Below are 91781 nucleotides of genomic sequence, written 5' to 3'. Positions count from 1 at the left end.
GCGTGGTGGATCATCGACGTCGAAAGCCACAACACCCGCTGCCGGATCGATTCGAGCGTCTCCAGGTCCACCGAACCGCCGGGCCGGGTGGCCGGGGTTGCGGTCCCGTGATCGACGGACAGGGTGTTGTGCATCGGACTCTCTTTCCTCACAAGTGCGGAGCGCTGCGAACGGCAGCAGGAACGGCTTTCCGCCGTCGTAGCGGCGGAGCATTCCGCTCGACCGGCGATGGGTGAGTGCGGTCTGTGCGGCATCGGAATGGCGACGATGATCGGATCTGGTCTGACGACCATCGACTGTCATAACAGTGGACCAGGGTTTTACTGTCTGCGCAATAGGCGGTGTCGAAAATGAGCAGAATGCGCACTGCGGGCCAATCGGGGCACGGTGGGATTGGCACAATGCCACGCACGCGCAGAGCGATCGGATCGACGTCGAGTGGGAGACTGTCGACTACCAGTCCGCTCGACGGCTTGTGACATGCCGCCGAATGGTATGTCCAGCATGCGCTCTCACGATGGTGTCGAGGAGCGGGCGCGATTGTGCTGGAGACGTTCCGCGTAGTCGATATACCAGTCGAGGGTGCCGGTGTCGGCGACGGTGGCGAGGTTGATCGCGGTCTCGGGGGCGACGCCTTGAATCAGCTTCTTGATGGGAATCTCGAGTCGCTTGCCGGTGCGGGTGGTGGGAATTGCCGGTACATCGATGATGTCGTCGGGGACGTGCCGGGGAGAGGTCTCCCTCCGGATGGTGGTGCGAATCTTCTCCGTGAGGGCTTCGTCGAGGTCGTACCCGTCGCGCAGTACCACGAACAGCGGCATGTGGTATCCACCGTTCGGTAGTTCGGCGCCGATCACGAGGGCCTCGGCGATCTCGGGGAGCGCTTCGACGGCTTGGTAGATGTCGGCCGACCCCATCCGGACACCGCCGCGGTTGATCGTCGAGTCCGATCGCCCGTGGACCACGCAGCCGCCGTCCGCTTCCATGGTGATCCAGTCGCCGTGCCGCCACACTCCGGGATAGACCTCGAAATAGGCCTCCCGGTAGCGGCGTCCGTCCGGATCGTTCCAGAAGTAGATCGGCATCGACGGCATCGGTTCGGTGATCACCATCTCCCCGACTTCGCCGACGACCGCCGCACCGGCTTCGTTCCAGGCCTGGACGTCGACACCGAGGTAGGGGCCTTGGAGTTCCCCCACCCGAACGGGGGAGAGCGGGTTCGCGCCGATGAAGCCGGTGGCGACGTCGGTGCCGCCGCTGTCCGATCCCAGATGCACGTCCGCGCTGACCGCGTCGTAGACCCATCGCCAGGTGGTGTCCGGCAGAGGGGAACCGGTCGACATGATCGACCGCAGCGTCGACAGGTCGAAGTCGGTGCCGGGCCGGGTGCCGGCCTTCTCGCACAGCGTCAGGTACGCCGCGCCGGTGCCGAATCTGGTGGCCCCGTAGCGGGCGCAGATGTCGAACTGGTGGTCGGGCCGTCCGAAGGTGGGACTGCCGTCGTAGGTGATCACGGTGGCGCCGACCGCGAGGACGTCGACCAGCATGTTCCACACCACCCAGGCGGTGCTCGCGGCGATGAACACCCGATCTGCGCGACCGAGGTCGTAGTGCAGCGCGTTGGCCTTGAGCGCTTCGAGCAGAATCCCTCCGTGCGAGTGCACGATGCCCTTGGGTAGGCCGGTGGTGCCGGAGCTGTAGAGGATCCACAGCGGATGATCGAACGGTACTTGCTCGTATTCGGGTTGGGCATCCCCGACGACGAGGTCGGCGTAGTCGGCGACATCTTGCCGGTGCGCCCCTTCGAGGGGGAGGCCCAGGTTTGCGACGACGATGGCGTGCCGCACCGTCGGGAGCTGGTCCAACAGGGCCGTGAAGACGTCCCGTCGGTCGATGCGCTTACCGTTGAACTGGTAGCCGTCCACTCCGATCAGCACGGTCGGCTCGATTTGCGCGAACCGGTCGACAAGTCCTTTGACGCCGAAATCCGGTGCGCAGCATGACCATACCGCGCCGACGCTGGCCGCGGCCAACACCGCGACGACGGTAGGGGCGATGTTCGGCAACATTGCGGCGATGCGGTCGCCGGGCCGCACTCCGATCTCACGGAAGTAGGCGGCGAGGTTGGCTACCTGAGCGACCAGATCGGTGCGGGAGAGTTCGCCGGTAGCGCCGGTTTCGTCGACCGAGATGATCGCCGGACCGGTCTGATCCGTATGACGGAGCAGATTTTCGGCCCAGTTCAGCTCAGCGCCGGGGAACCATCGGGCACCGGGCATCCGCCGGTCGGGGAGCACCGTCTGCGCCGGCGTCGAGGCGATGACGTCGAAGTACTCCCAGATCGAGCGCCAGAACGTCTCGACATCACCGATCGACCAACGCCAGAGGGAGTCGAAGTCGGTGGTCTCGACATTCTTTTCAGCTGCGAGCCATCGTTGGTACCGGCTGATGTTCGAGGCCGAGACTCGCCCGGGCGGCGGCGTCCACAACACTTCATGTCCTGCCGCGGTCATTGTGTGCTTCCTTTCCGGTGCTCCCGGCACCACGGGCCGACTCCAATCGTGGACGGCCCGTGGTGCGGGTGTTCGTGCGGTGTGTCAGCGCGAGAGTACGGCGCCGAGTGCGCGGGTGAGTTCGTCCGCGGGGTCGCCTGCCGCTCCGGCGCTGCGCCAGGCCACGTGGTTGTCCGGACGGACCAGGATCGCCCCGGTGTCGTCGATCTCGCGGAGCTCGTTCCAGCGACCGGTGGGATCGGTGTAGTCGGAGTTCTCGCCGATCTGCGCGACCTTGATCTGGACCCCGAACTTGTCCTTGGCCAGCCGGGCGGCGTCGGACCACGCGTCACCGTCCGCCGCGGTGATCAACACGAAGTGAGTGTTGTTCCCGGCGAGATCGTGAGTGGAGAGCTGCCGCCCGTCGTGTTCGAGCCAGGCATGGGGCAGGCGGTGCCCGGGACGGGTGGTGGGGTAGTAGATGTTTCCCATCGGGTCGCGTGGCGGTGCCTCGGTGCCGTCCGGAACGAGTGCTCCGTCCCGGTAGGAGAAGCCGATTTCGAGGTCGTGGGCCTGGAATTCGGTGCGCTGAGTGCTGATCACCTCGGATGCACGGGCGCGGCGGGTTTCGCCCATCGGGGTGTCGGAGAAGTAGTCCCGGAACACCTGGATCTGCGCTTCGAGGGGCTGGCCGGGGATCAGGCCGAGTCCGGCGTCGATGACCATGTGGTTGAGGAAGGTGAACATGGCCCAGTCGACGTTGCGCATGCCGACGAGACGGCGTTCGGGCTCGTAGGTGTCGAGCAGAGCGGGGGCGGCATCGCCGTTGATCACCGCGGCCAGCTTCCAGACCAGGTTGTGGGCGTCCTGGAGGGCGGTGTTCAGACCGAGTCCGGTGGTCGGTGGGTGCCGGTGGGCGGCATCGCCGGCGAGGAAGACGCGGCCGACCTGGTACTTGTCGGCGAGCACGCCCTCGAGGATCCAGTGGCTGACCTTGTGCACCTGAAGTTCGAGATCCGGCAGTTTGAGCAGCTCCCGCAGCCGCGGAACGATCGCCTCTTCGTCGAAGCGAGCGGGGTCGTCCGGCCGGAAGGTGAAATGCAGGACGAATTCTTCCGAGTGCTTGCCCCACGTGGGCCCCATGGCCGCCATGGCGCCGCTGCTCCACGATCCGGCGCCCTCAGGGTTGAGCAGCCAGGTGATCAGGACGTCGTCCTCCCAGTACTGCGACAGGTCGGCGGTGAAGTGGGTGCTGACCATGTCGAGGATCCCGGTCGGGCCCTCCATCGTCACCCCGAGTTCGGGTCCGACGGTCTTGCCGCCGTCGGCGGCGACCATGTACTGGGCGTGGACGGTGTAGGTCTCCTGCGTGTCGCGGTCGAGGATGATGGCGCGGATCCCGCTCTCGTCCTGCTCGAAGGAGACGAGTTCGCGACCGAAGTGGATCGAGTCCGGTGCCCTCTTCTCCGCATGTTCGCGCAGCAGCGGCTCGAGCCGGATCTGCGGGTAGTTGCTGGACGGACACGGGCTGTCGACCGCGTATTCGCTCTCGAGTCGTCCGCCGCCGAACGATTCGAGGGTATACAGGGTGCGCCCGTCCAGTTCGCCGTCACCGCCGAGGGAGGTCACCCACCGGGTCTTGCCCATGTTCTTCGGCGGCGTGCCCACCGCGTAGATCGAGTCCGCGACCCCGACCTGACGCAGCACTTCCATGCTGCGCTGATTGAGGTAGTGAGCCTTGGGCAGGTGCGAGGTGGTGCTGTGCCGTTCGACGAGGTGATGGTCGATGCCGTGCTCGGACAGCAGGATCGAGGTGGTCAATCCACACCCGCCTCCACCGACGACGAGTACGGGGACGGTGATGTCAGACATGGTCGGTGCTCCTGGAAATAGCGGTGAGAGGGTGTGGACGGTTCGTGGCGGCGAAGCGGTGCCGCATCTCGCCGATGGTGTCGGCGCGGCTGACGAGTTCGTCGTCGACGCCGATGAGTCGTTTCGGGTCGCGGGTGAAACCGATGCCCGAGGGGGTTCCGGTGAAGATGAGGTCGCCGGGGCGCAGCGGCACGATCGACGACAGGTAGGACACCAGGACCGGGATCGGGAAGATCAGATGCCGGGTCCGGGATTTCTGCATCAGCTCGCCCGAGAGGATCGTGCTGATCTCGATGTCGTCGGGGTCGTCGAACTCGTCAGGGGTGACCAGCACCGGCCCGATCGGTGCGAATCCGGCGAAGGACTTGCCGAGGTTGAACTGCTGGGGCGGGGGGCCGGACAGTTGCAGGTCCCGTTCGGACAGATCCTGGCCGAGGGTCAGGCCGGCAACATGGTCCCAGCCCGCGGAGGTGGGGACATTTCTTGCTTCCTTGCCGATGACCGCCACGAGTTCGACTTCGAAATCCACCGACCCCCCGGGGTGTTCGATGGTGTCGTAAGGTCCGGTGACGGAGGCGGGGAACTTGGTGAACACGAACGGGGCGTCGGGCAGTGTCAGCCCGGATTCCTCGACGTGGTCGGCGTAGTTCACGCCGACGGCGAAGATCTGTCCGGGACGAGGTACCGGAGCGCCGAGCTCCGACTCGTCCACCGCAGCCCCGTCGGTGAAGTCCACCGTCCGTGCCCAGGTGGTGAACTCGTCCCAGCGGGCGTAGATCTGCTGAGGGTCTGCCGAGAACTGTCGCCCACTGGCTGTCTCGACGTCGACGGCGACTCCGTCGGCTACCACGTGGAGTCGTCCGGATTGGTTTGCCACACGCATGAAAGATGTCCTTCGGGGAGGGAGGGAGGGAGGAGTGCCGCTGCAATAGGCCCGCGCGTGGGCAGGATCAGCTGGTCAGCGCTGCCATCGGGTCGGGAAGATCGGGGCTGGTCTGCAGGGCCCAGGAGTGGGTGGTGATCTCCGAGACCGGGGTGCCCTCCGTCAGAGCCTCCCGCATTTTCTCCGGGACGAACGAGACACCGACCGGGTTGTTGCCGTACTCCGGTCCGTTCATGTAAGCCGTCGCCTCGTCGGGGGTGGTGAAGTTGTCGATCTGTAGCTCGACGAAGTTTCCGTCCGGGTCCTGGTAGTACAGCGACGTCGTCACCCCATGCTGGATCGGCACCTTCGGTTCGATCCCCTTCTCCTTCAGCGAGTCGTACCGATCGAGAAGGTCCCCGAGGGTGTCGAAGGTGTAGGCGGTGTGATGCATGCCCGCCGCGCCGGGGTTGCGCGGTTCGAGCTGTACGGGGGCACCCAGCAGCGCGACGCGGTGGTGTTCCTCGTCGAACGTGATGAAGCACAGGCCGTGTCCCTCATACACCACGTGCGCTTCCAGCACGGTGCAGTACCAGTCGCGCATCTCCTCGAACCGGCTCGTCTGCAATACGACGTGCGCGAACTTGGGAGTGGCGGTCATCGTTGACTCCTTCGATTCTCGCGGTCGGCGACCGCGCGGGATATGTGAAATCCGGTTACCGGATGTCCGTTCGACGGCTGCGTGTGTCACCTGACACGCCTGCTATACCTGATAACCAGTTGCCGTCCCCGGTCGCGGACCCGTGTGGTCCTCGTCACGTAGTTGTCTCACAATTTCACGAGATTTCGTCGGGGATAGCCACTGGCTGCGAAACAGGAACCTCGACAAAAATTGGTCTACAGCCCAAAGCGGGAGGTGGCTGGTTGTACCGTAAGACCGGATCGGAAGGAGGTCAGGTGCCGCACTGGACTCGTGAACTCTCGGGAATGCGCCCCCGGCAATCGGAGCGCGAGTGGCTCAGTCCGGACGCCGAGCGCATTCGTGCCGTCCTCGGTGACGGCGCTGTGACCTGGGCCGTCGAAGTCGGTCAGGACATCGCCGCCAAGATCTTGTTGAAAGTTCCCGCAGCAGGGGACGGTGCGCCACTCATGGACGAGATCAGGCGGGCGACCACGGCGACCGTGTTTCGGGCCCTGACACTGGTCACCGGTCTCGGCGAGCCGGATACTCCATTGGCCAGTGCGGAGGTCGAGGAGATCGCCGCCGACTTCGCCCGGCGAGGCATGAAACTCGACGATCTGCTCCGGACCATCCGCGTCGGCTACGCCGTTCTGGCTGCCGCGCTGCTCGACGCGGCGACCCGCTTGATCCCACCGAACGAAAGCAGCGCTGAACTGCGCCGCATCTCACTGCTGCTCTTCGAAGTGCTCGACGATTTCACCGGCGTAGCCGCCTCGGCCTTCCTCGAGGAGCAGAGCGCCTGGGCGGCGGGGGTATCCGCGGCGCGGCTCGATCTCGTCACCAAGATCATCGCAGCGGATCCCGTCGACCCGGTCCACGCCGAACGAGTACTCGGCTACCCACTTGCCGGCCAGCATGTAGCCCTGATCGCCTGGAGCGGCCCACATTCGAGCCACGACCTGCGGGCCGTCGTAGACCCGGTACTTCGTCAGTGGGGAACGCCGACGGCCTCACTGGTGGTACCCGTCGGGCTGCAAGCGATCTGGGCGTGGGGTGCCGTCACTCCGGATCCGACGCACGCCCTGACGACCGCCCTGCCCACCTTCGGTGACACCTTCGTCGTCGCCGGCCAGCTCGGGTCCGGGATCGACGGATTCCGCAGAAGCCACCTCGAGGCCCTGGCAGTCGAGCGGCTGGTGCGGCTGCGGGTGGGCGGTCCGCCGACCACCACCGCGCATGAGCACATCGCCCTCGAAGTGCTGCTGCTCGCCGATCCGGAGGCTGCGGTGCGGTTCGCGTCCCGCCTGCTCGGACCGCTTGCCGACGACGACCCACGCATGGCGGATCTGCGGTCGACCTTGAGTCTCTATCTCGACATGGACCACAGCCTCGCCAAAGTAGCTTCCGTGGAGCATATTTCGAGAAATACGGTGACCTATCGGGTGCAGAAAGCCATGAGTCTGTGCAAACCCTCCGGTGAATCGACCACCGAGCTGCGTGCGGCGCTCCGCATTTACGAGTGGCTCCGAGACGCCCCCATCGCTCAGTGGTAGCGCTCGCAGGTTGACGGGGCGAACCCGCCACCCAACTGGTGTAGAAACCAAAAGTCGGCGACAACGCTGGGCTCTGCAGTAGTGCGGATTGGGTACCTGATGCGGTCTACTTGTGGTGTAGGACACAGCGGGCCGTGAAAGCCCGAAGGTCAGCGTCCCCCGTCCCGTCGGTTCTCCATGGGTCGTTGCGCGTAGAGCCGCAGTCGACAGAAGGAAGATTTACCATGCCTACCTCCTCGAGTTCTGTCCAGGAAACGTTCAAAGACGTGATGGCACACGTGGCCACTCCGGTCGCCGTCGTGACCTCCATGGACGGCGGCCTGCCCTTCGGCACTACCGTCAGCGCCTTCACCTCGCTGTCGATGACACCCCCGATGGTCCTGGTCTCCCTGGACCGCGGATCGGAGACACTCGAACTGATCACGGCATCGAAGAAGTTCGGATTGAACGTGTTGGGTCGCGACCAGCAAGTCATTGCACTCAAGTTCGCGAAGAAGGGCGGAATCGGCAAATTCCAGGGCGTGCGGTGGGACGTCGAGCACGACCTTCCCCGAATCGCCGGCGCCGCCGGCTGGATCGCCTGCCACGTCGAGCAGCTCGTCGAGGGCGGAGACCATGTGGTCGTGCTCGGCAATGTCGTTGCCGCAGAGAACAATTACAGCGAACCTCTCACCTATCACCGCCGCGTCTTCGGCACGCACTCGGCACTCGAACCCGCATAGCACTGCCAGCGCTCGATTACGCCGCGACCAACATCATTCGGCAGCAGCATCGAAATAATCTGCAAAGGAAGGCACGCCATGACGACCTCGTTCGCGCCCCGCGCCGCACACCATCGGGCATGGTCGACAATCACAGCCGGTAGCCGCGCCCTCGCCGCCGGCGAGCTGATCATTCTCAGCCATCACCGCCGCGTCGTGCTCGTCGGGTGCGCCGGCGCCGCGACCACCGAGCAGATGGCCTTCCTGATCCGCCACACCACCGGGTTTTTGCAGGTGGCGCTGCACGAAGAGATTTGTGACCGTCTGGTACTGCCTGAGGCGACCCCGACGGTTCGGGTCACCTCCACGCCCGGGCATGGCCAGTGTGTCACCGTTGACGCCGCCGTCGGCGTCACCACAGGGATCTCCGGCGCCGACCGGGCGCGCACGGCCCGCATCCTCGCCGACCCGACCACCGACCCCGGCGACCTCACCCGGCCCGGGCACCTGGTCCCGGTGCGTGTGACACCCACAGAGTTTCGTACGCGTCTGACCACCGCGTCAGTCGTGCTCGCGCTCACCGACGCTGCAGCGACCCAATACTCGGGAGCGGTATTCGCCGAACTCGACGGCATCGCCGACCCGATCAGTGTCGGCGATGGACATGATGCGGAGATCCTCGCCGACCGGTACGGACTGACACTCGTCGCCGGTCCGGATCCGAAGGACAACGTTCGCTGACACTCCGGCCGGGCCGCGCGCCTCGGGCACAGCCGAATTCACCAGCATCCACACACATCCGGCGCGGTCCCCGCGTGCCCTGAGCTGTCCTTCCATAGCGCGCACCACAAGAAACGAACACCCACACCGGAGGAAACAATGGATACCACCCGCACCGAACTCATGGACCGGGTCCACGACCTGGTACCGGCCTTCGCCGAACGCGCACAGAAGACCGAGGAAAACCGTGCTCCCCTCGACGAGACGATCACCGACCTCATCGACTCGGGAATCCTGGCCACGCTGACGCCCAAGGCGTACGGCGGGCTCGAACTCGGACTCGACGTCGCCGCCGAGATCGTCCGCACCATCAGCGCGGCCTGCCCGTCGACCGGATGGGTCACCTCCTTCTACATCGGAGCGGCATGGCGAGTGAACATCTTCACCGAACGGGCGCAACGAGAGGTGTTCGCCGACAAGCCCTACACTCTGACCGCCGGTACCGCGGCCCCGCTCGGGCAGGTGCAGAAGGTCGACGGCGGCTACCGCATTTCCGGGCAGACGGCATGGAACTCCGGCTCGGTGCACGCTGAATGGTTCACCTTCGCCGGCGTCGTGTTCGAGGAGGGCAGCGCCCCTACTCCGTTGTGGTTCCTCGTGCCCCGCGAGGACGTCAAGATCCTCGACACCTGGTACATCGCCGGCATGTCCGGGACCGGCAGCAATGACGTCAGTGTCGACGACGTCTTCGTTCCGGACTACCGCACCGGTCCGTTCGCCCTCGCCCTCGCCGGCGCCGCTCCCGGGCAGCTGGTTCACTCCAATCCCATGTACCACCTGCCCTTCCTGCCGTTCGCGATGGCCGAGGTCACCCCGGTCGTCGTCGGTGCTCTGCGGGGTGCGACGGATGCGTTCGTCCAGCGCACCCGGGACCGGCAGGGAACCATCAGCCAGGAGAAGGCCTCCGGCAAACAGGCCGCCCAGATGCGGCTCGGCCGGGCGCTGGCCGCCGCGGACGCCGCCGAAACCCTCCTCGACGCCTTCTTCGAACGCCTCACCGCACAGCGACCCGAGCAGTCCGACCCTCGCGATCGTGCCGAAATGAAGCTCAAGGCAGCCTATCTGGCGGATCTGGCCCGTAACGCCCTCAACGACATGGTGCGCGGAATCGGCGGCGACGGCTACCGGAACTCGGCACCGATTCAGCGATTCTTCCGTGACCTGTCCGTGCTGTCGGTGCACGCCTTCCTCGACATCGACACGGCCTCGGAAACGATCGGCCGGTTCACCCTCGACCTCCCCGTGTCCGATCCGCTCCTCTGACGAGCTGTTTACCCCAAGCGTTTCCGGGGAATTTCCGTCACATCAGTAGAGAAAGAGAGTCCGCGATGACCACAGTCACGACCGAGATCGAGACGACTCGCAAACTTCTTCAGGCCGCCGACACCGACATCGCAGCGTTCTTCGACTTCTTCACCGAGGACTGCGTCTTCCGCATGGGCAACAACGACCCCGTCATCGGCAAGAGCGCGATCCAATCCTGGGTAGCGAAGTACCTGACCTCGGTGGCATCGATACGCCACGAGATCATCGAAGAATGGTCGGAGGGCAATGTGGCCGCGCTCCGGGTCGAGGTCACCTACACCTTGCAGAACGGCGAATCCTTCACACTCCCGGCCGTGACGCGCACCCGCGTCGAGCACAACAAGGTGACCGAGTACCTGATCTTCATGGACCCCAGTCCCGTTACCTCTGACACCATGCAGTAGACCGTTTACTGTCGGCCGCCTTTCTTTCGGGGACTGCTCCCTCGTCGAGAACTACACTGCGACAAGAATTTCCTGGGACAGCCCAGCTCTGCGATCTCTCGTGCCGGTGGCGGACGGCTTCCACACCGACCTCGACCAGCGCGCTGGGCAGCGTTCGCTCAGAATCGCGCTCGGCGAAGCGATCACGGCCGTCGTCATCGTCGCCTCTGAGCAGATCCGCGGCGGCGGTGACCCGGGCACTGCCGCCGCGGTGAAGCCAAGTCGGCGCCCTTGTCGCCGCGGTCTTCCTCCCGTCGCGGCCGGAGTGACGACGTCGATGTGGCGTGACTCGTGGTCGCAGAGTGGGACAGGACCGAGGAGAGGTGGCTGGCCCGTGGTCCTGGAACCAAGCCAGCCACCTGAGGTCCTCGTGGCTGTGCGCTCAGATGAAGGACGTGATCTGAGGTTGTCCCAGCATCTCGCGGCCATACACCTCGTACTGGACGGTCGCCATCTGCAGTGGATGACTGTTGCTGGCCTGAACGTCGCGGAAAAGGCGCTGCACCGGATTCGACCGTGCGATACCCGAGCCGCCACCGAGGCTGAAGATGAGGTTTGCCGCAGAACGGCACAGGTCGAGAGCTCGTCCGATGTCCATGCGAGCGCGCACTCGCAGCGACTCGGGCATGTAATCCGGGCCTTGCGCCCACTCGTCGATATCGTCTCCGAGGCGGTCCTGGTGGAACTGGGCCTCGTCGATCAGCATCGCGGCCTCGGCCAACCGGGTTTGGGTCACCACCGATTCCGCCGCCTTCTCGTAGATCGTGTATGCAATCCGGCGGTTGGGAACCTGTTTCAGATACTCCTCGAGCATTCGCTTCGTCGCGCCCAGTGCAGGGCACACCAGCACAGCCGACAGGACAGGAAGGAACGCCGAACGGTACAGAGCCACCTCGCTGGCGTACTCCGACGGGTATTCGCCGGCAGACGCGGCCACCGGGTCGATGATCCGGTACTCCGGCACGAAGACATCTTTCACTTCGACGCTGTGGCTACCCGTTCCGGCCAGCCCCATCGTGTCCCAGTCTTTGTGGATCTGAATGGACGACATAGGCACGAGCGCGAAGACGGGGCCGGCCTCGTCGCCGGACGCGTCCGGGCGGGGCGCGCCGAGCAGCATCCAGGTGGCATCGAGAACCCCGGAGGCGAACCCCCACTTGCCACTCACGCGGTAGCCGCCCGGAACGGGCGTCAACGTGCCCAGCGGGGCCAGGGTGCCCGAGACGACCGTAGGCTCCGAATCCCCGAAAAGCTCTTCCTGAGCGGCCAGGGGATACAGCGAACCCAACCAGATGGCGGCGTTGTGGATACCGGCAACCCACGCTGCCGACGGGCAACCTTCGGCGATTGTCGTCAGGATTTCCAGAGTTTCGCGCAGTGTCAATTCGGCACCGCCGAACCGCTCGGGGGCCAACATCCGGTAGAAGCCACCGTCATTGAGGCGGCGAGAAAGTTCATCGCCGATCCACCGGTCGGCTTCCGTCTGCTCGTTGTGAGCGCGCAGGTCAGGCTTGAGAGCCTGCGCCAGCTCGAGTAACTCAGCGGCGCGGGTACTGCGCGGAGGGGCAGTCAATTGGGTCATCGGATCTTCTCCTGTCGAGGGGCCGAACAACAAAACTGACCGTATGTCAGTTCTGATGTGGCGTCAATCACTAGTTTGGCCGCGTCGTGTCACTCGTCACGCGCACCCGTGCGCACCGTCGATCACGGCGGCGCATCACATCGAGGGGGGCAGGTGTAATCTGTGAAGCTTCCGCGGGCCGTGAGGCCCATCAACGCCGAGGCCCGATGACACCATGAACGACAGAGACGACGCGCGAGACGAGTTGCCGCAGGGTCGACAGGGGCGACGGCGGGCCCGCACCCGCGACGCACTCCTGGCGAGTGCCGCCGAGCTGTTTGCCGCACAAGGGGTTGAGGCGACGGCCATCGCGCAGATTGCCGAAGGCGCCGACGTCGGCTACGGATCGTTCTACAACCACTTCCGCGGACTCGAGGATATCGCCGAAGTCTTGCTGGTTCAGAGCGTGCAGGACATCTTGAGCGCCACCGCCGCCATCATGGCCCAGGTCGACGATCCCCGGCTATTGCCGTGTGTCGGCGCTCGGGTAATCCTTCGCTCGTTTCTCATCGACGCGGTCGTTCGTTGGATGCTCGAACGCCCGTACTTGCTGATAGACACGTTCCAAAAACAGGCCGAGCCCTTCATGGAACGGTTCGAAACACCCGGCATCGAGTCCGGCGCACTGAAACCGGCGGCCGGCCACGAGACCTGGATCCGGACGTTGCCGTGGCTGCTGCTCTCCGAACTGCACTGCGCAGCAAGTGATCCCGACGGTGATCCACTGGCACACGAAGAGTCGTTCGCGACAATCTGCCTGCGACTGCTGGGCGTTGAAGACGCGGACGTAGAAGGGCTGTTGGCCGAGTCGCTCAATCTCGTCGATGCGCAAATGGATGTCCGCGCACCAACCGCTCCGCCACGGGACAGTACTCGAGCCGACAAGAAGCCGCGTCCGCAGCGCCCCCGAAACGGCTCGATCAGAACAGTCGCCGGCCGGAACACACCGACCTCATCCGGATAACCATCCGCCAGGCATGACCTCGGGGCATGGGCCTGGCGAGTCCGTGCGGTCTGTCGGCGGTAGAGACTCCCGCCTCGGGTCTGTCCGCTGTCCGACACGTTTGATCCCGATCGCCCACCGGACCAGGGCCCCCTCGGGTTCGCTTGACGGTGCTACCACGCCAAAACGCGAGTCCTCGAGGAGCGGCCGTCACAAGTCGGCCAAGAAAGCCACGGTTATGCGGGTGATCGCCAAGAAGCCGCATTAGTGTCGACGCGGTCGAGTAGTCCGCCGACCTGACCCTGGACGCGTTGGCGTTGCAGCGTGGGCCGGAATCCGCTCGCGCGCCCTCGAAGTGCTTCTGCTCGCTGATTCGGAGGCTGCGGTGCGGTTCGCGTCCCGCCTGCTCGGACCGCTTGCCGACGACGACCCACGCATGGCGGATCTGCGGTCGACCTCGAGTCTCAGTCTCGACATGGACCACAGTCTGGCCAAAGTGGTCTCTGTGGAGCATGTTTCGAGGAATGCGGTGACCTATCGGGTGCAGAAAGCCATGAGTCTGTGCACGCCCTCCGGGGAATCGACCACGGAGCTGCGTGCGGCGCTGCGCATCTACGAGTGGCTTCGGGATGCCCCCATCGCTGAGTGGAAGCGATCGTAGGTCGGTAAGCCGACGTACGCTGCAGAAACGCACCGCCAGGAGCAGTCGGGCAAGAGAGCTGCTCGGGTGCGCCTCCACTGGAGGAGCTGGTCGGTCGGGCGACCGGGGCGAGGGAGAGCCCGCGGACGGATGCCGGCGCCATGCTGTCGAACGCGTTGGTTCCTGAACCAAAAGTGGGTGACAACTATGGGCTCTGTCCCAGTGCGGGGGCCGCAACCGGCGGGTGTAATTGTGTCATGCACCACAGGCTGGAGATGGCGCGAAGTGTCCAAGAACGTAGCGCGGCCATCCGATGGTTGCCGAGCCCGAGAAGGACCTGGCGCATGATCACCACCTGACGTGAGGTTGCCGGCCGAGGAGTGAGCCGACGGCGCCGATGGCGGAAGTGAGTGGTGGGACCGAATAGTCGCCGGGGGCCCAGGCGGTTGCCGGATCGCCTTTGCGTGCGCATCGGAATCTGTTCGCACCTCGAAAAGCGTTTCGAGGCAATAATTCTTACCTGGAGGATCGTTCAATGACCGAAGCGTCATGGGATCGGACCGTCGATGTGCTCATCGCGGGAAGCGGCATCGGCGGACTCGGGTCCGCGGTAATCGCCGCCGATGCAGGAGCGAGCGTCGAAGTCGTGGAGAAAGCCGACAAGATCGGCGGCACTACGGCGAAATCCGCAGCATACATGTGGGTTCCGAACAACAAGTATCTCCGCGCCAGCGGGCGGACGGACCCCCGTGACGACGCATTGCGGTACATGGCCAAACTGGGCAGACCGCGACTGTACGACGCGGACCACGAGACGCTGGGGTTGCCCGAATGGGAGTATCGCGGCATCGCCGCGTTCTACGACCATGCCTCGGAGGCGGCAGAAACATACGAAAATCTCGGCATCCTCGACTTCGGGCATGCCGCGGACTTCCCCGACTACTACGCGCATCTCCCTGAAGACGCAGCGCCGTCGGGCCGAATCATCTTTCCCGCGGAGAGCGAGGGTGGTCCTCGTGGCGGAACGATCCTGATCGAGCGTCTCGCGGCGCAGTGTGAGCGCGTCGGCGTTCCCGTTACCACAGGGGCCCGGATCACGAGCCTGATTCAGGACGGCGCGGGGGCGGTGATCGGCGCGACAGTCGAGGTCGGCAACGAGACAGTTCGTATCCGCGCGCGGCGTGGCGTCATTCTCGCGACGGGCGGCTTCACCCAGGATCCGGACCGCCGGCTGCGCTACCTCGACCACTCCTACGTCGGTGGGTGTGCCGCTCGCACCAACACCGGCGACATCCTCGACATCGCCCGTGAGGTCGGCGCCGACTTCGCGAACATGAATATCGGCATGCGGGCACCGATGGTGCTCGAGCGTCTGCTCACCGATCCCGTCACCGTACGTGGCTCGTTCATGATTCCTGGTGATTCGATGCTGATCGTGAACCGGTTCGGCAAACGGGTGATCAGCGAAAAGACCCCGTATCACGACCTCGCGCGAGCGTTCTTCGATTGGGACAGCCAACTCGGAACCTACCCGAACAATCCATTGATCATGCTGTGGGACGAGTCGTCTCAACGGTTCGGTGGCGACGGTTTCGGTAATCCGATTCCTGCCGAAGGCGAAGACCCGTACTGGGTGGTGACGGCCGATTCGCTGGCCGACCTCGAAAAGGGAATCGGTGAACGCCTCGAAATGTTGCGGGGGATCACCGGACAGGCTGAACTCGACACACAGTTCGGACGTACGCTCGCCGCCACCATCGAGCGCTACAACACCATGGCGCGCGTTGGCGTCGACGACGACTTCGGTCGCGGTTCGACGCCGATCGAGCAGGCGCTCAGCGCTTTCTTCGGGGTCGGTGACGGTCCCAACCCGATGATGGCGCCGTTGGCGGCCGACGGTCCTTACCATGCCACCATCCTGGGGCAGGCTCTGATCGACACCGCCGGCGGACCGCGGGTCGACCACAACAACCAGGTCGTCAGGCCCGACGAACGGTCGATTCCCGGCCTGTACGCGGTCGGAAACTGCGCTGCGACGCCATCCGGCGAGGCGTACTGGGCAGGCGGCCACACGATCGGCTTCATCCAGTGCGCCGCCTACGTCGCCGCCAAGCACATCACACGTTGACTTCATCATTTCGCGAACACAACCGAGAGGGATCGGCTATGACACAAACGACTTTCGACTACTCCACTGCGGCAACCGACTTCTACCGCGAACTCGACGCCAACCAGGCGGACGTCTTCGAGCGCAGGCTGACTGTCGATGCCGTATTCGCGTTCAACGACTACGACCCCGTGCCCGGTCGTGATGCGATCGCCGCGTTCGTCGGTGACTGGAAGGCGAACTTCCAGTCGGTAACCCATGAAATCGGCCGTATGACGATCGATCCCGAGAAGCGCTCGGTCGGAGTCGAGTTGACGGTTGCCTACGCGTTCACCGACGGCAGAGTCGTCAAGATCAAGGGATGCTCGTTCCTCGACTTCGACGGCGAACGGATCAGCGGGTACCGCGTATATGTCGACACCAGTCGACTTGCCTGAACCCCGTCACCCCCACACCCACCACATCGTTCGAACACAGGAGTACTCCATGGGAAAGCTCGAAGGCAAAGTCGCCCTTATCACCGGTGCAGCCCGAGGCCAGGGCCGCAGCCACGCGGCCCGGCTGGCAGAAGAAGGCGCCGACATCATCGCGATCGACATCTGCGACCAAATCGCCACTGCCGATCACACGATGGGCACAGAGGAAGATCTCCAGGAAACGGTCAAACTCGTCGAGAAGTTCGACCGCCGGATTGTTGCGCTCAAAGCTGATGTCCGCGATCGTGCCGCGCTGGAAAAGGCCGTCGCCGCCGGAGTGGGCGAGCTGGGTCGTCTCGATATCGTCTCGGTGAACGCAGGCATCGCCTCGACGTCGCAGGTTCTCGATCTCGGTGAGCAAACCTGGCAGGACGTCATCGACGTGAATCTCACCGGCGCGTGGCACACGGCGACCGCGACGATTCCGCACATCATCGCTGGTGGCAGGGGTGGGTCGATTACCTTCACCAGCTCGGCGATGGGTCTGACCGCGGTGCAGAATCTGGGACACTACACCTCCGCCAAGCATGGTGTCCTCGGGCTGATGAAAACCCTCGCCCTCGAGCTCGGTCCGCAGTTCATCCGGGCCAACGCCATCTTGCCGACCAATGTCGACACGGAGATGATCCAGAACGAGACGATCATGAAGCTGTTCATGCCGCATCTCGAACATCCGACCCGGAAGGACGCAGAGCAGCCCGACTCGAATTACACACGAGCGAACATCCTTCCGATTCCCTGGGTGGAACCGATCGACCTCAGCAATGCGCTGGTGTTCCTCGCCTCCGACGATGCTCGCTACATCACCGGCGTCGCACTCCCGGTGGACGCGGGGTTCCTGTTGAAGAAGTAGTAGGGGGGCGGCTATCGCCGCTCGGCGGAGCGGGGTGTGGCGTCTCTGCTGCCGAGCAACGACTGGATCCGCCGCCCGATGTCGGGAAGGGACTCCCGCAGTTCTTCCCGCCCGACCGCGCAGACGGCGCCGACGAGCGTGCCATCGGGGCTACGGAGTGCCGTCGCCACGGAATAGACGTTCGGTATGGTCGATCCGAGGTTGTAGGCCAATCCCGTAGCCCTGATCTCGGGCAATTCAGCGAGGAAACGGTCTACCTCAGCGCGGTCGGCGGACGACGCCGAGTGCAGCAAGGCATCCATCTCACGTCCGGGAAGGTCGGCCAGGATGACCTTGCCGGAGGCGGTCCCGTAGAGCGATCGCCGGCTGTGATTGCGGGCGGCGAACTCGAGCGCGGGTTCCTCGCCGATCTGATCGATGTACACCAGCGACATCCCGACCTGGATTCCGATCAGCACGCTGCATTCGACCGCCTCGTGGATACGTGGGAGGAGATCTCGGTCGACCTCCTGGGCCGCGAGGCGGTTCCCGCTCAGCGTGAGCACGAAAGGCGCCGGTCCCAGGCTGATTCGGTGCTCATGCTCGATCAGGTACCCGGTGGCGAGGAGTCCGTTCACCAGTTCGTGTATCGAACTCTTCGGTGCGTCCAAGCGGTCGGCCAATGTCGCAAGGGTCAGCCCCTGAGGAACCGGCGCGACCGCGTCGAGGATAGCGGTGACTCGGTCGACGGTGCGGTGATGGCGCGGGGGCACGAGCACGAGTGTAGCGACCCCCATTGACGAGAATGCCGAGACTGCCTATGTTTATCCGTACCTACGGATTCAAATCCGGATATACGGACGGAGCGAGAAGATGACGAATACGCCCAACCAAGATCGCAACACGCAGGGCACCGCGCTCGGTGGTCTCGTCGTGCTCGATCTCGGTCAGGTGTATGCCGGTCCGTACTGCACCCACCTGTTGCGGTCGCTCGGTGCCACGGTGATCAAAATCGAGCCCTTCGGCGGTGAACCTATTCGCTGGCGCTCGACGGGGGCGACGTCCGGCCAGGCGTTCCTGATGCTCAACGCGGGGAAGCAGGGTGTGCGCTTGGACCTGAAGAAGCCGCAGGGCAAAGAGGTGTTTCTCGATCTGGTTCGGCGAGCGGACGTCGTGGTGGAGAACTTCGCTCCGGGTGTCATGGACAGACTCGGCATCGGGTGGGACGTGCTGCATGCGGTGCGGCCGTCGCTGGTTCTCGCGTCGGGGCGCGCATACGGCGACCATCCCGCGGCCGACGGGATGCGGGGGATGGACGTAACCGTTCAGGCCATGTCCGGCGTCGTATCCACGACGGGGTTCCCGGATGACGCGCCGGTCAAGGCCGGGCCGGCGGTGGTCGACTTCGCGGCGGGCAGCCATCTCGCATCGGCCGTCCTCGCGGCGCTGTTCCAACGGGAGCGGACCGGGCTGGGGCAGCATGTCGAGGTGGCAATGCAGGACGCCATCGTGCCGACCTTGACCTCGAACATCGCGGGGATGCTCGAGGCGGACGGCGAATTCCCGGAGCGCACGGGTAACCGGCACGGCGGATTGGCGGTCTGCCCTTACAACATCTATCCGGCCACGGACGGGTGGCTGGCGATTCTCTGTCTGCGGCCGAAGCACTGGACGGACCTGTGCCGTGTCATGGGACGCGATGACCTTGCCTCGGATCCTGCTCTCGCGACCCCGGCCGGGCGGGTCCTGAAGATGGACGACGTCGACGCCGCGGTCACCGCATGGACCACAGGACTGGACAAGGCCCACGCCTTCCGGCTGTTGCAGGAAGCCGACGTCCCGGCCGCGCCGGTCCGATCCTTACACGAGGTGATCCACGACCCCGTGCTGCGCGACCGGGGAATGATCATGGAGATCGGGGACGGCGACAGGGCGTGCACCGTGCTCGGAAGTCCGTTGCAGATGGGGAGTTCGCCAGTGCCTGCGACTGCGCCTGCCCCTCTTCTCGGGGAGGACACCGAGGAGGTACTGCGTACCTGGCTCGACCTGTCGAACGACGACGTCGAGCGTCTTCGGGAGGACAGCATCATCTGAGTTCGACGGGAAGGTGGGAAATACAGTGGTGAAGGCATGCATCGTCGACGATCACGAGGTCGTCCGCGAAGGACTGCGCGCACTGGTCGGTGCGCTGGGCGACACCCCGGTGGAGGTTGTCGACGAAGTAGGTTCAGCAGCAGACGCTTTGAGTGTGCAACGCAAACATCGACCCGAACTCTTCCTGATCGACTACCGCCTACCCGACACGACCGGAGACCGGCTGTGCCAGGCGCTGGTGGATGCACGGCCCGGCACCACGGTGGTCGTCGTGAGCACCTCCAGCGCGGAGGACGTCATCCAGCGGTGCCTGCGTGCCGGAGCCGCAGGATATGTCACCAAAGGTGCTGGACTCAAAGAACTTCGGTCGGTTCTCGGTGCCGTGATCGACGGTCGGACAGGAGTGGTGTGCCGTGACCCACTGGCCGCCGGCGCCGAACGGTCGGCATCCGGCGCGGCGAGCAAAGCTCTGACTCAGCACCAGGTCCGAGTACTGGAATTGGTCGCCGAAGGTATGACATACGGCCAGATTGCACGTCGGCTCCACATCTCCGAGTCCACTGTTCGATTCCACGTCAACGGCATCAAGGACAGGGTCGGTGTGCGTACGACGCCCGAACTCATCGTCACAGCCCTGCGCGAGGGCTTCATCGATCCCGAGGTGACCACCGAACGAGAGACGCCATGTCTGCGGTGACTCCACAGGATGCCGGAACGGTCGACGGCACCCGTGCCCTCCGTTTCGTGCAAACCGCGCGGGGAATCCTGAACGCGAATGCGGTCACGCTTTCGGACCGGGGCGGCATCGTGGCGTCCTGCGGGCTACCCACCGGGATGAGCCCCGCAGCGGTGACCGACCGCTCACCATTACGCGCGGTGGTGCCGTTGCACCAGAGCCGATCGACCGACGTCACGATCGCCACCGTCTCGGATGACCACGACAATCCGTACAGTCTGACCGTCGAGTGGCCTCACACGCCCGTGCTCGAACGCCGGGTCGGGGTTGCCTTGCGGGCTCTTGCACGTACTGCGTCCGCCGCGGTTGCCGCCGAGGGTGTGGTGCCGGTCGAGGAGCGTCTGATCGTCGCCGGTGGACGAATACTCGCCGAACTTGCCCTGACCGCCGAGTCGGTCGAAGAGTTACTCGGGGGAGTGACGGCGGCGTTGGGGGTGCTGGTCGACGGAACGTCCGCAGGAGTCTCGGTGCTCAACGACCGCAACTTTCTGCAGGTACTTCCCGGATCGTTCGGGGTCCCCGATGAATTGGCCGCCGCCGCGCTGGTCGAGCGCACCGAGGTGGCGACCTCGACCGCGGAGGTATTCCGATCCGGACAGACCATGCTCGCGAACAATCCCGCGGTGGACCTGCCTCGCTTTCCCGAGTGGTACGAGTGTTTCCGGGTGGAGCGGTTGATCACGTTGCCGATGATCGTCGGCGGTGAGCGGCTCGGAGTCGTCCACGTGGCGAACCGGTCCACTCCGTTCACCTGGCGTGAAGCACGCCTCGCCGAACGTCTCACACCGTTCATCGCGGCGGCGGTGGCCCAGGTGCGGCAGCGACTCGAGATGCGTCAACGCGAGGAACTGGTGGTGGCGATCGGCCGTGCTGCCGCAGCCATCGCGTCCGGGACCGGAACCGATGATTTCGCAACCTATCTTGACGATTTCCGTCGAGTGTTGTCCTGCGTGGCGGTCGTTCTCACATTCCGCGAGGACGGACACCGGGTTGCGGTGGGTGACGCGGAGCCGGTCGAACCGAAAACAGGGTTCCTCGGCGGGATCGACGCAGACTCGGCCGGTCTCCGCAGCGCGATGCACCGCCCTGAGATGCCGGGGGAATTCGGCTGGGTATCGATGCAGGTGCCGATCGTGGTCGACGGAGAGGTCCGTGCGACGCTGGCGCTTCTGCGCACACCCTGGCTCCCGTTCCGGCGGCACGAGCGCAACGCCGTCCGACGGATGGCGGAGACGATAGCACTGGGGTGGACGACCGACCAATACTTGCGTGAACAGGCGGAGACGGCGCGGATGAAGGAACGACTGCGCATTGCCGACGACATCCACGACCGAGTGGCCCAGTTGCTGTTCGCCGGCAAACTCTCCTTGCAGAGCCTCGAGGAAGGTATCGGCGGCGAGCTACCGGCAGATCATCCAGCGCATCGCGATGTTCGGCGGGCCCTCGAGTTGGTGGAGCGGGGGGATCGCGAGGTTCGGGAAGTGATTCATCATCTTGCGTCGACAGCAAGCCCGGTTCGCTCGCTCGGTGAGGAACTGTGCACGATCGTGGCCGAGGTCGAGCAGCAATTCGGGATCGAGATCAGGGTCGAACTGCCCGAGGGAGACAGCGTCTCCGAACTGGACTCGCGACGATCAGCGGTCCTTCTTTCGGCGGGTCGGGAAGCGATGGTCAACGCCGCCAAGCATGCCGGGCCGTGCCTGATCACGGTCGTCCTGGTGGCCCGACAAACGAATGGAGTTGTGCTGCGCGTAGCCGATGACGGAGTCGGGTTGCGCGGAGCGCCGCCCGGGTACGGGCTGACCGCGACCCGGCGCAAGCTGACCGAGCAGTCCGCGCTCATGGTCGTCAAGTCGTGTCCCGGCGGCGGTACGGAGGTTCTCATCGAGATGCCGGGGCGGCGGCCGAAACTGGCATAAACGCCAGTTGCCGGATCGGGGTATCGCTCCCCACGATTGACAGTATGCAGCACTTCACAATTGGCAGTCGAAATCGCGAGTACTTCGCCGGCGTGCACGGAGGTCGGCGATGACCGACGTCGAGCGGGCCGACATCACCCGTCCTGGCGAGCTCCTCGCCCGCCCACTGGATCCGCAGATGCGGACTGTCGTCGACCTCTTCCAACAGCACCTGGGCGAACCGATGCGCGAACTCGGTGCCACCGAGGTCCGTGCCCGTCGCGCGGCCCTGCGGTCGGCGACCGCGCCGACTATCGAACTCGCCGAGGTCGTCGACCTCCGGATTCCCGAACGTGCCGACGGAATTGCCGCACGTCATTACCGGCCGCAGAGCGGGCCGCCAGAAGGGGTTGTCGTCTACTTCCACGGCGGGGGTTGGGTACTCGGCGGACTCGAGGAATCCGACGGATTCTGCCGGGTGCTCGCCGGGCTCACCGGCTGCGACGTCGTCAGCATCGACTACAGGCTGGCGCCCGAGCACATCTACCCGGCAGCAGTCGACGACGCCGACTCTTCCGTGCGGTGGATCGCCGACAAACTCGCAGCAGACGCGCCTCTGGTCGTGATGGGTGACAGCGCCGGCGGAAACCTCGTCGCCGCTGTCGCCCAGAACGCCAGGGATCGAGGACTACCGCGGATCGCGCTGCAGGTGCTCGTCTACCCGGTGCTCGACCATCGGATGCAGACCGACTCCTACCGTGAGCGCGGCGGGAAACTGCTGATCAGCGCCGACGACATGGAATGGTTCTGGTCACAGTATGTTCCGGATGTCGGCAGGCGCAGTGAACCCGCCGCATCGCCCGGTTTGACCGCGGATCTACGGGGAGTGGCCCCGGCCGTCGTGGTCGTGGCCGAATACGACCCGATGCGCGACGAGGTACTCGACTACGCACGTCGACTCGAAGAGGACTCCGTGCCGACCAGCGTGTATCGGTACGACTCCATGGCGCACGGCTTCTTCTCGATGTTCGGCACCCTCGCCGCGGCCGACGACGCAATACGCTCCGTCGCCGTCCAGATCTCTGACACCTGCCGCTCGTCGAAACCCTAACGGATGCAACAGGTCCTTTGACGCTCACCGACTCGTAGCGTGAAAGCATGACCTCCATCACTCAAAACGAAGTGCAGGCAGACCGGTGTGGCAACCCCCCGAGCTCGATGTTCATCGGCGGGACGTGGACCGCCGCGGCCGGCGGGGAGACCATGGAGTCCATCGACCCCTCGAACGGTCTCGCGTGGACGCGAGTTCCCGCCGCCGATGGCACCGACGTCGATCGTGCGGTTGCTTCCGCGACCGAAGCGATGGCCGGCGAATGGGGAGCAACTCCTGGGCCGCGGCGGGCACACCTGCTCAATCGGCTCGCCGATCTGGTTGATCGGGATGCCGACCGATTGGCGGCCATCGAGACCCGCGACAACGGAAAGCTGATCCGGGAGACCCGCCCGGTGATGGGGCAGGTGTCGGCCTGGTTGCGCTACTACGCGGGTGCCGCAGACAAGCTTGCGGGCCAGACTCTTCCGACCGGAGATCCCAACTACCTCGTCTATACCACCCGCGAGCCGGTCGGCGTGGTCGCCGCGATCGTCCCCTTCAACAGTCCGGTCATGATTACCACGATGAAGGTGGCACCTGCTCTCGCGGCGGGCTGTGCCGTCGTGGTGAAGACCGCGGATCAGACACCCACCTCCACACTGCTGCTTGCAGAACTCGTCGAGGAGGCGGGGTTCCCGCCAGGGGCTTTCAATGTCCTCACCGGACCAGGAGCGACAGTCGGTGACGCACTCGCCCGGCATCCCGGGGTGGCAAAGGTCAGTTTCACCGGGTCGACGGCCGTGGGAACCCACGTCATGAAAGCAGCTGCCGAACATGTGGCCCCGGTGACCCTCGAACTCGGTGGCAAATCCCCGAACATCGTCTTCGCTGACGCAGACCTCGATGCGGCCATCAACGGAGTGGTGGGTGGAATCTTCGCTTCCACCGGACAGATGTGCATCGCCGGCGGCCGCCTGCTCGTGCAGGAAGAGATCCACGACGAGCTGGTGGAACGACTTCGGGTGAGGGCGGCGAGCATTCGACTGGGAGACCCGCAGGACCCGGCAAGCGAAATGGGTCCACTCGTAAGCGAGGCACAGTTGGAAAAGGTCCTCGCCCTCGTTGCGAGCGGCGTTGCCGAAGGCGCCACTCTGGTGACCGGTGGTAAGCGGGCCGCACCCGCTGCCGTTCCCGATGGCTACTTCGTGGAGCCGACGATCTTTGCCGGGGTACAACCGGACATGCAGCTCGCACGTGAGGAGGTCTTCGGACCGGTTCTCGCGGTCGTCCCGTTCCGCGACGAGGAGCATGCGATCGAGCTCGGTAACGACACGGTCTTCGGGCTCGCCGGGGGAGTGTGGACCAAGGACGTGCAGCGCGCCCACCGAATGGCACGACGGCTCCGCTGCGGCGTCGTGTGGATCAACTGCTACCGCAACACCTCTCCGCACGTTCCCTTCGGGGGCATGCAACAGAGCGGGTTCGGCCGTGAGAACGGCCCCGACGCCATCCTCGACTGCACCCAGGTCAAATCCGTGTGGTTGGAGCTGTCGGGTGCGACCCGTGACCCGTTCACCGTCCCACGCGGATGACCTGAAGAAAGGATCGGCAAAGTGCAGGACGAAATTTACGAGCCCGAATTCGACGTCGTAGTAGTCGGCGCGGGATTCTCCGGGCTCTACCTAGCTCACCGTGCGACCCGGATGGGCCTGCGTGTACGGGTGCTCGAGGCCGGCGCCGACGTGGGCGGTACCTGGTATTGGAACACCTATCCCGGTGCCCGCTGCGATGTCGAAAGCATCGACTATTCCTATTCCTTTTCCGAGGATCTCCAGCAGGAGTGGGTCTGGTCCGAACGGTTCGCACCGCAGCAAGAGATCCTGGCCTACATCAACCACGTAGCCGACCGGTTCGACCTGCGTCGGCACATCGCATTCAACACCCGAGTCACCGCTGCCCGGTTCACCGGCAACGGCTGGGTGCTCGAGACCGACACAGGTGACAGCGTTCGTGCCACCTTCTGCGTGATGGCATCCGGAGGGTTGTCGGCACCGAAGAAGCCGGACTTCCCAGGGCTCGACGACTTCCGTGGGCAGTGGTTCCACACTGCCCGCTGGCCCGCAGAGGGAGTCGACTTCCGGGGCAAGCGGGTCGCTGTCGTCGGTACGGGGTCTACGGGAATTCAGGTCATCCCGAAGGTGGCCGAGGATGCAGAGAACCTCATCGTGCTCCAGCGCACCCCGAACTACACCGTGCCGGCACGCAACCGCCGCCTCACCGGCAGCGAACTCGATGACGTCAAGGCGGACTATGCCGGTCGCCGCGCACGTGCCCGACGCGCGCCTTCCGGCGTACCAGCGATCTCCATGCCCGGACCAGGGAAAGATCTGACGGAAGAGGAGCGCACACGCGTCTTGGAAGCGGGATGGCAGCTCGGGGGTGCAATCGCTCTTCTGCGTGCCTTCTCCGATACCATGACCGACCTCGATGTGAACGAAACGGTGGGACGGTTCGTGCGGTCCAAGATCGCCGACATCGTCGACGATCCGGAGACCGCGGCGGCCCTGAGCCCCACCGATTATCCCTTCGGGGCGAAGCGGTTGTGCGCCGACACCGACTACTTCGCAACCTATAACCGGTCGAATGTGCAACTGGTCGATCTTCGCAAGGCTCCGCTCGAGAGAATCACCGAGAACGGGATCCGTTGCGGGGGCGTCGAGCACGATGTCGACGTGATCATCTTCGCAATCGGGTTCGATGCGATCAGCGGTGCCGTGTCCGAGATCGACATCCGTGGGCGCGACGACCGAGCGCTCCGGGAACATTGGCGGGAGGGCCCCAAGGCCGCACTCGGTCTTCAGGTTGCCGGGTTCCCCAACCTCTTCCTCGTCAACGGCCCCGGAAGCCCAGCGGTCCTGGGCAACGTGGTGGCCTTCGCAGAACAAAACGTGGAGTGGATCACCACCTGCATCGATTACCTACGTCGGCACGAGATCACCACGATCGAGACGACGAGCGACTTCGAGGCGGAGTGGGCGCACCACGTGGACGAGGTGGGCGCCGCGACCCTCTACGTGAAGGCCAAATCGTGGTACACGGGCGAGAACGTTCCTGGTAAGCCTCGCCGGTTCCTTCCGTACGCAGGCGGACTGGACCGCTATCGCGACCGGTGCGACGAGATCGCAGCGAACGGATACGAACACTTCGTACTCGGCAGAGTCGACGACTCGGCGGCCGCTGCGGCACGCTGAGACCTTCCCGATGACGACAACGTCGGCGGCATACCCGACCCCGGGGCCGCCGACGTTGTCGTGCTTTGTCGTACCGGTCGATGATTGCCGAAAGATCCTGTCGAAAACGACAGTGACGTGTCTCTCATTCTCCTCGTAGCGTCGATATCGAACACAGGCGACCCTGCTCGGCATCGCCGAGCGTGGCGATCTGGAGGCGAGGATAACCAGGGTGGCCTATCGGTGCGACAACCTTTGCAAAGCAACGGTATACGCCGGCACACATGACCAGACCACGTAATCGCATCCCGATTCAGCAGCAAACAAGGAGAATTTCATGACCGACCGGCTTCGTTTCGGCGTGTTCCATGCCCCGTACCACCTGCCCATGGGGCAGAACCCGCATCTTGCATTGCACCGGGACATCAAGTTTGTCCAGCACCTCGACGAACTGGGATTCGACGAAGCGTGGATCGGGGAACACCATTCCTGCGGTTCCGAGATCATCGCGGATCCCATCACGTTCATCGCCAACGCAGCGCCCCAGACCAAGTCGATCAAACTCGGCACCGGTGTCCTCTCGCTTCCCTACCACAACCCGCTCTGGGTTGCCGACCGCTTCATCCTGCTCGACCACTTGACGCGCGGCCGCGCAATGCTCGGGCTGGGCCCCGGCGCGCTCACCACGGACGCATACATGATCGGTCTCGATCCACTCGAACAGCGCAACGCGCTCGAAGAGGATGTCGACATCCTCAAGCGACTGTTGGCGGGTGAGACCGTCACGGAGACGACCTCGCGATACACGTTGGTGGAAGCACGGACCCAGCTACGCCCGTACTCGGACTTCGAAGTCGCTGTCGCGGCGGTGGCATCTCCGACCGGGCCGCGTATCGCCGGAAAGTACGGCGATGGCGTCCTCTCGATCGGCGCAACGATGTCGGCGATGGCACCCGATGGCGTCGACACTCTGGCCCTGCACTGGGACGTCATGGAACAGCGCGCCGCCCAATTCGGGCAGATCGCGGATCGTTCGAAGTGGCGGCTGGTCGGCCCCATGCATATCGCTGAAACCCGCGAGCTCGCCCGCGAGCAGGTACGGCACGGCATCGACGCCTGGTTCGAGTACTTCCAGGACGTTCAGGCAGCGGTCCACTTCGATGTCGCAGGCAGAACCACCGAGGAGCGCATCGATTTCGTCATCAACTCGGGCCTCGGCGTGATCGGCACCCCGGACGATGCGATCGAGCAGATTTCCACGCTGAAAGCTCAATCCAACGGCGGTTTCGGTGCGTACCTGGTCATGACCCACGAATGGGCGAACTGGGCAAATACTCTGCACTCGTACGAACTCATGGCCGAGCGCGTCCTCCCTGCCTTCCAGGGGAGCATCGAGTCGCTGCAGGCGAGTGCCGACTGGGCGGCGACCACTCGCGGCGATCTCGGGGGTGCGCAGATGAAGAGCGTCGAGAACGCCATGGCCAAGCACGCTGCGGAAACCGCCGCGCGTTCCTGACCCACCCATCGGCAAACCGCCCAACCGCGAATTGCCGGTGCAACGCACACAACCGCCCCCCCGAGTGGGGCGTATCCGGCTGGACGGTGGGCCACGGACAACGTGGCTCACCGTTCCCCAAACGATTCAGGGGTTGTCTCATGAACAGTCTGTCCGGGAAGGTCGCCTTCGTTACCGGCGCAGCACGCGGTCAGGGCCGAAGTCACGCGATCGAACTCGCTCGCGCCGGCGCCGACATCATCGCCGTCGACATCGCGCACGACGAGCCCGAGCTGGGCCTCGGGTATCCACTCGGATCACAGGACGAACTCGCCGAAACCGCGAAAGAGGTCGAGAATCTCGGGCGCAGGATCGTCACCGCGCAGGTCGACGTTCGCGACGGGGACGGCCTCGCTGCAGCGTTACGCACCGCTGTCGAGGAACTCGGCCGACTCGACATCGTGGTGGCCAATGCAGGGATTGCCGCATCCGCAATACCCGCGCACCAGATCACAGATTCACAGTGGGAGCAGATGCTCGCGATCAATTTGACGGGCGTATGGAAGACCTGCCGAGCCGCGGTCCCCTACTTGGTCGAGGGCAACCGTGGTGGATCCATGATCCTGACCAGTTCGATGGCAGCACTCCGCGTCTATCAGGGCATCGCCGCCTACAGTGCAGCGAAACACGGAGTTGTCGGACTGATGAAGACCATGGCGGCCGAACTCGCTCAATACTCCATCCGGGTCAACAGTGTGCATCCGACCCAAGTCGACACACCCATGATCATGAACGACGAGACATTCAAGATCTTCCGGCCCGACCTCGAGCACCCCACCAGGGAGGACTTCGAGGCTGCTTCGGCATCGCTGCATGCCCTCCCGGTCGCAGTGGCCGATCCGCTGGACATCAGCAAGGCCGTGGTCTTTCTGGCGTCGGACGACGCACGTCTCATCACCGGCGTCACGTTGCCGATCGACGCCGGCCTGCTGCTCAAGTGACGAAACTACCGTGCGGGACTCGAAAGGGGTGTGGGCGACGATGAAATTTCATGTCGACGCACGATTCGTCGAAGGTAAGGACCCAGCGCCGGAGATGGCCGCGGAGATTGCCCGCGTCAACGAGCTTCGTGACGCCGGGGTGATCGAACAGGTCATCCGGCGCACCGACGACACCGGCGCCTACCTGGTCATGGAGGCACTCGATGCCGGCGCCATCAAGGAGGCTCTCGACTCTCTCCCCTTCGCTCAGTCAGGCACCATGACGTTCGTCGTCGATGCCGTCGAAATTCTCTGACACTCCACATACCACCGTCGGCTCACCGCGAGTTCGTCGGCAGCCGCTGCAAAGGAAGAACTGATGGGACGACTCAAGGGAAAAGTTGCCGTGGTGACCGGCGCTGCTCGCGGTCAAGGCCGCGCACACGCTGTCGCACTGGCTCAGGAGGGCGCCACAATCGTTGCCCTCGACATCCTCGAAAGCCTCCGGACACCCCTTCATGAGGGCGCCACCGAGGACGACATGGCGGAAACAGTGCGCCTCGTGGAGAAGGAAGATCAGCGCGTCCTTGCGCGCAAGGTCGACGCCCGGGATTTGACCGCTCTGAAACAGTGCGCTGACGAGGTGATGACCGAGTTCGGCCGCATCGACATCCTTGCCGTCAATCACGGGATCTGGGCAATCTCTGAAAATTCATGGGAAACCAAGGAAGACGACTGGCAGGAGAGCATTGACGTCCTCCTGACCGGGGCGTGGAAGGCGACCACGGCGTTCATTCCGAAGATCATCGAAGGCGGACTGGGCGGTTCGGTCATCCTCACCTCCTCGGCGATGGGCATCAAAGCCCAGCCGTCCTCGGTTGCGTACACCGTCGCCAAGCACGGTGTGCTCGGATTGATGCGGACCCTGGCATGGGAGGCCGGCTCTCACAACATTCGCGTCAACGCGATTCTTCCCGGCATGATCGACACCAAGATGCTGCAGGGCGGGACCATCGAGCAGTCGAGCCAGTGGCAGCCCCGGTTCTTCACACTCGATCGCTCGCTGCTTCCCGACGGACTGATTCCGCCGGACAGCGTCTCCCGCGCGGTCGTGTTCCTCGCGTCCGACGACTCCGCGTTCATCACCGGAGCAGCACTTCCGGTCGATGCCGGCTGGACCACATTCTGAAAGGATCCGATGTGAGCACGGCAGAGGTGAAACTCGGCAATGTCACCCATCCGGTCGCAGACGTCACGGCTGCGGCGACCTTCTACAGCGACAGTCTCGGCATCACGACCAAGTTCATCGACGGTGATCGGTATGCAGCCCTCGACGCGGGCGGGACGACTCTGGCGCTCGCCGCTCCGGTCGAAGACCTGACGGAATGCGTGTGCGCATCGTTCAAGGTTGCCGATGTCGGGACTGCGCTCGAATCGATCCGACGAGCGGGTGGACGCATCGTCCACCCCCGGCAACAGGGACCGCACGAGGTCCGGGCGGTCGCAGCAGACCCATGGAACAACCTGTTCATCGTGTACGGCCCTCGCTGACAGCAACGGTCACAAAGCGGGAACCCGGTCTTTACGCGGCCAAGCTGATGCCGCGCCGTCAGGCTCAGGAAAGGACGGGCATGAGAAATCTCGGCACCGCATCGCCGATGCGCGAAAATGTGGAACGGGCCGTCGCCGCAATCGCAACCGGGCATCCGGTCGTGGTCGTCGACGAACACGAAGATGGAGGCGATCTCGTCTTCGCGGCCGAGCACGCCACGACGGAATTGCTGGCGTTCGTCGTCCGGCACACTTCCGGGTTGGTTTGCGTCGCACTGACTGACGAGGACTGCGACCGGCTCGAGCTGCCACCGATGTATCACCGCAACGAGAACCAATTCGGTGCTGCGTATCGCGTGGCGGTCGATCTGCGGGGCAACGGAACCGGCATCTCGGCGGCGGATCGGGCCCGTACGATCGCCGCCCTGGCCTCGTCGGTGGCCGCACCGGGCGACTTCACCCGGCCGGGACACGTCATGCCGCTCGCAGCCCGCGAGGGAGGTGTGCTGCAACGTCCCGGACGCGCCGAGGCGGCGGTCGACCTCGCCCGACTGGCTGGATCACGGCCGGCCGGGGGTCTCTGCGAGGTCGTGTCGACGGAGCGCCCCTGCGAGATGGCAGGGGGTGCCGAACTCACCCGCTTCGCGGCCGAGCACGGGCTCGAAATCGTGACCATAGCGGACTTGGCTACGTATCGCCGACGGGCGGAGGCTCAGGTGCGACGGCTGGCTGCGGCCGCGCTGCCCACTGTGCACGGTCATTTCCGAGCTCTCGGCTATCGCGGTGTCCACGACGGTGCGGAGCACATGGTCCTGATTTCTGGAGACGTTCAGAACGGTGTCGGCGTCCCGCTCTACGTGCACACTGAATGCCTGACCGGTGACGTTCTGGGGTCGACTGCCTGTGACTGCGGCAACGCCCTCGAACGAGGACTCGCCGCGGTCTCGGCAGAAGAATGTGGAGTCGTCGTCTATGTACGACCCGCCAGCGGGCCACACGCGTGCGGCCTGTCGGAAGTACCCCCTAGCGGGGATTCCGAATGGCAGGCCACGATAGTCGAGTCGATTCTGGCAGACCTGCACATTGCGTCGGCGCGACCGGTAAATCCAGCCGCGGTGCCGGTGCAGTCCCTCGAGAAGGTGCCGGTGCAGTCCCTCGAGAAACGGAGGGCCGCCGGCGGGTGCGATGCGATGCAGCCTGTAGCTCCCATTGCGGAGAAGTTCAGTGCATGACGTAGACAGTATGGGCACGAAATCCTCGAAGAAGGTGTGACACACAATGATCGACATTGATCCTTTCGACCACGACGCCATCCTGCTCCGGAAGGCATTCGGATGCTTCCCGTCGGGCGTGACCGCCGTATGCGCGACCGTTGACGGCGAACCAGTGGGTATGGCTGCGAGCTCCTTCACGTCGGTATCGGTCACACCCCCCCTCGTCTCCGTCTGTGTACAGGACACCTCCGAGACATGGCCGCGACTGCGCACCCGCACGCGACTCGGGCTCAGCGTGCTGGCCGAAGGCCACGACGAGACCTGCCTCAGCTTGTCGAACAAGACCGGCGACCGATTCGCCAAGGTGGAGTGGGACCAATCCGCACAGGGCAGCATCTTCGTCCACGGCGCCAGCCTGTGGCTCGACTGCTCATTGCACGCGGAACTCCCCGCAGGAGATCACGCGATTGTCGTACTCGAGGTGCACGGCCTCCGCGCCGACCCGGACACACCTCCGTTGGTGTTCCATGGCAGTCGATTCCGCCGTCTAGCCGCACTTTGATTGATCGGCGAGACTCAGAGCTCGCCCTCGACACCCGTCGCTGGTTCGGCTGTGGCCTTGACGTTGTCGCGGTCGGGGTTCGTTCCGATGCCGAAGATGACACCGCCGATGACGATCGCGAGGCCGAGCAGACTGAATGCCAGGTTGTAGCCTTCGACCTTTGTGTCCGCAGCGGCGACCAGCATGCCTGTACACCAGGGCGCGACGACACCCGCGAGGCTCTGTAGCCCGACAAACAGTCCCAGAACACTCGGTCGCTGGGATGGTGCTGCGAGCGAGCCTGCGACCGCGTAGGAGATCGGCATGGCAGCGATGCCCAATCCATATCCCAGAATGATCAATCCAACTGCCCAGAAGGCGTGCATACCCGCCGCCCAGGGAATGAGGATGACGCAGGTGCCGGCCAGCAGTAGCGCGACGGCTGGAATGATTCCGCGTGCGATTCGCATCGAGACGCCCCGCACAACCAGCCTGTCGGTGACAGTTCCCGTAATCACCATCAGTACAAGCGCTGCGAGGCTGGGCAGGGCAAACAGGAGCCCGGAGTTCTGACGGGAAAAGCCTAGCCCGCTTTCGAGATACGCCGGCATCCAGCTGAGGATGACGGTGATCAGTGCGTACATCGGAATGGTGCCGATGAGCATCATGACGAAAGTGCGGTTCAGGACCGCCTTCCGGAATAGTTCCCGCCGCACTGCCTTCTCGGTGGAGCGAATCGCGGAACCATCTGTCCCATTCGGGCCACGCCGGGACGGGAGCGGCTGATGGTTGATCCTGTAGGGCCCATCTCCGCCGAGAATCAACCAGAATGCGGACCAGATCGTGCCGGCGATCGCCAGGGCCAGGAATCCCCAACGCCACCCCGCTGCCACGATGAGCAGGGTGAGCAGCGGCGCCGCGATGACCTTCGACATCGACGATCCGACGGACAACAGCGAGGCCGGAAGTCCTCGCTTTTCGGGCGGGAACCAGGTGAACGCACTTGCATTTGCCATGGAGACGCCTGGGCCCTCGGCCGCGCCGAGGAGGATTCGGTTGAACAGGAGGACTCCAGCACCTCCGAAGAAGAAGACGGGTGCTTGCGTGATGATCCACGCAACCGCCATGATCAGCAGAATCCACTTGAGTTGGAATCGATTTGCCGTGAACCCCACCCCAATCGCGGTGATTGCGAAGAGGAAGTAGAAGGACGAGCTGATCAGTCCGTACGTAGCTTCCGAAATGTTGAGTTCGTCCATGATATATTCCGCGCTGAGTGCCATGACCGAACGGTCGGCATAGTTGATCAGCTCGAATACCATGAGTAGAGCGACGATCATCCACGGCTTGGTGCGTGAAGCGCTCAACGCCTCGAGGGCGCCGCGGCCTGATCTATCCCGGGCCCGCTCTCTGTCGACAACCATACCGATCTCCTTCCGGTGAGACATTGAGAAACCTGAGCGCATCGCTCGAAGGTAGTACCATTGATCCATGCGATCGAGGCTGTGTCAACCGCCACTTTTTCTCGACAGGGTCTTGCAGGTCACTACCAGTCATCGAGCGCGGAGCACAGGGCGCCCGCCGTTCGCCACTGTCGCGTGTTCGGTTCGGCCCGTGTCTGTTTCACCTCGTCCAGCGCATCACAGCCTGAGGTTCGCGCGACCGTGGTCACTTTCCTTTTGTCGGAGTCTCCTTCGAGAGGAAGAGACGAACCCTCTCGTGGAAGTCCGGGCTCGCGTAGACGCGAGCGATCCGTTCCTCATCGTCGTGAGGGGCAGACTCGAAACGGTCTGCTCTGTGTAGCAATTGTTCCTTGGTGGCACGAATCGTTTCTCGGGCATTAGCCAGTACTCGCGCCGCGACAGCTTCTGCCTCGTCCTCGAGTTTGCCTTCGGCGCCAATCGTAAACACTGCTCCGACGGCGTGTGCTTGTTCTGCACTCACAAGAATGGAGAGTAGGAGCATCGCGCTCGTCAGCGACTCCCCGAAAATGGCCGCACACCGATACAGGCAACTGGCCGACAGCGCGTTCCCCACGGTCCGTGCAATCGGGTACCCGAAGAGCGAGCCGGCTGTGCATATTCGAACGTCGCAATGAGTGGCGATCGCGAGCCCGCCACCGACACAGACGCCGTCCACTGCGGCGACCGTTACCTGCGGAAGTTCCCGAACCGCGTGAAGTAACTCCACCAACTCAGCCTCGTACTCGATTCCATCCTCGCCATCGCGGATGGCAAGGAATTCCGAAATCTCCGTGCCGGATGCGAAGGCGCGTCCGCCTACCCCTCGGAAGATGACGACGCGGATCTGCGAATCGGTCCGCAACTCGGTAGTCAAACTTCGGAGGGCGCGGTACATAGACCGGGTGATGCTGTTGTGACGCTCGGGACGGTTGAAGACAACGTGCATGATGCCGGCCCGTCGCGTCACGAGTATGTCGCCCTCGCGCTTATCGGATTCAGGCTGGATGTCAGTCGGCCCGCCGATGCCCGAAGCGCCCGTTTGGACCGGTTCGTTCTCCGCCGCGAGGGGTCTGGTGTGTCGCCGTGTCATGCGGACGCTCCTTCGGGTGAGTGATCAAACCTGCAGTCATAGGTAATGGAGCCGAGGGTATTCGGACGACAACATTGCGGTCAATGGTAGGGCCAGTGTGCATGCGAAGCGCTGGGTGAGGGTCGCCTTATCGCTGTTGCTCCGCTCGCATATGCCATTTCACCTGGGTGTATGGACCCTATGGTGTGTTTTTCATCAACTATTGACTGCTGAGCGCGATCGCGCCACAATGGACCAACCAATGATCCTTGGTGGTGATGAGGAGAATCATGTCAGGATTTGCACCCATATCGAGTCAGACCGCGGAGGTCGACAGAGTTCCGGGCCGAGAGACCGAGTTCGTCCGGGATCTGCGCGCGCCGAACAAGTTTCTGGTCAATCGGGCGGTCTTCACCGAAGGCTCCCTCTTGGCCCAGGAGCGGGACGCGATCTTCAGCAAATGCTGGATCTATGTCGGCCACGAATCCGAAGTTCCGAACCCGGGAGACTTCGTCGCCCGTGAAGTCGCCGGAAGACCGGTGATCTTCACCCGAAACCGGGACGGGCAGACCCGAGTGCTGTTGAACTCGTGTTCGCACCGCGGGGCCGAAGTCTGCCGTGAACGGCGTGGCAATCAGCGTCGCTTCCGCTGCTTCTACCATTCGTGGTCGTTCTCGAATGATGGAGAACTCGTTTCGATGCCGGACGAAGGCGGATTCCCTGCCGGATTCCGCAAGGAGGATCACAACCTTGCTCAGCCTGCGGCAGTCGATTCATACCGCGGCTTCGTCTTTGCGACTTTCAACCCGGAGCAGGAGCCGCTAGTCGACTACCTAGCCGACGCAAAGTACTACCTCGACCTCACGGCGGACCAGGCGGCCGGTGAGGTGGGCATGGTGGTGACGCAGGGGACGCACGAATACTCGATGAAGTCGAACTGGAAGCTGCTGGCAGAGAACAGTTCCGACGGCTATCACGCGATTCCGGTGCACAAGACGTACCTGGACGTCCAGAAGACCCGAGGTGACAACGTCGCCGGCAACACGGAGAAGGACTGGAAGGAGTCGCATGCGTTCGACCTCGGTAACGGTCACACCGTCACTGTGAAGCAGGCGCCCTGGGGGCGCCCGGTCGCTCGCTGGCAACCCTCGATGGGAGAAGACACGAAAGCGACCGTCGAGGCTTCTTATCGGAGGCTCGTCGAACTCCACGGTGACGAGCGAGCGCAGCTCATCGCCAACTTGGATTTCAACATGCTGATCTTCCCGAATCTGGTGATCAACAACATCATGGCGGTCATCGTCCGCACCTTCTACCCCAACGAACCGGGCCATATGAACGTGACGGCGTGGTCGTTGGCGCCCGGGGGCGAGGACAAAGCCGCCAGGCGCGTTCGCAACGAGTCGTTCTTGTCCTTTCTGGGGCCGGCCGGACTGGCGACACCGGACGACAACGAGGCTCTCGAGTCGTGCCAGCGGGGTTACGCGAGCCGTCCCGGGGAGGGGTGGAACGACGTCTCGCGCGGAATGGATAAATTCGACCCACCCAACTGGGATGAGCTGCAAATGCGGACCTTCTGGCGCCGATGGGACGACCTGATGGGAGCAAAAGAATGAAATACGCGCCGACATCCCAGGTAAGTTCGACGAAGTTCGAACGCTCGACGGTCGAGGACTTCCTCTACTACGAGGCTCAGCTTCTCGACGCATGGAAACTCGAGGAGTGGCGGGACCTGTTCACTGAGGACGCTCGATACATCGTTCCGTCGACGGATAATCCCGACGGGGATGTGGATATGGATCTGGCGCTGATCGATGACGACATCGAGGGTCTGCGTGGGCGTATCCAACGGCTCATGAGCACGTGGGCGCATATCGAAAACCCGAGATCGACAACAACGCGCACGATCAGCAACGTCCGGCTGTGGGATGACGAATCCGGAGACCTCGGGGCGCGCTGTTCGATCGTGGTCTACCGATCGCGAATGGCAGGCACCACATCGTATGTCGCCGACGTGCACTACAGACTCCGTCGAGACGGCGACAGCTTCAAGATCGCCTACAAGCACGCTGTACTCGGTCACCACACTCTGCGTGAGGTCGGCGGGGTGCTGTCCATCATCCTATGACCACCGCCGTCGCACGCCGGATGCGCGCCGCCATCCCCGATCCCCGAACGTGCGAAATCAGCCTGGTCGAGACTCGAGTGCCCACACCGGGTCCCGGGGAGGTGCTGGTCCAAGTTCACGCCGCAGCAATGAACCGCGCCGATCTGCTGCATCAACGCGGCAGATACGGCCAGCGCGCCTTCGCCGATCCGCAACGGCCCAACATTGCGGGAATGGAGATGGCAGGCCGCGTGGTCGGGGTCGGACCATCTGTTGACGAACTACTAGTGGGGGACAGGGTGATGGCGATGTGCGCCGGCGCGTACGCCGACTACGTCGCGGTTCCCAAAGAAGTACTCCTGCCGGTGCCCGCCGACACCAGCTGGTTCGAGGCGGCAGCGCTACCCATGGGCTTGCTCACCGAGTTCGAGGCACTCGTCACGCTTGGAGGCATGAACGTCGGCCACCGGGTGTTGATCACCGGTGCCACCTCGGGAGTCGGACTGATCGGCGTGCAAATGGCCGGCGCCCTCGGTGCCGGCGCAGTTCTCGCCACCTCACGGTCGTCCGAATCGAACCCGATGTTGCAGAACCTCGGCGCCCACGCGGTCGCGAACTCCGACGGAGAACTGAAGGATCTGGTCGGCGAGGCGGGCGTGGACATCGTGGTCGATCACGTGGGCGGTAGGACCGTCCAGGCCTGTATCCCTCTCCTACGCAGGGATTCCTCCATAGTATCGGTGGGCCGACTCGGAGGTCGGACGGCTGACATCGACCTGGCCGCACTGTCGAGCAGGCGCGGGAGAATCATCGGGACGACCTGGAAGAGTCAGGGACTTCCTGATCTCGCGGAGACAGTAGCCGCCATCCGGGAGCGCATCCTCCCACTGGTAGAGGCGCGGCGCATTACAGCAGTCGTCGGCGGCTCGATCAGATTCGACGAGCTGCCCGACGGTTACCGAAGGCTCGCCGACCAGCGTCGCCCCGGGAAGATCGTGGTCGGGTTCGAGCACTGAAGCCGGAAGCGTTGACACGGCGTACATCACACAAAACGAAACTAGTATTCAAGGAGATATTCATGACTGCCGCAAGTGTGTGGACAGATCTGCGGAATGTCGAGTTCAGTCAACGATGGGTGAACGCCGGAGGGGTACGCACCCGAGTCCTCGAGGCGGGCGAAAGGCACAAGCCCACGGTGATCTTCATTCACGGCACAGGTGGGCATGCTGAGGCTTATACGCGAAATCTCGGCCCCCACGCGGAACACTTCCACACGTATTCCATCGACATGATCGGGCACGGATTCACCGACAAGCCCGACCAGGGATACGATTTCACGGATTACGCGGAGCACCTCCGTGCATTCATGGACGCCGAGGGAATTGAACGCGCCTCGATCAGCGGTGAATCGATGGGCGCCGGCATCGCAGCCTGGTTCACACTGCTCTACCCGGACCGGGTCGACAAGATCGTGCTGAATACGGGAGCAGCACTACGCCTCGAGGACGACGTCATCAAGCGCATGGCCACCTTGACGATGAACGCCGTGCAGAACGCCTCCGAGGACAGCGTGCGCAAACGCCTCGAATGGTTGGTCCATGATCCGAGTGACGTAACCGAGGACCTTGTCGCTACCAGACTCGCAATCTACGAGAACCCGGAGTACGTCGCCAGGATGACCAACATCCTCAAGCGGCACACCGACCCGGACGGTCAAGACCGCAACTGCCTGGTCGAATCGGACTGGGCAAAGATCCAGGCACCGGTGCTGGTCCTGTGGACCGACCACGATCCGACTGCACCGCCCGAGGTGGGCAAGCAGATCGCGGAGTGGATCCCCAACTCCCAGTTCGCCTTGATGACCGAGGCCGGGCACTGGCCGCAGTTCGAGGACCCGGAAACCTTCAACCGTATTCACATCGATTTCCTCCTCGGAAAGTAGCCCCCATGTCCCAGCAGGCGCAGGCCGACGTAGAAGACGCAGCAATGCAGTCGCTGTTCACGTGCCCGAACAGATTCCGTGAACAGGTTGTGGTGGTCACCGGAGCCGCCGGAGGCATCGGCAGTGCGATCATCGCTCGCGCAGCGCGGGAAGGTGCACACGTCGTCGCGGCAGACCGCCGACCCGACGGCGAACAGATGGTCCGAGACTTCCTCGGTCCCACTGCTCCCGAATGGCACTACATCGACGAAGATCTCGCCGACGACGCGGGTGCCCAGCGGCTGATCGACGCGGCTCTGGAGCGCTTCGGCCGGGTCGATGTACTGGTGAACAATGCGGGCGGCGGAATCATCAAGCCCTTCCTGCAGCACACGATGGCCACAGCGCGGGAAACCGTCGACCGCAATCTGTGGACCGTCGTGAACTGTTCCCGCAGTGTCCTTCCGGCGATGCGGTCGGCCGGATACGGGCGAATTGTCAATGTCGGTGCCGACTCGGTGCGCAACGGTCTCTTCGAGCATGCCATGTACAACGCCGCCAAAGGCGGAGTCCACGCCCTGACCACCGGCCTGGCGCGCGAATTCGCGCCGGACGGCATCACCGTGAACACTGTGGCACCGACCGGAACGATCACCCCCTACGTCGCCTCACAGCCCGCCGACGCAGTGGACCGGTTCGCGAAGAACCGAGCCCTGATCCCGATGGACCGGTTCGCGACCACCGAGGAAGTCTGTTCCGCCGTGCTGTATCTGGCCAGCAGGGAGGCCTCTTTCCTCACCGGCCAGGTGATCAGCGTCAATGGTGGATCGACGATGTTGTGAATCCGAATGACGTTGTGAAGTCGGCTGTTCTGAATGTCGAAACGAAAGGACTGACAACCATGACTGAAGCACATACGAGGGAACACCTCATTCCGTGGCGAATGGGTTATGTCGCGCTTGATGTCGAAGACCTCGACGGGGCCACCAAGGCCTGGACCACTCTCGGCATGTTGGAAGTGTCCGAGCGCTCCGAGGATGCCGTCTACCTTCGGGGAGGCACCGATCACCACTGGATTGTGCTGCACAAGGCCGAACACAAGGCCGGTCTACGACGCCTCGCGTTCGAGGTCCGCAAGCGCGAGGATCTCGACACCTATCGAGCGAGACTCGAAAGCGAAGGGTTCGCCGTGACGGAGCACCCGGGCGAATGGACCGGAGACGCCATCCGATTCACCGATCCGAGCGGCTACGAGGTCGAGCTGTTCGATGCGATGGGCAACGTCGGAATCAACCCGACAAGGCCGTGGATCAATCCCTCCGAACTGTTGCATGCTGTCATCGGGGTCGCAGATCTCGAGAAATCTTTCGATTTCTACGGTCGCGTCCTGGGTCTTCTCGAGTCCGACCGGGTTGTCGACAGGACGATCTTCCTTCGGGCCGGTAATCAGTTCCACCACGCGTTGGTCCTCGGCGCCGGCCGCGCCGAACCTCCATTTCTCGACCACGTCGCACTCCACTTCAACGACATCGACGATCTGATGCGAGTTCGGCAGAACTTCATCGAACGGGACGCGCCACTCGATCGCGACCTTCTGCGTCATCCCACGTCGGGCTCGATGGGCTTCTACGGCAAGGGACTTCCCGGCCCCGCCACGGTCGAATTCTGCATCGACCACGGCAAGATCACCGACCCCGCTCACCGGCCGCGATCGATGGCACCGGGACGGTGGACTTCGAATGTCTGGCGACCGCCGGTAGACCTCGATGCTTGATGTTCACACTCACTTCTTCCCGCGCGACCTCGCCCCACCTTCCGCCGGCGCGATAGCCGAGGGTTGGCCAGTCGTTGTCGACAAGGGGAACCAGGCCGAGATCTATCAACGTGACAAGCTGGTTCGCATCCTGGACTCGTCCGCCTGGGACCCGGCGGCACGGCTGCGGGATATGGACCGTGCGGGAATCGACGCCCAGGTGGTGATGCCGACGCCGTTCACGTTCCTCTACGATGCAGACCCCGAGATCGCGATCCAGTACGCCCGGGCGCAGAACGACGCCCTCGCCGACCTCGTCGCAGAGGGCGATGGCCGGCTCTACGGCCTGGGAACCCTGCCGCTCCAGGACCCCGCGGCGGCGGAGACGGAAGCACACCGGGTGCGGACAACTCTGGCGATGCACGGAGTCGAGATCGGCACCCACGCCCACCGGTATCTCCTGCACGATTCCGAACTCGACCGCGTCTTCCGTGCGCTGGACCACCTCGACGCCGCCGTCTTCGTGCACCCGTGGCAGCCGGTCGAGCCACGGCGATCGAGCCACAACGGCCTGGCGTTCGGGCTGGGCAGGCCGGTGGAGACCGAACTCGCAGTCGGTTCTCTCGTGTTCGGAGGAGTCATGGACCGTCACCCCGGTCTGCGAATATGTCTCGCCCACGGCGGCGCCGGGGTTCCGGCATTGCGGGGTCGCCTCCACAACGGCTGGCAGAGGCAACCCACACAGTCGCGCACACCTATTGACGATCCGAGGTCCGTCTTGATGCGGTTCTGGGCTGACGGGCTCACCTACGATCCGTCCGTCCTGACTCTGGCCGAAGACACCTTCGGAACAGAACACCTGGTAGTCGGCTCCGACTACCCGTTCGCGGCACAGGAACACCCCATCGGAGCTTCGTTCGCCGCAGCGGCCGCGCGCGGCTCTCTGCAACTCGGCAGCGAATGGCAAGACCGAACCACAAAGAACGCGCTGGCCTTCCTCGGTACAGCGAACCCACCGACAACGCTGTCCCACGCGAACAGCAACACGATCACCTCGAATGGAGCAAAGAAATGACTCTGTCTCAGGAACACGAAGACTTCCGGCTCGCAGTTCGTGACATGGCGCAGAAGCACGTCGCACCGATCGCAAACGAAATCGACAAGACGAACAAGTTCCCCGAACACCTCATCGAAATCTTCGGCGACATGGGACTCGTGCAACTGGTAGTGCCCGAGCAGTACGGCGGACCCGGGGGCGACCTGCTGTCAGGATGCATCGCCCGCGAAGAGGTGGCATATTCCGGTTCGATGGCTCTTTCTCAACTCGCAGGTCAGAACAGTATCGTCGTCAACGCGATGCTCGGAAGCGCAAGCAGCCGAGTCCTCGACGAAGTGATGCCCGAACTCGCGAAGGGCAGAACGATCACCTGCATCGCCATCACCGAGCCCGACGCGGGTTCCGACCCCTCGCTGATGACAACCCGCGCCACCAAAGATGGGTCCCGCTGGATCATCAACGGAGCAAAGCAATTCATTACCTGGGGCAGCATGGCGAAGTATGCCCTCGTGTTCGCGCGGACCAACGAGCGGCCGGGAACGAAGGGAATCAGCGCGTTCCTCATCGACACCGACCAGCCCGGATGGATCGTCACCAAAAATAACGACAAGATGGGCCAGCACGGCGTTCCGAACAACGAGATCGTCCTCGAGGATGTCACCGTCGACGATGCGTACATGGTCGGCGAGGAAGGCAATGGGTTCGGCGCAGCCATGCACGGTCTGCATCTGAACCGTCCGACGGTGTCGGCCATCGCCGTCGGTGCCGCGCAGTGTGCCCTCGACTACGCCATCGACTACGCGAAGCAGCGACAGGCCGGCGGCCGGTCCATCTCCGAATTCCAAGGATTGCGGTGGATGATGGCTGAGGACTACACACGGATCGAAGCCGCGCGGCTCCTCGTCTACAAGTGCGCGGCCGCCTACGATCGCGGTGCGCCTCAGGACGAGGTGACGAAACTCTCCTCCATGGCAAAGCTTTTCGCAGCAGAAACCGTCGACCACGTCACGGCGAACGCAGTCCAGATTCTCGGTGGAGCCGGGTACATGTCCGACCACCCGGTCGAGCGCTACATGCGAGATGCCAAGCTCATCTCGATCTACGAAGGAACCAGTCAGATCCAGCGCAACATCATCGCGAAGAGGATCCTCCGGTGAACCCGGCTCCGGCGGCGCCCTTGGCTGGCATCACGGTCGTGGATTTCACGATCATGATCGCGGGTCCATATGGTGCCCGCCTGCTCGCCGACGCGGGGGCAGAGGTGATCAAGATCGAGTCACCCGAAGGGGACCCGATGCGGAAACGGACGCCGATTCGCAACGGGCTCAGCAGCTATTTCGGTGCGTTGAATGCCGGCAAGAAGAGCGTGATGCTCGATCTCAAGCAGGCTGCTCCACGCAAGCAGGCGCTCGACCTGATCGCCGAGGCCGATGTCGTCATCGAAAACTTCAGGCCGGGAGTGATGAAGAAGCTCGGACTGGACTACGAAACCTGCGCTGCGGTCAACCCACGCCTGATCTATTGCTCCATCTCCGGGTACGGACAGACGGGCCCCAAGTCAGGTCACCCAGCGTATGCACCGATCTTGCACGCGGTGTCCGGCTACGACACCGCCAACATGCAATACCAACGCGCGGCCGATGCTCCCGCCTCCACGGGAACATTCGTGGCCGACGTCATGGCGGGACAGGTGGCCTACGGCGCCGTCGTGACCGGACTGATCGGTAGAGCCACCCACGGCCGCGGTGACCACCTCGACGTGGCGCTGCTCGACACCATGCTGTCCACGCTGGTGTACGAGACCCAGGCCGCACAGGCGGGCGGACCGAAGCCGGGAAAGACCGTGTATCGCCCGGCGCGTGCAGGCGAGGAGTTCGTCATCATCGCCGCAATAACTGACCGCAATTTCCAGACGCTGGCGGAGGCGATGAATCGTCCCGAACTCTTGACAGATCAACGGTTTTCGACGATGTCCTGTCGCGAACAGCACTGGGAGGAATGGCAAGAGATCATCGCCGCCTGGGTCAGCGGCCAGGATGCCGCGGACGTCGAGAAGTATTTGCTCGCCCGTGGAGTGCCGTGCAGTCGGTTCAGGACGGTGGAGGAGGCGCTCCGCGACGAACACCTTGCTGCACGCGGTTCCCTGCAGACCGCTCGCGATGCCGCCGGCAGCTATCAGTATGTGGGTGCCCCGTTCCAGTCTCAATTGAGTCGGAGCAGTGCCGTAGTTCCCGTAGCGGAGCTCGGCGCCGACAACGAGGCAGTGCTTTCACGGGTGTAGACGGTATCCAGTACGAAATAGAAGGCGCGCTTCATGCACGCCGCATAGGTAGAACCATTGAAAGGAGTGGTGATGAAAGTTCTAGTCGAGGAAAGTAAATGCTGTGGCTTTGCGGCGTGCCTCACGGCCGCACCGGAACTGTTCGACATCGACAGTGATCAAATCGCGGTCGTACTGATCGACGGAGAGGTGCCGGTCCATCTGCACGAGTGCGCGCGCGCCGCGGCTGACGCCTGCCCTACCGACGCCATCGTCATCGAGGAGTAGAACCATGGACGCACTCATCGTCGGCGCCTCCGTGGCAGGCGTCGCCACAGCGGATGCGCTGCGGGCCAATGGGATGGGGGGGACGATCACGCTCGTCGACTCCGAATCCCACCTACCGTACGACAAGCCACCACTGTCGAAACAAGCACTGAAGGCAGACTGGGATCCGAGCACGTCCCTGTTGCGCTCCGAGCAGCACTACCGTGACAAGGGGATCGACCTGATCCTCGGGAAACGGGCGGTGTCGTTGGACGGATCCACACGGACCGTGAAGTTCCACGACGGCACCGAACTGACCGCGGACGCGATCGTGCTCGCCACGGGTGTCACAGCGCGGCGGCTACCCGAAGATTTCATGCTGCCGGGCGTCCACACCATTCGCACCCTCGACGACAGTCGCGTGGTTCGGCAGGCCCTGGCCGCCAAACCCAAACTCGTCATCGTGGGGGGCGGATTCATCGGCGCCGAGGCCGCAGCTGTCGCAGTCGAACTCGGAGCCGATGTGACGATAGTCGAGGCGCGTGAGTTGCCGTTCTCTCACCTGTTCGGCGACCCGGTTGCCCAGGCGATGGCAACCCGGCACCACGCGCACGGAGTCCGCCTTCTCTGTGGCGTCGGAGTGGACCGCGTCGAGGGCCGGAATCGTGTCGAGCGGGTCGTGTTGACCGACGGCACCGTGCTCGACGCCGACTTGGTTGTTCTCGGGCTCGGCGCGGTGGCCGCGACGGAGTGGCTCGCCGGTTCCGGGGTCACCGTCGACGGCGGTGTCATCTGTGACGAGTTCGGGCGCACCGCGATTGCAGGAGTGTACGGCGCGGGCGACGTCGCCGCGTGGTGGGATCCGCAGGCGCAGACACACCAGCGGATCGAACACTGGACTACGGCGAAAGAGCACGGCGCGGCCGTGGCGCACAACATCGTCTTCCCCTCGGCGGCGGGTAGGACCGCGGGGCCGGTGCCGTACTTCTGGTCCGATCAGTACGGCCGGCGGCTGCAGTTTCTCGGAACGTCGAAGGGGTTCGACGCCACACACGTCGTGCACGGAAGCCTCGACGGGAACGAGTACGTGGTCCTGTACGGGCGTGAAGGACGCCTGGTCGGCGCTCTCGGCCTCGCCGCCACGCGGCAACTGATGGCCTTCCGCCCCCTGATTGCGAAGGGGGCGGACTGGAACGACCTCGCCCTGCCGGGGTGCGCCGAACTCGCGAGCGAAGGAGTCAGATGACGAGCGTCGATGTTGACGACTCCCCGCTGGGGGGAGTCCTTGTCCTCGACCTGTCGCGTGCACTGGCAGGACCCCAAGCGGCAATGATGCTGGGCGATATGGGCGCCCGCGTTGTGAAGATCGAACGGCCGACCGGGGACGACAGCCGCGGATGGGGACCACCATTCGTCGGCGAAGGGGAGGACGTTGAATCGACGTACTTCTTCTGCGCGAACCGGAACAAGGAGTCGATCACCCTCGACCTGAAGGACGAACGCGACGGGGAGATCTTCCGTCGCCTCGTACAGCGCGCCGACGTAGTGATCGAGAACTTTCGAACGGGCGTTCTCGACCGTCTGGGTTTTTCGACCACGAGGCTCCATGAGCTCAATCCGGCCCTGATCATTCTGTCGATCACGGGTTTCGGGCACGATGGCCCAGACTCCGCACGCCCGGGGTACGACCAGATCTTGCAGGGTGAAGGCGGGCTGATGAGCGTGACCGGGCCCGACGCGGACGAGCCCACGAAGGTCGGTGTGCCTATCGCGGACCTGTTGGCCGGCATGAACGGCGCCTACGGTGTCCTCACCGCCCTCTACGAACGGGAACGCACCGGAAAGGGCCGCGTCGTGCGGACCTCGTTGCTGGCCGCTGTTGTCGGGGCACACGCCTTCCAGGGGACTCGGTGGACCGTCGGGCGGGAAGTCCCGGCTACCTCGGGTTCGCACCATCCGGCGATCTCACCCTACGGACTCTTCCGCACGGCGAGCGCACCGATCCAGGTCGCCTGCGGATCGGAATCGCTATGGAGGGCGTTCGCAACCGCTGTCGGGCTGGACCCCGCCGATCGACGATTCGAGCTGAACCAACATCGCGTCGAGTTGCGGGCCGAACTGACCGACGAGATCGAGGCGATCTTCGGCGAACGCCCAGCCGAGCACTGGCTGGAAGTCCTGACTGCAGCAGGGGTGCCGTCGGGGATGGTGCGCAGTCTCGACGAGGTGTACAAGTGGGACCAGACGATCTCGCAGGGACTCCTCATCGAAGTCGACCATGCCACGCAAGGAACTCTTTCACTTCCTGGTCCGACCATTCGATTCGATGACAATTCTCATGCCGGAGGGAGGCGAACGCACCTACCGCCGCCCACGCTCGGTCAGCACAACTCCTCCGTGAGGAGTTGGCTCGGCGAACCTTCAGCCGACCGGCGGTGAGCGTACCCGTCAGCGCACGTGGTTCTTCGGATACACTTACCATTGGTAGAGCCAAAGGTATTTGTGAAGTTAGAGGAGGGCCCGTGGGCACGCCGACATTTCAGCCGGCGAAGCCTCGCCGAGCGTTCGAAGAGATCATCAGCCAGGTGCGCGGAATGGTCCGCAGTGGAGAGTTGCGCACCGGTGATCGACTTCCCGCGGAGCGGGCCCTCGCCGAGCAATTCGAGGTCAGCCGCAACACCGTGCGCGAAGCGCTGCGCATGCTCGAGATCTCCGGCTTGATTCAACTCCGGCGCGGGGCAACCGGCGGCGCATTCATTGCTGCCGCAGACCCCGGCAGGGTGGCGGCCAGCATGTCCGACATGCTGGAACTGGGCCATTTCTCGCTCAGCGACCTGCGGGACGCGCGTGGATGGATCGAGTCGACCGTGATCGAGGTGGCGTGTGAGCGCGCAGATGACGCCATGCTCGAACGTCTCGAAGCGAATATTTCCCACGCAGAAGCCTTGACCGAGGCGGAAGACTGGGAGAGGAAAGCCCTCGTCCATGTCGAGTTTCACAATCTGCTTGCGGAGGCGACAGGCAATCCCGTCATGGTCGCCGTGATGAAGTCGCTGATGGAAGTCATGCGCGACCTCGTACTTGCGGTCGGTCCGACAGAGGATGACGTGGTGCTTCGATCGCGGCGACGCTTCATGAAGCACCTGTGGGCACGAGACTCCGCCAAAGCGGTGAAGGAAATGCAGCGCTCACTCCAAGAACTTCACAAACTGTGGCTCGAAGCCGACTACAAAGGAGCGCGGGCGGCTACGTCCTGATCTACTCCAAGCGCCGTCTCACCCTCTCACTGCGGGGCTCGGTGCCACGACGTCGACCGCGGCTACCGAGTCGGTGATGATCGCCTATCTACAGCGGGTAGTGCGTCAGCACCCCCATCGGATCGTGCCGCTGCCGTAGTTCTCGGAGGCGCCGGAGGTTTCCGCCGTAGGCCGCGTCGATCTCGGCACCGGTCTCGGGGAATCCGGGCCGGACTTCGACGCTGTAGACGCCGGTGGTGTGGGGTGCGAGCGCGTCGAGGGTGCCGCCCGCCCACGACAGGCAGGCGGCGCCGTCGTAGGGGTCGGACCAGATGGCGTTGAGGGGGATGTTCCATTCGCCGCCGCGGCCCCAGAAGGCGGTGTCCTTGTCGCCCACGTCGGCGAGCGCACCGCCGGTGTGCTGGAAGTCGATTCGACATTCCCGCGTCGGCGCTCCGCGGATCTGGGTGGCCAGGGCTTCTGCGAGTTGGGAGTCGAGGGTCGGTCCGGTGAAGACGGCCTTCCCGAAGAACGAGCCCCGGCGTTCGCCCGGTTCGGGCAGCCGGATCGGTTCCGGTTCTTCGCCGTCGGCTCCGGGTGGTGCGAATTCGGGTAGCCCGGAGAGGTAGTCGCCCGAGGTCTCGGCCCGGTACAGCACGCTGCCCGACACGGCGGCGACCGAGGTGGCGGCGGCCCGGGCGCGGTCGATGTCGGATGCGTCCGCGCTCGCGCACGCGGTGTACACGAAGAGGACGGGTTCGTCGGCGGACAGTGCGCTGTAGCCGAGCACCGCGCCCATTGTCGTGTCACGCGGAAGGGTTGGTGCGACACGGAAATAGGTGGCGAGCGCTTCGAGTCCGAGCACCATCCGATCGACCCACACCGGGCCCTGCGGATGCGTGCGCAGCACCGCCGACGTGACGACACCGAAGCACGGTGCGCAACCCCGGACCGCCCACCACAGATCGGCCTCGTCGCCGGCACTGGCATCGGACAGGTGCACGACTTCGCCGGAGGGCAGCACGAGTTCGACCTCGAGCAGCTGGTCGACGGTCAGCCCGAGACTGCGGGTGAGGTACCCGACGCCGCCACGGGTGACGAGTCCGAAGCCCGCATGCCCGACGATCCCGACCGGCACCACCCGGCCGGTGGGGGCGAGGGCGTCCAGCATGGTTCCCACGGTGGCGCCGCCGGCCACGACCACTCGATCGTCCTCGGGCCGGGCCGTGTTCATCCGGGCAGACAGGTCGAGCATGACGGCGTCGTCGGCGACGCAGTTGGAACTCAGCCCGCCGCCGCGGACGGTGACGGTGCCTCCCGTCCGGTGCACGACCCGCATGACGGTGGAGACTTCCTCCACGGACTCCGGTTCGACGACGCAGGACGGCCGGCGTCGCGCGGCGTCGGGAAAGAACACTCTGCTCAGTGCCGTGCGGTAGTCGTCGGTGCCCGGCAGATGAACCCGGTGCGGAAGCACCGCCTTCAGCTGCGCGACACATTCCGCGGATGGTGAACTCACGAGCGCCTCCTATCCGGTTGCGTTACCTGCCTGCCACTCGGCCCACGGGACCTCCCAGTCCCCGTACGTGTCCCACACGGGCAGGACCGGTCCGCCCGAGTTGGTGATCTCGACGACGTCGCCGATACCGAAGTGGTCGAACATCCACTGGGCGTTGGCCGGAGCCAGGTTCACGCAGCCGTGGGAGACGTTGCTGCTGCCCTGATCGCCGACCGACCACGGCGCCGAGTGGACGAACTCGCCGTCGTTCGAGATGCGGAGGTTCAGGTCGACCTTCTCGCGGTAGTAGTCGGGGTCGCCCGCGCAGACGCCGTACGTGCAGGAGTCCATGATGATGCTCTGCTGCCTGTCCGAGACCACGTGCGGGCCCTCGTGCGAGGGGTGGTCGGGGGAGCCGAGACTCATCGGCATCGAGGTCTCCTGGACACCGTTGTGGAACACGGTGAGCACCTCGCTGGCCCCGTCCGCCTTGGCGACCCACGAGTCGTGCACGGTGTAGTCGGCGGCATTGTTCTCGGCACCGAAGACGCCGTCGCCCAGGTCGACGCCGAACACGTCCGCCTCGACGTGGATCTTGGTTCCCGGCGCCCAATAGTTCGCGGCCCTATAGTGCGCGTTCTGGTCGTCGGTCCAGTACCAGGCCCCGGGCTGCGGCGGTGTCGTCGTCACGTGCAGTCGCTCCTGCACCGCGGCCTTGTTGGCGACCGGCGAGGTGAACTGGAACACCATGGGCTGGCCGACGCCGATGCCCGTGTCGGCGACGACCTCGGGTGCCGGGACGACGTTCGCGTACGCGGTGGAACCGGGAGTCATCGTCGTCACCGTGAACGTCTGCTCGACGGGAGCGCCGTCGGGGTTCACCGCGTCGGCGACGACCGTGTACGTGGACTCGTATCCGAGGGGCGCGCTGCTCGTCCAACTCGTGCCGTCGGGGGCGAGGGCACCGGCGACCGGTGCGCCGGCGTCCGCGGGATTCGTGACCGTCACGGTGGTCAGCCGGCCTCCCGTGGCGGTGACCACGATCGGGGTGGTCGGGTTGATCGGCGCGCCGTCGGCCGCGGGAACGGCAATCGTGGCGGGCGCTGCCTGGGTGGTGGTCGGGGGTTCCGAGGTGCCGGTGTCTCCGATGGTGCATGCCGTGGCCAGGAACGTCATTGCCACTACTGCAACGATGCCGGCTGTCCGTGTGCGGAGAGTCACGACCACCTTCTTTCGGATCTCGATCAGCGTTCGCCGTTCCTCATACTGCCAGCGATCGGCTCGGAGTTTCCTGTCAGACACCCGCCGACCCCGCCCGGCCTGGGTGAATCCGGCCACTCACGGAAAGTTAGACAGCTGTGCTGGCAATATTTTGGACCGTAGTCGCACGTAGTCGGCGTAATGCGGGGATTGACCTGCGTGAATAAAACAGCTAGACTGGCTAATGAAATTGCTCGGCGAACGAGAGGCGAACGCATGGACGAGAAGGCTGATCGACTCCGCGAGGACGTCGTCATGTTCACCCGGCGCATCCGCACCCAGCGGTCCGGGCACCTGCTCACGCCCTCGCAGTTGCAGGCCCTCGCGCATCTCGACCGGGAGGGCCCGATGAGCGCCCGCGCCCTCGCCGATCTCGAGCAGGTGGCGCCGCAGTCCATCGCGCGGACCGTCTCGATCCTCGAGGACTCCGGGATGGTATCCCGCACCGTGGACCCCCAGGATGCACGGGCGAGCATCGTCGCGATCACCGCACCGGGATTGCAGACCCTCACCGCCGACCGGTCGCGGCGGAGCGAATGGCTCTCGGCCGCGCTCGCCACCGAATGCACCGAGGCCGAACGCGACCTCCTCTTCATCGCCGGACGGCTACTCCGCCGACTCGCAGCAACCCCTGAATCCCCCGAGTCGGCGCCGCAGCGGGAGTCACTGATGAACTCGTGAGCGCGACCGTCGCCGACACCGCTGTCGCGCAGAAGTCGCCGTCCGTACCGTTCCGGGTCAGCGGATCAGTCGCCACCGGAAGCATCCTTCAACCCCTGAACTCGTCGATGATCGCGGTGGCGATCGTCGGCATCGCCGCCCAGTTCGGCTCGTCGTCCGGCATCACCTGGGTGATCTCCGCGCTCTACATCGCCACCGCCGTCACCGCGCCGATGGCGGGGAAACTCGGCGCCCTTCTCGGAGCGCGGAAGGTGTACCTCGGGGGTCTCGCCCTCGTGGCGCTGGGGTCCGTGGCCGGTCTGCTCGCACCGACGGTCGGCTGGCTGATTTTCTCCCGGATCCTCGTCGGAATCGGAACCGCCACCCAGTATCCCAACGCGATGACGATGATTCGCGGGTACGCGGACCGGCACGGTGCGCAACCGCGCACCGCGATCACGACCCTCGCGATCTGCAGCCAGGCCGTCGTGGCGCTCGGCCCGACGCTCGGCGGACTGCTGGTGGGGGCGTTCGGCTGGCAGTCGATCATGTGGATCAACCTCCCGATCGTCCTGTTCAGCGCCGTGGCGGTCACGAAGTTCGCGAACGTCGGCTTCGTCGGCGGCCTGTCGGTCAGCCGACGCCAACTGGTGCACGCGCTCGACGTCGTCGGGGTCCTGCTGTTCCTTGCGCTCATCTCGTCCACGATGCTGTTCCTGCTGTCGGTCACCACCGACCCCGTGTGGTGGCTGATCCCCGTGTGGGCGCTGGTGCTGGCCCTGTTCGTACAGTGGGAACGCCGGGCGGACGAACCGTTCATCGACGTTCGGGCACTGGCCCGGAACCGGGCGCTCAGTGCGACCCTCGCCCGGACCCTCCTCACCTACACGGCCTTCTACTGCGTCTTCTTCGGAATCCCGCAGTGGCTGCAGTACTCCCGGGGGATGGGCGCCACCGAAGCGGGGCTGACGATGCTTCCCGTCGCCGTCGTCGGTATCGGCTCCACGCTGCTCGCGTCCCGGACGTACCGGCGGCACGGGGTGCGCCGAACACTCACCGTCGGGACGTGCGCGCTGCTGGTCGGCGGGGTGCTCCTGGCGTCGGTGGAAAGCAGCACCGCCCCGATTGTCGTGCTGCTGATGGTGGCGGCGGTACTGGGAATCCCCAACGGATTCAACAACATCGGCAACCAGAATCTGATCAGCTCGGTCACGTCCGTCGAGGAAGTGGGCACGGCGATCGGGATGTACCGCACCGTGCAGTACATCGGGGCGAACCTGTCGGCCGTCGTGCTGCAGGCCACCGCCGGTCACGTCATCGGCGACGACGGACTGCACCGCACGGGATGGTTCATCGCGATCGCGGGTGTTCTCCTCCTCGCCGGAGTCCTGATGTCGCGGAACATGGGCGACCGCCGGTCGGCTGCATAGGGACCACGTCAGGAGGGAACCGGACCTCCGACCGCCCGCCAGATCAGCGTCGCGGTCCGGGCGGGCCAGTCCGCGGGGGGAGGATCGCCGGCCAGGGCGCGGCCGTACCAACTGCCCGTCGCCATCGTGACGGCGACCTCGAGATCGGCGTCGGCGTCGATCATCTTCAGCTCCGCGGCGCGATCCAGGATGTCGCGGATACGGCGCCGGCGCGGTGCCACCACCCGGGCACGGTACTGCGCCCGGACATCGCCGTCCGTCGTGTCCTGCAGCATCGTCCCGACCAGCGACAGCCGGCCGGTGCGCGACACCCCGCGCTGGAAGTCGGCCAGTTCGCGAACCAGATCACCGAACGGGTCCGACGACGACCGGCCGGTCGCCTCGTCGGCCAACTGCGCCACGACGGCCGCGGCCAACTCCGCCTTCGTCGCCCACCGGCGGTACAGCGCCTGGCGGGTGGTACCCGCCTCGGCCGCGATCGCGGCGAGCGACATCGCGTCGTATCCGGCCCGGGACAGTTGCCGGCCCGCAACTCTCAGGACCCGGGTATCGATGTCGGTGTCGCGACTGCGCCCGGCCACACTCATGCTCGAACCTCTTTTCAATCCAATACTGATGTGTATTGTAATGGAGAGACGACGGAAATCGGGAGCTCGCATGAGTGATCAGGACACCCCGTCCCTGTACGAGTGGGCGGGCGGTGCGCAGTCGTTCCGGCGGCTGATCGATGCCTTCTACGACCGGGTGGAGCGCGACGAACTGCTGTCGCCGATGTTTCCCGGCGGCGTGCACGAGGAGCATCGCCGCAACGTCACCCTGTGGTGGTGCGAGGTGTTCGGCGGTCCGCCGGGATACACCGAGAACCTCGGTGGCTACGAACGGATGCTGCGGCACCACATCGGTCTCGCCATCACCCCGGAGCAGCGGCACCGCTTCGCCGCCACGATGAGCCTCGCCGCCGACGACGCGGCCCTGCCGGCCGACCCCGAATTCCGCTCCGCCTTCATGGCATACGTCGAGTGGGGGACCAGGCTCGCCCTGCAGAATTCGAGTCCGGGAGCCGAGGTGGTCGAGCACGCACCCGTCCCGCACTGGGGGTGGGGCGTCGCTCCGCCCTACCGCGGCTGACCGGGTAGGGCCGGCGTCCTACAGGTTCCCGCCGGTGATCGGACAACTCGACACCGCCGCGGGCGCCGGGAGAAAGTTGGGGCGGAGGTCCATGTCGGGTGCGTCGTAGAGCCGGTGGAACGTCGGGGTGAGCGCCGCCGACATCGGCGGGTTGATCCACGACCAGTCGGTGGGGCACTTGCGGCCCAGCGACTCCTCGCGTTCGACGTGGCTGATGAACTGCTTCGCGACGGTGTGATGATCGACCATGTGCACCCCGGACTGCCGGTAGCTGTGGATCACTGCGCGGTTCAATTCGACCAGTGCGCGGTCGCGCCACAGCGTCCGTTCCGAGGACGTGTCCAGGCACAGCTTCTCGGCGATGGCGGGCAGCATGTCGTACCGGTCCCGGTCGCTGAAGTTGCGGGCCCCGACCTCCGTGCTCACGTACCACCCGCTGAACGGGGCGAGCGGATACGTCAGCCCGCCGACGGAGAAGCTCATGTTCGACACGGCGGGCACGGCATGCCATTTGAGACCGAAATCGGCGAACCAGCGATGGTCGGGATGCTCGATCTCGACCTCGAGCACCAACTCCGGGGGAACGTCGTACCAGCGCAGCGGCTCGTCCGGGGTGCTGATCAGCAGGGGAAGCACGTCGAATCGTGTTCCGGCGCCGCGCCACCCCAGCCTGGTGACGGCCTCGGTGATACCCACCTGCGCGGGATCCCCGGTCACCGTCCCGTCCGCGTTGCGGTAGCCGGCGTACCGGATGAGCTGAGGGCTGAGGATCTTGTACTCGCGACCGTCGGCGAGAGGTAGCGGACCGACGGTGATCACGGACCGCAGCGCACCGCCGTTGGTCGCGATCCGCAGATGCTCCCAGCACGCCTCCGCGATCTCGTCGGCGCTGGTGGCGTGCCGGGCGTCGAGGAGCTTCAGCGTCCGCCAATGTTTTCGGCCCACACACCGGGCGTGGTTGCGCCAGGCCAGCTGGGCGCCGATCTCGATCTCCTCCCGGGTCTGCTCGTAACGCCCGGACACGGTCAGCGACCGCAGGGCCTCGTCCAGCCGGGAATCGGGCAGGTGGGCGAGCTCGGGCTGGCGGAAGAAGTCGGAACATTCCTCCATCTGCGAGGAGTACCCGACCTCGGCGGCGTCGAGTTCGTTCCACTCGACGTCCGGAGTGTCCGGAACCGCCTCCGTGCTGCCCACCACTGACCTCCCGACGACCGTTGAACTTCGTGCGCGACAGTATGGCAGCGGCCCGGCCGCGACGCCTCATCGAGTCGGCCGCCGCTGTGCAGTGTCGGCGCCGATCGTGCCCGCCGGCCTCCGGGGAAATATGCGCACCGCGGCGGCCGTTGCGTCCAAGGTGAAGCTGTCGATTCTGGACCGGTCCCGGACGCGCCGGGGTGCGCCCGACTCTGCCGCGCTGACCGGGACGATCGAGCGGGCGGTGCACGCCGAACACCTCGGATTCGAGCGGTTCTGGGTGGCCGAGCACCACGCCGTGCCGGGCATCGCGAGCGGGTCACCGCCCGTGCTGCTCGCGGCCCTCGGCGCCCACACCAGCCGGATCCGGCTGGGCTCGGGTGGTGTGATGCTGCCGAACCACCAGCCGTTGGTGGTGGCCGAACAGTTCCTGATGCTCGAGGCCATGTACCCGGGCCGGATCGATTTGGGGGTCGGACGGTCCCTGGGGTTCACGAAACCGGTGCGGGAGGCACTGCGCCGCGACCGCAACGCCCCCGACACGTTCGCGGACGACCTCGACGAGGTCCGGAGCTACCTCGAGGGCAAGGGCGCGGTGACCGCCCGGCCCCAGGTGGCGACCCCGCCGCCGATGTTCGTTCTCGCCACGCGCCGCGGACTCGACTACGCCGCGAAGGCCGGCCTGCCGGTGGTGGTCGGCGGGCCGATCCTCCACGGGGCGGGCGCGCGCATCCCGGAACTCGACCGGTACCGCGACAGCTTCGTCCCGTCCGCAGCACACCGAGACCCGTACGTGATGATTTCGCTCGAGGTCATGATTGAGAACGACGGCCGGGCTCGCGAACTGCTGCTCCCGGAGGCGTGGGCACTGGCCCAATCGAGCCGGACCGGCGAATTTCCGCCGCTCGAATCGGTCGCGGACATAAACGCTCAGCCCTGGACCCCGCGGCTGCGGGAACAGGTCGACGCCACGATCGCGTCGTCGATCCACGGCGCCGCCGACCAGGTGAGGGTCGCGCTCGACGCCCTGTCCGCACGCACCGGCGCCGACGAACTCCTGGCCTCGACGTCCACATTCGACCGGGACGCGCTGTTCGAATCCGATCGGTTGTTGTCACTCCTGGACGTGTGATCCCGCACGACGCACAACAGTTGCCGCAAGTCTTGCGCAAGTATTGACAATCTTGCGCAAGTCGGTGGATAGTGTGTGTCGGCAGTCACAACGAACAGCGAGGCGGTAGCACCGTGGCACCCACCTTGACCGAGGTCGCTCAACGCGCAGGGGTATCCCTGTCCACCGCATCGCGGGCGTTCAGTGCCCCGGACCGGATCGGACCGGACACTCTCGCGCGGATCATCGCGGTCGCCGACGAGATCGGCTACCGGGCGGCGTCGCCGACGCGCAACGACGCCGTGAGGCCGACGGCCACCACCGTCGCTGTCGTGGTGCCCGACATCGGGCACACGGTGTTCGCGAGTTTCGTGAAGGCGGCGCAGGCTCAGGGGTGGCACCGGCGGCAGACCGTGCTCCTCACCGACACGGACGGCAGCGCGGATCGTGAACGTGAGGTCCTCGGCGAATTGCAGGGTCGCGTCGACGCACTCGTCGTCTGCGCGCCGCGACTGCCCGCGTCCGACATCGTGCAACTCGCCGGCGACACCCCATTGGTGCTCGTCAACCGGTCCTCGCCCGAATGCGATTGCATCGTGGCGGATTCCGAGGACGGTCTCCGTCAGACCATCGACTACCTGGTCGCACTCGGGCACGAACATCTCGCCTACGTCCAGGGCTCGCCGCAGTCCTGGTCGAATCAGCGTCGCGTCGCCGCGGTCGAGGAATTCTGCAAGTCCCGCGATGTGCAGCTGAGCCTGCTCGGCTGGCAGCAGGAGACCCTTGCGGGTGGTCATGCCGCGGCCGCGAGTGTGATCGCGACCGGTGCGAGCGCCGTGATCACACACAACGATCCGATGGCGATCGGTGTGATGAACGGCGTCCGTGCAATGGGCTTTTCGGTCCCGGACGATCTGAGCGTCGTCGGCATCGACGACTCACCGCTGGCCGAGCTCGCCAACCCCGCGCTCACGAGTGTCAACGTGCCGATGGCGAGAGCCGGCGTGCTGAGTCTCGACCTGGTGCACCAGCGCGCAAGTGAACCGGATTCCGACGTGCGCGAAGTTCACCTCCCCACACAACTCGTCGTCCGTGCGTCGGCCGGACCGGCGCACGATCGGGTGTTTCGCCCCGGAAAAGAGAGCCGTTAGATGAAAATCGTTGTTGCCGACAGTAATCTGATCCCACACCGGGCGCGGTTCGATGCCGCGGTTCCCGCAGGATCGCAACTGTCCTGGCACGGCAGCTTCGACGAGGCCGCCCTGATCGAGGATCTGCGTGACGCCGACGTGTACGTCGGGGGAAAGTTCACGCCGTCGATGGCGTCGTCCGCGACCACGTTGCGCCTCGTCCACGTCGCCGGCGCCGGCACGGACAACATCTCGTTCGACGCCCTGGCTCCCGACGTGCTGGTGGCGAACACCTTCCATCACGAGAAGTCGATCGCGGAATACGCCGTGGCGGCCGCAGTGATGCTTCGGCGCGGCTTCGTCGCCCAGGACGCGGCCCTGCGGCGCGGGGTGTGGGCGACGTCGGTCTACGACGACCGTCTTACGCAGTCGAATTCACTGCAGGGTGCGCGAGTGGGTTTCGTGGGTTTCGGCCATATCGGCAACGCCGCGTGGAATCTGTTCCGGGCATTCGGCGCGACAGGAGCCGCCGTGACCGGCCGTGGCAATGTCGACGCGAGGGGTGCGGGGTTGGACTGGGCGGCCGATGTCTCCCAACTCGAGCGCCTGCTCGCCGAATCCGACGTGGTCGTGGTGTCTGCACCGCTCGACGACCGGACACGGGGAATGGTCGGCGCGGAGGAACTGCGCACGCTCGGCAGTGACGGTGTGCTGGTGAACGTGGGCCGCGGACCTCTCGTCCAGGAGCAGGCACTGTTCGACGCGCTGTCCTCGTCGACCATCGCGGCCGCGGCCATCGATGTCTGGTACGACTATCCCGGACCCGACGGTCGCGGTGCACCCAGCGCCCTCCCGTTCTCCGAACTCCCCAACATCATGATGACGCCGCATTCTTCCGGGGTCTCGCGGCAGACGTTCCTCGGCCGCGTCGACGACATCACCGACAACATCACCCGACTCGCATGCGGGGAGCAGTTGCGCAACGTCGTTGCCCCCGCCGTCGGAGCGAAAGGATCACCGGCATGACCGACAAGATCATCTCCGCGGACGTGCTTGTCTGCAGCCCCACCCGCAACTTCGTCACCCTGAAGATCACCACCGCCGACGGCGTCGTCGGTTACGGTGACGCCACACTGAACGGCCGCGAACTGTCCGTCGCATCGTATCTGCGAGACCATGTCGCTCCCTTGCTGATCGGACGGGACGCGACCCGGATCGAGGACACCTGGCAGTACCTCTACCGGGGGGTGTACTGGCGCCGCGGGCCGGTCACGATGGCCGCGATCGGCGCCGTCGACGTGGCGCTCTGGGACATCAAGGGCAAGACGCTCGGCCAGCCCGTCTACCAGTTGCTCGGCGGTGCGGTGCGTGACCGCGTCCTGTCGTACACCCACGCCACCGGGTGGGACGTGCCCGCGCTGCTCGACTCCGTCGACGCCAAGCGGGAGAGGGGCTTCCAGGCGATTCGTGTGCAGTCCGGGGTTCCCGGACTCGATTCGGTCTACGGCGTGCACAAGGGGGCGGCGGGATACGAGCCCGCGAGCCGCGGCGCACTCCCGGTCGAAGAGGTGTGGGACACGGACGCCTACCTCAATCATGTGCCCGGGGTTCTCGAGGCGGTCCGGGACCACGTCGGCCCCGACCTCAAGTTGCTGCACGACGCCCACCATCGACTCACCCCGCAGCAGGCCGCGCGGCTGGGCAAATCGCTCGAGCCCGTGAATCTGTTCTGGCTCGAGGACGTCACGCCGGCCGAGAACCAGGATGCGTTGCGTCTGGTGCGCAACCACACCACGACGCCCCTGGCGATCGGCGAGGTCTTCAACACGATCTGGGATTGCCAGCACCTGATCACCGAGCAACTGATCGACTTCATTCGCGTGGCGATCGTCCACGCCGGCGGAATCAGCCACGTCCGCAAGATATTTGCGCTCGCCGAGGTGTATCAGGTGCGAGGCGGACCACACGGACCGTCGGACGTCTCACCGATCTCCCTGGGCGCGAGCCTGCATCTCGGGCTGGCGACGCCGAACTTCGGAATCCAGGAGTACATGGGCTACGACCCGCTCGTCAGCGAGGTCTTCCCGCACGCGTGGTCGTTCGCGGACGGCCACCTCACCCCGGGTGACGTACCGGGTGTCGGAGTGGCGATGAACGAGGAACTCGCCGCGAAGTATCCCTACGAACAGGCCTACCTCCCGGTCGCCCGGCGCCGCGACGGCTCCATGACGGATTGGTGACGAGCATGACCGAACACCCACTCTCACGCCGAAACGTTCCTGCCGCGGCACTGATCCACCGGCGGGTGCCGGAAGGCACCGGGATCGTGCACCTGGGGCTCGGCAACTTCCATCGCGCCCACCAGGCCGTCTACACCGCGCTGGCAATGGAACGCGAACCCGGGCCGTGGGGGATCCTCGGTGTGGCGAGTCGGTCGAGCGCAGTCGCCGATGCGATGACCGCGCAGGACCTGCTCTACAGCGTCGTCGAGATCTCACCCGGTGGATCGCGTGTCAGTGTTCCCGGCTCCCACACCGGGACCCTGGTGGCCGAACAGGATCCGGAGTCCGTCGTCCACGCGATTGCGGATCCGGCAACGAAGATCGTGACCATCACCGTGACCGAACACGGGTACACCGTGTCGCCCGAGACCGGATCCCTCGACCTCGACTCCGACGCCGTCCGGCGTGATCTCGGCGAGGCCTCGACGCCGCGCACGACGATCGGACAGATCGCCCGCGCACTGGCCCTGCGGGCGAGCACACACGGCACCCCGATCACCATCCTCAGCTGCGACAACCTGCTGGCCAACGGGCGGCAGACCGAACGGCTCGTGCGCGAGTTCGTCGGCACCTTCAGGGCACCGCTCCGCGACGAGGTACTGACCTGGATGGATGCGTCCGTGACGTTCCCCAATTCGATGGTCGACCGCATCGTGCCCTCCAGTTCGGACCGATACAACGAGACGGCCCTGACACACCTCGGCGTGCGGGACACGATCGCCGTCCCCGCCGAACCGTTCACGATGTGGGTGATGGAGGAGAAGTTCGCCGCCGGCCGTCCCGCCTGGGAGCACGGCGGCGCGCTGTTCACCGACGACGTCGAGCCGTACGAGCTGATGAAGGTCCGGCTGCTCAACGGGACGCATTCGCTCATCGCGTACCTCGGTGCACTCGACGGGTGTGCCACCATCCCGGAGTCCGTGGCACGACCGTTCGTCGAGGACGCGGCGCGCCGCATCCTGCGCGACGAGTACCTGCCGACAGTCACCGTTCCCGAAGCGGTCGACACGGACGACTACATCCGGCAACTCTTTTCGCGTTGGTCCAATACCGCTCTGGGACACAGGACCTCGCAGGTCGGCTCCGACGGATCGGTCAAATTGGCGCAGCGTATCCCGATCCCCGCACTCGAACACCTCGGCCGCGGTGACGTCCCGCAGTTCCTTGCTCTGACCGTGGCGGCGTATCTCGCCTGCATCGCCCCGCTGCCTGGTTTCGACCCAGGCCCCCATGCACGATCCATGACCGACCCCGCTCGACCGCGCTTGGCAGGAATGGCCGACAACGCCGCTTCCATTACAGAATTCGTTCGCTCCGTCTTTGTCGACGGAGGCCTGTTTCCCAGCGTCCTCGCAACGCATACCGAGTTCGTCTCGCGGATTGCGGACTTCGTCGACATCATCGTCCGCCACGGGCCGGCTGTCGCCGCCGGTGAAGCATCCGCCCCGGTCCCGGACCTCGGCGCGATCACGCTGCAGTCCAGGGCGACCATCTGACTTTCTCACCCCCTGCCCGGAATTTCCGGGAACCACCAATGGAGGAATCCATGGACACTACACTCGACCCCACGGTGAACCCGAAGACACCCGGCCGCGCAGGCGGTACACCCCAGGCAGACCCGGCCGCGGTCCGCCGGGCGGCGTGGGCGGGACTCATCGGCACCACACTCGAGCAGTACGACTTCGTCATCTACGGCACCGCCTCGGCGCTGATCTTCAACACACTGTTCTTTCCGAACATCTCGCCCGCGGCGGGCATCCTCGCGAGCTTCAGCGCCTACGCCGTCGGGTTCCTCGCCCGACCGCTCGGCGGCCTGTTCTTCTCGCGCTACGGCGAGCGTCTCGGCCGCAAATGGGTGCTCGTCGCGACCCTGATGCTGATGGGCGGCGCAACACTGGGTATCGGTCTGCTGCCCACCTACAGTCAGATCGGACTTCTCGCACCCGCTCTCCTCGTCGCCTGCCGATTCTTCCAGGGATTCGGTGCGGGAGCCGAACAATCCGGTGGCGCAACCCTTCTGACGGAGACAGCGCAGATAGGCAGGAGAGGCAGGCTCGCCGCCCTGGTGATGACCGGGGCCGCGCTGGGCACGGCTCTCGGCGCAGTCGCGTGGATCGCCGCGCAGCTCCTGCCGGAAGAACAGCTCATGTCCTGGGGTTGGCGTCTCGTCTTCATCAGCAGTCTGCTCGTCACCATCGCGGCGTTCGTCATCCGTCGCAAATTGACCGAGAGCCCGGTGTTCCAGGAACTCAAGGAGCAGCACCAGGTTCCGAAGACACCCGTCAAGGAAATCTTCGCGAACGGCAAGAAGCCGCTGTTCATCGTCATGTTCATGACGATCGGCATCAGCGCGCAGTCGTACACCTATCAGGTCTTCATGGCGTCGTACCTCAAGAACGACGTGCACGTCGACCCCACCTTCATTCCCAAGGTGCTCCTGGTCGGGGCCATCTGCGGCGGCATCGCGGCGTACGGGTTCGGTCGTCTGTCCGATCGGGTGGGCCGCAAGCCGGTGTACCTCTCGATCGTGATCGCGCTCATCATCGTGCCTGTGCCGACCTTCCTGGCCCTGAACACCGGCTCACACCTGTTGATCACGCTGGCGATGATCGTCGGCTTCATCCTCGCCTGCCAGGGCGCGGTCGGTGTCACCATGAGCTACTTCCCGGAAATCTTCGGCTCCCGCTACCGCTACGCCGGCGTCACTCTCGGACGTGAATTCGCGTCGATCTTCGGCGGCGGAGTCGCGCCACTGATCTGCGCGGCCCTCGTCACGGCGTTTTCCGGCTCCTGGATCCCCGTCGCGGTGTACATGATCGTGATGGCCGTGACCGTTCTGATCGCCTCGACGATGGCACCGGAAACCCGCGACCGCGACCTCACGCTGGCCGCCAACGCCACCGACCGTGAGGTGACGGCGGCATGACCTCCTCCGTCATCGCAGTGCTACGCGCCGCGCACGCCGACCGGTACGCCCCGGTGGTGACCGTCCTCGCCGAGAACGGAGTTCGTGCCGTCGAGCTGACGATGAGCACACCGGGCACCCTTGACTCCTTGCACAGCATCCGGCGCGACGCACCGGACGGCGTCGAGATCGGGGTCGGGACGGTCACCACCGTCGACCAGGCGCGCGCCGCCCTCGACGTGGGTGCCGACTTCCTCGTGACACCGACCACCAACCTCGACGTCATCGCCACGGCCGTGCGTGCGGGCGTCCCGATCTACCCGGGCGGATTCACCCCGACCGAGCTGTGGAGCGGATGGAACGCGGGTGCGACCGCCGTGAAGTTGTTCCCGGCATCGGTGGTCGGCCCGGAGTACATCGCGCACCTGCGCGGTCCCTTCCCCGACATCCAGGTCGTCCCCTCGGGCGGGGTGAGCATCGAGGACGTCCCCGCGTGGATCGCCGCCGGAGCGGCGGCGGTCAGCCTCGGCGGCCCGCTGATCGGGGACGCACTCCGCGGTGGGGACCTCGGTCAGCTGGCCGAACGATGCCGGCGCCTCGCGGGCGTCGTCGCAGAACCGGCGGTCGCGTGATGACGGTACTGACGTTCGGCGAAACGATGGCACTCACCAGGGCGGTGGACACCGGTGCACTCGCCCACACCTCGACGCTGCACCTGGGAATCGGCGGGGCCGAAACGAACTTCGCGATCGCGCTACGACGGCTCGGTGTCGACGTCGCCTGGGTCGGGCGCGTCGGCCAGGACAGCCTGGGTGACCTGGTCGAGCGTGAACTCCGGGCCGAGGGAATCACAGCCGACGTCATCCGCGACCCGGACGCTCCGACCGGACTGATGGTGAAGGAGCGGCGAACCGCCACCGCCACCCGCGTCTGGTACTACCGGACCGGCAGCGCAGGGTCGCGGCTCACGATGTCGGACATCGCGGACGACCGGCTCGAGTCGGCGTCGCTGCTGCATGTCACCGGCATCACCCCGGCCTTGTCCGACAGCGCCAGGAAGACCACCCTGTACTGCGTCGAACGGGCACGCGCACTGGGCATTCCGGTGTCGTTCGATCTCAACTACCGCCGTGCGCTGTGGTCGCCGGAAGAAGCGGGTCCCGTCTTCCGTGAGCTGATAGCGTTGTCGGACATCGTCTTCGCCGGTGAGGACGAAGCGGCGATCGCGGTGGGCGACGGCGCACCCACAGAACTCGTCGCGCGTCTCCGCGACCTGGGTCCCCGCGAAATCATCCTGAAACTGGGAGACCAGGGGTGCCTGGCGATCGTCGACGGCGAGACGTACTCCCTGCCGGCGGTGCCGGTGAACGTCGTCGACTCCGTCGGGGCCGGAGACGGTTTCGTCGCTGGATACATCGCGGACCGCCTCGCGGGGGAGTCACCCGGCGACCGTTTGAAGACCGCTGTGACCGTGGGAGCCTTCGCGTGCACCGTGTCCGGCGACTGGGAGGGCATGCCGCGCAGGGAGGAACTCGGACTCCTCACCACCGCGGAACCCGTCACCAGATGACAAGCTCCCACCTCCGACAGAACTGGACTTCACCGATGAACACCACCGAGACCACCGGCACGGACACCGTCGAGGTTCCGACGCACGCGCAGGCGGTCGTTGCCCACGGCGCGAACGACCTGCGCGTCGAGGACGTGCCGATCGCCGAACCGAAACGGGACGAAGCGGTGATCCGCATCGCCTACGGCGGAATCTGCGGATCCGACCTCCACTACTGGCAGCACGGCGCCGCAGGCGAGTCGATCCTCCGCGCACCGATGCGGCTCGGGCACGAGGCGTCGGGCACGGTGCTGGTCGGCGCGACGGACGGCAGCGGTCCCCGTCCCGGCACCCCCGTCGCCATCCACCCCGCGACACCCGGCGGCGACAGTGCGACGTATCCCGCCGACCGCCCCAACATTTCCCCCGGGTGCACGTACCTGGGCAGTGCGGCGCACTTTCCGCACGCGGACGGGTTGTTCGTCAGCCACGTCGCCGTCCCCACCCGCATGCTGCGGGTCCTTCCAGACAGCCTCGATCTGCGGCTCGCCTCATTGGCCGAGCCGGCGAGCGTGGCGTGGCACGCGGTCGCGCGGGCCGGGGACGTGACGGGCCGGTCGGTCCTGGTCATCGGCGCCGGGCCGATCGGCGCGCTCGTGGTGGCGGTACTGAAGCGAGCCGGCGCCGGGAAGATCACGGCGGTGGACATGCACGAGTACCCGCTGAAGATCGCGCGCGACGTGGGCGCGGACGTGACCCTGACGGCCACCGACACCGACGCGGTCGCGGCGGTCGGAGCAGACGTCACCATCGAATGCTCGGGCAACCACCGCGGCCTGTCGTCGGCGATCCACGGAACCGCGCGCGGCGGCCGGGTCGTGATGGTCGGACTGCTTCCTTCCGGTGACCAGCCGGTACCCGTCTCGATCGCGATCACCCGGGAACTGGACCTGGTCGGTTCGTTCCGGTTCAACGACGAGATCGACGAGGTCGTAGCCGCTCTCGCCGACGGCTCGCTGGCAGTCGATCCGATCATCACGGTCGAGTACGACGTGGCCGACGCGCTCACCGCGTTCGCGTCGGCCAGGGACGCGTCGTCGTCGAGCAAGGTTCTCCTCCGGTTCTGATCCCGGGATCCTCGCCCCGGCATCGTCGACGCGGCGCAGTTGTCGCATGATGGACTCGACGCACCCCCGAGGTCAGGAGAGCAAGCTGATGAAGGAATTCACCGCCTGGATCGCTCGCGAGAACGAGGGCGCCATCGGCCTCTCCGAGGAGACGGTCGACGAATCGTTCCTGCCGCAGGGCGAGGTCACGATCCAGGTCGAGTACTCCAGCGTGAACTTCAAGGATGCTCTGGCGCTCACGCCGAAGGGCGGAGTGGTGCGCGAATACCCCATCGTGCCCGGCATCGACATCGCGGGTACGGTCGCCGAGTCGCAGTCGCCGGAGTTCGCGGTCGGTGACAAGGTCGTCGCCCACGGCTACGACATCGGCACCGCCCGGCACGGCGGGTACGCGCAGTTCGCCCGCGTCCCGGCAGACTGGGTGGTGAAACTCGACGGCATGTCCACCCGCACCGCCGCCGCGATCGGGACCGCCGGTTTCACGGCCGCGATGAGCGTGGAGGCACTGCAGTCCCGCGGCGTCGAGCCGGGCAACGGCCCGGTGCTGGTGACCGGGGCGAGCGGCGGCGTCGGCACCGTCGCCGTCGACCTGCTGTCCGCGGCCGGTTTCGAGGTGGTCGCGTCGAGCGGAAAGCCGGAGAAGGCGGAACTGCTCACCCAGCTGGGCGCGAGCAAGGTGATCGGACGCCTCCCCGAACCCGACACGAAACCGCGACCCCTCGGCAAGGCCCAGTGGGCCGCCGCGGTCGACTGCGTCGGCGGCGCCACCCTCGCCCACGTGCTCAGCACCATCGAATACGGCGGAGCCGTCGCGGCGAGCGGACTGACCGGCGGACCGAAGCTGGAGACCACGGTCCTGCCGTTCATCCTGCGCGGCGTCAGCCTGCTCGGCATCGACTCGGTGCAGTACCCGATCGACCAGCGGCGCCGACTGTGGGGCCGTCTCGCGTCCGACCTCGCACCCAGCCGCCTCGAGTCGATCACCCACGAGGTCCCGATCGCCGACGTCGTGTCTGTGATCGACCAGGTGCGGGCGGGCACGTGGTCGGGTCGTGCGCTGACGCGCCTGTGAGTACTTATTAACGTGCGGCGGTTAATAAGTACTCACGGGCGGCGGAGCCGCACGATCCAGGCGCGGGTATCGGCCGGGTCGATCACATCGTCGAGTTCGAAGATCGTCGCCGCGTTGAGTGCCTTCCCGTGCTGGTAGGCGGCGTCGACGAGTTGCGTGAACGCCGCATCCCGCGCGGCCGGGTCGTCGAGCGCCTCGAGTTCCTTCCGGAACCCGAGGCGCACCGCGCCTTCGAGGCCCATGGCGCCGATCTCGCCGGTCGGCCACGCGACCGTGAACTCGGACGCGTGGAAGGAGCCGCCCGCCATGGCCATCGCCCCGAGGCCGTAGCCCTTGCGCAGGATGACCGTTCCGTACGGCACGGTCATCTGCGCGCCGGTGATGAACAGCTTGCCGAACCTGCGGACCGTGGCCTCCTTCTCCGAGTCGGGGCCGACCATGAATCCCGGTGTGTCACACAGTGAGACCACCGGCAGGCCGAACGATTCGCACAGTTCCAGGAAGTGGGCCATCTTGTCGGCCGCGACCGCGTCGATCGCACCGCCGAGGTGGTGGCTGCTGTTCGCGACCAACCCGTACGGCGCCCCCTCGACCCGGATCAGCGCGGTGACGATGCCGACGCCGTGGTCGCGGCGTAGCTCGAGGACCGAGCCGACGTCGGCGATCGCGTCCACGGCACTGCGAACGTCGTAGGCGCGCAACCGGTTCTCCGGGACAACGTGACGGGCCAGCCGCTCGTCGGGCGCTTCCCAATCGGTGAGCACCCCCTGGAAGTACGACAGGTACGTCTTCGCCAATTCGACGGCATGCGCCTCGTCCCGGGCGAGCAGATCGATCACACCGTTGCGCCGCTGCACGTCGACCGGACCGATGTCTTCCGGCCGGTACACACCCAGCCCGCCGCCCTCGACCATCGCCGGGCCGCCCATGCCGATGTTCGCGTCGGGGGTGGCGATCAGGACGTCGCAGACCCCGGCCAGGGCGGCGTTGCCCGCGAAGCAGCGGCCGGACACGACCGACACCAGCGGCACCTTCCCGTTCAGTGCCGCCAGCGACCGGAAGGTGTTCAGGTCCAGGCCCGCGGCGGGCCCGGCGTCGGTGTCGCCGGGGCGTCCGCCGCCGCCCTCGGCGAACAGGACGACCGGAACCTGTTTGCGCCCCGCGAGTTCGATCACCCGGTCCGTCTTGGCGTGGTTCCGCATGCCCTGGGTCCCGGCGAGCACCGTGTAGTCGTACGACAGCACCACCGCCTGCGAATTCTGCGGACCGAACACGTCCCCGTTGATCGCGGCGAGGCCGGCGATGAGGCCGTCGGCTGGGGTGTTCTCGATCAGGTCCTGTTCGGAGCGGCGGCTGCGTTGCGCGGCGAGAACGAGGGGTCCGTATTCGACGAAGCTGCCGGGGTCGACCAGGTCCTCGATGTTGGCGCGGGCGCTGCGTCTCCCGAGCTTCGCCCACTTCGCGATCGCGGCGGGCCGGGCGGCGTCGAGGGTGTAGTCGTGGCGCTGCCGGATCTCCGCCAGATCGGCACGCTCACGATCGAGATCGACCCCGCTGTCGGCCACGTCGCCAGCCTCCGACCCGGTGCGGCGGATCAAGACCAGTGGGTCGCCGGCGTTGACGGTCTGCCCGGGCGACACCAGATTCCGCTCGACCACCGCGCCCGCGGGAGCGGCGATCACGTGCTGCATCTTCATGGCCTCGAGCACCACGAGTTGCGCACCCGACGTCACGGCGGCCCCCTCGGTGGCCGACTCCACGACCGTCCCGGCCATGTGTGCACGCAGGACGTCCTCGCCGGCCCGCAACTCGAGCGTGTCCGACGCGACCTCCGCCGGATGGTGCACGTGTGCGGCGTCGACGAGGGCACCCATCCGCTCGGCGAGGTAGTCGGTGCCCACGACGCCGTCGGCGAAGCCGGGATCCGTGAGAATCGCCCGCAGAAAGCCGATGTTGGTGGGGACGCCGTCGACGACGAACTCGGCGAGCGCTGCATCGGCCTTGCGCGCCGCGGCCGCGAACGACTGCCCGCGCGCATGAACGATCACCTTCGCGAGGAGCGAGTCGTACCGCGGGCTCGGCGAGAGCCCTGGGCGCCCGTAGGTGTCCACGCGCACCCCCGGCCCCGTCGGTGGGGAGAAGACGGACAGCGTGCCCGCAGCGGGAACGGACTGACCGTCGGCGCGCATCGTCTCCATGTTCACCCGGGACTGGACGGCGATTCCACGCGCGAGCGCGGGTGTGCCCGACGTGTCGAGCCCGACGGCGCCGACCCCGTCTGGCAGCGCCAACTCTCCGAAATCGGCTCCCCGCGCGATGTCGATCTGCACGGCGACGAAGTCGATCCCCGTCACCTCTTCGGTGACCGTGTGTTCCACCTGGATTCGCGGATTGACCTCCAGAAACACGAATCCGTTCGGGGAGACCAGGAATTCGACGGTGGCCAGTCCCCGGTAGCCGACACTGGCACACAGCCGCGCCGCGGCCTCGTGGAGTTCGCTGCGCAGTCCGGGATCGAGCCCCTGCGCGGGTGCGATCTCGACGAGTTTCTGGTGGCGACGCTGCACGCTGCAGTCGCGGTCGCCGACGGCGAGTGCCCGCGTCACGCCGGCCTGCGGTGCGGCCACCACCTGCACCTCGATGTGCCGGGCGCCCTCGAGCAGCGCCTCGGCGAACACCGCGGGATTGCCGAACCCGAGTTCCGCCTCCGCCGCGCACGCCCGGTACGCCTCGTCGATCCGGTCCGCGCTGCGGACGGCACGGATGCCGCGGCCACCGCCACCCGCGAGTGCCTTGATCATGATGCCGCGCGGCTGCTCCGCGAAGAACGCGCGGACGCCGTCCAGGTCGGTGGGGCCGTGCGTCGCGGCGAGCACCGGAACCTTCGCGGCGACGGCGGCCTCGCGTGCCGACGACTTGTCGCCGAAGATGTCGAGCACCTCCGGGCTCGGACCCACGAACGTGAATCCGGCGGCGGCGCAGGCGCGGGCGAAATCGGCGTTCTCGCTGAGGAACCCGTAACCGGGATGCACCGCCGTCGCACCGAACTCGGCGGCCGCGTCGAGGAGGGCACGAGCGTCGAGGTACGCGGACGGTCCGGAGCCGCGGAGCGCGACAGCCTCGGTCGCCGCGCGCACGTGGGGACTGTCCGCGTCGTCCTCCGCGTAGACGGCGACGGTGTCGACCGACATCTCCTCCGCCGAGCGGATGATGCGCAGCGCGATCTCGCCGCGATTGGCGACCAGCAGGGTCACTTGTACTCCTCGGCCAGGGCGAACAGGTCGGCCTTGCGGACCTTCCCCGTCGCCGTCATGGGTAGTGCGTCGAGCACCTCGACGGTGGGCACCTTGTAGGTGGCCATGTTCCGGGCGGCCCACTCCCGCAGTTCCTCACCCGACACCTGACGGTCGGGCAGGAGCTGGACGAACGCGAACGGCACCTGCCCCTTGCCCGGATCGGGCTTCGGGACCACCGCGGCCGATTGAATCGCCGGATGCAGCATGAGCAGCGCCTCCACCTCCGAGGGGAACACGCTCATCCCGTTGGTCTTGATCATTTCCTTGTTGCGGGCCAGATAGTGCAGTGCGCCTTTCCCGTTCAGCTTGCCGACGTCACCGGTGTGGAGCCATCCGCCGCGAAGTGCGTCGGCGGTGGCGTCGGGTTTTCCGTAGTAGCCGGTGAGCAGCGACGGACTGCGGACGATGATCTGCCCGGGCTGCCCCACCGGCACCGGAGCCCCGGCCTCGTCGACGACCAGCACGTCGGTGCCCGGAACCGGCAGCCCGCAGAAGACGGGTTCGCTGAGCAGATCCTCGTCGTCGGTCTGGAAGCCGAGCGTGATGGTGTCGGCGGTGTGCGTCTCCGTCATGCCGTAACTGGCTTCCCGGAGCACGTGCCCGGTCGCGTCGCGCCATCGGCCGCGGATCTCGGGGTCGAGTTTGAGCACGAACGACACGGCCATCGCGTTGCCGAGGGTGGAAAAATCCCGGTCGGCGAAACCCGGCAGATCCATCAGTTCGACGTAGTTGTCGACGGTGCCGACCATCGACGTCACACCGCGGCGCTCGACGAGGGTCGCCGCGGCTTCCGGGTCCCATCGGGTGAGCAGGACGACGGTGCCGCCGTTGATCAGCGGATAGAGGATGCCGAAGTCCTCCCCGGCGATCCAGAAGACGGGCAGGAACCCGAGGACGACCGGGGGAGCCTCGCCCACCTGCCTGCCCCCGGCCAGTGTCGCGGTGGCGGCGGTGTACACCATGTGCGCCTGAGTGTGGTTGCAGCCCTTCGGCATCCCGGTGGTGCCGCCGGTGTAGTTCAGTGCCGCAAGCGCGTCGGGATCCATCGGGATCGGATCGGCGCGAGGTGATTCCATGATCCCCGCCCAGTCGGTGGGCCCGGACGCGGTGGGGAACGGCGGTGTGACGCCGGGTTCGGCGGGCAGCAGGTCCGACAGGGCCGTGACCGCGACGTGCCGCAGCGCCGACTCGCCGCGCACGGATTCGACCATGCCCGCGAACGAATCCTGGGTCAGCAGAATCTCCACGCCGGCGTCACCGAGTTCGTACGCGAGTTCGTGCTCACGGAACAGCGGGTTGATCGGGACGTGGACCGCGCCGATTTTCAGGATCCCCAGCATCGCGATGTGGAATTGAGGGCAGTTGGCCAGGTGGACGCCGACGCGGTCGCCTGCCGTCGCGCCCCGCTGCAGCAGCCAGCCGGCGAAGCGGTCCGACAGTTCGTCGAGTTCGGCATACGTGATGTCGCGGCCGTAGAAGTCGATCGCGACGGTGTGCGGCCGCTGCGTTGCCCAGTGCCGCAGATAGTCGATCACGGTGCGGCCCTCGATCGGGTACTCGACGGACCGCGGTACCTCCGGTGGCCACGCGGCGTCCTGGAGTTCGCGTATCTCGGCGAGGGCCGATTCCAGTGCCGTGGGGTCACTCGAAGGCGAAGTGGGCATGCCGAACTCCCGATTCTGTGCGGATTGTCCTTGCTAGGCGAAGCCGATGAGCCTCTCGGAGATGGCGGTCAGGTCGGCGGTGTACCGGCGCTGTTCCCGGGCACTCGCGTCGACCAACCGGGCCGCGCCCGCGAGTTGGGCGTCGGCGAGGGTCTGCGCGATGCGGGCGGGTGGTGCGCACGGCGTGACGTCGCAGGTGGCGTTGATGCGCTCGATGAACCGGGTGTAGCGGCGGATGAGACGCGTCTGCACGGTGGTCCAGCTTCGACCGACCTCGGGGTCGAGCCCGGCGCGGTGCCTGATCAATTCGAGGACTCGTCCGTTGGTGTAGACGGCCTCGACGAAGGCTTTCGTGGTGGTGCGCAGCACCTCTCGCAAGTCCTCGCTCGCCGGTCCCTCGACGTGCTGCGATTCGAGGAACTCCTCGCAGACGTCGGCGGCGACGGCATGGAACACCTCGTCCTTCGAGGAGAAGTACGCGTAGAACGTCGCCCGCGACACTTCCGCCCGGGTGGTGATCACCTCGACGGTGGTCCGGTCGTACCCGAGTTCGGCGAAGCAGGCGCTCGCGGCGCGGAGGAGTTCGCGGCGGCGGGGACCGTCGTTGTCCTTACGCGCCGACCGCGCCCGCTCCTGAGCCTCGCTTGTGGTCACGGTCACAGTATGGATTGATGTTGACGTCAATGTCAATCACGTCAATGGGGCACCCCGATTCGCAGCGGGAGTGCGCTGTGGCGGCGCACGAGGAGGCTGGGAAGCCAGCGCGTCTCGGCGTCGTCGGCGAGGGAGAAGTGGTTGGTGCGCGCGAGCAGTGTGGTGGTGGCGGCGAGTGCCTCCATGCGGGCGAGCGCCGATCCGACGCAGAAGTGGACACCCTTGCCGAACGCGAGATGGGAGCGGATGTGCGGCCGGTCGAGCACGATCTCGTCCGGCCTGTCAAACGCGGCCGGATCCCGGTTGGCCGCGCCCCACAGCAGGAGCAGGTGGCTACCCGCGGGCAGGTCGACGCCGCCGAGGGTGGTGTCGGCGACCACGTGCCGGTGATGCCCGCGGAACGGGGATTCGAGTCGCAGCGCCTCGTCGAGGAACGCGTCGACGAGCGCGGGTTCCTGCCGGAGCCGGGTCTGCACTCCGGGATGGGTGGCCAGGAGGCGGGCGGCATTCGCGATCAGGCCCGCGGTCGATTCGCCGCCGGCACCAACGAGCTGGAGCAGGACGAGCGTCGCCACGTCCTCGGACAGCTCCCCGGCATCGCAGGCGTGTGCGAGTACGCCCAGGAGATCCTCCGACGGTTGCGACCGTGCCCGCGCGAGTTCGGCCCGCAGGTACGCGGCCAGTTCGGTCACGGAGACCACCAGCCGGCCGAGGCGACCCCCGTCGACGATCCCGCCCAGCATCTCCGTACTGTCGTACGCCCAGGCGAGCAGCCGCGGAACGTCCTGCTCGGGCAGCCCGATGAGGTGCGCCACCATCGTCAGTGGCAGGCGGTCCGCCATCTCGGCGGCCCAGTCGATCCGCCCGTCCCGTAGCCCCTCGTCCCACAGGGTGTCGACGAGCGACTGCACGGTGGGCGTGAGCGCGCGGATCCGGCGACCGAGCGTGGGCAGCACGAGTCTGCGATGGTGCAGGTGCGTCGGCTCGTCGGCGGTGGCCAGCACGTGAATCGCCTGACCGCCGCCGTCCATGTCGAACGTCGTGGGCGGTCCCGACGGTTGCTGCACCAGCACACCGGTGAGGTGCGAGGAGAAGTCGTCGGTGCGGCTCGCCGCCTCGGTCACGAGGTCCCACGTGGACACCAGGAAGAAGTCGGTGCCCGCGACGCGATGGACGGGGGAGTGCTCGCGGAGAATCCGGTACAGCTCGTTCGGGTCGTCGAGGTGGGCCGGGTCGAAGATGTCGATTTCGTGGGTCGGCGAGTGGGCCATCGAGGACTCCTTGTCGGCGAGAACTTGTTGCACATCACCACAGTTCGCGTCGGAGTCCAGTGCTGTCAAGGGTGGCCGACAACGTGAGATTCTGCTGATCAACGCGCTGTTCGCGCGGTGTCTCAGTGCGCGAGGATGCGGGTTCGTCGTTGCTGATCACGACCCCGCAATCGAGGAACGTGTTCTAGAATTGACAGAGTAACCGTCTCGCGGTGAGACAAAATAACGAGTACGTTTCTGGAGGTGCCGTGGACACGGAGCAGGCGGACTGGTTGACCGGAGGCAGTCGGCGGGTGCTCGCGGTCGAGAGGATTCACGCCGCCGCTGCCGACCTCATGCGCGAACACGGCATCGACGGGGTGAGCGTGGACGAGGTCGCGGCGCGCGCCGGGTGCTCACGCGCCACGCTCTACCGGTACGCCGGGGGCAAGCGCACGCTCGTCGCGGCCGTGATGTCCCGCGCCGCCGATGCCGTGGCCGACCACGTCGAGCGGGCGCTGGAACCGTTCGCGGACTCGGAACGGATCGTGGAGGCTATCCTCGCCTCGCTGGTGGCGATCCGTGCGGAGCCGGCCCTGGTGCGGTGGTTCACCGGGGCGCATCCGAGGAGCACGGACGAGTACCTGGCCCGCGCACCCGAACTCGGCCGGGTGGCGATCTCGCTCACCCGCATCGCGCCCGACGAGGAGGCAGCGGGATGGATCGTGCGCGTCGTCCTGGCCCTGTTGACGTGGCCGCTGCCCGACGCGGCCGCCGAGCGTCGCACCATCGAACGCTTCGTGGAGCCGATCTTCAGGATTCGCGCGTCGTCGTAGCCGATCGGGTGGGCTCGAGCACGAAGAGCCGGAACTCGCGTCCACCGGACCGCCGGTGCTCCATGCGATAGCCGGGCCAGTAGTCGACGACGAATTTCCACAGGTTTTCGCGTTCTTCGCCGGTGACCATGCGGACGCGCATCCGGGACTCCCGTGCCCCGACCTTGACGAGCGCTTCGTCCGCGGCACGCAGATTCGCCGACCACGCGGGGTGCTCGGGGCGGCCCCAGTTGGAACCGGTGACGATGTATCCGTCGCCGTATGGAATGCACAGCAGCGCCGTCGTCCGCGGGGTACCGCTCTTGCGTCCCGGGACCGTGACCTGCAGGGACTGCAGGCCGGCGATGCCGATGAGACTCACGCGGTTCCCGGTCCACGCGCGCAGGTGCGACTCGAGCCAGATGATGACCGGTGCCATCCGCATCACCCATTCCTGGGTGCCCAGCCACCGCGCGAGGACGCGGAGCGGGTTGCGGAGCGCGCGCGATCGGTCAGGGGGTGTGGGGACGGCGTTCATAGTGGCCATCTTCCCTCAGGTGGCCGGTTCGGGCCGATCGCGATGAGTTTTGCGCATGCCGCGGGTCTAATGGTCAGGTCCCACCGAAAGGATCTCGATTTCACGCCTTGACCCGAACAATGGTTGAGGTTGCAGGATCGGTCAGTAGCAATTCGAGCCACTCGACAGGGAGTACAGATCATGTCCAACACTGGAGCCACGATTTCTGCAACCACGACCTCACGGATCAACCCGGCGACGCTCGAACTGAGCCGACCCTGGGCGGTCGCCGCGACCGTCATCGGTGCGCTCGTCCCGAACCTGGTCATCTGGCTGCTCGGGCTCGCCGCCGGCGGGTCGTTCGAGATGACTGATGCGGGCACCACCAGCAGTGTCGCCCCCGGAGGCGTCGTCATCCTGACGGTGGTTCCGACACTGATCGGGATGACGCTGGCCGCGCTCATCTCACTCAAATGGGTGGCCGTCATCCGGCCCGCGGAAGTGATCGGCGCGCTGCTGCCGCTGGCGACGATCGCGCTCACCGTTCAAGCGGACTTCGACACCGCCAGCACGATCGCACTGGCTGCCATGCACGTGGTGATCGCCATGGTGATCGTCGTCGGCCTCGAAGCGATGCGGCGGCCCCTCGTCGGTAGCGCGCAGGTCTAGGGCGTGCTGTTCACCGGCACATGCGCCTCGATGGTGAGTGCGATGTGCTCGACGATCCGCTTCTGCGAAATCTTCGGGCTGCCGGTGAGCCAGCGCTGATACAGGAAGGCGATCGCCCCGAACAAGGCAATCGCGTTCAGCTGGGTGTTGACGGCGTCGCGGGGTGCGCCGTCGGCACCCAGCATTTTCAATGCCGCGGCCATGGGGGTGGTGAACTCGGCGACGAGTTGTTCGCCGCGCTGCGCCAGTTCCGGCACGGACTGCGACTCCACGAACATGATGCGTCCCCGCCGCCGGTCCTCGGCGATGTAGCCGGTGAACGCCTTCACGACGTGGCGGACGAGTCGGCCCGGATCGTCCGGGGCCGACTCGAGCGCGCCGAGCAGGGTGTCCCTCGCGCCCAGGACGACGTGGTCGAGCAGGGCGACGAGTAGCGCCTCCCGGTTGTCGAAACTCTCGTAGAAGTAGCGCTCGGTGAGGCTCGCCTGACGGCAGGTCGCCCGCATCGTCGTGGCTGCCGTGCCCTCGGTTCCCATGATCTGGAGGCCGGCCTCGATAAGGGCCGCGCGCCTCGCCGCGCGGCGGTCGTCCGGCTCCTGGCCGCGCCATCTGCGCGGCGCTCCACGAGGGCTCTCGCTGTCGCTCATTCCGTCATCGTCTCACCGATCCCGGTGTCGATCGGGGTACATCCGCGCGCCGACTGTTGACATCAGGTGATGTCAACAGTCATCCTGAATGCAACACGTTCCACATCCAGCGGCACCAGGAGATCGCCATGACCACCACCGAGCTTCCGCCCCAACGCCGTTCGACTGCGTCCGCGCTCGGACCCGACTCGCTGACGTGGCACCGGTTCGGCGACTGGCGAACCGCGCTGCTCATTTCGTGGTCGGGCACGTTGCAGGTGATGCACCCCGTCATCGATACCGCCCTCGTGCAGCACTCGACCGTCTTCGACAACGAACTCGCCCGGCTCGCCCGTTCCGCTGGGCCGATCATCCGGGCGCTCTACGATCCGACGGGCGCGGAGGCCCAGACGATCCGCGACATGCACAAGGACATCAAGGGCACCACCGACGACGGACGGCGGTACCACGCGCTGAACCCGGGTCCGTATTTCTGGGCGCACGCCACGTTCCTCGGCACCCAGTACGTGGTCGCCGAATATTTCGGTGAACCGCTCACCACCGGCGAGAAGGAACAGCTGTATCAGGAATCGAAGCAGTGGTACGCGCTCTACGGGGTGTCGGCCACCCACTTGCCCGAGACGTACGCCGATTTCGTGGACTACTGGGACGAGATGGTCGGCACCGTTCTGGAGAAGACCGAGACGGTGCGCAGGTCGCGGCTTCTGAGTGGGCTGCCGACGCCACGTCCCGACGATCGCATCCCCGAGGTCGTGTGGCGTCTCGTCGGTCCCGCGTTCGGACGGCTACTCGTCTGGATCGCCCGGGGAACGCTGCCGCCCGTCGCCCGCGACAAGCTCGGCTGGGAGTGGTCCGCCGCCGACGAGCGCAGGCTCCGCCGATTCGGAGCAGCCGTGCGATTCGGTTTCCGGATCGTGCCCGAGCGGTGGCGGCTGACTCCCATCGCCCGAAGGGCGTGCGACGGAACGGCATCAGGGTCTCGGGCCACCCGGGTCTGCTGACAGTTCCGTGACCCAGGCTGCGATCTGAGCCCGGGATGAGAATCCGAGTTTCGCGAGGACGTGCTCGACGTGTCCCTGCGCGGTGCGCTGAGAGATCACGAGTCGGGCGGCGATCGCCTTGTTGGTCAGGCCCTGCGCGACCAGGTCGGCGACCTGGCGTTCGCGCTTGGTCAGTGCCGCCGCGGGATCGCCGCGCCGCGGCGCTGCCGGGAGACGTTCGCCCAGGGCATACGCGGCGGCGGCGGTGAAGCCCAGCGCCTCGCCCTCACGGGACGCAGTCTCGAACGCCCGCGCACCGAGCGAGCGCCGCGTGACGAGCTCGCACTCCTTGTGGGATTCGGTCAGGTCGGGGATCTGGACGATGGACGTGCCCACCCTCCGTCGAAGCATCTCGGCCGCCGCAAGCAGGACGGCGGCGCGGTGGAAATCGTTCTCGCGGGACGAGATCCAGGCAAGGATCTCGAGGCACCAGGTGGCTCCGAACGGATCGTCGACCGCGCGGGCCAGCTCGAGTCCCTTGCGCAGCAGCTGCACCGCGCGATCACGGTCGCCACCCTCCCGCCACATCACCAGCCCGAGGGTCAGGGACGAGCGGCCCAGGTACACCGATTCCCCGTGTGATTCGGTAATCCGGATCGCCTCGTCGAGACAGCGGGTGGCGGCCTCGGCGTGCCCGAGGATCTCGTGAGCCAATCCGAGCGCATGCAGCGCCGTGACGTGCGCCAGGAGGTTGCGCTCGCCGCGTAACACCTCGAGAGCCTCGGTGAACGAGCTGACGGCGTGCTCCGGGTTGCCGCCGTGCAGTGCGTGCGCTCCGTCGGCTTGGAGCATCAGTGCGCGATCGAATGCAGTTCCCCGGGTCTCGGCGAGAACACGCCCCTCGTCGATCAGTTCGGCTGCCCGCTCCAGGTCTTCGTGCCGGCTGGCGAGGACACTGGCCGAATGCAGCGCCTTGACCCGGAGTGCGGTGTCGTGTTCTCCCTCCTGCGCCAGCGCGCGGTCGAGCCAGCGGCGTCCTTCGCGGAGCAGCCCACGCGAAACCCAGAACGGGTACAGAGCGGTCGGGATCTCCAGCCCCGCCTCGGCCGAGTCGGCAGCCGTGGACAGGCCGTACTCCATCGCTTCGCGCAGGTTGGGTTGTTCCCGCTCGAGCCGGGCGAGCCAGGCGACCTGCCGGGGGCCGATCCATTCGGATTCGGCCTGGCGGGCGAATTGCCGGTACCAGCTGTGATGCCGCCGCCGGAGGTCCGGGAGGGTGCCGTCCTGTACGAGTTTCTCCCGGCCGTACTCGCGCAGCGTTTCGAGCATCCGGAATCGCACCACCGCCCCCGATCCCTCGCGGATGAGGATCGACTTGTCCACCAGCGAGGCGACGAGATCGATCAGATCGTTCGGTTCGGCGTCGTACATGGACACCTCCTCGGCGGCGTCCAGCTCGAAGCTGCCTGCGAAGACCGACAGCCGCGACCACAGCTGCTGCTCGGCGGGGATGCACAGGTCGTAGCTCCAGTCGATGCTCCACCGCAACGTCTGCTGCCGGGTCGGCGCACTCCGGCTTCCGCGGGTCAGCAGCTCGTACCGGTTGGTCAATCGCTCCAGGATCTGTTCCGGCGACATCGAGCGCAGCCTCGCCGCCGCCAATTCGATGGCCAGCGGCAGTCCGTCCAGCCGGATGCAGATTTGGGCGACGGTGGCGGCGTTGTCCTCGGTGACCTCGAAGCCGGGTACCGCCGTGGCGGCCCGTTCGGCGAACAGCGTCACCGCGTCGTACCCGGGCAGGCTCTTCAGCGACGGCTCCGTGTCCGAATCCGGAAGTGTCAGTGGGCGAACGCGCAGGGCGGCTTCTCCCGCGACGTCCAATGTTTCGCGGCTGGTTGCGAGAATCCGCAGGCCGGGGCAGGTGCGCAGCACGGTCTCCGTCAGGTCTGCCGCCGCATCCACCACCTGCTCGCAGTTGTCGAGGACCAGCAGCATGTCGCGCGGCTCCAGGAACTCCACGAGGGTCTGCAGCGGTCTAGGCGACCGCTGCCGCAATCCCAGCCCGGCCGCCACGACTTCTCCCAGCAACGATCCGTCGCGCAGTTCGCCCAATTCGACCAGCCGGACCCCGTCGTCGAATGCCTTCCGGATGTTGGTCGCGACGCGCAGCGCCAGTCGGGTCTTGCCGACACCGCCGATTCCGGTCAACGTGACCAGCCGTGACGCCGAGAGCAGTTTCTTGGCCTCGGCGAGCTCTTTTCGCCGGCCGACGAAACTCGTCAGGTCCAGGGGAAGGCTTCCGTCGGTAGGCGATCCCGAGGAACCGGTGGATCGTCCTGTCGGCGGTCGTGCGGGGCGATCCGGAGGTCGGTCCACGTCGGGGTCCGGGCCCAACGCCATCGCGTCGACGGGGACACCGCGGCGAAATTGGATGTCCTGCAGCGTTTCACCCAGTACCTCCGCGGACGGGCGCTCGTGCGCGTCTCGTGACATGGCCTGTTCCAGCATGGCGGCTACGTCGGCTTCGATTCCGGACTCACGCAGATCCGGCGCCGGGTGCGTGGTGATCCGCAGGAACTGCGCCACCACCTGTTCACCGCTCCTGCGCTCGAATGCCGCGTGCCCGGTCAGCGCGGCGAACAGTGTCGCCCCGAGGCCGTACACGTCCGAGGACGGACTCGGGGAGTCGCCCTCGAGGACCTCCGGGGCGGTGAACGCGGGGGATCCGGTGATGGTTCCGGTGGCGGTCTGGAATCCGCCGGTGATGTGCGCGATGCCGAAGTCCGTCAGCGCCGGTTCGTCGTAGTCGGTGAGCAGGATGTTGCTGGGTTTGACGTCGCGGTGCACGATGCCGAACCGGTGCGCCGTCTCGAGCGCGCCGGCGATCTTCACACCCAGCCGCAACGCCTCGGTGACGGTGAGCGGGCCTTGCCGGCGAATCAGGGTGTCGAGGGAGTCCTGCGGATGGTAGGGCATCACCAGGAATGGCCGCCCGCTCGGCGTGACGCCGACCTCGAGCACACTTACGACGTTCGGGTGCCCGGTCAGCCTGCCCATCGCCCGCTGCTCACGGAGGAACCGGGCACGGCTCTCGTCGTCGAGGTCGCCGCTGAGAACCTTCACGGCCACGGCGCGGTCCAAGGCGGACTGGGTACAGCGGTACACCACGCCGAAGCCCCCACGCCCGATCTCCCGGGCATCGTCGAACCCGGCCGCGCGCAGTTCATCCGTCGTCGCGGTGTCGGTATCGCGCTGTGTGCGGAGCGGATCGCCGTCGGTTGCCAACGCGCTATCCGCCCCTGTGCCGCCCCGGGAACCGTGGTGTCATCCGCCTACCTCTCGACGACCCTTCCAGAGTATCGCCGCCACCCGGGCCGCGGGACCGAGACGATCCGGAATTCGGTCACGCGGCCGTCGAGCAGGCGACTGGTGGCGGGTCCGGGCGGCGCCGGCTAACGGCGGATCGAACCTCCGTCGACGACGAGCGTCTGCCCGGTGACGAAGGAGGATCCGGGGGAGAGGAAGAAGCGTGTCGGGCCGATGAAGTCCTCGACCGTCGCGGGGCGTTTGATCGCTCGCGTGTTGATGTTGGCCTCTTCACCTGCGGCGATCGACGTCGAGAGTGGGGTCAGCACCAAACCGGGAGCGATCACGTTGACCGTGATGTTCCTGGCTCCGAGTTCCGCGGCGAGGCTGCGGGCAAAGCCGATCACGCCGGCCTTGGACGCCGCGTACGCCGCTGCGCTCGCCGGGGCCTTGAAGACCGTCCCGGACGAGAACAGAACGATTCTGCCGCCGTCCGCGACCATGTCGGCGACGCCCTGAACGAAATTGAGTGTTCCGTGCAGGTTGACCAGAAGCACCCTTTCCCACTCGGACTTCGGCATCTCCATGAAGGGGCCGAATGCGCCGATGCCCGCGCAGTGGACGATGCCGTCGATCGTGGCCCGACCGTTCTCGGTCAGGGACTTGCGGACCGTGTCGACCGCATCGTCGGTGGTGATGTCGCCTTGAAGATACGTCACGCCGGGGGCAGGCGTTTCCGGGAGATCCCGATCGACGACGGTGATGTCCCACTCGCCGGCGAGATCGCCCGCCAATCCGGCGCCGATTCCGGACGATCCGCCGGTGAGAACGAGCGAACCCACGGTGGACGCGGTCGGGGCATTGCCGCCCACGGTCGGCATCAGTTCGTACCGCCGGTGCAGCTGTCGAGGAACTCGCCGATCACGGCCCACGTCTCCCGCGGGTGGGTGATGTTCGGGCAGTGCCGGTACGGCAGGACCATGGCGCGGGAATTCTGGAGTTCGGCCTGGAGGTGCTTGCTCCACCCGGCCTCGAGTAGCACGTCCTCGGAGCACTCCAGGAGCAGCACGGGGGTCTGAACGCCGGCAAGTGTGGCGGGGTAGGGATCGGCGGGGCGCTCCTTGCGCAACGCCTCGGGTGCCGGCAGATGCGGAGCGCTCATGCACCCGAAGTGACCGGGCGCGACGGCCCACCTGTACCGGGCGTCCACCTGTTCGGCCCTGCCGGAGAAGTCGTCGCACAGCAGGTCGACGAACGCTTCGATACCGGCAACCGAACCGTCGAAGTCGCGCAGCTTGCCCATGTCCGGTGCTTTCCAGGGGCCGCCGGTGCCACTGAGTGTGGTGACGGAGGCGATCCGGGATCGATAGTCCCCGTCGGTCAGCGCCCGCAGACCCACCGATCCACCGAACGAATTTCCGACCAGGTGCGCCGGGCCGTCGATGCCGAGGTGGTCGAGCAACGCGAAGACGTGCCGGATCCGGAAAGCGAACGGCGAGACGTCCAGGCGAACGGACTTGGCGGATCCGCCGTAACCGAGGAAGTCCGGGGCGATGACCCGGTACTTCTCCGCGGCCAGGGGCAGGACCTGCCCCCAGGTCACGTCGGCGCTGCCGCCCCAGGCGCCGTCGTGCAGGAACACGACGGGGACGCCGTCGGCCGGACCGCCTGTCAGGTAGCGGGTTTCGAGGTTGGCGACAATTGCCGTCGTCTCGGTGATCAAAATAGCCTCCGGTGAAATGAACGATACGGATGATGACGTCGTGCGGGTCAGTGGATGTCGTAGTCCTCGTCGTGCACGGCGCTGGTGCGCTCGAAGTACTGCCGGGCCGGGAGTGGCCACATGATGGTGGACCGCCCGGCGGCATTCTGATACCAGCTGTGGGTCTTCGACCAGCCCCAGGTGCGCTTGGCGCTCTCCTTGGTGACCTCGTCGGTGTACTCGGTGAACACGTCCGGTCGCAGGGCCATCGAACGGTGGCCACCCTTCGCCAGCATCTGGACCGCGCTGATGATGTACGCGGCCTGGCACTCGAGGAAGAACACCAGGTTTCCGTGGATGACGGTGTTGGTGTTGGGGCCGTACATACAGAAGAAGTTGGGGTAGCCGGGCAGCGTGATGCCGAGGTAGGCGCTGGCGTCGATGCCCCACGTTTGATGCAGGTCCTGTCCGCCGATGCCCGTCACCGTCATGGGGACGAGGAATTCCGAAGCCTTGAAACCGGTTCCGAACAGAATGATGTCGGCGGGGACGTGCTCGTCGCCGATCCAGACACCGTCCTTGTCGATCCGTTGCACGGCCTGGCTCACCAGGCGGACGTTGTCCCGCTTGAGGGTGGCAACCCACGTGCCGTCGTCGCAGATGATCCTCTTCGCCGCGGGCGGGTAGTCGGGCATGATCTGCTCGAGCAGATCGAGTCGGTCGCCGGCCTGCTCGGTGAGGTAGTCGGTCAGCTCGACACGAAGGGCCTCGTTGGCCGCGGACACCGAGACCTCGGTCGGCGGAAAGTCCGGATCCACCGTTGCGGCCGGGAGGTTGCCGATGAGGCGGGGAAGGAAAATGGAGAAGCGGTAGTAGGCGCGGTAGTGCTTCAGATTCGTGAGGAGCCAGCGTTCGCCCGGGTCGATCTCCTGCCGGAGCACCGGCGTCGACCGCAACCAGGGAGCACTCCTCTGGAAGATCGTGACGTGCTCCGCTTCCTTCGCGACCGCCGGTGCGAATTGCAGTGCACTGGCGCCGGTTCCGATCACGGCGACGCGTTTGCCGGCGAAATCGATGCTGTGGTCCCATTGCGCGGAATGCATGACCGGGCCGGTGAAAGTGTCGAGGCCGTCGACGGCGGGGATCATCGGCCGGTTCAGTTGTCCCACAGCGCTGACGACGATCTGAGCTTCGGCTGAGCCGACGACGCCGTCGGACGTGCGGGTGTCGATCGTCCAGGTGCTGGTGCTCTCGTCCCACCGGGTCGCGGTCACCTCGGTGCCGAACGAAATATGCTCCAGGAGGCCGTTCTTCGCCGCGAAGTTGTACAGGTACTCGTGGATGGCCTGCTGGCGGCCGAAGTGCGTGACCCAGTCGTGCGGAACGAACGAGTACGTGTAGATGTGGCTGCGGACGTCGGTCCGGCAATCCGGGTAGCTGTTCTCGTACCACGTGCCACCGACATTCGTGCTCTTCTCTAGGATCGTGAAGGGCACACCCGCTTGCTTCAGTCGGAGTCCGGCCAGGAGACCGGAGAATCCGGCGCCGATGACCACGGCGCTCAGGCCGCTGTCGGGGGCGATCTCGTCGAGACTCCACTCCGGCCCGCGAGGATCGCTGTCGTCTGGTGTGAAGGCCACCGCGGCCAGAGCCTGGGCGTCCTCGATGTTGTCGTCCATCAACCAGGTGCACATCGACTCACGCAGGAAATCGTCCGGCAGCGCAGCCCAGTCCCGCTGAGAGGCGAGATACGGTGCGAGGCGCTTCAGGCAGAAGGCTCTGATCTCCGCGTCGGTCTCGGGTGCGAGTCCACTGGCAGGCAACGTCGCCCGGTCGGGCTTCCATTCCGTACGCAGTACGCCGGCGTCACCCGTGACGTGGGCCGTCAACATCAGGAGCGCGGGTGTGAGGGCCGAATCGAGGTGTGCGCGAAGCTCATCCTCTGTCATCGCGCGATCGAGCGTGAAATCCATGTCGTCTCCGTAGCAGTATGTGGAACCAGTGTGCACGTGGGCCGAGTGGCTACCAGCAGTCGAGGCCCTCGAGGAAAGGTCGCACCGTGGCGGCGACTTCGCGGGGGTTGTCGAAGGCGGCGAGGTGCCCGCCCTCGGCGAAACGTAGTTCGGCGTCCGGGATGGACGCGGCGAGCTGTTCGATCACCGCACGAGGGGTGCTTCGGTCGTCGTCGCCGCCGACCACGAGGGTCGGGGGCGGTGAATCGGTGTGAAACGCGCCGACCTCGGTCATGGCGTCGAAATAGGCGCCGATGGTGTTGCCGCCGGCGCTCCGGAACTGTTCGCGAGCTTTCCGAACCAACGGGTCTGCCTCGTTTCGCGATGCGTCGCCGAACCAGCGATGCATGGTCATCTCCTCGGCTTGCTCGAGGCCGTTCGGGGCACGAACCTCGGCCGCGCGGGCCGAAGTTCCGCGAATGGCCTCCTCATCATAGGCGCCCCGGGTGGCCATCAGGATCTGCGCGTCGACCCGGTTCGGGAAGCTGCCCGACACCGCCTGAGCGACCATGCCGCCCAAGGAAATTCCCAGCACCACGGAACTCTCGACGTTCTCGGCGTCCCACATCGCGGCAACGTCCCCGGCAATGAGACCGAGAGTGATGGCAGATCCTCCGCGCGCAGTCATGCCGTGCCCGCGGAAATCCGGCGCGAGCAGACGGTAGTCGTCGCCGAGAGCCTCGGCCAAAGGCGCATACCAGGATCCGTCCAATGCCAGGGAGTGCAGGCACGTGATCAGGCGTGGCCCCCGGCCGAATTGCTGATAGGCAATGGTGGCGCCATCGGCGGTAGTCGCAGTCTGTAGTGTTTCAGTCATTCTGGTTTTCTTCCATCATCCGCTGTTCGGCGAGATCGACTTCGGCCCGGAGCCGGGCGGACATATCGTGGAAATAGGATTTGAAGAGATCGGAGGACCTGCGCATCTCCTGATGCCGCGGCCGCTCGAGTTCGATTTTCATGTCGACCACCATGCGGCCCGGCCTGCTGGCCATCAGGATGACGCGGTCGCTGAGCAGGATGGCCTCTTCGAGGTCGTGGGTGACGAAGATGACCGTCGGTCGCTCGGCCTCCCACAATCGGAGGAACTCCTCCTGCTGGATCGCGCGGGTCTGGGCGTCCAACGCTGCGAACGGCTCGTCCATCAGGAGGACCCCGGGGCTCTGGACCAGGGTGCGGGCGATCGCAACGCGCTGGCGCATGCCCTGCGAGAGGTGGAGAACATCCGAGTCGGCGAACTCGTGCAGACGAACGCGACGAAGCCATTCCTCGGCGCGCTCGCGTCGTTCCGCCTTGGGGACGCCCCGGACCTCCATGCCGAGTTCGACGTTGCTGCGGACCCGTCGCCACGGTAGGAGCGCATCACGCGCAAAGAGGAAAGCGGCGTCATTGCTGCCGGGCCTCACCTCCGCTCCGTCGATGCGAACGGTTCCACTGCGCGGCTTCAGGAGGTTGCCGACCATGCCGAGCGCCGTGGTCTTCCCGCAGCCGGACGGACCGACGATGCTGACGAACTCGGACGGCTCGATGCGGAGGTTGAAGTCGTCCAGCACGCGCACCGGTCGATTGCCGTGGAGGAACGCGTGGCGGACATTTTCGAACTCGACGGAGACCCCCTTGGCGGTAGTGGGCCTCGTCGTAGTTTCAGCTGGACCAGTCACAAGATTCTCACTCTCACTGTTTGACCGTAGGGATGAATCGGACACCGTCAATCCGATGATGTGTGTGCGGGGCCGACCGATCGCTGCCTCCCGTGCCGGACGATCTGCTGAATCGGCACAAAAATCCGCGGTGGATCCGGACTGCACGACCCTGTGGTGAATATCACCCTATCGGCCCATGAATCGTTGAACACGTCGGCGACGGTGTCAAGGAAAAGAGGCCCGCGCGGGGGCTATCGCCTTGATAGCGATTCAGTCATTGTCCACGGCCCCGAATGGCACGACGCTAACTCGAACGCACCTTGCCGGGAACGGCTCCCAGTGCGTCACAAGCTGCCCACACAGGGTGCGAATCACGAGGAGGACGTCAGGTGACCAGAGAAGCCGCCACCATCAACAAGGTCGGTCAGACCACTTTCGACTTCACGGACCAGGTCGTCATAGTGACGGGCGCTTCCGGAGGCATCGGGTCGGCGCTCGCCGACAAGTTCGCGGAAGCGGGAGCAGATCTGATCCTGCACGGGCGCAACGCCGAAACGCTCCAGGCGAGAGTCGAGAGTGTCGAAGCGCTCGGACGGAAGGCCGCCCTCGTCGCCGGCAACATCCGCGAGCCGAAGACTGCCGAAGATCTCGTCCGGACCGCCCTCGAACGGTTCGGTCGGATCGACGTCCTGATCAACAATGCCGGCGGCAACTTCGCATCGCGCCTCGAGGACCTGTCGGTCAATGCCTGGAACGCGACGATCGACACCAACCTCAGCGGGGCCTTCCACGCTGCCCGCGCATGCCTGCCGGTCTTCGAACGTCAGGGCGGCGGAAACGTCATCAACGTCGGATCCGGATCGGCCAACCACGCACACCCGCTCCGCGGCGCCTACGCGGCAGCCAAGGCGGGGCTCGCCTCGCTGACGAAGACGATGGCCTGGGAATGGGCGGATCGCGGCATCCGAGTCAACTGCGTCGAACCCGGCGCCACCCTGACACCCGCGTCTCGTTTCGCATCTCCCGAGACCGAGCAGAAGTTCGGTCGCTACCTCGCACTCGGACGCGTCGGAAGGCCTGAAGAGGTCGCCGATGCGTGCCTCTACCTGTGCTCCGACGCCGCAAGCTTCATCACGGGAACCGTCCTGCAGGTGACGGGCGGCCCCCACACCTCCTCGGCCGCCGACGTCGAACTCGTCCGAGGACCGCTCGATGCCTGACCTGCACAGCTGTCCAGAAGACTCGAAGGGAAGGTCCCGCCATGGAATCCATCACTGAAGCGCCCCGCACGATCGCGTCGATCGGCGGAGTCGCGAACAACGACGAACCGGCGGACATCGACAACACGATCCTCGTGGAGCGGCGTCGCGCGCGGCGCAACGAAAAGATCCTCGTCTGGTCGCTTCGGGTGGGTGCACTCGCACTCTTCGTCGCCGTCTGGGCCTATGTCTCCGGAAACATGATCGTCGACCCGATGATGATCTCCGCCCCTCTCGATGTCGCGCGCGCGTTCATCGCCCAGCTGAGCGACGGCGTCTTCTGGACCGACGTCACGGCGACGTTCAGCGGGGCGATGGTCGGGCTGGTGACCGGTGCGATCGCCGGCATCCTCGCGGGCGTCGTCTTCGCCCGCGTCCAGGTGCTCCACACCGCGGCCTCACCGTTCCTGACCTTGATGAACAGCCTTCCGCGTCCCGCGCTGGCACCGATCTTCATCCTCTGGTTCGGCCTGGGTTTCGGACCGAAGGCCCTCGTCGCCTTCAGCGTCGTGTTCTTCGTCCTGATGACCAGCACGATGGGTGCGATGAAGAGCATCGACCACGACATCGCTCAGCTGACCAAGTCGCTGGGCATGACGCGGACCCAGCGCTTCTTCAAGATCGAGATTCCCGCGGCTCTGCCGGCCATCGTCGGCGGCCTGAGGCTCGGCGCGGTCTACTCGGTGCTCGGCGCCGTCGTGTCGGAAATGGTCGGCGCCTACACCGGCCTGGGGCAGCGCCTCGTCGTCGTCACCAACAATTTCCAGGTTGCGGAAACCTTCGCGATCCTGATCGCCATGGGATTGCTGTCCATGGTCCTGGACGTCTCGATCTCCGGTCTGCAGAAACTGGTCACCAAGTGGACGAGATAGGTCGGTGAAGATCTCCGCTCGCCTGCCGCGGGATACACCACGGGGACAACGATTCCCGTCGAGGACGGCTCCCTCTCGCGGGACTCGACGGGACTCCACGACCTGTTGAACCGACCGACCCGCGTCGGTCGGTTCGAGGTTTCGTGGCGATCGCCGCGAACAGCCCGACGCTGAGTTCGGAGAGCCCCCGGCGAGCTGTAATGTGGGCCACGTCGCATAGCAGCACCGAGGGAGACCGATGAGATTCGAGCAGTTGCGATATCTGGAAGCAGCGCTTCGGACCGGATCGTTCCGTCAAGCCGCCAAGGAACTCGACATCTCCCAGCCGACGATCACCAACCAGGTGCAGCGGCTCGAGGAGGACCTCGGCGTCGTGCTCGTGGTTCGTGGTGCCAAGGGGGTTCGGCCGACGTATGCGGCCGAACGGATCCTGCCGCACGTGGTCGCCGCCGTTCAGGCCGAACACCTGATGCGCGAGGAGGCCAGCGCCATCGGTGGCCTGAAACTCGGCACGGTCCGCCTGGGCACGGTGCCCGCGGGATCGCAGACGATCCTTCCCGGGGTGGTCAAGCGCCTGTTGAGCGACTTTCCCAATGTGCGTTTCGAGGTGGAGGAAGGTCCATCGCGAATGGTGAGCCGCGGCGTCCTCAGCGGCCATTTCGACGTGGGTCTGGTGACGCGTCTGGCCGGCATCGATCTGATTCCGGCAGAGCAGGCCCTGCTGCACCACGTCGACCTGATCTCCGGCCGGCTGGTGCTGGCGGTCCCGGAGAACCATCGCCTCGCCACCAAGGACGGCTTCGAGGCCTCCGACCTGGAGGGCGAGCCGCTGATCTTCCCGGCGGAGACCAGCATTCTCCGTACCGCCTTCGAGCAGCTACTCGACGGGATCGAGGCCAGGATCGTCTACGCCACCAACAACGCCGAAGCATCGCAGAACATGGTGCGCGCCGGCGTCGGGATCTGCATGGCCAACACACTTCTCAGCTCGACGGTGAGCGGCAACGGCGTCGCGCTCGTGCCCCTTCCTTTCGAGTGGGCGCATGCCCGCATCTCCGCGATCGTCAGAAACGACGAAGCGCGGACGTCTGCGGTGCAGGCATTTTTGGGCCTGTTGCGGGAATCTGCCAAGAACTTCTGACAGCGCCGTCGACCGGGACGCCGACTCGTCGGCGACGGCCCGATAGCGCACCCGTATCACCCCGCCAACGCTGCGGACCTTCCCAAGCCCTGTGCGGCTGACCACACTGAATACGTGCCGAGCGAGCGAGATCGCCGCCGGATCCGACGTTCAGTGAGGAACTTCAGGTGTCAGTCGATACAGCACAGCCATGCACCCGGGACGCAGTCGCCGAACTCATTTCCGTTGCACGGGAACGAGAATCGGCGATGTTCACAGAGGCGGAAGGTAAATCCCTGCTCTCCGCTCTCGGGATCGACACCCCCCGGGGCATCGAAATTGCTGTCGGCCAGTCGATTTCCGACGACCTTCGCGAGCCGTTGGTCGTCAAGGCCATCTCGTCCACGCTCGTCCACAAGTCCGACGCCGGCGGCGTGCGGGTGGGGGTGCGCCGCGACGAGATCGACGAGGTCGCTGCACGGATGGGCGAGCAACTGGCCGCCGCCGGGCACTGCTTGGAGGGCCTGCTCGTCGAGGAAATGGTGCCGTCCGGTCACGAAGTGATCGTCGGAGCGGTTCGGGCCCCGGGGCTGGGCTGGACCGTCATGGTGGGCCTCGGCGGCGTCTTGGTCGAGGTCTTCGAGGACGTTGCGTTCGGTCTCGCACCGCTCGCGAACGACCAGATTCTCGACATGCTGCACGAACTGCGCGGCATGAAGGTGCTCGACGGAGCCCGCGGCGGCGAGAAGGCAGACATTCCGGCGTTGGTGACGCTGATCTCGCGGCTCGCCGGGCCGAACGGTCTGCTGCAGTCGCTGCCGGACGACGTGATCGAGATCGACCTGAACCCGGTCATCGTTTCCGGAACACGGGCAGTGGCCGTGGACGCGCGCTTCGTCGTCGGTCCGGTGGAAGACACCGGATCCGCACCCGGGGACCGTGGTGACGACCGGGCCACGGATTTCACGCCGCTGTTCCATCCGCGCAGGATCGCCGTCCTCGGCGCGAGCGGTCAGCGGCCGAATCTCGCCAACCGGTTCATCCGGAACATTCTGAGCGGCGGCTTCGACGGCACCATCGTGCCGATCCACCCGACCGCGGACAGCATCGAAGGACTTCCCACGGCGCGGTCGCTGGCCGAGGTCGATCAACTGATCGACTACGCGTTCGTGGCGCTGCCCGCGAGCCGTGTCAGCGAGGCGCTGAGCCGAGGCGCCGGGCGAGTTCGGTTCGCCCAAGTGATCTCCAGCGGTTTCGGTGAGGTCGAAGAAGGAAAAGACCTCGAGGAGACCCTGGTCCAGACCGTCCGCGACGCGGGCATTCGGCTGATCGGCCCGAACTGCCTGGGCACGCACGCCTCGGCCGGTCGACTCTCGTTCGTGCCCGAAGCACCCCTGACACCCGGAACGACGGCTGTCGTCTCGCAGAGCGGCGGGCTGAGTGTCGACATCCTCCGCGTCGGATCGTTGCGCGGCATCGACTTTCACAGCGTGGTCAGCATCGGGAACGGCGCCGACGTCACCGCCGCCGAGCTCGTCGAATCCGCCCTGCGGAACGACGAGGTCCGGGTCATCGGCCTGTACCTCGAGTCGCTCGCCGCGGCACGCGAGGTGCTCGACGTGCTGACCCGGGCCGAAATACGCAAGCCGGTAGTGCTTCTCGCCGGTGGCCGAACCAGCGAAGGCTCGCGGGCGGCGACCAGCCACACCGGCGCCCTCGCGGGAAATCACCGGCTGTGGCCCGCGATCGCGCGGCAGGCCGGAATGACCCTCGTCGATTCGCTCGAGGACTTCGCCACGGCCCTCCATGCCCTGTCCACACTCGACCTCACCGTCAAGCCGAACGGTCGCGATGCCGTTCTGTTCGGCAACGGCGGCGGAGCGAGTGTCCTCGGCGCCGACGCACTCGGGCGGCAGGGACTGGCCACACCGCCGCTCGCCGATTCCGTAGTCGAGGAACTGGACGGCCTGGGCCTGCCGCCGGGCAACGGACTGCGCAACCCGATCGACGTGCCTGCGGGAACGCTCGCCGTCAAGAACGGTGCGATCGCGAAGGACGTTCTCGCGGTGGTGCTCGCCGGTAGCGAGCCGGCAGTGCTGATCTCCCACCTCAACGTGGGCATCATCCAGCGCAACCTCGGTGAAACCCACGGCGACGTGACCGGCACCGTCATCGACTCGATCGCCGGTGCCCGCGACGAGGCCGCGTCGAACACCCACCAGCTTCTCGTGCTCAAGACGGACGGCAGCGCCGAGACGGAGGCATTGATCAAGACGTACGCGCACCGCGCCCGCACCCGCGGAATCCCGGTCTTCCCGGCCTTCGAGGACGCGGCCCTCGCCGCACGGGCGGTTCTCGAGCAGGGACAGCGGACATACCAGGCGTCACGCGACGCAGACGGAAGGTAGTAGAGATGTCACAGGACACAGTGATGGCTGAACCCACGCTCAGCCGCGAGCAGGAGCACGAAGAACGCCGCGCAGCCGCGCTGGCGATGGGTGGCCCGAAGAAGCTGGAACAGCGGCGCGCCGAGGGCAAACTCAACGCCCGCGAGCGGATCGCGTTGATGCTCGACCCCGGAACCTTCCGGGAGAGCGGGTTGTTCACGACCTCGGCCGTCGACGCCGATCGCGACAAGACACCCGCGGACGGCAAGGTGACCGGAACCGGCGAGGTCGACGGCAGGCGCGCAGCCGTCATCGCCTACGACTTCACCGTCAAGGGGTCGTCGAGCAGTCCGGTGAGCAACAAGAAGATGTCCCATTTCAAGGAACTCGTCGTCCAGGTCGGGATGCCGCTGGTCTACCTGTCCGAATCCACCGGGGTCCGGATGCCGGACGCGATGGGCGGGACCGGAATGGGCGCCGCCAACAGCAAGAAGCGGTTCCTCCGCCAGCGCGAAAGCCCCTGGGCATCAGCAGCATTCGGATACTGCTTCGGATCCGCGGCCTGGCACACCGTGTCCGCCGACTTCGCGGTCTTCCGCAAGGGGAGTGTCCTGGCGGTGTCGAGCCCCGGGCTGGTCAGCCGCGCCACCGGTCAGCAGGTCGACGCCCAGGAACTCGGAGGCTGGAAGGTCCACGCCGAGGTCACCGGCTACGCCGATGCCGTCGCCGACACCGACGAGGAAGCGATCGAACTGATCCGCCGGTTCCTCTCGTACCTGCCTTCGCACAACGGTGAGACACCGCCGGTCGCGCCGGTCCCGAGCGGATCGGGTGAGCGTGCCGCCGAACTCAACGACATCGTTCCCCAGACCCGCACCCAGACCTACGACGTACGCAAGGTGATCGAGATCGTCGCCGACACCGGTTCGGTGTTCCCGATCAAGGCACGCTACGGCAAGAGCCTGGACACCTCGCTGGTCCGGATCGGCGGACAGAGCGTCGGCATCATCGCCAACAACCCGATGTTCAAGGGCGGGGCGCTCGACGGTCCGGCGTGTGACAAGGCGACCAGCTTCCTGGTGCTCTGCGACTCCTACAACATTCCCGTCGTGTTCCTCGTCGATCAGCCGGGATTCCTGATCGGGCTGGAAGCCGAGCGGAACAAGATCGCCGGCAAGGTCATCAACTGGATGAACGCCTTGTCCCTGGTGACCGTGCCGAAGATCGCTGTCACGCTTCGCAAGAACTACGGCCAGGCCTACATCAACATGGGCGGCGGACTGACCGCCGACACGACGGCAGGCTGGTGGTCCACGGAGGTGAGCTTCATGGATCCCACGTCCGCGGTGTCGGTCGTCCACGGGGTCGACG

Annotated in this window: 80 protein-coding genes (1 of these 80 only partly in view); 56 read left to right on the top strand and 24 right to left on the bottom strand. The window is 65.8% G+C overall.

Annotated features, from left to right (window positions below; translation table 11 throughout):
• Nucleotides 1–512: 512 nt before the first annotated feature.
• The 4 genes from CA951_RS31070 to CA951_RS31055 form a co-directional block, all read right to left on the bottom strand.
• Nucleotides 513–2513 carry an acetoacetate--CoA ligase gene (locus CA951_RS31070; RefSeq protein ID WP_087560513.1) on the bottom strand — a complete coding sequence of 667 codons (2001 nt, stop codon included), beginning with the start codon at nt 2511–2513 and terminating at the stop codon, nt 513–515.
• 84 nt (nt 2514–2597) lie between these two features.
• Entirely contained in the window at nt 2598–4364 is a 1767-nt protein-coding gene (locus tag CA951_RS31065; protein ID WP_087560512.1) for an FAD-dependent monooxygenase, read from the bottom strand.
• A complete protein-coding gene (locus CA951_RS31060) occupies nt 4357–5247 on the bottom strand; it encodes a fumarylacetoacetate hydrolase family protein (protein ID WP_087560511.1) in 891 nt (296 codons plus the stop codon). Before CA951_RS31060 ends, CA951_RS31065 begins: the two co-directional genes overlap by 8 nt.
• A gap of 67 nt (nt 5248–5314) precedes the next feature.
• The gene (locus CA951_RS31055) at nt 5315–5887 is read right to left on the bottom strand and encodes a VOC family protein (RefSeq protein WP_087560510.1); all 573 of its coding nucleotides are present in this window, start codon (nt 5885–5887) and stop codon (nt 5315–5317) included.
• Nucleotides 5888–6183: 296 nt separating this feature from the next.
• Here CA951_RS31055 and CA951_RS31050 point away from each other — a divergent pair, with 296 nt between their 5' ends.
• The 5 genes from CA951_RS31050 to CA951_RS31030 all read left to right on the top strand — a co-directional run bounded on the left by CA951_RS31050 (nt 6184) and on the right by CA951_RS31030 (nt 10651).
• A complete protein-coding gene (locus CA951_RS31050) occupies nt 6184–7461 on the top strand; it encodes a CdaR family transcriptional regulator (protein WP_087560509.1) in 1278 nt (425 codons plus the stop codon).
• 224 nt (nt 7462–7685) lie between these two features.
• Nucleotides 7686–8183, top strand: a complete 498-nt coding sequence (locus CA951_RS31045; RefSeq protein ID WP_087560508.1) for a flavin reductase family protein — start codon at nt 7686–7688, stop codon at nt 8181–8183.
• A gap of 78 nt (nt 8184–8261) precedes the next feature.
• The gene (locus CA951_RS31040) at nt 8262–8903 is read left to right on the top strand and encodes a 3,4-dihydroxy-2-butanone-4-phosphate synthase (protein ID WP_087560507.1); all 642 of its coding nucleotides are present in this window, start codon (nt 8262–8264) and stop codon (nt 8901–8903) included.
• A 138-nt stretch (nt 8904–9041) separates the two neighbouring features.
• A complete protein-coding gene (locus CA951_RS31035) occupies nt 9042–10205 on the top strand; it encodes an acyl-CoA dehydrogenase family protein (protein WP_087560506.1) in 1164 nt (387 codons plus the stop codon).
• A 65-nt stretch (nt 10206–10270) separates the two neighbouring features.
• Complete coding sequence (locus CA951_RS31030; RefSeq protein WP_087560505.1) at nt 10271–10651, top strand: nuclear transport factor 2 family protein; 381 nt, start codon at nt 10271–10273, stop codon at nt 10649–10651.
• A gap of 421 nt (nt 10652–11072) precedes the next feature.
• Here the strand turns inward: CA951_RS31030 and CA951_RS31025 are convergent, their stop codons facing one another.
• Nucleotides 11073–12272 (bottom strand): acyl-CoA dehydrogenase family protein, encoded by a 1200-nt coding sequence (locus CA951_RS31025; RefSeq protein ID WP_087560504.1) that lies wholly within the window; start codon nt 12270–12272, stop codon nt 11073–11075.
• A gap of 214 nt (nt 12273–12486) precedes the next feature.
• Here CA951_RS31025 and CA951_RS31020 point away from each other — a divergent pair, with 214 nt between their 5' ends.
• The 4 genes from CA951_RS31020 (at nt 12487) to CA951_RS31000 (ending at nt 17330) form a co-directional block, all read left to right on the top strand.
• Nucleotides 12487–13275 (top strand): TetR/AcrR family transcriptional regulator, encoded by a 789-nt coding sequence (locus CA951_RS31020; RefSeq protein ID WP_087560503.1) that lies wholly within the window; start codon nt 12487–12489, stop codon nt 13273–13275.
• A 1154-nt stretch (nt 13276–14429) separates the two neighbouring features.
• Entirely contained in the window at nt 14430–16022 is a 1593-nt protein-coding gene (locus CA951_RS31010) for an FAD-dependent oxidoreductase (RefSeq protein WP_087560501.1), read from the top strand.
• A gap of 38 nt (nt 16023–16060) precedes the next feature.
• Nucleotides 16061–16438: a nuclear transport factor 2 family protein gene (locus CA951_RS31005; RefSeq protein WP_087560500.1), complete on the top strand. Its 378-nt coding sequence runs from the start codon at nt 16061–16063 to the stop codon at nt 16436–16438.
• A 49-nt stretch (nt 16439–16487) separates the two neighbouring features.
• Nucleotides 16488–17330: a mycofactocin-coupled SDR family oxidoreductase gene (locus CA951_RS31000; RefSeq protein WP_087560499.1), complete on the top strand. Its 843-nt coding sequence runs from the start codon at nt 16488–16490 to the stop codon at nt 17328–17330.
• 11 nt (nt 17331–17341) lie between these two features.
• Here the strand turns inward: CA951_RS31000 and CA951_RS30995 are convergent, their stop codons facing one another.
• A complete protein-coding gene (locus tag CA951_RS30995) occupies nt 17342–18082 on the bottom strand; it encodes an IclR family transcriptional regulator (RefSeq protein WP_179220375.1) in 741 nt (246 codons plus the stop codon).
• A gap of 100 nt (nt 18083–18182) precedes the next feature.
• On the opposite strand from CA951_RS30995, the gene CA951_RS30990 reads away from it, so the two are divergent.
• The 13 genes from CA951_RS30990 (at nt 18183) to CA951_RS30930 (ending at nt 32162) form a co-directional block, all read left to right on the top strand.
• Complete coding sequence (locus CA951_RS30990) at nt 18183–19403, top strand: CaiB/BaiF CoA-transferase family protein (protein WP_087560497.1); 1221 nt, start codon at nt 18183–18185, stop codon at nt 19401–19403.
• A gap of 25 nt (nt 19404–19428) precedes the next feature.
• Nucleotides 19429–20100, top strand: coding sequence for a response regulator transcription factor (locus CA951_RS30985; protein WP_143543118.1), 672 nt, complete (start codon nt 19429–19431; stop codon nt 20098–20100).
• Complete coding sequence (locus CA951_RS30980) at nt 20088–22058, top strand: GAF domain-containing sensor histidine kinase (protein ID WP_087560495.1); 1971 nt, start codon at nt 20088–20090, stop codon at nt 22056–22058. Before CA951_RS30985 ends, CA951_RS30980 begins: the two co-directional genes overlap by 13 nt.
• A 109-nt stretch (nt 22059–22167) precedes the next feature.
• Nucleotides 22168–23148, top strand: coding sequence for an alpha/beta hydrolase (locus CA951_RS30975; protein WP_087560494.1), 981 nt, complete (start codon nt 22168–22170; stop codon nt 23146–23148).
• Between the two features lie 47 nt (nt 23149–23195).
• The gene (locus tag CA951_RS30970; RefSeq protein ID WP_087560493.1) at nt 23196–24722 is read left to right on the top strand and encodes an aldehyde dehydrogenase; all 1527 of its coding nucleotides are present in this window, start codon (nt 23196–23198) and stop codon (nt 24720–24722) included.
• 21 nt (nt 24723–24743) lie between these two features.
• On the top strand, nt 24744–26381 hold the full coding sequence (locus tag CA951_RS30965; RefSeq protein WP_256974158.1) for an NAD(P)/FAD-dependent oxidoreductase: 1638 nt from the start codon (nt 24744–24746) through the stop codon (nt 26379–26381).
• 316 nt (nt 26382–26697) lie between these two features.
• Nucleotides 26698–27876, top strand: coding sequence for an LLM class flavin-dependent oxidoreductase (locus tag CA951_RS30960; RefSeq protein WP_087560492.1), 1179 nt, complete (start codon nt 26698–26700; stop codon nt 27874–27876).
• Between the two features lie 140 nt (nt 27877–28016).
• Nucleotides 28017–28856: a mycofactocin-coupled SDR family oxidoreductase gene (locus CA951_RS30955; protein WP_087560491.1), complete on the top strand. Its 840-nt coding sequence runs from the start codon at nt 28017–28019 to the stop codon at nt 28854–28856.
• Nucleotides 28857–28896: 40 nt separating this feature from the next.
• Nucleotides 28897–29151 (top strand): hypothetical protein, encoded by a 255-nt coding sequence (locus CA951_RS30950; protein ID WP_143543117.1) that lies wholly within the window; start codon nt 28897–28899, stop codon nt 29149–29151.
• 63 nt (nt 29152–29214) lie between these two features.
• Nucleotides 29215–30024, top strand: a complete 810-nt coding sequence (locus tag CA951_RS30945; RefSeq protein ID WP_087560489.1) for a mycofactocin-coupled SDR family oxidoreductase — start codon at nt 29215–29217, stop codon at nt 30022–30024.
• An 11-nt stretch (nt 30025–30035) separates the two neighbouring features.
• Nucleotides 30036–30386, top strand: coding sequence for a VOC family protein (locus CA951_RS30940; RefSeq protein ID WP_087560488.1), 351 nt, complete (start codon nt 30036–30038; stop codon nt 30384–30386).
• An 80-nt stretch (nt 30387–30466) separates the two neighbouring features.
• A complete protein-coding gene (ribB, locus tag CA951_RS30935; RefSeq protein WP_087560487.1) occupies nt 30467–31618 on the top strand; it encodes a 3,4-dihydroxy-2-butanone-4-phosphate synthase in 1152 nt (383 codons plus the stop codon).
• A 46-nt stretch (nt 31619–31664) separates the two neighbouring features.
• The gene (locus tag CA951_RS30930) at nt 31665–32162 is read left to right on the top strand and encodes a flavin reductase family protein (RefSeq protein WP_087560486.1); all 498 of its coding nucleotides are present in this window, start codon (nt 31665–31667) and stop codon (nt 32160–32162) included.
• Between the two features lie 14 nt (nt 32163–32176).
• Here the strand turns inward: CA951_RS30930 and CA951_RS30925 are convergent, their stop codons facing one another.
• Nucleotides 32177–33565, bottom strand: coding sequence for an MFS transporter (locus CA951_RS30925; RefSeq protein ID WP_179220374.1), 1389 nt, complete (start codon nt 33563–33565; stop codon nt 32177–32179).
• A gap of 244 nt (nt 33566–33809) precedes the next feature.
• Nucleotides 33810–34694, bottom strand: a complete 885-nt coding sequence (locus CA951_RS30920; protein ID WP_218780537.1) for an enoyl-CoA hydratase-related protein — start codon at nt 34692–34694, stop codon at nt 33810–33812.
• A 257-nt stretch (nt 34695–34951) separates the two neighbouring features.
• Between CA951_RS30920 and CA951_RS30915 the strand changes: the two genes are divergently transcribed.
• The 13 genes from CA951_RS30915 to CA951_RS30855 all read left to right on the top strand — a co-directional run bounded on the left by CA951_RS30915 (nt 34952) and on the right by CA951_RS30855 (nt 47295).
• Nucleotides 34952–36289: an aromatic ring-hydroxylating dioxygenase subunit alpha gene (locus tag CA951_RS30915; RefSeq protein ID WP_306300867.1), complete on the top strand. Its 1338-nt coding sequence runs from the start codon at nt 34952–34954 to the stop codon at nt 36287–36289.
• The gene (locus tag CA951_RS30910) at nt 36286–36801 is read left to right on the top strand and encodes an aromatic-ring-hydroxylating dioxygenase subunit beta (RefSeq protein ID WP_087560483.1); all 516 of its coding nucleotides are present in this window, start codon (nt 36286–36288) and stop codon (nt 36799–36801) included. Before CA951_RS30915 ends, CA951_RS30910 begins: the two co-directional genes overlap by 4 nt.
• Nucleotides 36798–37796, top strand: a complete 999-nt coding sequence (locus CA951_RS30905; RefSeq protein ID WP_087560482.1) for a zinc-binding dehydrogenase — start codon at nt 36798–36800, stop codon at nt 37794–37796. Before CA951_RS30910 ends, CA951_RS30905 begins: the two co-directional genes overlap by 4 nt.
• A gap of 62 nt (nt 37797–37858) precedes the next feature.
• A complete protein-coding gene (locus tag CA951_RS30900) occupies nt 37859–38722 on the top strand; it encodes an alpha/beta fold hydrolase (RefSeq protein ID WP_087560481.1) in 864 nt (287 codons plus the stop codon).
• Nucleotides 38723–38727: 5 nt separating this feature from the next.
• A complete protein-coding gene (locus tag CA951_RS30895; protein ID WP_256974156.1) occupies nt 38728–39543 on the top strand; it encodes an SDR family oxidoreductase in 816 nt (271 codons plus the stop codon).
• A gap of 59 nt (nt 39544–39602) precedes the next feature.
• Nucleotides 39603–40475, top strand: coding sequence for a VOC family protein (locus CA951_RS30890; RefSeq protein ID WP_087560480.1), 873 nt, complete (start codon nt 39603–39605; stop codon nt 40473–40475).
• Nucleotides 40468–41529: an amidohydrolase family protein gene (locus CA951_RS30885; RefSeq protein ID WP_087560479.1), complete on the top strand. Its 1062-nt coding sequence runs from the start codon at nt 40468–40470 to the stop codon at nt 41527–41529. The genes CA951_RS30890 and CA951_RS30885 overlap by 8 nt, the downstream gene beginning before the upstream one ends.
• On the top strand, nt 41526–42668 hold the full coding sequence (locus tag CA951_RS30880) for an acyl-CoA dehydrogenase family protein (protein ID WP_087560478.1): 1143 nt from the start codon (nt 41526–41528) through the stop codon (nt 42666–42668). The genes CA951_RS30885 and CA951_RS30880 overlap by 4 nt, the downstream gene beginning before the upstream one ends.
• Nucleotides 42665–43792 carry a CaiB/BaiF CoA-transferase family protein gene (locus CA951_RS30875; RefSeq protein ID WP_087560477.1) on the top strand — a complete coding sequence of 376 codons (1128 nt, stop codon included), beginning with the start codon at nt 42665–42667 and terminating at the stop codon, nt 43790–43792. The genes CA951_RS30880 and CA951_RS30875 overlap by 4 nt, the downstream gene beginning before the upstream one ends.
• Before the next feature lie 72 nt (nt 43793–43864).
• The gene (locus CA951_RS30870; RefSeq protein WP_087560476.1) at nt 43865–44059 is read left to right on the top strand and encodes a ferredoxin; all 195 of its coding nucleotides are present in this window, start codon (nt 43865–43867) and stop codon (nt 44057–44059) included.
• A gap of 4 nt (nt 44060–44063) precedes the next feature.
• Nucleotides 44064–45284, top strand: a complete 1221-nt coding sequence (locus CA951_RS30865; protein ID WP_087560475.1) for an NAD(P)/FAD-dependent oxidoreductase — start codon at nt 44064–44066, stop codon at nt 45282–45284.
• Nucleotides 45281–46477, top strand: coding sequence for a CaiB/BaiF CoA-transferase family protein (locus tag CA951_RS30860; RefSeq protein ID WP_087560474.1), 1197 nt, complete (start codon nt 45281–45283; stop codon nt 46475–46477). Before CA951_RS30865 ends, CA951_RS30860 begins: the two co-directional genes overlap by 4 nt.
• An 83-nt stretch (nt 46478–46560) precedes the next feature.
• Complete coding sequence (locus tag CA951_RS30855) at nt 46561–47295, top strand: FadR/GntR family transcriptional regulator (RefSeq protein WP_087560473.1); 735 nt, start codon at nt 46561–46563, stop codon at nt 47293–47295.
• Between the two features lie 88 nt (nt 47296–47383).
• Here CA951_RS30855 and CA951_RS30850 read toward each other — a convergent pair whose 3' ends face one another.
• Together CA951_RS30850 and CA951_RS30845 are read right to left on the bottom strand one after the other, a co-directional pair.
• Nucleotides 47384–48793 carry an FAD-binding protein gene (locus CA951_RS30850; RefSeq protein WP_087560472.1) on the bottom strand — a complete coding sequence of 470 codons (1410 nt, stop codon included), beginning with the start codon at nt 48791–48793 and terminating at the stop codon, nt 47384–47386.
• A gap of 9 nt (nt 48794–48802) precedes the next feature.
• Complete coding sequence (locus CA951_RS30845) at nt 48803–49999, bottom strand: Ig-like domain-containing protein (protein WP_087560526.1); 1197 nt, start codon at nt 49997–49999, stop codon at nt 48803–48805.
• Nucleotides 50000–50248: 249 nt separating this feature from the next.
• Between CA951_RS30845 and CA951_RS30840 the strand changes: the two genes are divergently transcribed.
• Both CA951_RS30840 and CA951_RS30835 read left to right on the top strand, forming a co-directional pair.
• Nucleotides 50249–50713 (top strand): MarR family winged helix-turn-helix transcriptional regulator, encoded by a 465-nt coding sequence (locus CA951_RS30840; RefSeq protein ID WP_087560471.1) that lies wholly within the window; start codon nt 50249–50251, stop codon nt 50711–50713.
• Nucleotides 50710–52122, top strand: a complete 1413-nt coding sequence (locus CA951_RS30835; RefSeq protein ID WP_087560470.1) for an MFS transporter — start codon at nt 50710–50712, stop codon at nt 52120–52122. Before CA951_RS30840 ends, CA951_RS30835 begins: the two co-directional genes overlap by 4 nt.
• Nucleotides 52123–52130: 8 nt before the next feature.
• Here the strand turns inward: CA951_RS30835 and CA951_RS30830 are convergent, their stop codons facing one another.
• On the bottom strand, nt 52131–52709 hold the full coding sequence (locus CA951_RS30830; protein WP_087560469.1) for a helix-turn-helix domain-containing protein: 579 nt from the start codon (nt 52707–52709) through the stop codon (nt 52131–52133).
• 70 nt (nt 52710–52779) lie between these two features.
• Between CA951_RS30830 and CA951_RS30825 the strand changes: the two genes are divergently transcribed.
• Nucleotides 52780–53250: a group II truncated hemoglobin gene (locus CA951_RS30825; protein WP_087560468.1), complete on the top strand. Its 471-nt coding sequence runs from the start codon at nt 52780–52782 to the stop codon at nt 53248–53250.
• Nucleotides 53251–53268: 18 nt separating this feature from the next.
• Here CA951_RS30825 and CA951_RS30820 read toward each other — a convergent pair whose 3' ends face one another.
• On the bottom strand, nt 53269–54360 hold the full coding sequence (locus CA951_RS30820) for a nitric oxide synthase oxygenase (RefSeq protein WP_087560525.1): 1092 nt from the start codon (nt 54358–54360) through the stop codon (nt 53269–53271).
• Between the two features lie 244 nt (nt 54361–54604).
• On the opposite strand from CA951_RS30820, the gene CA951_RS30815 reads away from it, so the two are divergent.
• The 10 genes from CA951_RS30815 (at nt 54605) to CA951_RS30770 (ending at nt 65620) form a co-directional block, all read left to right on the top strand.
• A complete protein-coding gene (locus CA951_RS30815) occupies nt 54605–55576 on the top strand; it encodes an LLM class flavin-dependent oxidoreductase (protein ID WP_087560524.1) in 972 nt (323 codons plus the stop codon).
• Nucleotides 55577–55689: 113 nt separating this feature from the next.
• Nucleotides 55690–56706 carry a LacI family DNA-binding transcriptional regulator gene (locus CA951_RS30810; protein WP_087560467.1) on the top strand — a complete coding sequence of 339 codons (1017 nt, stop codon included), beginning with the start codon at nt 55690–55692 and terminating at the stop codon, nt 56704–56706.
• Nucleotides 56707–57711, top strand: a complete 1005-nt coding sequence (locus tag CA951_RS30805) for a 2-hydroxyacid dehydrogenase (protein WP_087560466.1) — start codon at nt 56707–56709, stop codon at nt 57709–57711.
• The gene (manD, locus tag CA951_RS30800; RefSeq protein WP_087560465.1) at nt 57708–58925 is read left to right on the top strand and encodes a D-mannonate dehydratase ManD; all 1218 of its coding nucleotides are present in this window, start codon (nt 57708–57710) and stop codon (nt 58923–58925) included. The genes CA951_RS30805 and manD overlap by 4 nt, the downstream gene beginning before the upstream one ends.
• A 5-nt stretch (nt 58926–58930) precedes the next feature.
• Nucleotides 58931–60463 carry a mannitol dehydrogenase family protein gene (locus tag CA951_RS30795; RefSeq protein ID WP_087560464.1) on the top strand — a complete coding sequence of 511 codons (1533 nt, stop codon included), beginning with the start codon at nt 58931–58933 and terminating at the stop codon, nt 60461–60463.
• Nucleotides 60464–60513: 50 nt separating this feature from the next.
• Entirely contained in the window at nt 60514–61893 is a 1380-nt protein-coding gene (locus CA951_RS30790) for an MFS transporter (RefSeq protein WP_087560463.1), read from the top strand.
• On the top strand, nt 61890–62504 hold the full coding sequence (locus CA951_RS30785; RefSeq protein ID WP_087560462.1) for a bifunctional 4-hydroxy-2-oxoglutarate aldolase/2-dehydro-3-deoxy-phosphogluconate aldolase: 615 nt from the start codon (nt 61890–61892) through the stop codon (nt 62502–62504). Before CA951_RS30790 ends, CA951_RS30785 begins: the two co-directional genes overlap by 4 nt.
• Nucleotides 62504–63442: a sugar kinase gene (locus tag CA951_RS30780; protein WP_087560461.1), complete on the top strand. Its 939-nt coding sequence runs from the start codon at nt 62504–62506 to the stop codon at nt 63440–63442. The genes CA951_RS30785 and CA951_RS30780 overlap by 1 nt, the downstream gene beginning before the upstream one ends.
• Before the next feature lie 35 nt (nt 63443–63477).
• Entirely contained in the window at nt 63478–64548 is a 1071-nt protein-coding gene (locus CA951_RS30775; RefSeq protein ID WP_087560460.1) for an L-idonate 5-dehydrogenase, read from the top strand.
• Nucleotides 64549–64636: 88 nt separating this feature from the next.
• A complete protein-coding gene (locus CA951_RS30770; protein ID WP_143543116.1) occupies nt 64637–65620 on the top strand; it encodes an MDR family oxidoreductase in 984 nt (327 codons plus the stop codon).
• A gap of 32 nt (nt 65621–65652) precedes the next feature.
• Here the strand turns inward: CA951_RS30770 and CA951_RS30765 are convergent, their stop codons facing one another.
• From CA951_RS30765 to CA951_RS30750, 4 genes are read right to left on the bottom strand one after another with little or no spacing between them, the layout of a single operon-like run.
• Nucleotides 65653–68874, bottom strand: a complete 3222-nt coding sequence (locus CA951_RS30765) for a carboxyl transferase domain-containing protein (protein WP_087560458.1) — start codon at nt 68872–68874, stop codon at nt 65653–65655.
• Complete coding sequence (locus tag CA951_RS30760; protein ID WP_087560457.1) at nt 68871–70580, bottom strand: AMP-binding protein; 1710 nt, start codon at nt 70578–70580, stop codon at nt 68871–68873. Before CA951_RS30760 ends, CA951_RS30765 begins: the two co-directional genes overlap by 4 nt.
• 33 nt (nt 70581–70613) lie before the next feature.
• Nucleotides 70614–71240 (bottom strand): TetR/AcrR family transcriptional regulator, encoded by a 627-nt coding sequence (locus CA951_RS30755; protein ID WP_072937200.1) that lies wholly within the window; start codon nt 71238–71240, stop codon nt 70614–70616.
• Between the two features lie 35 nt (nt 71241–71275).
• Nucleotides 71276–72505 (bottom strand): cytochrome P450, encoded by a 1230-nt coding sequence (locus CA951_RS30750; RefSeq protein WP_087560523.1) that lies wholly within the window; start codon nt 72503–72505, stop codon nt 71276–71278.
• Nucleotides 72506–72753: 248 nt separating this feature from the next.
• Between CA951_RS30750 and CA951_RS30745 the strand changes: the two genes are divergently transcribed.
• Nucleotides 72754–73320 carry a TetR/AcrR family transcriptional regulator gene (locus tag CA951_RS30745; protein WP_087560456.1) on the top strand — a complete coding sequence of 189 codons (567 nt, stop codon included), beginning with the start codon at nt 72754–72756 and terminating at the stop codon, nt 73318–73320.
• Here the strand turns inward: CA951_RS30745 and CA951_RS30740 are convergent.
• On the bottom strand, nt 73298–73837 hold the full coding sequence (locus tag CA951_RS30740; protein WP_373414602.1) for a nitroreductase family deazaflavin-dependent oxidoreductase: 540 nt from the start codon (nt 73835–73837) through the stop codon (nt 73298–73300). The genes CA951_RS30745 and CA951_RS30740 overlap by 23 nt on opposite strands.
• Before the next feature lie 180 nt (nt 73838–74017).
• On the opposite strand from CA951_RS30740, the gene CA951_RS30735 reads away from it, so the two are divergent.
• Nucleotides 74018–74485 (top strand): DUF6069 family protein, encoded by a 468-nt coding sequence (locus CA951_RS30735; protein WP_087560454.1) that lies wholly within the window; start codon nt 74018–74020, stop codon nt 74483–74485.
• Here the strand turns inward: CA951_RS30735 and CA951_RS30730 are convergent.
• Nucleotides 74482–75132 carry a TetR/AcrR family transcriptional regulator gene (locus CA951_RS30730; RefSeq protein ID WP_087560453.1) on the bottom strand — a complete coding sequence of 217 codons (651 nt, stop codon included), beginning with the start codon at nt 75130–75132 and terminating at the stop codon, nt 74482–74484. The two genes, CA951_RS30735 and CA951_RS30730, sit on opposite strands and share 4 nt — an antisense overlap.
• Nucleotides 75133–75260: 128 nt before the next feature.
• Between CA951_RS30730 and CA951_RS30725 the strand changes: the two genes are divergently transcribed.
• On the top strand, nt 75261–76133 hold the full coding sequence (locus tag CA951_RS30725) for an oxygenase MpaB family protein (RefSeq protein ID WP_087560452.1): 873 nt from the start codon (nt 75261–75263) through the stop codon (nt 76131–76133).
• Here CA951_RS30725 and CA951_RS30720 read toward each other — a convergent pair.
• From CA951_RS30720 to CA951_RS30695, 6 genes are all read right to left on the bottom strand, one after another.
• A complete protein-coding gene (locus CA951_RS30720; protein ID WP_087560451.1) occupies nt 76104–79397 on the bottom strand; it encodes a protein kinase in 3294 nt (1097 codons plus the stop codon). The two genes, CA951_RS30725 and CA951_RS30720, sit on opposite strands and share 30 nt — an antisense overlap.
• Nucleotides 79398–79564: 167 nt before the next feature.
• Nucleotides 79565–80299, bottom strand: a complete 735-nt coding sequence (locus CA951_RS30715) for an SDR family NAD(P)-dependent oxidoreductase (protein ID WP_087560450.1) — start codon at nt 80297–80299, stop codon at nt 79565–79567.
• Nucleotides 80299–81141 (bottom strand): alpha/beta fold hydrolase, encoded by an 843-nt coding sequence (locus CA951_RS43575; protein WP_179220373.1) that lies wholly within the window; start codon nt 81139–81141, stop codon nt 80299–80301. The genes CA951_RS30715 and CA951_RS43575 overlap by 1 nt, the downstream gene beginning before the upstream one ends.
• Before the next feature lie 47 nt (nt 81142–81188).
• Nucleotides 81189–83093: an NAD(P)/FAD-dependent oxidoreductase gene (locus CA951_RS30705; RefSeq protein ID WP_087560449.1), complete on the bottom strand. Its 1905-nt coding sequence runs from the start codon at nt 83091–83093 to the stop codon at nt 81189–81191.
• A gap of 49 nt (nt 83094–83142) precedes the next feature.
• Entirely contained in the window at nt 83143–83949 is an 807-nt protein-coding gene (locus CA951_RS30700) for an alpha/beta fold hydrolase (protein WP_087560448.1), read from the bottom strand.
• Nucleotides 83942–84835 (bottom strand): ABC transporter ATP-binding protein, encoded by an 894-nt coding sequence (locus CA951_RS30695; RefSeq protein ID WP_179220372.1) that lies wholly within the window; start codon nt 84833–84835, stop codon nt 83942–83944. Before CA951_RS30695 ends, CA951_RS30700 begins: the two co-directional genes overlap by 8 nt.
• 326 nt (nt 84836–85161) lie before the next feature.
• Here CA951_RS30695 and CA951_RS30690 point away from each other — a divergent pair, with 326 nt between their 5' ends.
• The 5 genes from CA951_RS30690 to CA951_RS30670 form a co-directional block, all read left to right on the top strand.
• A complete protein-coding gene (locus CA951_RS30690) occupies nt 85162–85992 on the top strand; it encodes an SDR family NAD(P)-dependent oxidoreductase (protein ID WP_160100115.1) in 831 nt (276 codons plus the stop codon).
• A 41-nt stretch (nt 85993–86033) separates the two neighbouring features.
• Nucleotides 86034–86903, top strand: a complete 870-nt coding sequence (locus CA951_RS30685; RefSeq protein ID WP_087560445.1) for an ABC transporter permease — start codon at nt 86034–86036, stop codon at nt 86901–86903.
• A 238-nt stretch (nt 86904–87141) separates the two neighbouring features.
• The gene (locus CA951_RS30680; protein ID WP_087560444.1) at nt 87142–88044 is read left to right on the top strand and encodes a LysR family transcriptional regulator; all 903 of its coding nucleotides are present in this window, start codon (nt 87142–87144) and stop codon (nt 88042–88044) included.
• A gap of 167 nt (nt 88045–88211) precedes the next feature.
• Complete coding sequence (locus CA951_RS30675; RefSeq protein WP_256974155.1) at nt 88212–90431, top strand: acetate--CoA ligase family protein; 2220 nt, start codon at nt 88212–88214, stop codon at nt 90429–90431.
• A 23-nt stretch (nt 90432–90454) separates the two neighbouring features.
• Nucleotides 90455–91781, top strand: the 5' portion of a protein-coding gene (locus CA951_RS30670; RefSeq protein WP_087560442.1) for an acyl-CoA carboxylase subunit beta. Its footprint extends 212 nt past the window's final position; the window shows 1327 of its 1539 coding nt (coding positions 1–1327); its start codon is at nt 90455–90457; the stop codon falls past the right edge of the window.

This window comes from Rhodococcus sp. NCIMB 12038 (assembly GCF_002165735.1).
GTDB lineage: Bacteria > Actinomycetota > Actinomycetes > Mycobacteriales > Mycobacteriaceae > Rhodococcus_F.
Note: the sequence above shows the minus strand (reverse complement) of the source record. Positions and strands in the feature narration are given on the sequence as shown.

Excerpts from the sequence above, each read along its gene's own strand:
- CA951_RS31070 (WP_087560513.1), bottom strand. The coding sequence starts at position 2,513 with ATGACCGCGGCAGGACATGAAGTGTTGTGGACGCCGCCGCCCGGGCGA.
- CA951_RS31065 (WP_087560512.1), bottom strand. The coding sequence starts at position 4,364 with ATGTCTGACATCACCGTCCCCGTACTCGTCGTCGGTGGAGGCGGGTGT.
- CA951_RS31060 (WP_087560511.1), bottom strand. The coding sequence starts at position 5,247 with ATGCGTGTGGCAAACCAATCCGGACGACTCCACGTGGTAGCCGACGGA.
- CA951_RS31055 (WP_087560510.1), bottom strand. The coding sequence starts at position 5,887 with ATGACCGCCACTCCCAAGTTCGCGCACGTCGTATTGCAGACGAGCCGG.
- CA951_RS31045 (WP_087560508.1), top strand. The coding sequence starts at position 7,686 with ATGCCTACCTCCTCGAGTTCTGTCCAGGAAACGTTCAAAGACGTGATG.
- CA951_RS31040 (WP_087560507.1), top strand. The coding sequence starts at position 8,262 with ATGACGACCTCGTTCGCGCCCCGCGCCGCACACCATCGGGCATGGTCG.
- CA951_RS31035 (WP_087560506.1), top strand. The coding sequence starts at position 9,042 with ATGGATACCACCCGCACCGAACTCATGGACCGGGTCCACGACCTGGTA.
- CA951_RS31030 (WP_087560505.1), top strand. The coding sequence starts at position 10,271 with ATGACCACAGTCACGACCGAGATCGAGACGACTCGCAAACTTCTTCAG.
- CA951_RS31025 (WP_087560504.1), bottom strand. The coding sequence starts at position 12,272 with ATGACCCAATTGACTGCCCCTCCGCGCAGTACCCGCGCCGCTGAGTTA.
- CA951_RS31020 (WP_087560503.1), top strand. The coding sequence starts at position 12,487 with ATGAACGACAGAGACGACGCGCGAGACGAGTTGCCGCAGGGTCGACAG.
- CA951_RS31010 (WP_087560501.1), top strand. The coding sequence starts at position 14,430 with ATGACCGAAGCGTCATGGGATCGGACCGTCGATGTGCTCATCGCGGGA.
- CA951_RS31005 (WP_087560500.1), top strand. The coding sequence starts at position 16,061 with ATGACACAAACGACTTTCGACTACTCCACTGCGGCAACCGACTTCTAC.
- CA951_RS31000 (WP_087560499.1), top strand. The coding sequence starts at position 16,488 with ATGGGAAAGCTCGAAGGCAAAGTCGCCCTTATCACCGGTGCAGCCCGA.
- CA951_RS30990 (WP_087560497.1), top strand. The coding sequence starts at position 18,183 with ATGACGAATACGCCCAACCAAGATCGCAACACGCAGGGCACCGCGCTC.
- CA951_RS30980 (WP_087560495.1), top strand. The coding sequence starts at position 20,088 with ATGTCTGCGGTGACTCCACAGGATGCCGGAACGGTCGACGGCACCCGT.
- CA951_RS30975 (WP_087560494.1), top strand. The coding sequence starts at position 22,168 with ATGACCGACGTCGAGCGGGCCGACATCACCCGTCCTGGCGAGCTCCTC.
- CA951_RS30970 (WP_087560493.1), top strand. The coding sequence starts at position 23,196 with ATGACCTCCATCACTCAAAACGAAGTGCAGGCAGACCGGTGTGGCAAC.
- CA951_RS30960 (WP_087560492.1), top strand. The coding sequence starts at position 26,698 with ATGACCGACCGGCTTCGTTTCGGCGTGTTCCATGCCCCGTACCACCTG.
- CA951_RS30955 (WP_087560491.1), top strand. The coding sequence starts at position 28,017 with ATGAACAGTCTGTCCGGGAAGGTCGCCTTCGTTACCGGCGCAGCACGC.
- CA951_RS30950 (WP_143543117.1), top strand. The coding sequence starts at position 28,897 with ATGAAATTTCATGTCGACGCACGATTCGTCGAAGGTAAGGACCCAGCG.
- CA951_RS30945 (WP_087560489.1), top strand. The coding sequence starts at position 29,215 with ATGGGACGACTCAAGGGAAAAGTTGCCGTGGTGACCGGCGCTGCTCGC.
- ribB (WP_087560487.1), top strand. The coding sequence starts at position 30,467 with ATGAGAAATCTCGGCACCGCATCGCCGATGCGCGAAAATGTGGAACGG.
- CA951_RS30930 (WP_087560486.1), top strand. The coding sequence starts at position 31,665 with ATGATCGACATTGATCCTTTCGACCACGACGCCATCCTGCTCCGGAAG.
- CA951_RS30925 (WP_179220374.1), bottom strand. The coding sequence starts at position 33,565 with ATGGTTGTCGACAGAGAGCGGGCCCGGGATAGATCAGGCCGCGGCGCC.
- CA951_RS30920 (WP_218780537.1), bottom strand. The coding sequence starts at position 34,694 with ATGACACGGCGACACACCAGACCCCTCGCGGCGGAGAACGAACCGGTC.
- CA951_RS30915 (WP_306300867.1), top strand. The coding sequence starts at position 34,952 with ATGAGGAGAATCATGTCAGGATTTGCACCCATATCGAGTCAGACCGCG.
- CA951_RS30910 (WP_087560483.1), top strand. The coding sequence starts at position 36,286 with ATGAAATACGCGCCGACATCCCAGGTAAGTTCGACGAAGTTCGAACGC.
- CA951_RS30905 (WP_087560482.1), top strand. The coding sequence starts at position 36,798 with ATGACCACCGCCGTCGCACGCCGGATGCGCGCCGCCATCCCCGATCCC.
- CA951_RS30900 (WP_087560481.1), top strand. The coding sequence starts at position 37,859 with ATGACTGCCGCAAGTGTGTGGACAGATCTGCGGAATGTCGAGTTCAGT.
- CA951_RS30895 (WP_256974156.1), top strand. The coding sequence starts at position 38,728 with ATGTCCCAGCAGGCGCAGGCCGACGTAGAAGACGCAGCAATGCAGTCG.
- CA951_RS30890 (WP_087560480.1), top strand. The coding sequence starts at position 39,603 with ATGACTGAAGCACATACGAGGGAACACCTCATTCCGTGGCGAATGGGT.
- CA951_RS30885 (WP_087560479.1), top strand. The coding sequence starts at position 40,468 with ATGCTTGATGTTCACACTCACTTCTTCCCGCGCGACCTCGCCCCACCT.
- CA951_RS30880 (WP_087560478.1), top strand. The coding sequence starts at position 41,526 with ATGACTCTGTCTCAGGAACACGAAGACTTCCGGCTCGCAGTTCGTGAC.
- CA951_RS30870 (WP_087560476.1), top strand. The coding sequence starts at position 43,865 with ATGAAAGTTCTAGTCGAGGAAAGTAAATGCTGTGGCTTTGCGGCGTGC.
- CA951_RS30865 (WP_087560475.1), top strand. The coding sequence starts at position 44,064 with ATGGACGCACTCATCGTCGGCGCCTCCGTGGCAGGCGTCGCCACAGCG.
- CA951_RS30860 (WP_087560474.1), top strand. The coding sequence starts at position 45,281 with ATGACGAGCGTCGATGTTGACGACTCCCCGCTGGGGGGAGTCCTTGTC.
- CA951_RS30840 (WP_087560471.1), top strand. The coding sequence starts at position 50,249 with ATGGACGAGAAGGCTGATCGACTCCGCGAGGACGTCGTCATGTTCACC.
- CA951_RS30830 (WP_087560469.1), bottom strand. The coding sequence starts at position 52,709 with ATGAGTGTGGCCGGGCGCAGTCGCGACACCGACATCGATACCCGGGTC.
- CA951_RS30825 (WP_087560468.1), top strand. The coding sequence starts at position 52,780 with ATGAGTGATCAGGACACCCCGTCCCTGTACGAGTGGGCGGGCGGTGCG.
- CA951_RS30820 (WP_087560525.1), bottom strand. The coding sequence starts at position 54,360 with ATGGAGGAATGTTCCGACTTCTTCCGCCAGCCCGAGCTCGCCCACCTG.
- CA951_RS30805 (WP_087560466.1), top strand. The coding sequence starts at position 56,707 with ATGAAAATCGTTGTTGCCGACAGTAATCTGATCCCACACCGGGCGCGG.
- manD (WP_087560465.1), top strand. The coding sequence starts at position 57,708 with ATGACCGACAAGATCATCTCCGCGGACGTGCTTGTCTGCAGCCCCACC.
- CA951_RS30795 (WP_087560464.1), top strand. The coding sequence starts at position 58,931 with ATGACCGAACACCCACTCTCACGCCGAAACGTTCCTGCCGCGGCACTG.
- CA951_RS30790 (WP_087560463.1), top strand. The coding sequence starts at position 60,514 with ATGGACACTACACTCGACCCCACGGTGAACCCGAAGACACCCGGCCGC.
- CA951_RS30785 (WP_087560462.1), top strand. The coding sequence starts at position 61,890 with ATGACCTCCTCCGTCATCGCAGTGCTACGCGCCGCGCACGCCGACCGG.
- CA951_RS30780 (WP_087560461.1), top strand. The coding sequence starts at position 62,504 with ATGACGGTACTGACGTTCGGCGAAACGATGGCACTCACCAGGGCGGTG.
- CA951_RS30775 (WP_087560460.1), top strand. The coding sequence starts at position 63,478 with ATGAACACCACCGAGACCACCGGCACGGACACCGTCGAGGTTCCGACG.
- CA951_RS30770 (WP_143543116.1), top strand. The coding sequence starts at position 64,637 with ATGAAGGAATTCACCGCCTGGATCGCTCGCGAGAACGAGGGCGCCATC.
- CA951_RS30760 (WP_087560457.1), bottom strand. The coding sequence starts at position 70,580 with ATGCCCACTTCGCCTTCGAGTGACCCCACGGCACTGGAATCGGCCCTC.
- CA951_RS30750 (WP_087560523.1), bottom strand. The coding sequence starts at position 72,505 with ATGGCCCACTCGCCGACCCACGAAATCGACATCTTCGACCCGGCCCAC.
- CA951_RS30740 (WP_373414602.1), bottom strand. The coding sequence starts at position 73,837 with ATGAACGCCGTCCCCACACCCCCTGACCGATCGCGCGCGCTCCGCAAC.
- CA951_RS30735 (WP_087560454.1), top strand. The coding sequence starts at position 74,018 with ATGTCCAACACTGGAGCCACGATTTCTGCAACCACGACCTCACGGATC.
- CA951_RS30730 (WP_087560453.1), bottom strand. The coding sequence starts at position 75,132 with ATGAGCGACAGCGAGAGCCCTCGTGGAGCGCCGCGCAGATGGCGCGGC.
- CA951_RS30725 (WP_087560452.1), top strand. The coding sequence starts at position 75,261 with ATGACCACCACCGAGCTTCCGCCCCAACGCCGTTCGACTGCGTCCGCG.
- CA951_RS30715 (WP_087560450.1), bottom strand. The coding sequence starts at position 80,299 with ATGCCGACCGTGGGCGGCAATGCCCCGACCGCGTCCACCGTGGGTTCG.
- CA951_RS30705 (WP_087560449.1), bottom strand. The coding sequence starts at position 83,093 with ATGGATTTCACGCTCGATCGCGCGATGACAGAGGATGAGCTTCGCGCA.
- CA951_RS30700 (WP_087560448.1), bottom strand. The coding sequence starts at position 83,949 with ATGACTGAAACACTACAGACTGCGACTACCGCCGATGGCGCCACCATT.
- CA951_RS30685 (WP_087560445.1), top strand. The coding sequence starts at position 86,034 with ATGGAATCCATCACTGAAGCGCCCCGCACGATCGCGTCGATCGGCGGA.
- CA951_RS30680 (WP_087560444.1), top strand. The coding sequence starts at position 87,142 with ATGAGATTCGAGCAGTTGCGATATCTGGAAGCAGCGCTTCGGACCGGA.